102 protein-coding genes and 4 tRNA genes are annotated in these 96046 nt (G+C 59.1%); 34 read left to right on the top strand and 72 right to left on the bottom strand.

What is annotated here, in order from left to right:
* Positions 1-91: 91 nt before the first annotated feature.
* The 9 genes from eat (at position 92) to fic (ending at position 9369) form a co-directional block, all read left to right on the top strand.
* On the top strand, positions 92-1540 hold the full coding sequence (gene eat / locus HX807_RS24010; RefSeq protein WP_177051312.1) for an ethanolamine permease: 1449 nt from the start codon (positions 92-94) through the stop codon (positions 1538-1540).
* Positions 1541-1604: 64 nt separating this feature from the next.
* Positions 1605-2999: an ethanolamine ammonia-lyase subunit EutB gene (locus tag HX807_RS24005; protein ID WP_003219393.1), complete on the top strand. Its 1395-nt coding sequence runs from the start codon at positions 1605-1607 to the stop codon at positions 2997-2999.
* Positions 2996-3844 carry an ethanolamine ammonia-lyase subunit EutC gene (gene eutC / locus HX807_RS24000; protein WP_087692359.1) on the top strand — a complete coding sequence of 283 codons (849 nt, stop codon included), beginning with the start codon at positions 2996-2998 and terminating at the stop codon, positions 3842-3844. Before HX807_RS24005 ends, eutC begins: the two co-directional genes overlap by 4 nt.
* A 92-nt stretch (positions 3845-3936) precedes the next feature.
* Entirely contained in the window at positions 3937-4395 is a 459-nt protein-coding gene (locus tag HX807_RS23995; RefSeq protein WP_003219389.1) for an N-acetyltransferase, read from the top strand.
* Between the two features lie 240 nt (positions 4396-4635).
* Complete coding sequence (locus HX807_RS23990) at positions 4636-5292, top strand: DedA family protein (RefSeq protein ID WP_008436520.1); 657 nt, start codon at positions 4636-4638, stop codon at positions 5290-5292.
* A gap of 6 nt (positions 5293-5298) precedes the next feature.
* Positions 5299-6129 carry a zinc-dependent peptidase gene (locus HX807_RS23985; protein ID WP_008436519.1) on the top strand — a complete coding sequence of 277 codons (831 nt, stop codon included), beginning with the start codon at positions 5299-5301 and terminating at the stop codon, positions 6127-6129.
* A gap of 93 nt (positions 6130-6222) precedes the next feature.
* The gene (ppa, locus tag HX807_RS23980) at positions 6223-6750 is read left to right on the top strand and encodes an inorganic diphosphatase (RefSeq protein ID WP_003219382.1); all 528 of its coding nucleotides are present in this window, start codon (positions 6223-6225) and stop codon (positions 6748-6750) included.
* A gap of 214 nt (positions 6751-6964) precedes the next feature.
* Positions 6965-7741, top strand: a complete 777-nt coding sequence (locus HX807_RS23975) for an XRE family transcriptional regulator (RefSeq protein WP_087692357.1) — start codon at positions 6965-6967, stop codon at positions 7739-7741.
* 506 nt (positions 7742-8247) lie between these two features.
* Positions 8248-9369, top strand: a complete 1122-nt coding sequence (gene fic / locus HX807_RS23970) for a protein adenylyltransferase Fic (protein WP_177051310.1) — start codon at positions 8248-8250, stop codon at positions 9367-9369.
* A gap of 123 nt (positions 9370-9492) precedes the next feature.
* Here fic and HX807_RS23965 read toward each other — a convergent pair whose 3' ends face one another.
* A complete protein-coding gene (locus HX807_RS23965; protein ID WP_003219377.1) occupies positions 9493-9804 on the bottom strand; it encodes a DUF6124 family protein in 312 nt (103 codons plus the stop codon).
* Positions 9805-10207: 403 nt separating this feature from the next.
* Between HX807_RS23965 and HX807_RS23960 the strand changes: the two genes are divergently transcribed.
* The 7 genes from HX807_RS23960 (at position 10208) to HX807_RS23930 (ending at position 18000) form a co-directional block, all read left to right on the top strand.
* Positions 10208-10852 carry an NAD(P)H-dependent oxidoreductase gene (locus tag HX807_RS23960; protein ID WP_177051308.1) on the top strand — a complete coding sequence of 215 codons (645 nt, stop codon included), beginning with the start codon at positions 10208-10210 and terminating at the stop codon, positions 10850-10852.
* Entirely contained in the window at positions 10791-11183 is a 393-nt protein-coding gene (locus HX807_RS23955) for a MerR family transcriptional regulator (protein ID WP_177051306.1), read from the top strand. Before HX807_RS23960 ends, HX807_RS23955 begins: the two co-directional genes overlap by 62 nt.
* Positions 11184-11598: 415 nt before the next feature.
* Positions 11599-12738, top strand: coding sequence for a Fic family protein (locus tag HX807_RS23950; RefSeq protein WP_177051304.1), 1140 nt, complete (start codon positions 11599-11601; stop codon positions 12736-12738).
* An 88-nt stretch (positions 12739-12826) separates the two neighbouring features.
* Positions 12827-13069: an exodeoxyribonuclease VII small subunit gene (locus tag HX807_RS23945; protein ID WP_003209964.1), complete on the top strand. Its 243-nt coding sequence runs from the start codon at positions 12827-12829 to the stop codon at positions 13067-13069.
* Complete coding sequence (ispA, locus tag HX807_RS23940; protein ID WP_008436503.1) at positions 13066-13953, top strand: (2E,6E)-farnesyl diphosphate synthase; 888 nt, start codon at positions 13066-13068, stop codon at positions 13951-13953. The genes HX807_RS23945 and ispA overlap by 4 nt, the downstream gene beginning before the upstream one ends.
* A 110-nt stretch (positions 13954-14063) precedes the next feature.
* A complete protein-coding gene (dxs, locus tag HX807_RS23935; protein ID WP_008436502.1) occupies positions 14064-15962 on the top strand; it encodes a 1-deoxy-D-xylulose-5-phosphate synthase in 1899 nt (632 codons plus the stop codon).
* Positions 15963-16104: 142 nt separating this feature from the next.
* Positions 16105-18000, top strand: coding sequence for a TonB-dependent receptor domain-containing protein (locus HX807_RS23930; protein WP_177020923.1), 1896 nt, complete (start codon positions 16105-16107; stop codon positions 17998-18000).
* 107 nt (positions 18001-18107) lie between these two features.
* Here the strand turns inward: HX807_RS23930 and HX807_RS23925 are convergent, their stop codons facing one another.
* The 10 genes from HX807_RS23925 to nrdR all read right to left on the bottom strand — a co-directional run bounded on the left by HX807_RS23925 (position 18108) and on the right by nrdR (position 25526).
* Complete coding sequence (locus HX807_RS23925; protein ID WP_177051302.1) at positions 18108-18905, bottom strand: cobalamin-binding protein; 798 nt, start codon at positions 18903-18905, stop codon at positions 18108-18110.
* Positions 18905-19324, bottom strand: a complete 420-nt coding sequence (locus HX807_RS23920; protein WP_008436498.1) for a nuclear FMR1 interacting 1 family protein — start codon at positions 19322-19324, stop codon at positions 18905-18907. The genes HX807_RS23925 and HX807_RS23920 overlap by 1 nt, the downstream gene beginning before the upstream one ends.
* Positions 19321-19938 (bottom strand): GTP cyclohydrolase II, encoded by a 618-nt coding sequence (ribA, locus tag HX807_RS23915; RefSeq protein ID WP_003209983.1) that lies wholly within the window; start codon positions 19936-19938, stop codon positions 19321-19323. The genes HX807_RS23920 and ribA overlap by 4 nt, the downstream gene beginning before the upstream one ends.
* Positions 19939-20066: 128 nt before the next feature.
* The gene (gene thiL, locus HX807_RS23910; RefSeq protein ID WP_177051300.1) at positions 20067-21020 is read right to left on the bottom strand and encodes a thiamine-phosphate kinase; all 954 of its coding nucleotides are present in this window, start codon (positions 21018-21020) and stop codon (positions 20067-20069) included.
* An 18-nt stretch (positions 21021-21038) separates the two neighbouring features.
* Positions 21039-21539, bottom strand: coding sequence for a transcription antitermination factor NusB (nusB, locus tag HX807_RS23905; RefSeq protein WP_003209985.1), 501 nt, complete (start codon positions 21537-21539; stop codon positions 21039-21041).
* Complete coding sequence (ribE, locus tag HX807_RS23900) at positions 21536-22012, bottom strand: 6,7-dimethyl-8-ribityllumazine synthase (RefSeq protein WP_003209986.1); 477 nt, start codon at positions 22010-22012, stop codon at positions 21536-21538. Before ribE ends, nusB begins: the two co-directional genes overlap by 4 nt.
* Positions 22013-22102: 90 nt before the next feature.
* Positions 22103-23194 carry a bifunctional 3,4-dihydroxy-2-butanone-4-phosphate synthase/GTP cyclohydrolase II gene (ribBA, locus tag HX807_RS23895; protein ID WP_003209987.1) on the bottom strand — a complete coding sequence of 364 codons (1092 nt, stop codon included), beginning with the start codon at positions 23192-23194 and terminating at the stop codon, positions 22103-22105.
* 16 nt (positions 23195-23210) lie between these two features.
* On the bottom strand, positions 23211-23888 hold the full coding sequence (locus HX807_RS23890; RefSeq protein ID WP_003209988.1) for a riboflavin synthase: 678 nt from the start codon (positions 23886-23888) through the stop codon (positions 23211-23213).
* Between the two features lie 34 nt (positions 23889-23922).
* Positions 23923-25059: a bifunctional diaminohydroxyphosphoribosylaminopyrimidine deaminase/5-amino-6-(5-phosphoribosylamino)uracil reductase RibD gene (gene ribD, locus HX807_RS23885; RefSeq protein WP_003209989.1), complete on the bottom strand. Its 1137-nt coding sequence runs from the start codon at positions 25057-25059 to the stop codon at positions 23923-23925.
* Positions 25056-25526 (bottom strand): transcriptional regulator NrdR, encoded by a 471-nt coding sequence (gene nrdR, locus HX807_RS23880; RefSeq protein ID WP_003209990.1) that lies wholly within the window; start codon positions 25524-25526, stop codon positions 25056-25058. The genes ribD and nrdR overlap by 4 nt, the downstream gene beginning before the upstream one ends.
* Before the next feature lie 139 nt (positions 25527-25665).
* Here nrdR and HX807_RS23875 point away from each other — a divergent pair, with 139 nt between their 5' ends.
* The 4 genes from HX807_RS23875 (at position 25666) to trxA (ending at position 28653) form a co-directional block, all read left to right on the top strand.
* A complete protein-coding gene (locus tag HX807_RS23875; protein WP_003209991.1) occupies positions 25666-26124 on the top strand; it encodes a YbaY family lipoprotein in 459 nt (152 codons plus the stop codon).
* Positions 26121-26774 (top strand): methyltransferase, encoded by a 654-nt coding sequence (locus tag HX807_RS23870; RefSeq protein ID WP_177051298.1) that lies wholly within the window; start codon positions 26121-26123, stop codon positions 26772-26774. Before HX807_RS23875 ends, HX807_RS23870 begins: the two co-directional genes overlap by 4 nt.
* Before the next feature lie 269 nt (positions 26775-27043).
* Positions 27044-27748, top strand: a complete 705-nt coding sequence (locus tag HX807_RS23865; protein ID WP_173883019.1) for an Abi family protein — start codon at positions 27044-27046, stop codon at positions 27746-27748.
* A gap of 32 nt (positions 27749-27780) precedes the next feature.
* Positions 27781-28653: a thioredoxin gene (gene trxA, locus HX807_RS23860; RefSeq protein WP_003209995.1), complete on the top strand. Its 873-nt coding sequence runs from the start codon at positions 27781-27783 to the stop codon at positions 28651-28653.
* 3 nt (positions 28654-28656) lie between these two features.
* Here the strand turns inward: trxA and HX807_RS23855 are convergent, their stop codons facing one another.
* A complete protein-coding gene (locus HX807_RS23855; RefSeq protein WP_003209997.1) occupies positions 28657-29004 on the bottom strand; it encodes a hypothetical protein in 348 nt (115 codons plus the stop codon).
* Positions 29005-29139: 135 nt separating this feature from the next.
* On the opposite strand from HX807_RS23855, the gene HX807_RS23850 reads away from it, so the two are divergent.
* The 5 genes from HX807_RS23850 (at position 29140) to HX807_RS23830 (ending at position 33205) form a co-directional block, all read left to right on the top strand.
* Positions 29140-29751: a DUF2796 domain-containing protein gene (locus HX807_RS23850; protein ID WP_003209999.1), complete on the top strand. Its 612-nt coding sequence runs from the start codon at positions 29140-29142 to the stop codon at positions 29749-29751.
* A gap of 148 nt (positions 29752-29899) precedes the next feature.
* Complete coding sequence (locus HX807_RS23845) at positions 29900-30610, top strand: ABC transporter ATP-binding protein (RefSeq protein WP_008436477.1); 711 nt, start codon at positions 29900-29902, stop codon at positions 30608-30610.
* 1 nt (position 30611) lies between these two features.
* Positions 30612-31877 carry an ABC transporter permease gene (locus tag HX807_RS23840; RefSeq protein WP_003210004.1) on the top strand — a complete coding sequence of 422 codons (1266 nt, stop codon included), beginning with the start codon at positions 30612-30614 and terminating at the stop codon, positions 31875-31877.
* Positions 31878-31888: 11 nt separating this feature from the next.
* Positions 31889-32410 carry a DUF3299 domain-containing protein gene (locus tag HX807_RS23835; protein ID WP_008436468.1) on the top strand — a complete coding sequence of 174 codons (522 nt, stop codon included), beginning with the start codon at positions 31889-31891 and terminating at the stop codon, positions 32408-32410.
* Between the two features lie 96 nt (positions 32411-32506).
* Complete coding sequence (locus HX807_RS23830) at positions 32507-33205, top strand: OmpW family protein (RefSeq protein WP_102369992.1); 699 nt, start codon at positions 32507-32509, stop codon at positions 33203-33205.
* A 98-nt stretch (positions 33206-33303) separates the two neighbouring features.
* On the opposite strand, the gene HX807_RS23825 is transcribed toward HX807_RS23830, so the two are convergent.
* The 4 genes from HX807_RS23825 to HX807_RS23810 all read right to left on the bottom strand — a co-directional run bounded on the left by HX807_RS23825 (position 33304) and on the right by HX807_RS23810 (position 37482).
* Complete coding sequence (locus HX807_RS23825; RefSeq protein WP_003210009.1) at positions 33304-33666, bottom strand: response regulator; 363 nt, start codon at positions 33664-33666, stop codon at positions 33304-33306.
* Between the two features lie 24 nt (positions 33667-33690).
* The gene (locus HX807_RS23820; RefSeq protein ID WP_102605741.1) at positions 33691-35133 is read right to left on the bottom strand and encodes an ATPase domain-containing protein; all 1443 of its coding nucleotides are present in this window, start codon (positions 35131-35133) and stop codon (positions 33691-33693) included.
* Positions 35134-35223: 90 nt separating this feature from the next.
* A complete protein-coding gene (locus HX807_RS23815) occupies positions 35224-36348 on the bottom strand; it encodes an ATP-binding protein (protein ID WP_177051296.1) in 1125 nt (374 codons plus the stop codon).
* Between the two features lie 243 nt (positions 36349-36591).
* On the bottom strand, positions 36592-37482 hold the full coding sequence (locus HX807_RS23810) for a sugar nucleotide-binding protein (RefSeq protein WP_008436463.1): 891 nt from the start codon (positions 37480-37482) through the stop codon (positions 36592-36594).
* Between the two features lie 405 nt (positions 37483-37887).
* Here HX807_RS23810 and HX807_RS23805 point away from each other — a divergent pair, with 405 nt between their 5' ends.
* Positions 37888-42168 (top strand): DEAD/DEAH box helicase, encoded by a 4281-nt coding sequence (locus HX807_RS23805; RefSeq protein ID WP_177051294.1) that lies wholly within the window; start codon positions 37888-37890, stop codon positions 42166-42168.
* A gap of 131 nt (positions 42169-42299) precedes the next feature.
* Here HX807_RS23805 and HX807_RS23800 read toward each other — a convergent pair whose 3' ends face one another.
* Positions 42300-44423 (bottom strand): mechanosensitive ion channel family protein, encoded by a 2124-nt coding sequence (locus HX807_RS23800; RefSeq protein WP_177051292.1) that lies wholly within the window; start codon positions 44421-44423, stop codon positions 42300-42302.
* Positions 44424-44600: 177 nt separating this feature from the next.
* Here HX807_RS23800 and HX807_RS23795 point away from each other — a divergent pair, with 177 nt between their 5' ends.
* The 5 genes from HX807_RS23795 (at position 44601) to HX807_RS23775 (ending at position 49969) form a co-directional block, all read left to right on the top strand.
* Positions 44601-45803, top strand: a complete 1203-nt coding sequence (locus HX807_RS23795) for an MFS transporter (RefSeq protein WP_177051290.1) — start codon at positions 44601-44603, stop codon at positions 45801-45803.
* Between the two features lie 213 nt (positions 45804-46016).
* Positions 46017-46943 (top strand): DUF72 domain-containing protein, encoded by a 927-nt coding sequence (locus HX807_RS23790; RefSeq protein ID WP_177008882.1) that lies wholly within the window; start codon positions 46017-46019, stop codon positions 46941-46943.
* Complete coding sequence (locus tag HX807_RS23785) at positions 46940-47716, top strand: endonuclease/exonuclease/phosphatase family protein (protein ID WP_003210026.1); 777 nt, start codon at positions 46940-46942, stop codon at positions 47714-47716. The genes HX807_RS23790 and HX807_RS23785 overlap by 4 nt, the downstream gene beginning before the upstream one ends.
* Complete coding sequence (gene clsB / locus HX807_RS23780; protein WP_003210028.1) at positions 47713-49011, top strand: cardiolipin synthase ClsB; 1299 nt, start codon at positions 47713-47715, stop codon at positions 49009-49011. The genes HX807_RS23785 and clsB overlap by 4 nt, the downstream gene beginning before the upstream one ends.
* The gene (locus tag HX807_RS23775) at positions 48989-49969 is read left to right on the top strand and encodes a lysylphosphatidylglycerol synthase domain-containing protein (RefSeq protein WP_177021471.1); all 981 of its coding nucleotides are present in this window, start codon (positions 48989-48991) and stop codon (positions 49967-49969) included. The genes clsB and HX807_RS23775 overlap by 23 nt, the downstream gene beginning before the upstream one ends.
* Here the strand turns inward: HX807_RS23775 and HX807_RS23770 are convergent.
* The 3 genes from HX807_RS23770 to HX807_RS23760 form a co-directional block, all read right to left on the bottom strand.
* Positions 49956-50708, bottom strand: coding sequence for a S9 family peptidase (locus HX807_RS23770; RefSeq protein WP_003210032.1), 753 nt, complete (start codon positions 50706-50708; stop codon positions 49956-49958). The genes HX807_RS23775 and HX807_RS23770 overlap by 14 nt on opposite strands.
* Positions 50698-51807, bottom strand: coding sequence for a DUF3182 family protein (locus HX807_RS23765; RefSeq protein ID WP_134327397.1), 1110 nt, complete (start codon positions 51805-51807; stop codon positions 50698-50700). The genes HX807_RS23770 and HX807_RS23765 overlap by 11 nt, the downstream gene beginning before the upstream one ends.
* 171 nt (positions 51808-51978) lie before the next feature.
* Complete coding sequence (locus HX807_RS23760) at positions 51979-52959, bottom strand: GlxA family transcriptional regulator (protein ID WP_134327398.1); 981 nt, start codon at positions 52957-52959, stop codon at positions 51979-51981.
* 95 nt (positions 52960-53054) lie between these two features.
* Between HX807_RS23760 and HX807_RS23755 the strand changes: the two genes are divergently transcribed.
* A complete protein-coding gene (locus tag HX807_RS23755) occupies positions 53055-53606 on the top strand; it encodes a cysteine hydrolase family protein (RefSeq protein WP_008436449.1) in 552 nt (183 codons plus the stop codon).
* A gap of 12 nt (positions 53607-53618) precedes the next feature.
* On the opposite strand, the gene tam is transcribed toward HX807_RS23755, so the two are convergent.
* On the bottom strand, positions 53619-54380 hold the full coding sequence (tam, locus tag HX807_RS23750) for a trans-aconitate 2-methyltransferase (RefSeq protein WP_134327399.1): 762 nt from the start codon (positions 54378-54380) through the stop codon (positions 53619-53621).
* A gap of 103 nt (positions 54381-54483) precedes the next feature.
* Here tam and HX807_RS23745 point away from each other — a divergent pair, with 103 nt between their 5' ends.
* Positions 54484-55392, top strand: a complete 909-nt coding sequence (locus HX807_RS23745) for a LysR family transcriptional regulator (RefSeq protein WP_177008886.1) — start codon at positions 54484-54486, stop codon at positions 55390-55392.
* Positions 55393-55483: 91 nt separating this feature from the next.
* Here HX807_RS23745 and HX807_RS23740 read toward each other — a convergent pair whose 3' ends face one another.
* Both HX807_RS23740 and HX807_RS23735 read right to left on the bottom strand, forming a co-directional pair.
* Complete coding sequence (locus HX807_RS23740; protein WP_003210042.1) at positions 55484-56002, bottom strand: single-stranded DNA-binding protein; 519 nt, start codon at positions 56000-56002, stop codon at positions 55484-55486.
* Positions 56003-56011: 9 nt separating this feature from the next.
* Complete coding sequence (locus HX807_RS23735) at positions 56012-57406, bottom strand: MFS transporter (RefSeq protein ID WP_003210044.1); 1395 nt, start codon at positions 57404-57406, stop codon at positions 56012-56014.
* A 178-nt stretch (positions 57407-57584) separates the two neighbouring features.
* On the opposite strand from HX807_RS23735, the gene uvrA reads away from it, so the two are divergent.
* On the top strand, positions 57585-60419 hold the full coding sequence (gene uvrA / locus HX807_RS23730) for an excinuclease ABC subunit UvrA (protein ID WP_003210046.1): 2835 nt from the start codon (positions 57585-57587) through the stop codon (positions 60417-60419).
* Between the two features lie 68 nt (positions 60420-60487).
* On the opposite strand, the gene bfr is transcribed toward uvrA, so the two are convergent.
* The 49 genes from bfr to birA form a co-directional block, all read right to left on the bottom strand.
* Positions 60488-60952 (bottom strand): bacterioferritin, encoded by a 465-nt coding sequence (gene bfr / locus HX807_RS23725; protein WP_003210048.1) that lies wholly within the window; start codon positions 60950-60952, stop codon positions 60488-60490.
* A gap of 155 nt (positions 60953-61107) precedes the next feature.
* Positions 61108-62556 (bottom strand): catalase, encoded by a 1449-nt coding sequence (locus HX807_RS23720; RefSeq protein ID WP_008436430.1) that lies wholly within the window; start codon positions 62554-62556, stop codon positions 61108-61110.
* Positions 62557-62803: 247 nt separating this feature from the next.
* Entirely contained in the window at positions 62804-63190 is a 387-nt protein-coding gene (rplQ, locus tag HX807_RS23715; protein ID WP_003210053.1) for a 50S ribosomal protein L17, read from the bottom strand.
* A 41-nt stretch (positions 63191-63231) separates the two neighbouring features.
* A complete protein-coding gene (gene rpoA / locus HX807_RS23710) occupies positions 63232-64233 on the bottom strand; it encodes a DNA-directed RNA polymerase subunit alpha (protein ID WP_003176403.1) in 1002 nt (333 codons plus the stop codon).
* Positions 64234-64255: 22 nt separating this feature from the next.
* On the bottom strand, positions 64256-64876 hold the full coding sequence (gene rpsD / locus HX807_RS23705) for a 30S ribosomal protein S4 (RefSeq protein ID WP_003210056.1): 621 nt from the start codon (positions 64874-64876) through the stop codon (positions 64256-64258).
* Positions 64877-64894: 18 nt separating this feature from the next.
* Complete coding sequence (gene rpsK, locus HX807_RS23700) at positions 64895-65284, bottom strand: 30S ribosomal protein S11 (RefSeq protein WP_002555466.1); 390 nt, start codon at positions 65282-65284, stop codon at positions 64895-64897.
* 30 nt (positions 65285-65314) lie between these two features.
* Positions 65315-65671, bottom strand: coding sequence for a 30S ribosomal protein S13 (gene rpsM / locus HX807_RS23695; RefSeq protein ID WP_003210063.1), 357 nt, complete (start codon positions 65669-65671; stop codon positions 65315-65317).
* Between the two features lie 129 nt (positions 65672-65800).
* Positions 65801-65917 carry a 50S ribosomal protein L36 gene (rpmJ, locus tag HX807_RS23690; RefSeq protein ID WP_002555468.1) on the bottom strand — a complete coding sequence of 39 codons (117 nt, stop codon included), beginning with the start codon at positions 65915-65917 and terminating at the stop codon, positions 65801-65803.
* A 27-nt stretch (positions 65918-65944) separates the two neighbouring features.
* On the bottom strand, positions 65945-67273 hold the full coding sequence (gene secY, locus HX807_RS23685) for a preprotein translocase subunit SecY (protein WP_003210064.1): 1329 nt from the start codon (positions 67271-67273) through the stop codon (positions 65945-65947).
* Positions 67274-67711 (bottom strand): 50S ribosomal protein L15, encoded by a 438-nt coding sequence (gene rplO, locus HX807_RS23680; RefSeq protein WP_003210066.1) that lies wholly within the window; start codon positions 67709-67711, stop codon positions 67274-67276.
* Positions 67712-67715: 4 nt separating this feature from the next.
* Entirely contained in the window at positions 67716-67892 is a 177-nt protein-coding gene (gene rpmD, locus HX807_RS23675; protein WP_003186033.1) for a 50S ribosomal protein L30, read from the bottom strand.
* A 2-nt stretch (positions 67893-67894) separates the two neighbouring features.
* Positions 67895-68395: a 30S ribosomal protein S5 gene (gene rpsE, locus HX807_RS23670; RefSeq protein ID WP_003186035.1), complete on the bottom strand. Its 501-nt coding sequence runs from the start codon at positions 68393-68395 to the stop codon at positions 67895-67897.
* Between the two features lie 3 nt (positions 68396-68398).
* Positions 68399-68749: a 50S ribosomal protein L18 gene (gene rplR, locus HX807_RS23665; protein WP_003186037.1), complete on the bottom strand. Its 351-nt coding sequence runs from the start codon at positions 68747-68749 to the stop codon at positions 68399-68401.
* A 10-nt stretch (positions 68750-68759) separates the two neighbouring features.
* Positions 68760-69293, bottom strand: a complete 534-nt coding sequence (gene rplF, locus HX807_RS23660) for a 50S ribosomal protein L6 (RefSeq protein ID WP_003176412.1) — start codon at positions 69291-69293, stop codon at positions 68760-68762.
* Between the two features lie 12 nt (positions 69294-69305).
* Positions 69306-69698, bottom strand: a complete 393-nt coding sequence (rpsH, locus tag HX807_RS23655; RefSeq protein WP_003186040.1) for a 30S ribosomal protein S8 — start codon at positions 69696-69698, stop codon at positions 69306-69308.
* A gap of 208 nt (positions 69699-69906) precedes the next feature.
* On the bottom strand, positions 69907-70212 hold the full coding sequence (gene rpsN, locus HX807_RS23650) for a 30S ribosomal protein S14 (protein WP_003176414.1): 306 nt from the start codon (positions 70210-70212) through the stop codon (positions 69907-69909).
* Positions 70213-70225: 13 nt separating this feature from the next.
* Complete coding sequence (gene rplE, locus HX807_RS23645; RefSeq protein WP_003210069.1) at positions 70226-70765, bottom strand: 50S ribosomal protein L5; 540 nt, start codon at positions 70763-70765, stop codon at positions 70226-70228.
* Positions 70766-70785: 20 nt separating this feature from the next.
* Positions 70786-71100: a 50S ribosomal protein L24 gene (rplX, locus tag HX807_RS23640; protein ID WP_007896770.1), complete on the bottom strand. Its 315-nt coding sequence runs from the start codon at positions 71098-71100 to the stop codon at positions 70786-70788.
* 11 nt (positions 71101-71111) lie between these two features.
* On the bottom strand, positions 71112-71480 hold the full coding sequence (gene rplN / locus HX807_RS23635) for a 50S ribosomal protein L14 (RefSeq protein ID WP_002555479.1): 369 nt from the start codon (positions 71478-71480) through the stop codon (positions 71112-71114).
* 23 nt (positions 71481-71503) lie between these two features.
* A complete protein-coding gene (rpsQ, locus tag HX807_RS23630; RefSeq protein ID WP_003176419.1) occupies positions 71504-71770 on the bottom strand; it encodes a 30S ribosomal protein S17 in 267 nt (88 codons plus the stop codon).
* Positions 71771-71772: 2 nt separating this feature from the next.
* Positions 71773-71964 carry a 50S ribosomal protein L29 gene (gene rpmC / locus HX807_RS23625; RefSeq protein WP_002555481.1) on the bottom strand — a complete coding sequence of 64 codons (192 nt, stop codon included), beginning with the start codon at positions 71962-71964 and terminating at the stop codon, positions 71773-71775.
* The gene (gene rplP / locus HX807_RS23620; protein ID WP_003210075.1) at positions 71964-72377 is read right to left on the bottom strand and encodes a 50S ribosomal protein L16; all 414 of its coding nucleotides are present in this window, start codon (positions 72375-72377) and stop codon (positions 71964-71966) included. Before rplP ends, rpmC begins: the two co-directional genes overlap by 1 nt.
* 12 nt (positions 72378-72389) lie before the next feature.
* Positions 72390-73076: a 30S ribosomal protein S3 gene (gene rpsC, locus HX807_RS23615; RefSeq protein ID WP_003176422.1), complete on the bottom strand. Its 687-nt coding sequence runs from the start codon at positions 73074-73076 to the stop codon at positions 72390-72392.
* 13 nt (positions 73077-73089) lie between these two features.
* The gene (gene rplV, locus HX807_RS23610) at positions 73090-73422 is read right to left on the bottom strand and encodes a 50S ribosomal protein L22 (RefSeq protein ID WP_003210077.1); all 333 of its coding nucleotides are present in this window, start codon (positions 73420-73422) and stop codon (positions 73090-73092) included.
* A 13-nt stretch (positions 73423-73435) separates the two neighbouring features.
* A complete protein-coding gene (gene rpsS, locus HX807_RS23605) occupies positions 73436-73711 on the bottom strand; it encodes a 30S ribosomal protein S19 (RefSeq protein ID WP_002555486.1) in 276 nt (91 codons plus the stop codon).
* Between the two features lie 16 nt (positions 73712-73727).
* The gene (gene rplB, locus HX807_RS23600) at positions 73728-74552 is read right to left on the bottom strand and encodes a 50S ribosomal protein L2 (RefSeq protein ID WP_003210080.1); all 825 of its coding nucleotides are present in this window, start codon (positions 74550-74552) and stop codon (positions 73728-73730) included.
* A 14-nt stretch (positions 74553-74566) separates the two neighbouring features.
* Positions 74567-74866: a 50S ribosomal protein L23 gene (gene rplW / locus HX807_RS23595; protein WP_002555488.1), complete on the bottom strand. Its 300-nt coding sequence runs from the start codon at positions 74864-74866 to the stop codon at positions 74567-74569.
* Positions 74863-75465, bottom strand: coding sequence for a 50S ribosomal protein L4 (gene rplD / locus HX807_RS23590; protein WP_003210082.1), 603 nt, complete (start codon positions 75463-75465; stop codon positions 74863-74865). Before rplD ends, rplW begins: the two co-directional genes overlap by 4 nt.
* A 12-nt stretch (positions 75466-75477) precedes the next feature.
* Positions 75478-76113 (bottom strand): 50S ribosomal protein L3, encoded by a 636-nt coding sequence (gene rplC, locus HX807_RS23585; protein WP_003194649.1) that lies wholly within the window; start codon positions 76111-76113, stop codon positions 75478-75480.
* 81 nt (positions 76114-76194) lie between these two features.
* Positions 76195-76506, bottom strand: a complete 312-nt coding sequence (gene rpsJ / locus HX807_RS23580; protein ID WP_003210084.1) for a 30S ribosomal protein S10 — start codon at positions 76504-76506, stop codon at positions 76195-76197.
* A 141-nt stretch (positions 76507-76647) separates the two neighbouring features.
* Positions 76648-77841, bottom strand: coding sequence for an elongation factor Tu (gene tuf, locus HX807_RS23575; RefSeq protein WP_003210085.1), 1194 nt, complete (start codon positions 77839-77841; stop codon positions 76648-76650).
* 30 nt (positions 77842-77871) lie between these two features.
* Positions 77872-79977, bottom strand: a complete 2106-nt coding sequence (gene fusA / locus HX807_RS23570) for an elongation factor G (RefSeq protein WP_003210087.1) — start codon at positions 79975-79977, stop codon at positions 77872-77874.
* Positions 79978-80007: 30 nt separating this feature from the next.
* Entirely contained in the window at positions 80008-80478 is a 471-nt protein-coding gene (gene rpsG, locus HX807_RS23565; RefSeq protein WP_002555493.1) for a 30S ribosomal protein S7, read from the bottom strand.
* 118 nt (positions 80479-80596) lie between these two features.
* Complete coding sequence (gene rpsL / locus HX807_RS23560; RefSeq protein WP_002555494.1) at positions 80597-80968, bottom strand: 30S ribosomal protein S12; 372 nt, start codon at positions 80966-80968, stop codon at positions 80597-80599.
* A 216-nt stretch (positions 80969-81184) separates the two neighbouring features.
* Positions 81185-85384, bottom strand: coding sequence for a DNA-directed RNA polymerase subunit beta' (gene rpoC, locus HX807_RS23555; RefSeq protein ID WP_003210090.1), 4200 nt, complete (start codon positions 85382-85384; stop codon positions 81185-81187).
* A 64-nt stretch (positions 85385-85448) separates the two neighbouring features.
* A complete protein-coding gene (rpoB, locus tag HX807_RS23550) occupies positions 85449-89522 on the bottom strand; it encodes a DNA-directed RNA polymerase subunit beta (protein WP_017476319.1) in 4074 nt (1357 codons plus the stop codon).
* A gap of 220 nt (positions 89523-89742) precedes the next feature.
* A complete protein-coding gene (gene rplL, locus HX807_RS23545; RefSeq protein WP_003210093.1) occupies positions 89743-90108 on the bottom strand; it encodes a 50S ribosomal protein L7/L12 in 366 nt (121 codons plus the stop codon).
* A gap of 78 nt (positions 90109-90186) precedes the next feature.
* Positions 90187-90687, bottom strand: coding sequence for a 50S ribosomal protein L10 (rplJ, locus tag HX807_RS23540; RefSeq protein WP_003210095.1), 501 nt, complete (start codon positions 90685-90687; stop codon positions 90187-90189).
* 198 nt (positions 90688-90885) lie between these two features.
* A complete protein-coding gene (gene rplA, locus HX807_RS23535; protein WP_003176434.1) occupies positions 90886-91581 on the bottom strand; it encodes a 50S ribosomal protein L1 in 696 nt (231 codons plus the stop codon).
* Positions 91581-92012, bottom strand: a complete 432-nt coding sequence (gene rplK, locus HX807_RS23530) for a 50S ribosomal protein L11 (protein ID WP_003210097.1) — start codon at positions 92010-92012, stop codon at positions 91581-91583. Before rplK ends, rplA begins: the two co-directional genes overlap by 1 nt.
* Positions 92013-92129: 117 nt before the next feature.
* Positions 92130-92663 (bottom strand): transcription termination/antitermination protein NusG, encoded by a 534-nt coding sequence (gene nusG, locus HX807_RS23525; RefSeq protein ID WP_003176436.1) that lies wholly within the window; start codon positions 92661-92663, stop codon positions 92130-92132.
* 9 nt (positions 92664-92672) lie between these two features.
* Entirely contained in the window at positions 92673-93041 is a 369-nt protein-coding gene (gene secE / locus HX807_RS23520) for a preprotein translocase subunit SecE (RefSeq protein ID WP_003210099.1), read from the bottom strand.
* A 45-nt stretch (positions 93042-93086) separates the two neighbouring features.
* A tRNA-Trp gene (locus tag HX807_RS23515) sits at positions 93087-93162 on the bottom strand.
* A gap of 163 nt (positions 93163-93325) precedes the next feature.
* A tRNA-Thr gene (locus HX807_RS23510) sits at positions 93326-93401 on the bottom strand.
* 26 nt (positions 93402-93427) lie between these two features.
* Positions 93428-93501: transfer RNA gene (locus HX807_RS23505), tRNA-Gly, on the bottom strand.
* Between the two features lie 23 nt (positions 93502-93524).
* A tRNA-Tyr gene (locus HX807_RS23500) sits at positions 93525-93609 on the bottom strand.
* Between the two features lie 143 nt (positions 93610-93752).
* Positions 93753-94199: a hypothetical protein gene (locus HX807_RS23495; protein WP_003210101.1), complete on the bottom strand. Its 447-nt coding sequence runs from the start codon at positions 94197-94199 to the stop codon at positions 93753-93755.
* A 7-nt stretch (positions 94200-94206) separates the two neighbouring features.
* Positions 94207-94956 carry a pantothenate kinase gene (locus HX807_RS23490; protein WP_177051289.1) on the bottom strand — a complete coding sequence of 250 codons (750 nt, stop codon included), beginning with the start codon at positions 94954-94956 and terminating at the stop codon, positions 94207-94209.
* Entirely contained in the window at positions 94946-95905 is a 960-nt protein-coding gene (gene birA, locus HX807_RS23485; RefSeq protein WP_003210105.1) for a bifunctional biotin--[acetyl-CoA-carboxylase] ligase/biotin operon repressor BirA, read from the bottom strand. Before birA ends, HX807_RS23490 begins: the two co-directional genes overlap by 11 nt.
* Between the last annotated feature and the right edge of the window lie 141 nt (positions 95906-96046).

The raw sequence follows: 96046 nt of genomic DNA, 5'->3' as shown, positions 1-96046 counted from the left end.
CCCGCTCCCACACTTGATCTTCACAAGACCTTGCTACTCATTCGGCTTACTTAAGTAAGCCGGGATAAAACAATAAGAAAGGGATTCCATCATGCCCAGCGAACCGAATGGCGCTCCGGCGTCCGGGTCTTCCGTCGACTTTGAAAAGGTCGGCACCGAATACTTCCAACAACGGGAACTGAAAAAAGGCGCTGCCGGCTGGGTACTATTAGTCGGTCTCGGTGTTGCCTACGTCATCTCCGGCGACTACGCCGGCTGGAACTTCGGCCTGGCCCAGGGTGGCTGGGGCGGCATGTTCCTCGCCACACTGCTGATGGCCACCATGTACCTGTGCATGTGTTTCTCCCTGGCCGAACTGTCTTCCATGATTCCTACCGCCGGCGGCGGCTACGGCTTTGCCCGCAGCGCGTTCGGCCCCTGGGGCGGGTTCCTCACCGGCACCGCGATCCTTATCGAATACGCCATCGCCCCCGCCGCCATCGCGGTGTTTATCGGCGCCTATTGCGAGTCGCTGTTCGGCATTGGCGGCTGGATGATCTACCTGGCGTTCTACATCATCTTTATCGGCATCCACATCTTCGGCGTGGGTGAAGCGCTGAAGCTGATGTTTGTGATTACCGCCGTCGCCGCGATTGCCCTGGGTGTGTTCCTGGTGTCGATGATGCCGCACTTCAGTGTCGCCAACCTGCTGGACATCCCGGTGACCGAGGCCAAGGGCGCCAGCTCTTTCCTGCCCTTCGGTTATGTCGGCGTTTGGGCGGCGATTCCCTATGCGATCTGGTTCTTTTTGGCCGTCGAAGGTGTGCCACTGGCCGCTGAAGAAACCAAGAACCCCAAACGCGACCTGCCCCGCGGCCTGATCGGCGCCATTGTGGTGCTGACCAGCTTCGCCCTGCTGATTTTGGTGATCGCCCCCGGCGGTGCTGGCGCCTACGCGTTGATGGCATCGGGCAATCCGCTGGTGGAGGCCTTGTCCAAAGCCTACGGCGGCTCCACGTGGATGGGCCACTTCGTCAATCTGGTGGGCCTGGCCGGGCTGATCGCGAGTTTCTTCTCGATCATCTACGCCTACTCCCGGCAGATCTTCGCCCTGTCCCGCGCCGGCTACCTGCCGCGCAAGCTGTCGCAGACCAACAAAAGCAAGGCACCGGTACTGGCCCTGGTGATCCCCGGCATCATCGGGTTCGGCCTGTCGCTGACCGGCCAAGGCGATTTGCTGATCCTGGTCGCCGTATTCGGCGCGACCATTTCCTACGTGCTGATGATGGCCGCGCACATCACCTTGCGCATCCGCCGCCCCAAAATGGACCGCCCTTACCGTACTCCGGGCGGCATCTTCACCTCGGGCGTCGCCCTGGTACTGGCCTGCATCGCTGTTGTGGCGGGCTTTCTGGTGGATCCGCGCGTGGTGATTGGCGCGGCGATCATCTATGGAGTATTAATTGCTTACTTTGCTTTCTACAGTCGGCATCACTTGGTAGCAGGCACGCCGGAAGAAGAATTTGCGGCGATCCAGGCCGCAGAGGCCGCCTTGCACTAACTGCCATAAACCTCGACGCGGGCGCTTTACTCACATTCAGCCCGCGTCGACAAGGAGACTCTGTATGGCAAGCTTTTCCCACGCGGTCGGTGCATTGACCTACCGCTTCGACAGCCTCAAGGACGTGATGGCCAAGGCCAGCCCGGCGCGTTCCGGGGATTTCCTCGCCGGTGTTGCCGCGCAGAACGACGGTGAGCGGGTCGCGGCGCAAATGGCCCTGGCCAATATTCCGTTGAAGCACTTTCTCGAAGAAGTGTTGATCCCGTACGAAAGCGACGAAGTCACCCGGCTGATTATCGACACCCACGATAAACAGGCGTTTTCCGTGGTCAGCCACCTGACCGTCGGCGGATTACGCGATTGGCTGCTCAGCGACGCGGCCGACGAACAGAGCCTGCGCGCCCTGGCGCCCGGGCTGACACCGGAAATGGCCGCCGCCGTGTCGAAGATCATGCGCGTGCAGGACTTGGTACTGGTGGCGCAGAAGATCCGCGTCGTCACACAGTTCCGCGGCACGATGGGCCTGCGTGGGCGCCTGTCTACCCGCCTGCAACCGAATCATCCCACCGATGAACCGGCGGGCATCGCCGCGAGCATTCTCGACGGCCTGCTCTACGGCAACGGCGACGCCATGATCGGCATCAACCCGGCCACCGACAGCATCGCCTCGATCTGCGCGATGCTGGAAATGCTCGACGCGATCATCCAGCGTTATGAAATCCCGACCCAGGCCTGCGTGCTGACCCACGTCACCACCTCCATCGAAGCCATCAACCGTGGCGTGCCGCTGGACCTGGTGTTCCAGTCGATCGCCGGCACCGAGGCGGCCAATGCCAGTTTCGGCATCAGCCTGAGCGTGCTGCAGGAAGGCTACGACGCGGGCCTGAGCCTGAACCGCGGCACCCTCGGGCAAAACCTGATGTATTTCGAAACCGGCCAGGGCAGCGCCTTGTCGGCCAACGCACACTTTGGCGTCGACCAGCAAACCTGCGAAACCCGCGCCTATGCCGTTGCCCGGCATTTCAAGCCGTTTTTGGTGAACACGGTCGTAGGATTTATCGGCCCCGAGTACCTGTACAACGGCAAGCAGATCATCCGCGCCGGCCTCGAAGACCACTTCTGCGGCAAGCTGCTGGGCGTGCCCATGGGGTGCGACATCTGCTACACCAACCATGCCGAAGCCGACCAGGACGACATGGACACCCTGCTCACCCTGCTGGGCGTGGCCGGGATCAACTTCATCATGGGCATCCCGGGCTCCGACGACATCATGCTCAACTACCAGACCACTTCATTTCACGACGCGCTGTACGCCCGCCAAACATTGGGTTTAAAGCCGGCACCGGAGTTTGAACAGTGGCTGGCGAAAATGGGCATCTTCACGCAAGCCGACGGCAAGGTGCACTTCGGCAACAGCCTGCCACCGGCATTCCGCCACGCCTTGGCGCAACTGGGATGAAGAAGGAACCGCCCGTGCACATCGACACCCCGGAAAACAACGTGGACAACCCGTGGCTTGAGCTGCGGCGCCTGACCCCGGCGCGGATTGCCCTGGGCCGCACCGGCACCAGCATGCCTACCGGTGCGCAGCTGGATTTCCAGTTCGCCCATGCCCAGGCCCGCGACGCGGTACACCTGCCGTTTGATCATGCAGGGCTCAGCAGCCAATTGGCGGAGCGTGGCCGCGACAGCCTGCTGCTGCACAGCGCCGCCGTCGACCGTCACAGCTACCTGCAACGCCCGGACCTTGGGCGCCGCCTCAGTGATGAATCCGCCCAGGCCCTGCGGGACTATGCCGAAGCCAACCCCGGCGGCGTGGACCTGGCGGTGGTGGTGGCCGATGGCTTGTCGGCCCTGGCGGTGCATAAACATACGTTGCCTTTTCTTACACGCATGGAGGAACAAACCCACGCTGAAGGCTGGTCGCTGTCACCGGTGATTCTGGTGGAGCAGGGCCGTGTCGCCGTCGCGGATGAAGTCGGCCAGTTGCTCGGGGCAAAAATGGTGGTGATCCTGATCGGCGAGCGGCCGGGGCTCAGCTCGCCGGACAGCCTGGGGCTGTATTTCACCTACAACCCCAAGGTCGGTCTCACTGACGCCTACCGCAACTGCATCTCCAATGTGCGCCTGGAAGGCTTGAGCTACGGCATGGCCGCTCACCGCCTGCTTTACTTGATGCGGGAGGCCTGTCGCCGGCAGTTGTCGGGGGTCAACCTCAAGGATGAAGCGCAGGTACAAACCCTCGAGTCGGATGATCCCGACCTGATGAAAGGAAACTTCCTGCTCAGCCCACCGAAGGACTGATCCCTGCACGATTGCGCTTTTTCTCTGCTTTAGGCAGCATCGAGACACGGCCGCTTGTGTGGTCATACCCCATTTGGAAGTTGAGGCCTGGCATGCGGATTACTCAAGCGACCCTGGAACACCTGGACCTGTTGACCCCGCTTTTCGTCAAATACCGCGAGTTTTACGGCGCGCTGCCGTTTCCTGATTCGAGCCGCGCCTTCCTGGAAAAACGCCTGCGCCGCAAGGAGTCCGTGATCTACCTGGCGCTGGCCGACGATGACGACAAGAAACTGCTTGGCTTTTGCCAGCTGTATCCAAGCTTTTCATCGTTGTCCCTCAAGCGGGTGTGGATCCTCAACGACATCTACGTCGCCGAAGACGCACGCCGGCAGTTGGTGGCCGACAACCTGATGCGTACCGCGAAGAAGATGGCCAAGGAAACTCAAGCCGTGCGCCTGCGTGTGTCCACCAGCAGCGACAACCAGGTGGCGCAGAAAACCTATGAGTCCATCGGTTTTCGGGAAGACACCGAGTTCAAGAACTACGTGCTTGCGATCAGCGATGACTGACAACTATTAACCAAACCTCATACATCTGTTGTGGGAGCCCCCTCCCACACTGACGCTGTGTCTACAATCAGATCGAAGTCGCGACATTCCCCGCTACAAAACCAGCACGCTTTTCACAACTCTATCCGTATAATGCGGACCTTTCAGGGTCGTAAGAAATACGCCACAACCTTGTAGCCCTTATTACCCGAAGCCTCCGCACAGGCCCGCTGAGCCAGGCCATTCACACAGGTGCCCTCCATGGATTTCAACCCGCTCGACCTTATCCTGCATCTCGACGTGTACCTCGACATGCTGGTGAGAAACTACGGAGTGTGGATCTACGCCATTCTGTTCCTGGTTATCTTTTGCGAAACCGGCCTGGTGGTCATGCCGTTTCTGCCGGGTGATTCCTTACTGTTCATCGCCGGCGCTGTTGCAGCGGGCGGCGGCATGGACCCGATATTGCTGGGCGGCCTGCTTATGCTCGCGGCCATCCTGGGTGACAGTACCAACTACGTGATCGGACGAACGGCCGGGGAACGCTTGTTCAGCAACCCCAACTCGAAGATCTTCCGCCGCGACTACCTGCAAAAAACCCACGATTTCTACGACAAGCATGGCGGCAAAACCGTGACCCTGGCGCGCTTCCTGCCGATCCTGCGGACCTTCGCACCGTTCGTCGCCGGCATCGCCAAGATGCCTTACCCGCGCTTCTTCGGTTTCAGCGTGTTCGGCACCGTCCTCTGGGTCGGCGGCCTGGTAACCCTGGGCTACTTCTTCGGCAACGTGCCGTTCATCAAGAAAAACCTGTCGCTGCTGGTGGTGTTCATCATCCTGCTGTCGCTGGTACCGATGATCATCGGTGTGTTCCGCAGCCGCTTTGGCCGCAATTCCACCGAAGCCAAGCCGCAGTAACCTGCGATGTGGTCCCTCAGCGCCTGGCGTCGCCGGCGCCTGCTGGCCAAGCACCCGATTGCCGATGAAACGTGGCAGCGGGTGCGCCATCACCTGACGTTCCTCGACGGCATCACTGCCGAGCAAGACCAGTGGCTGCGGGAAGCCTGCGTGGTGTTCCTCGCCGAAAAACACCTCACCGCCCTGCCCGGCGTCGAACTGCACCAGGAACAGCGCCTGCTGCTCGCCGCCCAGGCACAGCTGCCGCTGATGAACCTTGGCGACCTCGACTGGTACCAGGGCTTCCACGAGATCGTGCTGTACCCCGACGACTTCCTCAGCCCGCAGCGCCATCGCGACGCCAGCGGCGTGGAACACGAGTGGGACGGCGAGCACAGCGGCGAAGCCTGGCAACAGGGCCCGGTGATCCTTGCGTGGCCCGGCGTACTGGCCAGCGGCAACTGGGAAGGCTACAACCTGGTCATTCACGAACTGGCCCACAAGCTGGACATGCTCAACGGCGACGCCAACGGCCTGCCACCCCTGCACCACGACATGCGCGTGCAGGAATGGGCCAGCGTCATGCAAAGCGCCTTCGACGACCTCAACCGCCAGCTCGACCGCAACCCTGACGCCGAAACGGCCATCGACCCCTACGCCGCGGAAAACCCGGCCGAGTTCTTTGCCGTCACCAGCGAATATTTCTTCAGTGCCCCGGATTTACTGGTCAGCAGTTATCCACAGGTGTACGAGCAACTGAGCCACTTCTACCGTCAGGATCCCCTGGCGCGCCTGCACCAACTGCAGGCCGGCGACGTGCGGTATCAGACGGAACGCCAAGCGCACTACGACGTCTGACGCATGGCATCGGCGTCAGAATATGCCTATAATCGCCGCCACTTTTAGGCCAATCCGGCCATGTTCCATGGCCAACTACGGGGGCAACGCCCAATGAGCTACAGCAAGATTCCGGCTGGCAAAGACCTGCCGAACGACATCTACGTCGCCATCGAGATTCCGGCCAACCACGCGCCGATCAAATACGAAATCGACAAAGACAGCGACTGCCTGTTCGTTGACCGTTTCATGGCCACCCCGATGTTCTACCCGGCCAACTACGGTTTCATCCCCAACACCCTGGCAGACGACGGTGACCCCCTCGACGTGCTGGTCGTGACCCCTTACCCGGTTACCCCAGGCTCGGTTATCCGCGCCCGCCCGGTCGGCATCCTGAACATGACTGACGACGGCGGCGGCGATGCCAAAGTTATCGCAGTACCACACGACAAGCTGTCCCAGCTGTATGTCGACGTGAAGGAATACACCGATCTGCCGCCACTGCTGCTGGAACAGATCAAACACTTCTTCGAGAACTACAAAGACCTCGAAAAAGGCAAATGGGTGAAGATCGACGGTTGGGGCAACGCAGACGCCGCCCGCGCCGAGATCCTGAAGTCGGTCGCCGCCTACAAAGGCTGATACCGCTATTCGCTCTGAAAAAGCCCCGATTAATCGGGGCTTTTTTTGTGGGAAAAACATAAACATCCGTCTACTTTAATAAACATATTTACAGCAATTGTTTAACTAGCTTAATCAACTAGCAGAATAGTCCTGCGATAAGGAAACACCTACATACAGCAACTCAACGCATGGTTTATTTGATCTGATTTTACGGCCAGTAAACTCTGCGTTTATGAATACATCAGGTGATCGCTTAAGAGCGCTATTACGGGAAGTTCATCTTTCCGCTTCCGACTTCGCCAAGAACCGCGATGTTACGCCTCAACACGTAAACAACTGGTTCAAACGCGGCGTCCCCATGGGCCGGCTCAACGAGTTCGCAGAATTGTTGTGCGTCACCAGCCGTTGGCTGCGCACAGGCGAAGGCCCCAAACATCCACCCGCCAACTACCTGCTGGAAGGATCCGATGCAGACACCTCCCACCGTATCGCCCGCGAGACCAGCGGCAACTACATCACCCACCCGGTCTCGGGCCCGGTAAAAATCGACGTGGAGATCCCCCTCCACCCCACCTTCACCTCGACCGAAAGCATCCGCCTCTCCCTGCACACCCTTGAAGCCATCGGTGTAAGCCCGGAGCGGGCGCTCGGGGCCTACATGGTCGGCAACAGCATGATCGACATCATCCAGGACGGAAGTACCCTTGCCATCGACTGTGGTCGCAAACAGATCATCGATGGCGAAATCTACGCGGTAGAGCACGACGGAATGCTGCGGATCAAATACCTCTACAACCGTCCAGGAGGTGGCCTGCGGATGCGTAGCCACAACAGCGCCGAGCATCCGGACGAGTTTTTGACCTATGAGCAGCGGCATGAGCAGAACTTTGAGATTCTGGGTTGGGTGTTCTGGTGGGCGACACTGAATAACCGCCGCCCGCCGGTGCCGCTGGATGCGCATTTATTGGGCTACGAAGGCTCTAAATCGGATCCGGAGCTGGGAAATTGAGGCGAATATGGGTATTATCCGCCGCACATTTGGCAGGGGGTTGGCGTGAAGCCGGTCCGCCCTGCCTGGCGATGCGGAGGAGTTCCCGCTGATGCCCCTTATCACCTGGGTGTGAGCCTGGGTGAACGATTTGAAGGCTGGTGAGGTTTACCAAAAATAAGCTGAACCAGTCCCCGAGAAGCCGGCCACAAGCCGGCTTTTTAATGCCTGGAAGAAATGCGCTACACCTGCCAGGCATCGAGCTATTTGAGAACGCGCCAACCGCTCCAAGGCACGCAAGCCGTCTTTTCCATCCTCAGGACATTCGCCTGATACGTCGCTAAAAGCCCGTTCCAAGAACACGTTTCGCATACCTGTCGTTACCAACGACATGACATCAAGACGTGTCGCAGAAATCAAAATATAGCGACACGTCGTGCACGCATGTTTACACTGACGCCACGAAAGGGCGCCCTGATGAGCCCCTCTTACCTTTAGACGGATAAGTCAAAGACCGAGCCCCATCCATGACCGCATCCCACCTTCCCTGGCAGGCTGACAAGCCCTACAACCAGCTTCCCACTTTGCCACCGGCAACTGTTCTGGAAACCCATGCAGTGCTCAAACGCTGCATTGAGGCCCGCACAGCCCTGGCCGAATTGAAGCAAGCGGCTGAGCTGATCCCTAACCAGACAATGCTGATCAACACCATTCCATTGCTGGAGGCCAAGGACAGCTCAGAGATCGAAAGTATCGTCACCACCACGGATTTGCTCTTTCAGCATGCTCAGGATGGAGATAGCCACGCAGACCCAGCGACCAAGGAAGCACTGCGCTACCGCAAAGCCCTGCAGAAAGGTTATAAATCGTTGGCCGACCGCCCACTCTCCACCGGTACTGCAGTCGAAATCTGCCGCACGCTTAAAGGCGTGAACATGGATATACGCCGGGTGCCAGGAGTCCAGCTAGCCAACGACCGAACCGGCGAGATCATCTATACCCCACCGGAAGGCGAAGATCGCTTACGTGACATGCTCGCCAACTGGGAGCGCTTCCTGCACAACGAGACCGACCTGGATCCATTAGTACGTATGGCGGTTAGTCACTATCAATTCGAAGCCATTCACCCATTCACCGACGGCAATGGCCGTACCGGGCGAGTGCTCAACACCCTGTACCTGATCCAGGAAGGCCTGCTGAATCTACCGATTCTCTACCTTAGCCGTTACATCATTGCCCATAGAGCCGATTACTACCGCCTGTTGCTTGATGTCACTCGCAAACAAGCCTGGGAGCCTTGGCTGCTGTACATGCTCAGCGCTGTGGAAGAAACAGCACGCTGGACTTGTGCAAAAATTGCCGCTATTCGCAGCCTGTCCGAGCACACCACCCAGTTTGTTCGTGAGCAGTTGCCGAAAACCTATTCCCGCGAGCTGGTAGACGTCATTTTCGAACAGCCCTACTGCCGCATCAGCAACGTCGTCGACAAACAGATTGCCCAGCGTCAAGCAGCCTCCCGTTACCTCAAAGAACTAGTCGCCATCGGCGTTCTGCAAGAGGTTCAGGTTGGCAAGGAAAAGCTCTTCATCCATCCCAAGCTGATGCAGTTACTCACTCGCGACAACAACGACTTCAAGCCATACGCCTGAGGGGAGAGCTTTACTCGATGACAATCGTCTGCCGGGATCTGCGCCCCTGAGCCGTGATGATTAGCATTTGGTCAGTAGGTTGCTGACCAAATGCATCGTTACCTCAGTGTCGGCTTAGGATCCTCACCTCGGCTGCAAGCAATCCAACGCCCTATCCACCACCACCTTCGACATCTCCACCAAATGCATCACCGCCCGCTGCGCGCCGTTCAGCGGCTCGGTCGACGCCTGGGCGGTCGCCACGGCGCAATGTAATAACTCGGCAGCATGGGCCAGGGCATCTTCGAAACTCAGTTCGTCATCGACGGTAAACGGGTTGGGTGAAGGCTGCGCGTCCGGCGCTTTAAGGTAGTGATCGATCACTCGACGCGAGGCATCAGTGTCGCGGAGTAAGGCTTTATGGAATGCGGGTGGATCGGGGGTAACTTTGACCATGGTAGAACTCCTAGCAGTGAGTTAAACCACTAACCTCTCGCGACTAAACGATCAGAAGGTGGCAGCTGTACGCAGGTTAGTCGACCGGCCGCTAGGCACCGGCGCACCCGAAGGTGCCCTGCGCACAGCCACCATAAAGTGCAGGCGATAAATACCTGGCTTTGAGATGGCGCTGTACGCCTAGCGTTGTCCGGGCGACTAAACCCGATCACTGAATATGCAGTGACGGAACGCAGACTAGTCGCGGGATTTTGCTGGCGCAAGCGCTTGGAATTCTCTAGGAAACGTCCTGCAAATGAAAGGGATCAGTCTTCCTGGCCATTCCCAATCACCGCCTCTTCTTGACTCTCCCCCTAAGGTCACACCTCACCCTGAACCCCCAACTTTCAGGATCCCCACCACCATGAGCCAACGCATCCTGGTCATCCTCGGCCACCCTTCCCGCACCAGCTTCTGCTCTGCCCTCACCGACACCTACATCACCGCGGCCAAAACCGCCGGTCACGAAGTGCGCGTCCTGCGCCTCGGCGACCTGACTTTCGATCCCATCCTGCACAACGGCTACAACCAAACCCAACCCCTGGAACCCGACCTGCTCAACGCCCAATCCGACATCCTGTGGGCCAATCACCTGACGTTTGTCTTCCCCATCTGGTGGGGTGGCATCCCGGCTTTGATGAAGGGCTTTATCGACCGAATTCTCCTGTCTGGTTTCGCCTTCAAATACCGCAAAGGCAAAGCCTTCCCCGACAAACTCCTGAAGGGCCGAACTGCGCATTTGCTGGTGACCCTGGACACGCCAGCGTGGTATTACAGGTGGTTCTACCGCATGCCCGCGCTGCATCAGATACGCAAGACAACGCTGGAGTTTTGTGGCATCCAGCCGATCAAGACGTTGCAATTCGGGCCGGTGCTTGGCTCTACGCCAGCACAGCGGGAACAGTGGCTGAAACAGGCCGGCGCACTCTTTGGGAAAAGGACTTTTCATGTACATCGGCAAAGCCGCGCAACTGTCGGGCACAACCATCAAGGCGATTCGTCACTATGAGGCCATCGGCCTGTTGCCGCCGCCGCAGCGGGAAGGTCGTTATCGAATTTACTCCACGCAAAGTGTCGAACTGCTGACGTTCATCAAGTGCGCCCAGCAGTTGGGTTTCAAGCTCAAGGAGTTGCAGGCGATTCTGGGTGGGCATCCTGGTGATGGGTTGCCCTGGGAGCTGGCGGACAAGGCAATCACCAACAAAAAGCAGGAACTGATGAAGCAAATCGAAGCGCTGCAGAAGATGCACGGGGGATTGGTCGAATTTGAGGCCAGTCTCAAGGACGCTCAGGGTCAATGCAACGCACCACCGAAAACGCCACGGCCGTCAATGAGCTGAACCGCTGTTTTACGTAGTACCGGGCAGCGGCTCGGAACAGAAAAAGCTTCGCAAGTAATGGAGTGGTTTCCGGCCGCACTGGGAAAGGTCCACTTCGAGCGCGATTGGCAATGGCGTGCTGGCGGGAAGTTGGACGGCGATTACCGGCGTGTGGGACGCCATCAAGCAAGTGCAGGAGATCTTCAAGGACGCCGGCAAGCTGTTTGAAAGCCTGGGGGCGACAGCCAGCGAATTGATGAGCTGGCGAGTACTGCGCCAAAGGTTATGGAACAGGCGATCCTGCTGGCCAGTGATGAGGCGGCGCTGTACCTGATATGCGCATCTGACTGGACAGTGAGCCGAATCGCTCACACAATCGGCTCACCAAATGAGCCGAATAAGCCTTCTATTCGGCTCACATACCGAGCATGCCTCCATGGATCACCCGAACTGGATCTGGCAACAACCCGACTGGCCGCACTTTCACTGGCAACCAGAGCGCCTCGCAGCGTTGTTGCGCGAGTGCACGCAGGCGCAAGGAAAGTTGCTGGGCATGCTCGGTTCGGTCAGCCAGGCACAGAGTTCGGAGAATGAACTGGATGCGTTGCTGCAAAACATTCTGACCTCCTCGGCAATCGAGGGTGAGCAGTTGAATGTGGGCTCGGTACGTTCCTCTTTGGCCCGGCGCCTGGGCCTGGAGCTATTGCAAGACGGCTCCGTGAGCCGGCGCAGCGAGGGTCTGGCTGACTTGATGCTGGACGCCACGCAACAGTTTGCTCAACCGTTTACCCTCACCCGTCTATTCAAATGGCATCGATGGTTGTTTCCCGCCGAGGAAGCCCGATTTTCCACCCACGGCTTGAACGTAGGCGCGTTAAGGGGGGATGAGCCTATGCAGGTTGTATCGGGAAGACTGGACCGACCCACTGTGCATTTCGAGGCCCCACCCCGCCAAGGACTGGAGCAGTCGCTGGACGATTTCATCGAATGGTTTGAAGCCAGCCGGAATCATGCGGCCCTTGACCCATTGCTCCGCGCAGGCCTGGCGCATTTCTGGTTCGTCACCCTGCACCCCTTCGATGATGGCAACGGTCGTCTGACGCGGGCTATTACTGACCTCGCGCTTGCCCAGGCGGAGAACCAGGCGATCCGCTTCTACGCCATGTCGGCAAGCATCCTTGAAGACCGGGCAGGCTATTACCGTGCACTGGAAACCAGTCAAAAAGCCACGCTGGATGTCACCGATTGGCTAGAGTGGTTCCTGCAAACCCTGCTTCGTAGCCTGCAGCAGGCGATGGCGCGGATCGACCGGGTGCTGGGTAAAACTCGCTTTTGGCAACGGCATCGAGACCACGCACTCAGCGCCGAGCAGACAAAAGTCTTGAATCGCTTGCTCGACGGCGGCGAGAAGGGCTTTGAGCACGGGATCAGCGCGGCCCAATATCAAGCGGTGGCCAAAGTGTCCAAGGCCACGGCGACCCGACATCTGGCCGATCTTCTGGAAAAAAACTGCCTGGTTCGGCTACCCGGCGGCGGCCGCAGCACCCGCTATCAAATCAACACTCAAGGCGATTAATTTTCAAGGCAAATCCCCCCACTCATTTGCCCCAATCCCCCATGTCTGCTAGTGTCGCGCCGGTTTACCGTCTACCGGAATAGCCGCCATGGCCCGCAAAAAAGTTGCACTCGATTTCGAACAATCCCTCGCCGACCTGCAAACCCTGGTCGAGCGTATGGAGAACGGCGAGTTGTCGCTGGAAGACTCGTTGACCGCATTCGAGCAAGGCATCGGCCTGACCCGCGACTGCCAGAGCGCCCTGGCGCAGGCGGAGCAGAAGGTCCAGGTGTTGCTGGAACGCGATGGGGAGTTGGCCGAAGAACCTTTCGATGCGGAACAGCCTGAATGATCGACGCTTATCAGGCCGGCAGCCAGGCCCGGGTCAATGCTGCGCTGGATCCGCTGTTTGTCGCGCCCAGCCCTGAGCTGAACCGCCTGTATGAGGCCATGCGCTACAGCGTGATGAACGGTGGCAAGCGCGTTCGCCCGTTGCTCGCCTATGCGGCCTGTGAAGCCCTCGGCGCCCAGGCGGAGGAAGCCAACGGCGCCGCCTGTGCGGTGGAGTTGATCCACGCTTACTCCCTGGTACACGACGATTTGCCGGCGATGGACGACGACGATCTGCGTCGCGGCCAGCCCACTACCCATAAAGCCTTTGATGAAGCCTGCGCGATTCTCGCCGGTGACGGCCTGCAAAGCCTGGCGTTCAGCGCCCTGCTGGACCCGCGCCTGAGCAGCGTCAACGCCGAGATCCGTCTGCGCATGGTTACCGCGCTGGCGCTGGCCGCAGGGCCTGCCGGCATGGTCGGCGGCCAGGCGATTGACCTGGGCTCGGTCGGTTTGAAGCTCGATCAACAAGCCCTGGAATACATGCACCGCCACAAGACCGGCGCGCTGATCGAGGCCGCCGTGCACCTCGGCGCCCTGGCCAGTGGTCGTGCCGAAGCTGCGCAACTGGCGGCGCTGCAAACCTACGCGCGGGCCATCGGCCTGGCGTTCCAGGTGCAGGACGATATTCTCGACGTTGAAAGCGATACCGCGACCCTCGGCAAGCGCCAGGGTGCTGATATCGCACGGGACAAGCCGACTTATCCTTCGCTTCTCGGGCTGGAAGCCGCCAAGGCGTACGCCCTGGAGCTGCGGGACCAGGCCCTGGATGCCCTGCGACCTTTCGACGCGGCTGCCGAGCCACTGCGTGACCTGGCGCGGTATATCGTCGAACGTCGCCACTGACAACAGCGGCCTTTTCCACCGCATATCAGCCAAGTTCGGCGCTCTGCGTGGGCAGTTTGCGATGCTTGAGGTAAACTGCCGCCTCTTCTATACCTATAACGATTCGCCTGATGCCCACGACGTTTCAAGAGATTCCCCGCAAGCGCCCGGCCACGCCCCTGCTGGACCGTGCCAACACGCCAGCCGGCCTGCGCCGCCTGGGTGAAGCCGAGCTGGAAACCCTGGCCGATGAGTTGCGCCTGGAATTGCTCTACACGGTCGGCCAGACCGGTGGGCATTTCGGTGCCGGCCTGGGCGTCATCGAGCTGACCATTGCGCTGCATTACGTATTCGACACTCCGGACGACCGGCTGGTGTGGGACGTGGGTCATCAGGCCTATCCGCACAAGATTCTCACCGGACGCCGCGAGCGCATGGCCACACTGCGCCAGAAGGATGGCATCGCCGCCTTCCCGCGCCGCTCCGAGAGCGAGTACGACACCTTTGGCGTCGGCCACTCCAGCACCTCTATCAGTGCAGCGTTGGGCATGGCGATTGCCGCCCGCCTGCAAAACAGCGATCGCAAGGCGATTGCGGTGATCGGTGATGGCGCGTTGACCGCCGGCATGGCCTTCGAGGCGCTGAACCACGCGCCGGAAGTGGACGCCAACATGCTGGTGATCCTCAACGACAACGACATGTCGATCTCGCGCAATGTCGGTGGCCTGTCGAATTACCTGGCAAAAATCCTCTCCAGCCGCACTTACGCAAGCATGCGTGAAGGCAGCAAGAAGGTGCTCTCGCGTCTGCCCGGCGCGTGGGAAATTGCCCGTCGTACCGAAGAATATGCCAAGGGCATGCTGGTTCCCGGCACCCTGTTCGAAGAGCTGGGCTGGAACTACATCGGCCCGATCGACGGCCATGACCTGCCAACCCTGATCGCCACCCTGCGCAACATGCGTGACCTTAAAGGCCCGCAGTTCCTGCATATCGTGACCAAGAAAGGCAAAGGCTTCGCCCCGGCGGAAGTCGACCCGATTGGTTACCACGCGATCACCAAGCTGGAACCGCTGAACGCCCCGGCCGCCGCGCCGAAGAAGCCCAGCGGGCCAAAGTATTCCGGTGTGTTCGGCGAATGGCTGTGTGACATGGCCGCCGCCGACCCGCGCCTGGTGGGCATCACCCCGGCGATGAAGGAAGGTTCCGACCTGGTGGCGTTCAGCGAGCGTTTCCCGCTGCGCTATTTCGACGTGGCCATCGCCGAGCAACACGCGGTGACCTTCGCCGCGGGCATGGCCTGTGAAGGCGCCAAGCCGGTAGTCGCGATCTACTCTACGTTCCTGCAACGCGGTTATGACCAGTTGATTCATGACGTCGCGGTGCAGAACCTCGACGTACTGTTCGCCATCGACCGTGCGGGCCTGGTGGGCGAAGACGGCCCGACCCATGCCGGCAGCTTCGACCTCTCGTACCTGCGCTGCATCCCCGGCATGCTGGTGATGACCCCGAGCGACGAGAACGAACTGCGCAAGATGCTCAGCACCGGCCACCTGTACAACGGCCCGGCGGCTGTGCGCTATCCGCGGGGGAATGGTCCGAATGCGGTGATCGAAAAGGACCTTGAGCCTATCGAAATCGGCAAGGGTATCGTCCGCCGCCAGGGCAGCGGCGTTGCCTTGCTGGTGTTCGGCGTGCAATTGGCTGAAGCCTTGAAAGTGGCCGAGAAGATCGACGCCACGGTGGTAGACATGCGTTTCGTCAAGCCACTGGACGAGGCCCTGGTGCGCGAGATCGCCGGCAGCCATGAGCTGCTGGTGACCATCGAAGAAAACGCCATCATGGGCGGCGCCGGTGCGGCAGTCAGTGAGTTCCTGGCACGGGAGAATATCCTCAAGTCGGTGCTGCACCTGGGCTTGCCGGATGTGTATGTCGAGCATGCCAAGCCGGCGCAGATGCTGGCCGAGTGCGGGCTGGATGAATCCGGGATTGAAGCTTCGGTTCGTCAGCGCATGGCCCTGCTGGGCCTGTAGAAACGCGATTAAAAATGTGGGAGCGGGCTTGCTCGCGAAAGCGCTGGGTCAGTCGACAGATGCATTGACTGACACTGCGCCTTCGCGAGCAAGCCCGCTCCCACATTTGTTTTATGCCAACTTCAAATGCTACGGACAGCCCATGAACCGCCTTCGCCTCGCCCTGCCCCTTCTGTTACTGCCCGCCACCGACCTGCTCGCCGACAGTTTCGAACGCGACCAAGCCCTCAAGCTGCCCGACATGGTGATCAGCGCCAACCGCCAGGTCCAGGCGCGCAACGACAGCAGCGCCGCCAACACCGTCTTCACCCGCGACGACATCGACCGCCTGCAACCCACCAGCGTGACCGACTTGCTCAGCCGCGTGCCCGGGGTGCAGGTTTCACAGGCCGGTGGCCGTGGCAGTCTGGCAAGCGTCTACATTCGTGGCACCAAGTCGGCCCAGAGCCTGGTGCTGGTCGACGGCCAGCGCATCGGCAACTCGACTTCCGGCGACAGCAACCTGCAGCACCTGAACATCCAGCAGATCGAACGCGTGGAAGTCCTGCGTGGTTCGCGCTCGGTGATCTACGGCAGCGATGCGATTGGCGGGGTGATCCAGATTTTCACCCGGCGTGGTAACGAGTCCGGCCTGCAACCCCGCCTGCATGTGGGATTTGGCAGCAACCAGACATGGGAACGCAGCCTGGGCTTGTCCGGCGGCGATGCGCAAACCCGCTTCAACCTCGGCGCCAGCCTGGATGACACGGCCGGAATCAATCGCACGTACGACTCCTATCCCAGCGACCGTGACCATGACGCCTATCGCAACCAGGCCATCAGTTTCAGCCTGAGCCATGCCTTCAACGATGACCTCGAAGCGGGTGTGAACGTGCTGGATAACCGCGGCAAAAGCGAATTCGACAACCCGTTCGGTCGCTTCGATTCGACCACCTTCCAAAGCTTCCAGCAAAAGCCCTACACCCACTTCACCGTGAGCAGTGTCAGCACCTATGTTGACGCGCGTATCAATGACACGTGGAAGTCCCGGCTGGAAGCGGGCCACAGCGAAAACCGCGAAGAAACCCGGGACAAGCTCAGCACCGAACGCAGCGTGTTCAACACTTACCGCAACTCACTGAATTGGCAGAACGACCTGACCCTCAATGAGCAGAACAGCCTGATCCTGGGCGGCGACTGGTACGAGGACCAGGTCAACAGCAGCACAGCGTTCGCCGAAGACAGTCGCTGGAATCGAGCGGCGTTTATCCAGCACCGTTTTCAAGCCCAGTCCTTTTCCACCGAACTGGGCCTGCGTCGCGACGATAACCAACAGTTCGGCGGCCACAACAGCTGGAGCGGCACCTTCACCCTGCCGCTGAACCCGGACAATGATCTGTTGCTGAGCTACAGCGAAGGCTTCCGCGCGCCTACGTTCAACGACCTCTACTACCCGGACGAATTCGGCTTCAAAAACAGTAACCCGAACCTCAAGCCCGAGACATCGAAAAGCTACGAAGTGCAGTGGCGCAGCCAGCTCAGCGACAGCAGCCGACTGGAAGCCTCGCTGTACCGCACCGATATTCAGGACGCGATCGTGTTTGCCAGCAACGGCCCGCAAAACGTCAGCGCCGCACGCATCAACGGCTTCGAGGCGGCGCTCAAGCAAGAACTGTTCGGCTGGCAAAGCAGCCTCGCCGTTGCATTGATCGACCCACGCGACCGCGACACCGGGCGCACACTGGCGCGTCGAGCCCGGCGCACCCTGAGCCTGGACCTGGATCGCCAATTCGATCAATTCGGCGTCGGTGCCAGCTGGCAAGCGGTCAGCAGCAGCTACGACGATGCGGCGAACCAGCAACGCCTGGGCGGGTATGGCTTGCTGGGGCTACGGGGCAGTTGGGCGGTGAACCATGAAGTCACGCTGGAAATGAAGCTCGATAACCTGCTGAACAAGGACTACAGCCGGGCGCTGTATCAGTATCAAGGCCAGCAATATGGCTATCGGGAAGAAGGCCGGGCACTGATGTTCGGGGTGACCTGGACGCCGGAACTCTAAGTCGCCTGCACCGGCCTCATCGCGGGCAAGCCCGGCTCCCACAGGGGACCGTGCTTATCCAGACGACTCGGTCAAATGTGGGAGCTGGCTTGCCTGCGAAAGCGGTCTCACAGCCCCGGAGCAAGAACCTGACACAACCGCGCCACCGCTTCCAGCATCTGCCCGCTGGGCCGTTCCAGGCCCTTGTCGGGCACCAGCAGCAAATGCCCGTTCGCTACCGCCGCCACCTGGGGCCAGGCCTTCCAGGCATCCAGCTGCGCTTGATCGCCCGCCAGAATCACCTCGGGATTACGCTGCAACACCGACTCAATGCTGACCTGCGGTGCCGGTAATTTCAGGTCATCGAACACATTGCGCGCGCCGCACACACTCAGCGCATCGCTGATGATCTGCCCGCCACCCACGGTGTACAGCGGCTGGTTCCACACCTGATAAAACACCCGCAACGGCTCGGCCCGGTGATAGCGTGAGCGCAACTCGGCCAAGCGCTGACGCAACTGCGCGGCCAATTGCCGGCCGGCGTCATCCCGCCCGAGTTGCCGGGCAATGGTTTCGACCTGTGAGGTGAGTTGTTCGAGGCTGTGGGGTTCGGCGACAAATACCGGGATGTTCAGGCGTTGCAGCTGTTCACGCGGGCCCGGGCCGACGCTGCCGGGCCAAATCAGGATCAGGTCGGGCTTGAGGCTGAGCAGCCGTTCCATGTCCAACTGCCCGTAGTTGCCCACAGACGGCACGTTCGCCAACGCCTGTGGCCGCTCGCCGCCATCCAGCACGCCCACCAGTAACTCGGCCGCACCCAGCTCAACGACGATTTCAGACAAGGAAGGCGCAAGGCTGACCACCCGCTCAACCGCCGCAGCCTGGGCCGCGACTGCCATCAACAACACCGCCAGCCAGACGCGCATCAACCCAACTGGCGCGGGATGCGGTAGAGGTAGAACAGCACCAGGGTCGACAATGCCAACAGAAACAGCGGCACCGCTTCCAGCCCGACAAACACAGCCAGCGCGCCGACCCAGGCCGGCAGTGCAGCCACCAGCAACGCCACACGACGGCGGGCCGCGAGGGTGATCCAGGCAGCCGGTTCTTCAGGGGTATCGAGGGCTTTGCCGGTGGCGATCAGCGCGTGTTTATAGCCGTGAAAGTAACGCAGGCTGACAAACATCGAGGCTACGCCGGCGATAAAAAACGGCATCGCCAGCACCGGCAGCAGAGGCTCGGCCTTGCCAAACACGAGGTTGATCACAAACAACGGCGCCAGCGCCAACGCCAGGTATTGCCACCAGTTAAACGACAGTCGCCGCTTGACCTGGCCGCGCGTCACGCCCGGTCGGCCTCGCCCTGGTGCTCGTTGCCCATCATGTGGTCGAGCTTGCTGGCCTTGGTGGCCAGGTAGAGCTTGTTGTGCGGGTTGTGGCCGGTGTGCAGCGGCACGCGCTCGGCGACGGTGATGCCCATGTCGGTCAAGGCTTTGACCTTGCGCGGGTTGTTGGTCATCAGCCGCAGGGATTTGACGCCCAGGTGCTGGAGCATCGGCAGGCAGATCCCATAGTCGCGCTGGTCAGCGGCAAAACCGAGGCGCTCGTTGGCTTCCACAGTGTCGGCGCCGCCATCTTGCAGCTCATAGGCGCGGATCTTGTTCAGCAGGCCAATGCCACGGCCTTCCTGACGCAGGTACAGCAACACGCCACGGCCTTCGCGGGCGATGGCCTGCAGGGCGGCTTCCAGTTGCGAGCCGCAGTCACAGCGCTGGCTGAACAGCGCATCGCCGGTCAGGCACTCGGAGTGCACGCGACCGAGGACCGGGGCACCGTCCGCCACGTCACCGAGGCTGAGAACAACGTGTTCGCGCCCGGTGGCTTCTTCGAGAAAGCCATTCATGGTGAACGTGGCAAAAGGGGTTGGCAGCTTGGAAGCGGCGACGAAAACGACGGGCACCTTGTGCTCCTGATTTCAGATTTCACAGGGGAGGGATTGTAACAGTAGGTTCCTACAGACGCTTAAGCTGAATTATCGCTAATAAAGATCAATAGGTTCGATTGGCCTTCAGCTTGGTTCTATGCCTTTCAGAAATGTTGATAGCCACGAATGGCCGGCGTGACGTCCTGGCCAGACGCATCCAGCAGGGTAACGCCCTGCCCCGCCTCGACCCGGCCGATTACATGGACCGGTACACCGGCGGCCAACAGCGGCGCCAGTTCGGCGGGCGGCAAGGTGAACGCCAGTACGTAGTCGTCCCCCCCGCTCAACGCGGCCACCCGGGCATCCGCCTCACCGACGAACGCCAGCAAGGCGGCGGACAACGGCAGTTTTTGCTGCTCGATCAACAAGCTGACAGCCGACGCCTTGGCGATATGCCCGCAATCAGCTAAAAGGCCGTCGGAAATATCCATGGCAGACGTGGCCTTGCCCCGCAACGCCAAGCCCAGCGCCAACTGCGGTTGCGGCGACCAGTAATGGGCCAGCAGCGGCTCGGCGATAGCCGCCTCCGCCGTGCGCTGCCCCAGGACCAGCGGCAAGGCGCCCGCTGCGTTACCCAGCTCACCGCCCACACACAGCAAGTCGCCAGGCCGCGCGCCGCTGCGGGTCAAGGCCTGGCCCGCCGGCACCCGGCCAAACACGGTCATGGTCAGGCTCAGCGGCCCACGGGTGGTGTCGCCACCCACCAGAACCACGCCACAACCCTGGGCCATGGCGTTCAAGCCCTGGGCATAGCGTTGCAGCCAATCGGCATCAACCGTCGGGGTGGTGAGGGCAAGGGTAAACGCGAGGGGATTGGCGCCCATGGCCGCCAGATCGCTGACTGCCAGGGCCAGCGAGCGCTGGCCGAGCAGAAACGGATCGCAGGGGTCGGCAAAATGCACGCCGGCCACCAGGGTATCGGTAGAAATCGCCAGCTGTTCCCCGGGAGGAACAGCCAGCAAGGCGCAGTCGTCGCCAATCCCCAGTGCAATGCCTTCGCCGCCCTGCGCACAGGGCGCGGCGGCGAAGTAGTTGCGGATCAGCTCAAACTCGCCCATTGCGTCAGCAAGCGCCAGTTAGCGCTTGTACGCCTTCACTTCGGCTTCACGCAGGCGCGGGGCCAGCTTGTCGAGCACGCCGTTGACGAACTTGTGACCGTCGGTGGAACCGTAGACTTTCGCCAGTTCGATCCCTTCGTTGATCACAACGCGGTAAGGCACGTCGACGCGCTTGAGCAGTTCCCAGGTGGACAGGCGCAGTACGGCCAGTTCAACCGGGTCCAGCTCTTCGATCGCCAGGTCCAGGCACGGCGTCAGTGCAGCGTCGATCTCCGCCAGGTTGGCCGGAACACCGTGCAGGATGTCGTGGAAGTAGCTGGCATCGGCCGCGCTGAAATCGTTGTCGACGCGAAACTGCGCCTCGATTTCGTTCAGCGAGGTTTTCGCCATGTGGCGCTGGTACAAAGCCTGGGTCGCGAGCTGGCGGGCCGAACGACGCTTTTCGCTTTTCGATGGCTTGCCGGCGTCTGCCGGGCGCGGGTCCTGGGGGTTGAACTGATCGCTGTCGTCGCTAATCACTTGGCCTCCAACTGCGCCAGCAGGCTGACCATTTCCAGGGCGGACAGGGCAGCTTCAGCACCTTTGTTGCCGGCCTTGGTGCCGGAACGCTCGATGGCTTGTTCGATGGAATCAACGGTCAGCACGCCAAAGGCGACCGGCACGCCGAACTCCATGGACACCTGGGCCAGGCCCTTGGTGCATTCGCCAGCCACGTATTCGAAGTGCGGAGTGCCGCCACGAATGACCGCGCCCAGGGCGATGATCGCCGCGTATTCACCCTGCTGTGCAACTTTCTGCGCAACCAGTGGAATTTCGAAGGCGCCAGGAGCGCGGATGATAGTGATGTCGCTTTCGCTCACACCGTGGCGAACCAGGGCATCCACGGCACCGCTTACCAGGCTTTCAACCACGAAGCTGTTGAAGCGGCCAACCACCAGGGCATAGCGGCCTTTGGGGGCGATGAAGGTACCTTCGATGGTCTTCAGGGTCATTCGACAAATCTCTTAAAGAGCCGGGACGCGCTTAGTGCGCGCCCCTCAGTGATATTTGAACCGCGAACAAGGGGCAAACAACGCCGGCCTTTATTCGGAGGGCACGTATTCTACTACTTCCAGGTCGAAACCGGATATGGCATTAAATTTCATTGGCGCACTCATCAGGCGCATTTTGCGCACGCCCAGGTCCCGCAGGATCTGCGAACCGGCCCCGACGATGCTGTAGGTGGTCGGTTTTTTCACCGGCGCGTGGTCGGCGGTTTCGCGGATATGCGCCAGCAGCACGTCGCCATCCAGCGGATGGCCCAGCAGCAATACAACACCGCTGCCGGCCTCGGACACCGCGGACATCGCGGCCCGCAGGCTCCAGCGCCCCGGCTGCTTGACCATCAGCAGGTCCCGCAGCGGGTCCATGTTGTGCACCCGCACCAGGGTCGGCTCTTCAGCGCAGATGGTGCCCAGGGTCAGGGCCATGTGCACGTCGCCTTCCACGGAATCGCGATAGGTCACCAGGTTGAACTGGCCCAGTTCGCTGTCCAGCGGCTGCTCGGCAATCCGCTGAACGGTACGTTCGTGGATCATCCGGTAGTGGATCAGGTCGGCAATGGTGCCGATCTTGATGTTGTGCAGCGCGGCAAATTCTTCCAGCTCGGCGCGACGGGACATGGTGCCGTCGTCGTTCATCACTTCGCAGATCACACCGCTCGGCTCGAAACCGGCCATGCGCGCCAGGTCGCAGGCCGCTTCGGTGTGGCCGGCGCGAGCCAGGGTGCCACCCGGCTGGGCCATCAGCGGGAAGATGTGGCCAGGGCTGACGATATCTTCGGCCTTGGCGTCTTTCGCGGCAGCGGCTTGTACGGTGCGGGCGCGGTCAGCAGCGGAGATACCGGTGGTGACACCGGTAGTGGCTTCGATGGACACGGTGAACTTGGTGCCAAACCCGGAACCATTGCGCGGCGCCATCAACGGCAGCTTCAACAACTCGCAGCGCTCGCGGCTCATCGGCATGCAGATCAGGCCACGGGCGTGCTTGGCCATGAAGTTGATGTGTTCCGGCTGGCAGCACTCGGCGGCCATGATCAGGTCGCCTTCGTTCTCGCGGTCTTCGTCATCCATGAGGATGACCATCTTGCCTTGGCGGATGTCTTCAACCAGTTCTTCGATGCTGTTGAGCGCCACGCGGCACCCCCTTGGGTCAGGATTTAAGGTAGCCGTTAGCGGCTAAAAAACTTTCAGTGATGTTCCCGGCGGGCCCTTGAAGAGAGTCAGACTCTGCGGCCTTATCGCCCAACAACAGGCGCTCCAGGTAACGGGCAAGCAAGTCCACTTCCAGGTTCACCCGGCGACCCGGCTGGTACGACGCCATGATGGTTTCGCTCAGGGTGTGGGGAATGATGGTCAGTTCAAATTCGGCGCCATTCACGGCGTTCACCGTCAGGCTCGTGCCGTCGACGGTGATCGAGCCTTTGTGGGCGATGTACTTGGCCAGCTCTTTCGGTGCGCGAATGCGAAATTCCACGGCACGCGCGTTTTCGCTGCGGGCAACCACTTCGCCGACCCCGTCGACGTGGCCGCTGACCAGGTGCCCACCGAGACGGGTGGTCGGGGTCAGGGCTTTTTCCAGGTTCACCGGGCTGCCGCTCTTGAGGTCGTTCATCGCGGTGCAGTCCAGGGTTTCCCGGCTGACATCGGCGGCAAAGCCGTTGCCAGGCAATTCGATGACGGTCAGGCACACACCGCTGACGGCGATGCTGTCGCCCAGTTTGACGTCGCTCAGGTCGAGCTTGCCGGTTTCAACCAGCAGGCGTACATCGCCGCCTTTTGGGGTCATTGCACGGATGCTGCCGATGGATTCGATAATGCCGGTGAACATGCCGTTCTCCTGAAGACGTGGCGCAGGCCAGGAATTATACGCTCGCTGATGGCAGAGGGATGGCAGTGACTCTCCAGTCATCGCCAACAGCGCGCATTTCAGTGATCTTGAGTTGGGGGGCGTCGGCCAGTTTCTCAAGCGGCCAGTCCAGCAAAGGCCGGGCGGCAGAGCCAAGAAACTTGCCGGCGACGAATATCACGTACTCGTCCACCAGCCCTTGCTGGGCGAAGGCACCCGCCAGGCTTGGGCCGGCTTCCACCAACACTTCGTTGACACCACGGGCCGCCAGGGCCACCAGCGCGGAACGCAGGTCGACCTGGCCGTCGACACCCGGCACCACCAGGCACTCGGGGCCTGTGGGGTACTGGTTGTCCGGCGTCACGCAGGTGATGACCAGCGCGGGGCCAGCCTTGAAGAACGGCGCATTCAGCGGCACCCGCAGGCGGCCGTCGATCAGCACACGCAGCGGCGGACGGGACATCGCCAGGGCGGTGGTTTCTTCATCCAGGCCCAGCTCGGCGGCGCGCACGGTCAGGCGAGCACCATCGGCCAGCACCGTGTCGGCGCCGGTCAGCACCACACTGGCCTGGGCACGCAGGCGCTGCACAGCGGCACGGGCGGCCGGGCCGGTGATCCATTGGCTTTCGCCGTTGGCCATCGCGGTGCGACCGTCCAGGCTCATGGCCAACTTGACCCGCACAAACGGCAGGCCATGCTCCATGCGCTTGAGAAAGCCCGGGTTAAGCGCCCGCGCTTCGTTTTCCAGCAAGCCGCTGTGGGTCTCGATCCCGGCCTGGGCCAGGCGGCGCATGCCACGCCCGGCGACTTCCGGATTCGGGTCCTGCATCGCTGCCACCACACGGGCCAGGCCGGCATTCACCAAGGCATCGGCGCACGGCGGTGTGTGCCCGTGGTGGCTGCACGGTTCAAGGGTCACGTAGGCCGTGGCGCCCCGGGCTTTGTCGCCCGCTGCCCGCAGGGCATGGACTTCCGCATGGGGTTCGCCGGTGCGCACGTGCCAGCCTTCGCCGACAACCTGCCCGTCACGCACGATCACGCAGCCAACCCGGGGGTTGGGGTGGGTGGTGTACAGGCCCTTGCGCGCCAGTTCCAGGGCACGGGCCATGTAATGGGCGTCGAGTACCGCTTGTTCTGCCGAAGGTGGGTTCATTCTTTTACCGGCTCACGGGCCAGGCGGTCGATCTCTTCGCGGAACTCGTTGAGGTCCTGGAAGCGTCGATACACCGAGGCGAAACGGATATAGGCGACTTCGTCGAGCTTTTGCAGCTCGCCCATCACCAGTTCTCCAACCACCAGGGATTTGACTTCGCGCTCGCCGGTGGCGCGCAGCTTGTGCTTGATATGCACCAGTGCCGCTTCCAGCCGCTCGACACTCACCGGGCGTTTTTCCAGGGCGCGCTGCATTCCGGCGCGCAGTTTTTCTTCGTCGAAAGGCTGGCGACTGCCGTCGGTCTTGATCAGACGTGGCAATACCAGTTCGGCGGTTTCGAAGGTGGTGAAACGTTCACCGCAGCCAGAGGCCAGGCATTCACGCCGGCGACGCACCTGTTCGCCCTCGGCGACCAGACGCGAGTCAATGACCTTGGTGTCGTTGGCACCGCAGAAGGGACAGTGCATGGTGGCAGGCAACAAAAAATGGGAGGGCCATGGTAGCGCATCCCTGTGGCAAGACAAGCCATAGCCTTTACGGTATATAGGCTGACTATTATGTTTCATATTTTTTAAGCCACGGATTTTGTCCTTTCTGGAGCCGTACATGCAGTTACGACCACTTGTTTTGCTCACGTTGCTCGGTTTTCTGGTCGCCTGCAGCAGCCATGCCCCAAAACCTGCGGCGCCGGCTCCGGCACCGCAACAAGAGAAAAAACTGCCGGGTGTGGAAGAAGATCTCGGCCCGTTGCCCGCCTACCAGCGTGAGGTCAGCGGCCAATTGAACGGTATACCGGCGGGTGCCGAAGTCGAACTGGCGCTGCTGGTGATCGACGACCGTTCGCGCCCGCAACAACTGCTGGCCAGCAGCGTGCTGATCGGCAACAACAAGCCCCTGGCCTTCCGCCTGCGCTTCAACCCGCAAGCGTTCCCGGCGGGCGGGCGCGTTGAATTGCGTGGTCGCGCCAGCCAGTCCGGCCAGTTGATCCTGCACCTGCCGCCGGTGCGCATCACCCAGGCGATCACCCAGACCACCGGGCCGCTGCAACTCGTTCCCGCACCATGACGCCACCGCTGGACCTGCAACGCGCACTGAGCGAACTGATCGGCGACGCCCAACTGGTGCCCTGCCCGCTGCCGGGCACCGAGTTGTCGCTGTGGTTACTGGACGCCGACAACATGGACCGCGCCTTCAGCCCCGAAGAAACCCGGCGCATCCTGCATGAGCCGCCGTACTGGAGCTTTTGCTGGGCCAGTGGCCTGGCGCTGGCGCGATACCTGGCGGCCAACCCCGAGTGGGTCGCGGGTAAGCGGGTGCTGGATTTCGGCGCAGGTTCGGGTGTTGCCGGGATTGCCGCGGTAAAGGCCGGAGCGCTGGAAGTGGTGGCGTGCGACCTGGATCCGCTGGCCCTGGCTGCCTGCCGGGCGAATGCCGAACTCAACGGCGTAACACTGGGCTATTCAGAAGACTTCTTCACCGAAGCCGACCGGTTTGACCTGATCCTGGTCGCCGATGTGCTGTACGACCGGGCGAACCTGCCGCTGCTGGATCAATTCCTGACACGCGGCCGCGAAGCGCTGGTCGCCGATTCCCGGGTTCGGGACTTCCAGCACCCGGAGTATCAGCGCCTGGGTATCCTCGACGCCCTGACACTGCCCGACCTGGCCGAGCCGTGGGAGTTTCGCAAGGTGAGCCTGTACCATTCGCAGCGATAGTCGCGCCTATCAAACCCGCAAATCTCCAGTAACAGATGGGCTAAGACAGTCTTCAGCGTAGCGTGGAAAATGGCCGCCTCTCGCACGCTACCTGGACGACCAAACGGTATGCCAAACCCCCGATTTGCATCCGTCGCCTCTTGCTCAAAAAGCTTGCAAACGTTACCGCTACTGCCTAATCTTTGCCGCAATACACCCGCCATGCCTCTGGTCGCGCAAGTGACTAAGCACAAATTGTGCGGGTTTTTTATGCCTGGCGTTTTTTGGGCATGAGAACGTTCGACAAACCTGCCATTGATGTCCCCTCCCAGATAGAACTGCTCAAACAACGTGGCTTGCTCATTCAAGATGAAGCTCGTGCGCAGTGTTTCTTGCAGTCCGTCAGTTTTTTCCGATTGAGCCCCTACATGCGCCCTTTTCAGCAATCGGGGGATGTCGATCATCGATTTCGCGATGGCACAGGTTTTCGTCAGCTAACTCGACTCTACGACTTTGACCGCAGGCTTCGATTGTTGAGCATGGATGCCATTGAACGCGTGGAAATAGCGACCCGCTCGATGATCAGTAACCATATGGGGCCCAACTATGGCAGCCATTGGTATACCGATATCGGAATGTTTCAACAGGCATTTGACCACCAACGCCTACTCGCAACATTGCAGTCCAAGCAATGTGCCGCTATCCGAGACTATGAGCGCGAATGCCTGCGAATAGATCGGTTGCAAGCCGAAAGCGGTCGCAAAGCCCATCTCAAACGCCAGAGAGCAAAAGAGAGTTACGCCCGACACTACCCCACCACCTACGACCAACCACCACTCATGCCCGGCTGGGCAATGCTGGAAGAACTCACACTCGGCGACCTGTCCCACTCAAAGCGATGGGTTTTCCTCAAGACTGGTACCAGGACCCTTTCTGGCATCCTGTACGCGCTTAATCGCGGCATAGCTTCCGGTCGCCTCCTCCAGTCTTTATAGTTGCCCCATTCCTGCTTTCTTCGAGATTCCCCATGAGTGAGCCCACGCCGTACATCTTCGATGCCACCACCGCCACCTTCGATCAGGCGGTGATCCAGAACTCCTTCGAAAAACCCGTGCTGGTGGATTTCTGGGCCGAGTGGTGCGCGCCGTGCAAGGCGTTGATGCCGATGCTCGCGCAGATTGCCGAGAGTTATCAGGGTGAGTTGCTGCTGGCCAAGGTCGATTGCGATGCCGAGCCGGACGTGGTCTCGCGCTTTGGCATTCGCAGCCTGCCGACCGTGGTGCTGTTCAAGGATGGCCAGCCAGTGGATGGGTTTGCCGGTGCGCAGCCTGAATCCGCCGTGCGCGCGATGCTGGAGCCCCATGTGCAGATGCCACCACCGGCGGCTGCCGATCCACTGGAGCAGGCCCAGGCGCTGTTTGCCGAAGGCCGTATCACCGACGCCGAGGCCGTGCTGGTCACCCTGCTTGGCGAAGACAACACCAACGCCGCCGCGCTGATCCTGTACGCACGCTGCCTGGCCGAGCGCGGTGAACTGGGCGAAGCGCAAACCGTGCTCGACGCGGTCAAGAGCGATGATCACAAGGCCGCACTGGCCGGCGCCAAGGCGCAGATCACTTTCCTGCGCCAGGCCGCCGACCTGCCGGACGCCGCAGACCTGAAAGCCCGCCTGGCGCAAAACCCGCAGGATGACGAGGCGGTGTACCAACTGGCCGTGCAACAACTGGCGCGCCAGCAATACGACGCCGCGCTGGATGGCTTGCTCAAGCTGTTCATCCGCAACCGCAGCTACAGCGAAGGCCTGCCCCACAAGACGCTGCTGCAGGTGTTCGAACTGCTCGGCAACGATCATCCGCTGGTCACCGTGTACCGCCGCAAGCTGTTCGCCGCGCTGTATTAAGCCTTACTCGATCCAACTGTACAGCGGCGTATCCCCGCCGCTGGCTACCTTGACCTTGGCGCTATGGCGCAGGCGCACCAGCAGGCGCTTGCCCGCCGAGGCGCTGCCGGCCAGGCCTTCCAACTGATCAAGCAATTCCAGGCCGTTGAGTTGCCCGGCCTTGCGCAGTAAATCCTGGGCGGCCTGCCACAGGCTCTCGTCCAGGTTACCCGCCGCCGGCGTCACTACCGGTTCCGCACTCGGGGTTTTGCTGGCCTGCAACTGCGCGCCCAGCCGGGCCCAATCGCCGTCATCCAGCTCCAGGGTCAAGTCCACCGGCAGGTCACCGACGGTTCCACGAATTCTCAACATCGCACTTACTCCCGCACTTTTCTGACGAGCATGCTCCCACGCGTCTTGCGCTACGCCAAGCAGGCGGTCAAACTCCTCGCAAAATTGTTATAAGATCACATAACAAAACTTTCATCTTTGTCCGGGAGCTCCACCATGCGCCGTTTGCTGCTCGCTTTGCCGTTTGCCCTGTTGCCACTGGCCATCGCCCAGGCTGCCGACGAGCACGACCATGATCACGAGCACGGCAGCCTCGGTGCCCACGAACACGGCGTGGGTCGCCTCAATGCGGTGCTCGACGGCCAGGCCCTGGAGCTGGAACTGGACAGCCCGGCGATGAACCTGGTGGGCTTCGAACACCTCGCTACAACGTCCGCCGACAAAGCCAAGGTCGCCGCTGCCCGCAAACAACTTGAACAACCTTTGGTGCTGTTCAGCCTGCCCAAGGCCGCCGGTTGCGTGATCAGCACCCAGGAACTGAACAGCCCGCTGTTCGGCGACAAGCCTGAAGCCGACCACGATGAAGACGATGACGACCACGCCACCGATGGCAAAGGCGCCGCCGCCCACGAACATCACCACGACCACAGCGAAATCCACGCTCACTACCAGTTCACTTGCGCCACGCCGACCGCCCTGAGCAACCTCGACCTGACCCAGGTGTTCAAGACCTTCCCCGCCACCCAGAAAATTCAGGTACAACTCATTGGCCCGAGCGGCCAGCAGGGTGTGGAAGCGACGGCCACAGCAGCCACCCTGAAATTCTGATGTAAACACCACACTGTAGGAGCTGGCTTGCCTGCGATGGCATCACCGCGGTGTTTCTGGAGCACCGCGGCGTCTGCATCGCAGGCAAGCCAGCTCCTACAGTTGATCGGTGTCATCATCCAAATCGAGCCAGACCACTGACCTCCCTATGACCCAAGCACTTATCGAACTGTCTGACCTGGGCTTCAATTGGCCCGGTCACCCACAGTTGCTGGACATCCCCACGTTCCGCCTGGAGCCGGGGGAAACCCTGTTCCTCAAGGGCCCCAGCGGCAGTGGCAAGACCACCCTGCTGGGCCTGTTGGGCGGTGTGCAAAAGCCCAGCCGGGGCAGCATTCGCCTGCTGGGCCAGGAGCTGACCGAACTCTCGGCCGGCGCCCGCGACCGTTTCCGGGTCGACCACACCGGCTACATCTTCCAGCAGTTCAACCTGTTGCCGTTTCTCTCGGTGCGCGAGAACGTCGAGTTGCCCTGCCACTTTTCAACGTTACGGGCGCAGCGGGCAATCCAGCGTCACGGCAGCGTCGACCAGGCTGCCGCGACCTTGCTCGCCCACCTGGGCCTGAAGGACAAGAGCCTGCTGGAGCGCCGCGCCGACTCCCTGTCCATCGGCCAACAACAACGGGTGGCCGCTGCCCGTGCGCTGATCGGCCAGCCGGAGCTGGTGATCGCCGACGAGCCGACCTCGGCCCTGGACTACGACGCCCGGGAAGCCTTCATTCAGTTGCTGTTCGCCGAATGCCGCGAAGCAGGCGCCAGCCTGTTGTTCGTCAGCCATGACCAGAGCCTGGCGCCGCTGTTCGACCGCAACCTGTCGCTGGCCGAACTCAATCGCGCCGCCACGCCCGCAGAGGTTTGAGATGTATTTGTTTCGACTAGCCATGGCCAGCCTGGCTAACCGCCGCTTTACCGCGATCCTCACCGCCTTCGCCATCGCCCTGTCGGTGTGCCTGTTGCTGGCGGTGGAACGGGTACGCACCGAAGCCCGCGCCAGCTTCGCCAGCACCATCAGCGGTACCGACCTGATCGTCGGCGCGCGCTCCGGCTCGGTGAATTTGCTGCTGTATTCGGTGTTCCGCATCGGCAACGCCACCAACAACATTCGCTGGGACAGCTACGAGCACTTCGCGGCCAACCCGCAGGTAAAATGGGCGATCCCGATTTCCCTTGGCGACTCCCACCGTGGCTACCGCGTGATGGGCACCAACGAATCCTATTTCGAACACTATCAATACGGCCGCCGGCAGAACCTGGAACTGGCCAGCGGCCGCGCCTTCGCCACCGATCCATTCGAAGTGGTGCTCGGCGCCGAAGTGGCCGACGCGCTGCATTACAAGCTCGGCGACAAGCTGGTGCTGGCCCACGGCGTGGCGGTGGTCAGCCTGGTCAAGCACGACGACAAGCCCTTCACCGTGGTCGGCATTCTCAAGCGCACCGGCACTCCGGTGGACCGCACACTGCATATCAGCCTCGGGGGCATGGAAGCGATTCACATCGACTGGCACAACGGCGTGCCGGCCCAGGGCAAAGGCCGGATCAGCGCCGACCAGGCTCGCAACATGGACCTGACGCCCCAAGCCATCACCGCGTTCATGCTCGGTTTGAACAACAAGATTTCCACCTTCGCCCTGCAACGGGAGATCAACGAGTTCCGTGGCGAGCCGATGCTGGCGATCCTGCCGGGCGTGGCGCTGCAAGAACTGTGGAGCATGATGGGCACGGCTGAAAAAGCGCTGTTCGTGATCTCGCTGTTCGTGGTACTGACCGGTTTGATCGGCATGCTCACCGCGATCCTCACCAGCCTCAACGAGCGCCGCCGGGAAATGGCAATCCTGCGTTCGGTGGGCGCACGGCCCTGGCATATTGCGACCTTGCTGATCTTCGAAGCCTTCGCCCTGGCATTGTCGGGCGTGATCGCCGGCGTCGGGCTGCTGTATGTGTGCATCGCCGCGTCGCGCGGGTATTTGCAGGCCAATTACGGCCTGGACCTGCCGCTGTCGTTGCCGAGCGAATATGAATGGACTTTGTTGGGCGGTATTCTCGTCGCAGCCCTGCTGATGGGCAGCGTGCCGGCCTGGCGCGCCTACCGGCAATCGTTGGCCGACGGCCTGTCGATACGTTTATGAGGAAGCTGTTGATGCGTCGCGTCGTGCTCGCACTGTTACTGCTGGTGGCCCTGCCCGTGTGGGCTGAAGACCAGCCCAAGGACCTGTCGTGGCAGGAGATGATCCCGCCGGACGCGCCGCCGGAAATCCCCAACATGAAACCGCTGCACGACTTGTCGGGCATGGCCGATGCGTTGTCGGTGGAGTCAGCGCCGGCCGCCAAGCAGGACCTGCCCAACGCGCCGGTCGTACAAAGCCTGGACGGCAAGCACATCCGCCTGCCGGGTTATATCGTGCCGCTGGAAGTCAGCGAGGAAGGCCGCACCACGGAGTTCCTGCTGGTGCCGTATTTCGGCGCCTGCATTCACGTGCCGCCACCGCCGTCGAACCAGATCGTGCATGTCAAAAGCGAAGTCGGCGTGAAGCTCGACGAGTTGTATCAGCCGTACTGGATCGAAGGCCAGATGCAGGTCAAACCGTCCAGCAGTGAACTGGCCGATGCCGGCTACCAGATGGATGCCGACAAGATCTATGTGTACGAGTTGCAGGAATAACCCGTGATTGCGCTTTCATTGAGCTGAGTCAAAAGCTCGAACGTTACGATCTTTACCATTGGACACAAGCAATTAATAACGTCCTTTGGAGCTCCCATGAACAAGTCCCTGCTCGGCGCGTCGCTTGTCGCGCTCGCCCTCGTCGCCCCTGTTGCCCACGCTCACGAAGCGGGTGACATCCTGATTCGCGCCGGTGCCATCACCGTCAACCCGAAAGCGGACAGCAGCAGTGTCAAGGTTGACCAGGGCCCGCTGGCCGGGACCAACCTGGGCGGCAAGGCGACCATGAGCAGCGACACTCAACTGGGTTTGAACTTCGCCTACATGTTCACCAGCCACTGGGGTATCGAACTGCTGGCGGCCACGCCGTTCGAACATGATGTGAAGATCAAGAACACCGCCCTGGGCGCTGCCAACGGCAAGCTCGGTACGCTGAAGCACCTGCCACCGACCCTGAGCGTCGTGTACTACCCGCTGGACAGCAAGTCGGTATTCCAGCCGTACATCGGCGCCGGTATCAACTACACCTGGATCTACGACGAGCACGTCGGCAGCCGCGCCGAGCAGGCCGGCTTCAGCAACTTCAAGGCGGAAAACTCCTGGGGTTGGGCGGCGCAGATCGGTGCGGACTACATGATCAACGACAAGTGGATGATCAACGCCCAGGCGCGCTACATCGACATCAGCACCAAGGCCACCGTGGACAACAACGCGCTGGGCCAGGGCACTCGGGCCAAGGTCAATGTGGATGTTGACCCGATGGTGTACATGGTCGGTATTGGCTACAAGTTCTAGGTTCTACCCAAGGCCCTGTTGTACAGGGCCTTTTTTGTGAGGCTTCCCCTGGAGGCAAGCGCCAATCAGAAGCCAGGCACACGCCCGTGTGCTGCGATTCAGGCTTCAGCCAGGAGTTGGCGAACTTCAGCGATGACCAAGTCAATGTTGAACGGCTTTTTCAACACCGCATTGAACAAGTCCGACCGCTCCATACCAATATGTGCCTGGGCTCCGCTGATCAGAATGATGGGCAAGTGTTTGACTGCCGGCAGAGCACGAACCGCTTCGGCAAACTCCTGGCCATCCATGACCGGCATCATGAAGTCGGTGATGATCAACGCTGGCCGCTCGCGCTCCAGGACCTCGAGTGCTTTCTGGCCATTGCTCGCTTTTACGACCATGTACCCCTCATCCTCCAGCGCATAGCCGAGAATGTCAGCGATCAAATACTCGTCGTCGACGACCAGGATGGTGGTCATGTCAATTCAACCCGAATCAGAGACTTAGGACGTTGAGCCCGGCAGCGAAGAATCATTAGGGACAGCCAATGCATTTCTTGATGCCTTCTTCAGGTCAACGCCGTTTTCATGGATTACCACTTCAAGAAGCGAAGGATCGTAGAAGCTATCTCGTACCTTAAGAATCGAAAGCATTCTTCTTAGTTCAGATTGAATCTCGAAGAAACGCATCAGCAGCAGGTTATCGACAATACTGGACAGGTCCGGAGTCGGAGAACTGACCTCCGAACCAAAAACGTCACGCATCTCCCATGAGGCAAATACCGTTACGCCACGGGCACGAAGCTCGCTCATCAGGGCGCTGTAGAAATCAGTGATACGTGCCGGGTTTGTCGACACTCGGGTCATGCCGCTCAAGCTGTCGATGAACAGGCGCTTGATGCCCTTTTCCTCAACTATTTTCAGCAGACGTGCGCCGAGACCGTCGAGCAGGCCTTCTGTCGTGGGTTGCCAGGCAAGACTCAGCGCACCAATTTCTTCCATACCCTTGATATCAATACCCAGCGATTGGCCTTTGAGGCGTAACCGCTGCGGGCTTTCATAAAAACCGAAATGCAGGCCCGGCGCTTCCACTGTCGACTCAGCGAGGAACCGGAGCCCCAATGTGGTTTTCCCGACGCCGGAAGGCCCCATGACGAGGGTAACGGAGGAACTGTGCAGGCCACCGCCGATGATGGCGTCCAGCGAACCGATGCCGCTGGTGATACGCGTCAGATCAGCACTGTCAGGTAAAGACGGATGGCTGTAGAGGCTTTCCAGACGCGGATAAACCACCAGGCCATCGTCGGTGATTTCACACTCGTGCAATCCGGTCAGTGCACCACTGCCCCGAGTCTTGCGCAATTGAATACGGCGCACTGAACGGCTGCCGTGAAGCTCTTCACCCATCTCGATCACACCATCAACCATGGTGTGCTCAGGACTGCCGTCGTCCAACCGGGAACTGGTGAGAAACAGCACCGTACAACCGGCGAACGCAGCGTGCCCTTGCAGCTCGGAAATGAATTTCTTGGTGTCGATGGGCGAGTCAGCCTTGGAGCGTGCATTGAGCAAGCCGTCGACCACTAACACGGTGGCCTTCTGGCGACTGATCTCACGCCGAAGCAGCTTGACCACTTCATCGAGACCGTCGTTCTCAAGGGTGTCAAATGCACTGACGAACTGAATTTCGGCCCCCACCCGGGAAACATCAAAGAAGTTCAGGGTCGAGAGGAACTGAAATAAACGGTCGTGGGACTCGGCCAGCAACGTGGCCACCAGTACTCGGCCCCCGTTGCGCGCATGATTGAATCCCAGTTGATTGGCGAGGATGGTTTTACCCGATCCTGGGCGCCCCTGGATAATGTAGGAGGCACCTGCGACTAGCCCGCCCTTGAGCAGAGCATCCAGCCCTTCTATTCCGCTTTGAAGGCGATTTAGCTTTTCCACAATGCAACCCTGATGTGAACAACAGGCTCTTAAGCCGAAGGTTTACGATGCTAACTCCATTTGTGCAATCGGGCTATCCACTCATCCCGTTCAAGCGCGGGGCAAATAAAGCGTGAACGTACTTCCCTGCCCCAGACGACTCTCGACCCTGACCTCTCCCCCCGACTGTTTGGCAAAACCCAATACCTGACTGAGCCCCAGCCCACTTCTCTGGCCTTTGCCTTGGGTGGAGAAAAACGGTTCAAAGATTCTATCGAGGCTGAACGGAGCGATACCCGAGCCATTGTCTGTGATGGACACGGCAACAAAACGCCCCTTGATAAGGGGATAGCCATCGGACGCAGGGATAAGGTCCATCGACTCAACACGGATGACCAGCTCCCCCTTATCCATCATGGCGTCGCGGGCGTTCATGACCATATTGAGAATGGCCGCTTCAAACTGTCCTGGGTCGACGTGAACAACGCAGGGTAATTCTGCGGACTCGATGCGTACGTGGATGCCTGTGCCAACCCGCACAGCAATCGTATCGGCCATGGCCAACGTGCTTGAATTGACGTCCAGCGGTGCGGGATGCAGGGCTTGCCTGCCAGCGAAGGACAGCAATTGACTGGTGAAATGAGAACCACGCTCCACCGCCTCGGAAATGGCTTCCACCAGGCGCAGCCGCCGCTCTTCCGATACGGAAGGACGCTTCAAAAGATCCGCTGAAGAACGTATCACCGTCAGCAGATTATTAAAGTCATGAGCCACTCGGCCTGTTACCCGCCCCAGCGCGTCCATCTTCTGCGACTGAAGTGACTGCTCTTGGCTCACATCCTGAACGGTTCCCGTCATCGTGACGGGTAGACCATCATCGGCATAACGGGGTCTTGCGCACACGTGCAGCCAGCGAGTTTCACCGATTGGCGTGATGACACGGTAGCGAACGTCGTAGTCGCCACGTTGAGCGATTGAGCGATCCCACGCTTCGGCCACTCGACGCTTGTCTTCGGCGTGCACCAAGCGCTGCATGTGTTCATAGCTGAACGGTACGTGAGGTTCGAGTCCGAATTTGAGGCGGCAAGTGGCTGAGGTCTTCAGCTCGCCCGTCGTCAAATCCAGGCGCCATATACCAAGCCCGGCGGCACTCAAAGCGAACTGCAGGTCGTGCGCTTCCTCATACACATCATCGTGAGGCGGCGGCGAACCATTCACCGGAGAGTTTGTTGCCATGATGGGTAGGGCTCCTCTTTTAGGCTGCCCATGGCTGGATGGGCGAAGTCTTCTTCTGAATGCAGACTTTTGCTTTTGCTGAACGAGCCGTAAGCACAATCAATCCCTATTGGCATGGATGACCGGGCGCACCAAAGGTTTCAAATTTTTCGTATGCCGTGGCGCATCCGACTTGCCAACACATATCACTTTTAACCGTTCGCGCACCGCCACAAAAAAAGGCGCCTGTTTCAGGCGCCTTTTTTATGTTTGACCGTGTCGATAGAACCGGTCGAGCAACGCCGGCAGCCCGGCCCGCCATGCCCGTGGCTTGATGCCGAAGGTGTGGAGGATTTTCTTGCAGGCCAGCACCGCGTGTTGCGGCTCGTCGGCTGCATCCGGACGGGCGGCGTGGGCCTGGGCGGTCGGAGCTTCCACGGCCAGCGGGTGGAAGTTGCGCGCTTCGGTCAGGATCGCCTGCCCCAGCGCCAGCGGGGTAGTCGCTTCGTGGCCGGCATAGTGATAAGTGCCCCACAACGGCGCGGCGCAATCCAGTTGCTTAAGCACCGAAATGATCACCCGCGCGGCATCGTCCACCGGCGTCGGGTTGCCCCGGCGGTCGTCGGCCATCAGCAGTTCGTCAGGTTTTTCGGCACGGGCCAGGAAGCGCCCGAGGGTGCCGTCGACGCTGTCATCCAGCAGCCAGCCGAAACGCAACAGCACGTGCTGCGGGCAGGTGGCGCGTACGCTCTGCTCGATGCGCCACAACGCCTGGCCTCGCAGGCCCAAGGGCACGGGTTCGTCTTTCTCGCTGTAGGCGGTGGCGCGGGAGCCGTCGAACACCCGGTAGCTGGACGGTTGCAGCAGGGTGATGCTGTGGTGCTGGCACAGTTCAGCCAGGCGCTCGATCGCATATTCCTGGGCGGCCAGGCGTGTCTCGCTGACCGTCTCCGCCTGAAACCAGTCGAAGTAATAGGCGAGATTGATCAAGGCATCGGGACGGGTGTCGTCGAGCAGTTGCGTGAGGCTCGCGGCATCCCAGCCGTCTTGGGGCGGGCGCGGGGCGAGGAAACCGATGTCTTCCTCCGCACCGAGGCGAATCAGCGCCTGCCCGAGGGCATTCCCGCCGCCCAGTAACATAAGGCGCATTCGCATAGATTGAGCAGGCCCGGTCTGTTTGGAACGATGGTTATTATCGACAGGCTTGTGAGCCATGCCGTTGGCATTTGCCAGAATCGTTGCATTTTGCGGGTTTGTAGCGCAACCGTCACTTATAAAGTGCGCCGCCGATTGCGGCCGGGGGGTTTAGGTAGAGAGAGCCTTTTTATGGCCAGGGAGCATGCAGTGGCCAGGGGCCTTGCAGTGGTCAGCGAGCTTGCTGTGGCCAGGGAGCTTCTTGTGGCGAGGGAGCTTGCTCCCGCTGGAGTGCGCAGCGCTCCCGCTTTTTTGGGGCCGCTACGCAGCCAGCGGGAGCAAGCTCCCTCGCCACAGCAAGATCCCTCACCACAGGGAATGCATCCCGGGGTTGCAAGTTGCCGGGGCCGGCCGCATAAATTGGGTATGAACCTTCCTGAATCAACGGACACGGTCTTGAACGGTTTCCACCCCGCCGTCAGCACCTGGTTCCGCAGCACGTTCCCGTCGGTGACCGCCGCCCAGGCCCAGGCGTGGCCGCTGATCCGCCAGCGCCGCTCCACACTGATCGCCGCGCCCACCGGCTCCGGCAAGACCCTGACTGCCTTTCTCGCGGTGCTGGACGATCTCGTGCACCAAGGCCTGGCCAATGGCGGCCAACTGCCAGACCAAACGCTGGTGGTCTACGTCTCGCCCCTGAAGGCTCTTTCCAACGACATCCAGATCAACCTGCAAACCCCGCTGGCCGGCATCACCGAGCACTTGCAGCGCCTCGGCCTGCCACCGCTGGCGATCCGCACCGCCGTGCGTACCGGCGACACCCCACAGAAAGACCGCGCCCTGATGCGCAAGCACCCGCCGCACATCCTGGTCACCACCCCGGAATCGCTCTACGTGCTGCTCGGCTCGGATTCCGGCCGGCAGATGCTTGCCAGCACCCGCACGGTGATCGTCGATGAGATCCACGCCATCGCCGCCAGCAAGCGCGGCAGCCACATGGCCCTGACACTGGAGCGCCTGCAGGGTTTGTGCAGCGAACCGCTGACCCGCATCGGCCTGTCCGCCACGCAAAAGCCCATCGAGGCGGTGTCGCGCTTTCTGGTGGGCACCGGCCGGCCTTGCGAGATCGTCGATATCGGCCACGCACGCCCACGGGACCTGGATATCGAAGTGCCGCCGGTGCCGCTGTCGGCCGTCATGGCCAACGACGTGTGGGAGCTGGTCTACGACCGCCTCGCCGAACTGGCCAGGCAACACCGCACCACGCTGATTTTCGTCAACACCCGGCGCCTGGCCGAACGCCTGGCCCGGCACTTGAGCGAGCGCCTGGGCAAAACCGCCGTCGCCGCCCACCACGGCAGCCTCGCGAAGGAAATGCGCCTGGACGCCGAACAACGGCTCAAGGCCGGTGAGCTGCAGGTGTTGATCGCCACTGCGTCGCTGGAACTGGGGATCGATATCGGCGATGTCGACCTGGTGTGCCAGATCGGCTCGCCCGGCTCGATCAACGGTTTTCTGCAACGGGTCGGACGCTCCGGGCATCAGGTCGGCGGCACGCCCAAGGGCCGGTTGTTCGCCACCACCCGTGACGACCTGATCGAATGCGCCGCCCTCCTCGACTGCGTGCGCCGGGGCGAGCTGGACACCTTGCTGATTCCGGTTGCGCCGCTGGATGTGCTGGCCCAGCAGATCATCGCCGAAGTCAGCTGCCAGGAATGGCAGGAACAGGCCCTGCTGACGCTGATCCGCCGCGCCGCGCCCTACGCCGAGCTGGATGAACGTCACTATCAGGCGCTGCTGCAAATGCTCGCCGACGGCTACAACGGGCGCCAGGGTCTGCGCAGCGCCTACCTGCACCGCGACGCCATCACCCGCACCCTGCGTGGCCGGCGGGGCGCCAAGCTCACCGCCGTGACCAGCGGCGGTACCATCCCCGACAACGCCGACTACAGCGTGCTGCTTGAGCCGCAAAGCCTGAACATCGGCAGCGTCAACGAAGACTTCGCGGTGGAAAGCATCGCCGGGGATATCTTCCAGCTGGGCAACACCTCCTACCGCATCCTGCGAGTGGAACCCGGCAAGGTGCGGGTCGAGGATGCCCACGGCCAGCCGCCGACCATTCCGTTCTGGCTCGGCGAAGCACCGGGGCGAAGCGCGGAGTTGTCGTTTGCCGTGGCGCGTTTTCAGGGGCAACTGGACGCGCTGCTGGGCGCCACGCCGGGTAACCTGCAACCGGCGCTCGATTGGCTCACCGGCACCCTCGGCCTGAACCTGGCCAGTGCCGAACAACTGCTGGATTACCTGGCGCGGGCGCGGCTGGCGCTGAGCGCGCTGCCGTCCCAGGACACGTTGATCATGGAACGGTTTTTCGACGAGTCCGGCGGCACCCAATTGATCATCCACACGCCGTTCGGCAGTCGCATCAACCGCGCCTGGGGCCTGGCGCTGCGCAAGCGGTTTTGCCGCACCTTCAACTTCGAACTGCAAGCCGCCGCCAGCGAGGATGCGATCGTGTTGTCGCTGTCCACCAGTCACAGCTTTGAGCTGGACGAAGTGTGGCGCTACCTGAACAGCAACACGGCCGAGCACATCCTGATCCAGGCGGTACTGGATGCACCGCTGTTCGGCGTGCGCTGGCGCTGGAATGCCGGGGTGGCCCTGGCGTTGCCGCGCTACACCGGTGGGCGCAAGGTGGCGCCGCAGATCCAGCGCATGAAGAGTGAAGACCTGATCGCCAGTGTGTTCCCCGACCAGATCGCCTGCCTGGAAAACCTCGCCGGCGAGCGCGAAGTGCCCGAGCATCCGCTGGTGGAGCAAACCCTCGACGACTGCCTGCACGAAGCCATGGACAGCGAAGGCTGGCTGACCCTGTTGCGGCGCATGGAGCGCGGCGAAATCCGCCTGATCAGCCGTGATCTGCCGGCGCCGTCGCCACTGGCAGCAGAGATTCTCAGCGCCCGCCCCTACACCTTTCTCGACGACGCTCCGCTGGAGGAGCGCCGCACCCAGGCCGTGCTCAACCGGCGCTGGAGCGACCCGCAAAGCACCGATGACCTTGGTGCGCTGGATGCCGAAGCGATTGCCGGTGTGTGCGAGGAAGCCTGGCCGGCGCCCAATGGCCTGGACGAGATGCATGAAGCGCTGATGAGTTTGGCGTGCATTACCGAATCGGAGGTCACGGCGCAGTGGGCCGAATGGCTGCAAGCCCTGGCCGACGGTGGGCGCGCCAGCCGATTGCAGAGCGGTACCGACCAGGCCGTTTGGGTCGCTCTGGAGCGCTTGAGCTGTTTAGCGGCGATCTACCCGAATGACCTGCCGCTGTTGCCCGGTTTCGATGAGCCCTGGACCTTCGATGAAGCCTTGGTGGAAGTGCTGCGGGCGCGCCTGAGCGGCTTCGGCCCATTGACGCTGATCGAGATCGCCGCGCCCCTGGCCTTGCCGGTGGCCGACGTATCACAGGCACTCGCGCGGCTGGAGAGCGAAGGCTACGTGCTGCGCGGCCGTTTCAGCCCCGGCGCCAGCGCCGAACAATGGTGCGAACGTCACCTGCTGGCGCGCATTCACCGCTACACGGTCAAGCGCCTGCGCCGGGAAATCGAGCCGGTGGCGTTGCAGGATTTCATGCGTTTTCTGTTCGACTGGCAGCACCTGTCGAACGGTACCCGCGGCCAGGGCAGCGCCGTGTTGCCGCAGATCGTCGCGCAGCTGGAAGGGTGCGCCGCAGCCACTTCGGCCTGGGACAGCGATTTGCTCAGCGCACGAATCAAGGATTACGCGCCCCACTGGCTGGACGATTTGTGCCGCAGCGGCAAAGTGGTGTGGACGCGCCTGAGCAACAAGGCCGGCGCGACGGCCCTGCGCAGCACGCCAGTGGTGCTGTTGCCCCGCAGCCAGGTGCCATTGTGGAGTGGACTGACCGAAGCGCCGGACAGCACCGAGCTGTCGCCCAAGGCACAGAAAGTTCATCAGGCGCTGCGGGAAAACGGCGCGCTGTTTTTCGATGAATTGATCCACGAAGCCCATCTGCTGCGCAGCGAACTGGAAACCGCGTTGCAGGAACTGGTGGGCGCGGGGCTGGCGAACGCCGACAGTTTTGCCGGCCTGCGCGCCCTGACCACGCCGGCGAGCAAACGTCAGGCCCGCAGCAGTCGGCGCGGGCGTGGCGCGTTTGTCGGCGGGATGGACGATGCCGGGCGTTGGGCCCTGGTACGGCGGGCGCCGGTGGCGGACGGCACACGTCCGGGGGCTCACTCGGCCGAGACGCTGGAGCATGTGGCGATGACCTTGCTGCGCCGCTACGGGGTGGTGTTCTGGCGCCTGCTGGAGCGCGAGGCGGACTGGCTGCCCAGTTGGCGGGAATTGCTGCGTACGTTCCACCGGCTGGAGGCCCGGGGCGAGATTCGGGGCGGGCGGTTTGTAAGTGGTTTGGCGGGGGAACAGTTTGCGTTGCCGGAAGCGATTCCGCTGCTGCGGGAAGTTCGGCGGCGGCCTCACGATGGAAGCTTGATTGCCGTGTGTGGGGCGGATCCGCTGAACCTGGTCGGTACGCTGCTGCCGGGTAGCAAGGTGCCGGCGTTGAGCGGCAATCGGTTGGTGTACCGGGATGGATTGCCGGCGGCGGTGGAGATTGCCGGCAAGCAGCAGGTGTTGCTGGAGTTGGATCAGCAGGAGGCCGGGTTGGTGCGGGAAAAACTGATCAGACACTGACTTGTGCAGCGCCCGTAATGACGCCTTCGCGAGCAAGCCCGCTCCCACATTCGATCCGGTTCCGCCCTTGGAATGCGGTCGAATGTGGGAGCGGGCTTGCTCGCGAAGAGGCCGGCGGCCTCAACACAAAACTATTGGGTTCTTGGCTGCTCGGTAAGCACCACCGACGAAGGCACTTCTTCCTCCGGCTCATCCACCTGCTGCCCGACCCGCTGCGGCAACATCACCTGCTGTGGATAAGTTTGCGCGAAATGAACAAAGGCACAGTTATCCACAAGCTTTTTCAAGCGCTGGTTAAACGCGCGGCTCACCGCATATTGCCCGCCCGACACCGTGCGGAACTGCGCCGTCAGCACCACCCCGTTGAGGTCCATCTTGTCGACGCCAAATACCTCCAGCGGCCCTTGCAGGTTGTACTTGAGGAACACGTCGTCGCGGATCGACTGCCCCGCCTCGCGAATCAGTTCCACGGCCTTGTCGACATCGGTGTCGTAGGTGAACTGCACCGAGAAGAACGCATAGGCGAACTGCCGCGATTGGTTGGTGACGGCCTTGATCTGCCCGAACGGCACCGAATGCACAAACCCCTTGCCGTCCCGCAGGCGCAGGGTGCGGATGGTCAGGCCCTCCACGGTGCCGGCGTGGCCGGAGTCGAGCACCACCCAATCGCCAATCGACAGGGTGTCTTCGATGATGATGAACAGCCCGGTGATTACATCCTGCACCAGTTGCTGGGAGCCAAAACCAATGGCCAGGCCCACCACCCCGGCGCCCGCCAGCAGCGGTGCGACGTTGATCCCCAGGTTGGCCATGGTGGTGATCGCGCAGATCACCACCAGGACGATTTTCACCGCGTTGCGCAGCAGCGGCAGGATGGTTTTCACCCGCGTGCTGGGCTGGCGGCTGGAGCGTTTGTTGACCGGGGGTTTCAATGCTTCCTGAATCGCCGTGTCGAGCACCACCCAGAACAGCCAGGTCACCAGCAGGATCAAACCGATGCTGCTCAGGGAATCACTGATGGCCCGGCCCACGGAGTTGCGCTGGGCAAACTCAAACAGCGAAACGCCCCAGATACGCCCGAGGATTTCGATAAAGGCGATGGCCATCACGATGCGCAACAGCGCGTGCAGCAGGCTGAGGAAACGTTCCTTGTAGGCACTGCTGCGCTGCACCGCCACCGTGCTGCGGGACTGGAACAGGTGCTGCAACACGGTGCTGAGAAACACCGTGCCGATCAGCAGGATCGTGGTGAACAGTGCGCAGCGCAGGGCTTTCTGGCTGTCGTCGCCGGCGCCGATCAGGTTGATCGCCGACACCAGCACCATCAATAGAATCGGCCAATACCACAAGCCGGAAAACACCCGCAGGGATTGCTGCACCGCCGGGTGTTTCAAGCGCTGGGCCAGGGGCCGGTTGCGGATCAAATGCGCCACCGGACGGCGCAGGCGAATCACCAGCATGCCGAAGATCACCGAGGCAAACAGCCCGGTGAAGATCGCGACGCTGGCGGTGATATTGCCCCCCAGTTGGCGGGCGATCTGTGGGCTGGTCAGCGCATCGCTGAGGGCCGCAAGGAAGCCGATCAGGAACAACGGCTTGGGGCAGTAGTCCCGAATAATCTTCACCGCCGGGCGCTTGTGGCCGACGTTGAACATGACGATCACGCACAACAGGATCGAGGTGGAGAAAATGCCGCTGCTGGTGGCGTAGGCAAAACACAGCGCCAGCGCACGGCCCACCGAGGTGGGCAGGAAGTGGCTGACGTAGAGCGTCAATGGCAGGCAGATAAGCGCCGGTATCGTGTAGGGAATCAGGTAACCCAGCAACGCCTGGAGGCGCTGGCGAGGTGCGATATGCCGCTGCAGGCTCAGGCGCTTGACGATAAAGCGCCCCAGCAGGGTCAGTGCGGCGAACGCGCCGATCCACACCCCGGACAACAACAGGAAATCACCGGCCACGCTCCACGAGGAACGTTCGGACGGCTGGTTGACCAGCTTGTCCACCTCATCCGCCGCCCGGTCGGCCCGCAGCCGCCAGGCGTCCACCAGGTTCTGGTTGAGGTCGAGTTTGTCCTGCACATCATCGATGCTGGAGCTGATGGCGCCGAGCAGGCCGCCTTCTACCAAAAGTTCCGGCTGGGCCGGGGCGGCAGGCGCTGGAGGCGCTGGAGCCGCGGGGGCGGTGGCCGCTTGCAGCGCGCCGCTGCCGCAGAACAGCAGCGTGCCGAGCAGTAGCACAGTCTTTAAATTCAACAAAACACCGGGCTCCTTCAGAAGGGTCTGTAAGGAACTGACGGGTTTGACGCCTGATCGTTCCCCACGCGCGTCGATCCGTGCGCCCCAGGCAAATATCAAATGCCAATACCTGTCTTTTTCCGCACAAGCCGAACCCCGAGACTGCGCTCCTGATTGAAACCCACCGGAGTTGCAGCCATGCCCATTGCCTTGCTCGCGCTGACCCTCAGCGCTTTTGCCATCGGGACGACCGAGTTCGTCATCGTTGGCCTGTTACCCACCATCGGCGCCGACCTGGGTGTCGACTTGCCGTCCGCCGGCCTGCTGGTCAGCCTCTACGCCCTGGGCGTGGCCATCGGCGCGCCGGTACTCACCGCCCTCACCGGCAAAGTGCCACGCAAACTGCTGTTGTTGTCGCTGATGGTGCTGTTCACCCTCGGCAACCTGCTGGCCTGGCAAGCGCCGAGTTATGAGTCCCTGGTACTGGCACGGATCGTCACCGGCCTGGCCCACGGGGCGTTCTTCTCGATTGGCTCCACGATCGCCACAAGCCTGGTGCCCAAGGAAAAAGCCGCCAGCGCGATTGCCATCATGTTTACCGGCCTGACCGTCGCGTTGGTGACCGGTGTGCCACTGGGGACGTTTATCGGCCAGCACTTCGGCTGGCGCGAAACCTTCCTCGCCGTCTCGGCCCTGGGCTTGATCGCGTTTATCGGCAGCCTGCTCTACGTACCGAAAAACATCGCCCACAGCAAACCCGCGTCGCTGTTGCAGCAACTGCAAGTGTTGAAACAACCACGGCTGCTGCTGGTGTACGCCATGACGGCGGTGGGTTACGGTGGCTCGTTCATCGCGTTCACCTACCTGGCGCCAATCCTTCAGGACATCTCCGGGTTCAGCGCCGGCACCGTCAGCCTGGTGTTGCTGGTGTATGGCATCTCGGTGGCCATCGGTAATATCTGGGGCGGCAAGCTGGCCGACAAACGCGGCCCGATCAGCGCCCTGAAAATCATTTTTGCCCTGCTCGCCGCTGTGTTGTTCGTGCTGACCTTCACCGCGGGTAATCCATGGCTGGCCCTGGCCACTGTGCTGGTGTGGGGCGCGGTCGCTTTCGGCAACGTGCCGGGCTTGCAGGTGTATGTGGTGCGCCAGGCGGAACATCACACGCCGAATGCGGTGGACGTGGCCTCGGGCCTGAACATCGCGGCGTTCAACCTGGGGATTGCCGGTGGCGCGTGGGCCGGCGGCATGATCGTCGCCCACATGGGCTTGATCCACACGGCGTGGATTGGCGGTTCGGTGGTGTTGGTGGCCTTGGCGCTGACGGCCTGGAGCGGGCGCCTTGACCGGCTGGGGCCGGTGTATGCCGAAAGTTCGACCCGGGTGGTTGGCGGGCACTGATCCCGCAGCGATAAAGAACCCAATGTGGGAGCGGGCTTGCTCGCGAAAGCGGTGTGTCAGTCAACAGAGATATCGACTGACCCACCGTCTTCGCGAGCAAGCCCGCTCCCACATTTTGAGAGGTGCCGTCTGTAGGACCATCGAAACTTTCTCCCGATCCTCACAGTCATCCAAAAACGGAGGTCACCACACAGTTAACCCACGGGAGTCATCATGGCCGCGATTCATATCGGCATTTCCGGCTGGCGCTACACGCCCTGGCGGGGGGATTTCTACCCCGAGGGCCTGACCCAGAAGCGCGAGCTGCAGTTTGCCTCACGGGCGGTCAACAGCATCGAGATCAACGGCTCGTTCTACGCGCTGCAAACACCCAAGCGCTATGCCGAGTGGTATGGCGACACGCCTGAAGGGTTTGTGTTCAGCGTCAAGGCGCCACGCTATATCACGCATATCCTGCGGCTGCGGGAGGTGCACAAGCCGATGGCGAATTTCTTCGCCTCCGGGGTGCTGGAACTCAAGGAAAAGCTCGGGCCGATCCTCTGGCAGTTCCCGCCCAGTTTCAAATTCGACCCGCCGTTGTTTGAAGCCTTTCTCGCCGAATTACCCACCACTACCCAGCAGGCCGCCGCCCTCGCCCGCGAGCATGAGCCGCGCCTGAACGGCAAGGCGAGCCTGCAAGCCCACGGTAAAAAGCCGCTGCGCCATGCGGTGGAGATTCGCCACAAGAGTTTCGCCGTGCCGGAATTTGTCGAGATGCTCGACAAGCACGGCGTGGCCCTGGTGGTGGCCGACACAGCCGGCAAGTGGCCCTACCTGGAAGACGTCACGGCCAACTTTGTGTACCTGCGCCTGCATGGGGACAAAGCGCTGTATGCCAGCGGCTATACGCCCGAAGCGCTCAAGCGCTGGGGCGATCGCATCGAACGCTGGAGCCACGGCAAACAACCCGCCGATGCACAGTTGATCGACCCGAAGCACAAACCCCGCGCCCGCAAGCAGCGCGACGTGTTTTGCTATTTCGATAACGACATCAAGGTGCGCGCGCCCTTCGATGCGCGCCAATTACTGCAGCGTTTTGGCCTGGACCAGGCACTGGCCACCGAACCCGGCAAGTTGCCGGACACGGGAGTGTTGCCATGACCCATCCGGAACTGATGCCAACCACGCCCACCGAAACCATCACCCGCTTCAGGGTGCTGACGGTCAATACCCACAAGGGCTTCACCGCGCTCAACCGGCGCTTCATATTGCCCGAGTTGCGGGAGGCGATTCGCAGCGTGGCCGCCGACGTGGTGTTCCTTCAGGAAATCCACGGCACCCATGAACGCCACCCCAAGCGCTACAGTAACTGGCCGAGCATGCCGCAATACGAGTTCCTCGCCGACAGTATCTGGCCGCAATACGCCTACGGTCGCAACGCGGTGTATCCCCATGGCGACCACGGTAATGCGCTGCTGTCGAAATTCCAGATCATCCGCTACGACAATCTCGACATCTCCCAGAGCGGCCACGAAAGCCGCGGGCTGCTGCATTGCGTGCTGCGCTTGCCGGGCAACGTGCAGGACGTGCATGCCATCTGCGTGCACTTGGGGCTGCGGGAAGTCCATCGCCAGCAGCAACTGCGCCTGATCGCGCAGCGGGTCGCCGAGATTCCCGCCGACGCGCCGGTGATTGTCGCCGGTGATTTCAATGACTGGCGCCAGCGCGCCGATCTCGCCCACTGCGGGCTGCGGGAAGTGTTTATCGAAACCCACGGCAAGCCGGCCCGCACCTTCCCGGCGCGCCTGCCGCTGCTGCCGCTGGACCGCATCTATGTGCGCAACCTCAAGGTGCATCAGCCCCAAGTCCTGACCAGCCGCCCGTGGTCACACTTGTCGGACCATGCGCCGCTGTCGGTGGAGATCGAGTTATGAACAGCGCACCACTGGAAAAGGTCGCGGTGGAACACATCGCGACCGACCAACCGCCGGATGATGCCGTGGCCCGGGACCTGGATTACGGCTGGCAAAGCGGTAACCAGATCGAGTTGCTGGAGAACGGCGAGGCCTACTTTCCCAAAGTGTTCGAGGCGATGCGCCAGGCCCAGCGGGAGATCTTGCTGGAGACCTTTATCCTTTTCGAAGACAAGGTCGGCCACGAGCTCAAAGGCATTTTGATCGAGGCGGCGCAGCGTGGCGTCAAGGTCGTCGCCAGCCTCGATGGCTTTGGTTGTGGTGAGCTGACACCGGGGTTTCTCAGCGAATTGAGCCAGGCCGGCGTGACCGTGCAGATGTTCGACCCGGCGAGCAAGACATTGGGTTTTCGCACCAACTGGTTTCGCCGCCTGCACCGCAAGATTGTGGTGGTGGATGCCAGCGTGGCGTTTATCGGCGGGATCAATTTCTCGGCGGATCACCTGGGGGATTTCGGCCCCGAGGCCAAGCAGGATTATGCCGTGCAGGTGCAGGGCCCGGCAGTCGCCGACCTGCATCATTTCGCCCTCGCACAAAGTGGCCGGCGTGTGCGCAAGCGGCGCGGCTGGCGGCGCGAGCAACGCCCGTCGCCATGGGCTGCCGGCGAAGGCGATGGCCTGGTACGGCTGATCTACCGGGACAATCTGCAACACCGTACCGATATCGAAGAGGCCTACCTGCACGCCCTGCGCAAGGCCGAGCGGCGGGTGGTGATCGCCAACGCCTATTTCTTTCCCGGCTACCGCCTGCTGCGGGAAATTCGTAATGCCGCGCGGCGCGGCGTGCACGTGCAGTTGATCATGCAGGGCCAGCCGGATGTGCTGCTGGCCAAGCTGGCGGCACGCATGCTCTATGACTATTTGCTCAAGGAAGGCGTGGTGATCCACGAGTACTGCCAGCGTCCGTTGCACGGCAAGGTGGCGCTGGTGGATGAAGAGTGGAGCACGGTGGGTTCGAGCAATCTCGACCCGCTGAGCCTGTCGCTGAACCTGGAGGCGAATGTGCTGGTTCGTGATCGTGCCTTCAACCAGCAGTTGTTCGAGCGCCTGGAATATCTGAGCCAGAACCACTGCAAGACCATGCCGGAAAACCGCGCGCCTCGCGGCTGGTTCTGGCGGGTGACCGTGGGTTTCGTGGTGTTCCATGTGCTGCGGCATTTTCCGTCGTGGACCGGCTGGTTGCCGGCCCACAAGCCGAGGTTGAAACCCTTCGTTCTTGAGGAGCGTGCGGATCATGACCCAAGCTCGCATCGCTGAAGAAAGCGCTCGCCCCGGCTTCTTGAAACGCTGGAAAAAACCGCTGACGGTGGTGTTTTTCCTGGTGCTGATCGTGTTGTTCACCCTGCTCGCCCGGCGTATCGACTGGAGCGAAGTGCTCGACACCCTGGGCGACTTCAAGCTGCGCACGCTGCTCATCGCGGGTGCGCTGACCCTGTGCAGTTTCCTGGTGTATTCGTGCTTCGACCTGATCGGCCGCACCTACATCCGTCAGCCGTTGGGCTGGAAGCAGATTTTGCCGGTGGGCATCATCAGCTATGCGTTCAACCTCAACCTGAGCGCGTGGGTAGGTGGCATCGCCATGCGCTATCGGTTGTATTCCCGACTCGGGGTGAGCAGCGGGAACATCGCGAAGATCCTCGGCTTGAGCCTGGCCACCAACTGGTTCGGCTACATGGCGATTGCCGGCGCGGTATTCAGCAGCGGGCTGGTGACATTGCCGCCGGGGTGGAAGCTCAGCAGCGGTGCGTTGCAAGGCGTCGGCGTGCTGTTGGTACTGGCGAGCCTGGGTTACCTGCTGGCCTGTCGCTTGTCGAAAAAGCGCGCATGGTCGATACGCGGGATTGAAATCAGCCTGCCGTCGCTGCGCATGGCAGTGTTGCAGTTGGCGCTCGGCGCGCTGAACTGGTCGCTGATGGCAGCAGTGATTTTTACCCTGCTGCCCAAGCAGCTGGATTACCCAGTGGTGCTCGGGGTGTTGCTGATCAGCAGCATTGCCGGGGTGGTCACGCATATCCCGGCAGGGCTGGGTGTGCTGGAGGCAGTGTTCATTGCCTTGCTGCAGCACGAAGCGTCCCGCGGCAGTCTGCTCGCGGGGCTGATCGCCTACCGCGCGATCTACTTCATCCTGCCCCTGCTGGTGGCCCTGGTGATGTACCTCGCGGTCGAAGCCAAGGCCAAGGCATTGCGCGTGAAGAAAACGCCTACGACTGGATGATGCTCAAGCGCTCGCCCACCACCATCTCGGTAATCCAGTCCACCAGGATCGAGGTGTAGGCCTGCTGGGAAACCGGATCACTCAGGGAATGATCCGCACCGTCGATAATCCGGTGAGTCAGCGAATGCGTCTGCTGGCAGGCGGCGCGGTAGCTCATGATGGTGGCATGGGGCACGTGGTCGTCGGTCTCCGACTCCACGATCAACACATCACCGGTAAACGCCGCGCATGCATGCAGGGCGCGATTGGTTTCGGCGTGCACAAAGGTGCCGCGATAATCCATCAGGTCGGCCTTGTCCAGGTCGCGCTTGGGCTTGAGCCATTCCTGGTCGCGGTACAGCGCCGGCACCCGCAAAGCCAGCCAGCGCACGGGGCGCAGCGAAGTGAGGATGGCGGCCAAGTAACCGCCGTAGCTGGTGCCCACCACTGCCACCGCCGAGGTGTCGATGGCCGGGTGTGACAACAGGCGGTCGTAGGCCGCGAGCAGGTCGCGCAGGTTATCTTCGCGGGTGACGCGGGATAACGGAATGCCGTTGCCGGCATGGCCGCGCAGGTCGAATGTAAGGCATACACAACCGAGCCCGGCGATACCCTTGGCGCGTTCCAGGTCACGCTCCTGGCTCCCGCCCCAGCCGTGCACAAACAACACCCCCGGTACTTTCGATTTGGGACTGAGGAAGGTCCCGCTCATCTGTTCGTCATCGATATCAATGGCAATGGTTTCGCTTCTAGCCGTCATAGGATTTGACCGTCACGTACTTGAGAAGAAAGTCGCTGTTTTCTGCCGGGCCCCGGTACACCTCGATCGCGTCAGCGGGCAGTGGCTGGTCGACGTAGGTTTCTACCGACGAGACATAAATCGCCCGCAGCCCGGGATTGTTGACGAAGCTTTGCAGCGCCGCGACTTCCGCGCTGCTGGCCCCGCCCATGCGCCAGGATTGCTCGAGCACGCCGCTGCGGCGTTGGCCGTCGCTGTCCAGGCCCTGGGCGATGTCGTAATTGCGCCGCGAAGCGTAGAACCCGGGATAGGCCTCATCCGCCGCGTTATCGAAGACCTGCGCTTGCTGGATGGCCAGGCGCACTTCAGCGGGCAGGTCGAGCTTGAGCAGGTCTTCGTAGTAGCCCTGGACCACCAACAGGTTGGAACCACCATAGACCTCTTCGCCCTGCCCGTCCCGGGTCAGGTATTGATCGCCGCAGTAGCTGATGACGTGATCGCCGATAAAGCTCTGGCCGACACTGTGGGTGACCACGTCGCGCAGGTCCTGCTCCAGCACCACGCCGTCGCTGAACAATTGCGCCGCATCAGGGCGCGCGAGGATGGCGTCGAACTCGTCGAGGCTGCGGATCACTTCCTGGCCGCGACCGGCGCAGGCATGCACAGGCTTGAGACGGATCGGCCCGGTGTACAGTAAATGGGTCGCCGCCGGCCGCGCATCTTCCAGGGCGTGCACACTCAACCCATCCAGCACCACATTGCGGATGCGCTCGGAAAAAAGCGGCGACCAGCCTTCGGGCGCAACCGCGTTTTTATTCAGCAAACCGTGGCTGATGGCCTTGGTGCAGATGAAATCGTGATCGACGTAGCCGCCCCACAAATCCTCAGGGCCTTTGACGCCGAATTGCCGCGCCTGGGCCGCGCCGACCAGCGTCTGAGTGGGCAATAGATAGAGGTCGCGCCCACTGTGCTGCTCAGGGTTATAGCTGCCGCCATATTTGAGCCCGAGGACGTGCGCCAGCCAACGGGCCAGGGCGCGGTTGGTCTCCACTTCGTGCAATGGCGCTTGCGTACGGATTGAATGCGCCACCACGATTTTTTTGCGATTTGTCGGGGTCATGCGTCCCCCTTGGCTCTGCTGCCATGTGTGTAAGGAAACGGTAGCAGGGATCAAGCCAAGGCGGCGTTTGTTTAAACGCGCAGGGAATCAATCAGTTGCGGGAAAAGCGATAGCACTTGGCCTGTTTTATTCTGCACGAAGTGCTCAAGGTGTCGCGGCGTTCTGCACGATTCAGGCTTGCGCCTTGGTGGGCGTCACGCCGAAACGGCTGCGGTAATCACTTGGCGCCAGCCCGGTGATTTTCTTGAAGGTGGCGCGGAAGGCGCCGGGGTCCTGGTAACCCACGGTCCAGGCAATGTGATCAATGGTGCCGTTGGTGAACTCCAGCATCTGCCGCGCCTTACCCACTCGCAGGTGCTGGCAGTATTCGGTGGGTTTCAACCCCGTAGCGGCGCGGAACCGTCGCAGGAAGGTGCGTTCCTCAAGTCCCGCCTCCTGCGCCATGACAGCCAACGAAACATCCACCGCACCGCTGGCCTGCAGCCAATGTTGCACCTTGAGAATCGCAGCGTCGCCATGGGCAAGGATCGGCGCAAAATTACTGCCGCACTCACTGGCGCTGTCACTGTGTTCGATCACCAGGAAACGCGCGGTGCTGGCAGCGATGCTCGGGCCGAGCAAACGGTCCACCAGGCGCAGGCCCAATTCGGACCAGGCCATGAGGCCGGCGGTGGTGATCAAGTCGCCGTCGTCGACGATGGGTTTGTCGGCTTCCAGGCGAATCGCCGGATAACGGGCGGCGAAGGTTTTCGCCGACGTCCAGTGTGTGGTGGCGCTGCGACCGTCCAACAGGCCGCTTTCCGCCATCAGGATCGAACCTACGCACACCCCGCCCAGAATGGTCCCGGAGCGATGTTGCTGGCGCAGCCAATCCAGCAATTCGGCGGACGCCTGGCCCTCGGAAAAGCCGGCAATGGAGGGTGGAATCAGCAAGGCCGTCAACCTATCCCCGCTACCGGGCTCGCTATCGAATACACGGGTCGGCGCACCGCCTGTTTCAGCCTGCCAATGGCTGATGCGCAGGGACGGCAGTTGCTCGGACTGATGCTCGGTCGCAATCCGGTTGGCGACCGCGAACAGGTCGGTCAAGCCATGCACGGCAGCCATTTGCGCACCACTGTAGATCAGCACGCCGAGCTCGACGATCGCCATTGTCAGTTTTCCCTCTGTTATTGTCGGTGCGGCCAATCCCCAGGCGTCACGCCAGCCAGGATACTGGACGCATCAACCCTCACAAGGAAACCAACATGGCCAAGCAAGCGCTCATCCTAATCGATATCCAGAACGACTACTTCCCCCAGGGCAAGTGGCCGCTAGACGGAGTGGACGCGGCGGCAGACAAGGCGCAGCAAGTGCTACAGGCATTTCGCCAGGCAGGCGATACGGTGATTCACGTACGCCACGAATTCACCTCCGACGATGCCCCCTTCTTCACCCCGGGCTCGGAAGGTGCACACCTGCACCCCAAGGTGCTGAACCAGGCCGACGAGCCGGTGGTGCTCAAGCATTTCGTCAATGCGTTCCGCGAAACCAACCTGCGGGCCCTGCTGGAACAACGCAGCATCACCGAACTGGTGGTGGTGGGCAGCATGAGCCATATGTGCATCGACGGCGTGGTGCGCGCCGCGTCGGACCTGGGCTACACCGTGACGGTGATCCACGATGCCTGCGCCACGCGGGACCTGGAATTCAATGGCAGCGTCGTGCCGGCAGCCCAGGTGCATGCGGCGTTTATGTCGTCGCTGGGGTTTGCTTATGCGAGCGTGGTATCGGCGGAACAGTTCTTGTCCGCCGATTGACCTTCTCCGCGCTTACCGGGTAGCGATGATGAACAGGCGCGGAAACGGCAGCAACACAGTGCCATCGGCCAGCGCTGGATAAGCCTTGGTGATCCGCGCCAGGTACTCGTCGAGGAAGGCGTTCCTTTCTGACTCGGTCAGGGGCGCCAGGAACGGACGCAATGCCGACCCCTTGAACCACTCCACCACCGCGGCAGAACCTGCCAGCGGATGGTGGTAAGTGGTGCGCCATACATCCACGGTGGAACAGTGCTGGCTCAGCAACTCAAAGTAGTAGCTCGCGGTATGGCGTTCATTGTGTTTGACGCTGCCGATCTTTGCGGCCCACGGGCCGTCCGCCGCGACTTCCCGCGCCAGCTTGTGGGCCGGCTCGTCAAGATTGTCGGGCGTCTGCACCGCCAGGGTGCCGCCGGAGGTCAGTTGATTGACTAAATGCGGATACAGCGTGGCGTGATCAGGCAGCCATTGCAGCGATGCATTGGCGAGGATGACGTCGAATTTCTGCACAGGGTTCCAGGCGCCGATATCAGCCAATTCGAAAGTCAACGCGGGCAGGCGCTTGCGGGCGTCGACCAGCATGTCATCAGAGCTGTCCATGCCGGTGACCACTGCCTGCGGAAAGCGCTCAGCCAGGACTTCAGTCGAATTGCCCGGGCCGCAACCCAGGTCGACGGCGGTGCGCACATCACCCTCAGGGATGGCCGCTACCAGATCCCGGACGGGACGAGTGCGCTGTTGTTCGAACATCGAGTATTGCTTGGCTGACCAGGTCATTGCGGCATTCCTTCTTCTGTGAGGAGTGAGGACAGCCTAAATCTTGTGATCCATGAGAACAAATGCCAGGATTGATCATCTCCCATACCTGAAAAGTATTCCTATGCTGGAACTCAGGCAGCTCAGGGCCTTCGTCGCGATTGCCGAAGAAGGCTATATCACCCGCGCGGCAGAACGACTGGGCATGCAGCAACCGCCGCTGACCCGCCTGTTGCAAAGTCTTGAAGCCGAGTTGGGTGTGGTGCTGATGGAGCGCCTGCCACGAGGCGTGCGCCCGACCACTGCGGGGCTGGCCTTGCTGGAGGAGGCGCGGCATATCTTGGCCAGCGTCGATGGTGTGGCCGACATTGTGCGCCGCGCCGCCCGAGGTGAACGCGGACGCCTGGCGATTGGTTTCACCAGCTCTGCCGCCTTGCATCCGTTTGTGCCCAGCGTACTGCGCCTGTTTCGGGAAACCTTTGTCGGCGTTTCAGTGGTACTGGAAGAAGCCGGTACCGGTGAACTGCTGGACGCGTTGCTGCACGAAAAGCTCGACGCGGCGTTCATTCGCTCGCCGCTGAGCGGGACGCAGGCGTTGCAGGACCAGCCAATTCTGGTAGAGCCAATGTTGCTGGCGCTCCCTACCGATCATCCACTGGCTATCAACCCGTCGACGCCGCTGCCATTGGCGGCATTGGCCACCGAGGCGTTTGTGCTGTATCGGCGCCGGGTGGGGCTTGGGTTGTATGACGCGATTCTGGTGGCGTGTCGCGAAGCAGGTTTCAGCCCGCAGGTTGTGCAAGAGGCGCCGCGCATGACGGCGACATTGAGCCTGGTGGCTGCGGGGCTTGGGGTTTCGATTGTGCCTGCCTCAATGCAACGGTTGCGGGGCGACGGGATTGTTTATCGCGAGCTTTCGGAGTGCCGGAGCCTGGTGGCGCCGTTGCACCTGGCTACCCGGGTAGGTGATACGTCGTCGGTATTGGAGAGGTTTCGGGAGTTGGTGGTGAGCGCCGCTTCTACTGACGTTTAGCGGATTGCCGTGTCCGCAATGAAAAACCCCCGGGGCCAAGGCCACCGGGGGTTTTCTGGTGTTACGCGACAGTTCGGGGTCTCAAGCGACCTTAGAACGGAATATCGTCATCAAAGCTGTCGAAGTCGGCTGCCGGCTGAGGAGCGGCCTGCTGTGGCGCTGGACGCGACTCACGCTGTGGCTGCTGGGTTGGCTGCGGACGGGACTGCTGCTGTGGACGCGGCGCCGAGTTGGACATGCCGCCCTGGCCCTGTTGGTCGCCCTGTGGACGGCCGCCCAGCAGTTGCATGGTGCCTTGCATGTCGACCACGATTTCGGTGGTGTAACGCTTGATGCCGTCTTTTTCCCACTCGCGGGTTTGCAGCTTGCCTTCGATGTAGACCTGCGAACCTTTGCGCAGGTATTCACCGGCGATCTCTGCAACCTTGCCGAACATCGACACACGGTGCCATTCGGTTTTCTCGACCTTCTGGCCGGTTTGCTTGTCGGTCCACTGCTCGCTGGTCGCCAGACTCAGGTTGGTCACGGCATTACCGTTCGGCAAGTAGCGAACTTCGGGATCCTGGCCGCATGTACCGACCAATATGACTTTGTTAACCCCACGGGCCATAACGTTCTCCTAGGCTGGGCGCGCTGTCGGCACTGGGTTGACCAGTTGCTCGAGCGTCGCGCGATCCAATAATTCGGTGTCCAATTTGATGTAGATGGCGGCTTCTTCAGTAACAACCACAGCATCCGTAACCCCAACAACGGCCTTAAGGCGCTCGACCAGACCGGCTTCGCGGATCGCTTCGGGCGATAACGGCAAGCGCAGGCTCGTCACATAGGGAGGTTCGCGCATGGTAACAGCAAAGGCTAGCCAGAGGGCAGCCAGACCTGCGCATCCCAGGAACACAACCGACAAACCGCCATGCTGGAACATCCAGCCGCCCATGATCCCGCCCAGTGCAGAACCGAGGAACTGGCTGGTGGAATACACGCCCATCGCCGTGCCTTTGCCGCCGGCCGGTGAAACCTTACTGATCAGCGAAGGCAGTGAAGCCTCCAGCAGGTTGAACGCGGTGAAGAACACCACCGTGCCGATCACCAGCGCCCGCAGGCTGTCGCCGAACTGCCAGAAGAATAGCTCAGTGAGCATCAATGTCGCGACGGCGCCCAGCAGAACTCGTTTCATTTTGCGTTTCTTCTCGCCGTAGATGATGAACGGGATCATGGCGAAGAACGAAATCAGCAGCGCGGTCAGGTACACCCACCAGTGCTGCTCCTTGGGCAACCCGGCTTTTTGCACCAGGGCCAGGGGCAAGGCGACGAAGCTGCACATCAGCATCGCGTGTAATACGAAGATACCCAAATCCAGGCGCAACAGGTCCGGGTGCTTGAGTGTCGGCAGCAATGCCTGCTTGGCGACGCCCGACTCACGGTGCTGCAACGGCCCCGTGGAATGCGGAACCATGAAGGCGACAATCACGATGCCGAACAGCGCCATGCCACCGGTGGCCAGGAACAGACCGTGCAAGCCGAACGCGCGGGTCAGCAGCGGGCCGACTACCATCGCCACGGCGAACGAAAGACCGATGGTCATGCCGATCATCGCCATGGCCTTGGTACGGTGTTGTTCGCGGGTCAGGTCGGAGAGCAGTGCCATGACGGCGGCGGAAATCGCGCCGGCGCCTTGCAGGACGCGTCCGGCGATCACGCCCCAGATAGAGTCGGCATTGGCCGCAAGCACACTGCCCAGGGCGAAGACGATCAGGCCGAGGTAGATCACCGGCCGGCGGCCGATGCGGTCGGAAATGACGCCGAACGGAATCTGAAACAGCGCCTGGGTCAGGCCATAGGCGCCAATCGCCAGGCCGATCAGGGCCGGGGTCGCTCCTGCGAGATCCATTCCATAGGTTGCCAGCACCGGCAACACCATAAACATGCCAAGCATACGGAATGCGAACACCAGGGCCAGACCGCTTGCTGCGCGGGTCTCGCTGCCACTCATGCGTTCGCTGTGGGGATCGTGCATGGATAAACCTCGTGTGAACCGGCGGCGATTCTACCAGTCCCATCGATTGAGAGGGTATATGCGGCGCTTTGCCGCGCAGCTTTCATGTAAGGCTGCACCCGGCACTTTGACAGTGTATATTCATCCAGTCTTTAGCCGTATACTCCTGCATTATTTACGCCCGCCGTGCGAGGCCATCTTGGACAAGATCCTGATTCGTGGGGCTCGAACCCACAACCTGAAGAACATCGACCTGACCCTGCCACGGGACAAACTGATCGTCATCACCGGCTTGTCCGGGTCCGGCAAGTCGTCCCTGGCGTTTGACACGCTGTACGCCGAAGGCCAGCGCCGCTACGTGGAATCCCTGTCGGCCTATGCCCGCCAGTTCCTGTCGATGATGGAAAAGCCCGACGTCGACACCATTGAAGGCCTGTCGCCTGCGATTTCCATCGAACAGAAATCCACCTCCCACAACCCGCGTTCCACCGTGGGCACCATCACCGAGATCTACGACTACCTGCGCCTGCTGTATGCCCGCGTCGGTATTCCCCGCTGCCCGGACCACGACATTCCCCTGGAAGCCCAGACCGTCAGCCAGATGGTCGACCTGGTGCTGGCCCAGCCGGAGGGCGCCAAGCTGATGCTGCTGGCACCGGTGATTCGCGAGCGCAAGGGTGAACACCTTTCGGTCTTTGAAGAACTGCGTGCCCAGGGTTTCGTGCGTGCCCGCATCAACGGCAAGCTCTACGAGCTGGACGAAGCGCCGAAGCTGGATAAACAGAAAAAGCACTCGATTGATGTGGTCGTCGACCGCTTCAAGGTGCGTGCCGATTTGCAGCAGCGCCTGGCGGAGTCTTTCGAGACCGCGCTGAAGCTGGCAGACGGCATTGCCCTGGTGGCGCCGATGGACGATGAACCCGGGGAAGAAATCATCTTCTCCGCGCGCTTCGCCTGCCCGATCTGCGGCCATGCCATCAGCGAGCTGGAACCGAAGCTGTTTTCCTTCAACAACCCGGCCGGCGCTTGCCCGACCTGTGATGGCCTGGGGGTTAAGCAATTCTTCGACATCAAGCGCCTGGTCAACGGTGACCTCACACTGGCGGAGGGTGCGATACGTGGCTGGGACAGGCGTAACGTCTATTACTTCCAGATGCTGGGTTCGTTGGCTTCGCACTACAAGTTCAGCCTGGAAGTGCCGTTCAACGAACTGCCGGCCGAACAGCAGAAATTCATCCTGCATGGCAGCGGTTCACAGAACGTCGACTTCAAGTATTTGAACGACCGTGGCGATATCGTCAAACGCTCGCACCCGTTCGAAGGCATCGTGCCGAACCTGGAGCGGCGCTACCGCGAGACGGAGTCCGCCAGCGTGCGCGAGGAACTGGCCAAGTTCCTCAGCACCCAGCCTTGCCCGGATTGCCGTGGCACACGCCTGCGCCGTGAGGCACGGCATGTGTGGGTTGGCGAGAAGACCCTGCCGGCAGTGACCAACCTGCCGATTGGCGATGCCTGCGAATACTTCGGCACGCTGAAACTGACGGGCCGCCGCGGGGAAATTGCCGACAAGATCCTCAAGGAGATTCGTGAACGGCTGCAGTTCCTGGTCAACGTGGGCCTGGACTACCTGTCGCTGGACCGCAGTGCCGACACGCTTTCCGGCGGTGAAGCCCAGCGGATTCGCTTGGCCAGCCAGATCGGTGCCGGCCTGGTGGGCGTGTTGTACATCCTCGATGAACCGTCGATTGGGTTGCATCAACGGGACAACGACCGCTTGCTGGGCACGCTGAAGCACCTGCGGGACATCGGCAATACGGTGATCGTGGTCGAGCACGATGAAGACGCGATTCGCCTGGCCGATTATGTGGTCGATATCGGCCCGGGAGCGGGTGTTCACGGTGGGCATATTGTCGCCGAGGGCACGCCGGCTGAAGTGATGGCGCATCCTGACTCGCTGACCGGTAAGTACCTGTCGGGTCGCGTGAAGATCGCCGTGCCGGCCAAACGCACCCCGCGCAACAAGAAGATGGCACTGCACCTCAAGGGCGCGCGTGGCAACAACCTGCGCAATGTCGACCTGGAGATCCCGCTGGGCCTGCTGACCTGTGTGACCGGTGTATCCGGTTCGGGCAAATCAACGCTGATCAACAACACGCTGTTCCCGTTGAGTGCCACTGCACTGAACGGCGCGACCACCCTGGAAGCCGCCGCTCACGACAGCATCAAGGGCCTGGAACACCTGGACAAGGTGGTCGATATCGACCAAAGCCCGATTGGCCGCACACCGCGCTCCAACCCGGCGACCTACACCGGGCTGTTCACGCCGATTCGCGAGCTGTTCGCCGGCGTGCCGGAATCGCGCTCCCGTGGCTACGGGCCTGGCCGGTTCTCGTTCAACGTCAAGGGCGGCCGCTGCGAAGCGTGCCAGGGCGATGGCTTGATCAAGGTGGAGATGCACTTCCTGCCGGACATCTACGTGCCGTGCGACGTGTGCAAGAGCAAGCGCTACAACCGCGAAACCCTGGAGATCAAGTACAAGGGCAAGAGCATTCACGAAACCCTCGAGATGACGATCGAGGAAGCGCGGGTGTTCTTCGACGCGGTACCGGCCCTGGCGCGCAAGCTGCAGACACTGATGGATGTTGGCCTGTCGTACATCAAGCTGGGTCAGTCGGCGACGACGCTGTCGGGTGGCGAGGCCCAGCGGGTCAAGCTGTCTCGCGAGCTGTCCAAGCGTGATACCGGCAAGACGCTGTACATCCTCGACGAGCCGACCACAGGCCTGCACTTCGCGGATATTCAGCAATTGCTGGATGTGCTGCATCGCCTGCGTGACCACGGCAACACGGTGGTAGTGATCGAGCACAATCTGGATGTGATCAAGACCGCCGACTGGCTGGTGGACCTGGGGCCGGAAGGCGGTTCCAAAGGTGGGCAGATCATTGCGGTCGGCACACCGGAGCAAGTCTCGGAGATGAAGCAGTCTCACACCGGCTTCTACCTCAAGCCTCTGCTGGCTCGCGACAAGGACTGATTGTTCAGCCCCACGAAAAAGCCCCTGTCACCGTGTAAGTGACAGGGGCTTTTTAGTAGCTGGAGGAATCAGAACTGCGATTGCAGGTAATTCTCCAGGCCAATCAGCTTGATCAGGCCCAACTGCTTTTCCAGCCAGTAGGTGTGATCCTCTTCGGTGTCATTCAACTGCACCCGCAGGATTTCCCGCGTGACGTAGTCGTTGTGCTGCTCGCAGAGCTCAATGCCCTTGCAGAGCGCGGCACGGACCTTGTACTCAAGGCGCAAGTCGCTGGCGAGCATCTCAGGCACCGTGGTGCCGGTATCCAGGTCGTCGGGACGCATACGGGGCGTGCCTTCGAGCATCAGGATACGGCGCATCAGTGCGTCGGCGTGCTGTGCCTCTTCTTCCATTTCATGGTTGATACGCTCGTAGAGCTCGGTAAAGCCCCAGTCTTCGTACATCCGCGAGTGAATGAAATATTGGTCACGAGCTGCCAGTTCGCCCGTCAGCAACGTGTTGAGGTAATCGATTACGTCGGGGTGACCTTGCATCGCCCTACATCTCCCTGCTTGAAAGTCTGTAGTTTGAACCATGATGACCCGGAGGTCACGGGACCAACGGCAGAAAAGTGAAGATTTCCGGTGAAAAGTAGCTTAAATAACGCAAAAACCGCCCAAATGAGGGCGGTTCTGCTTATCGTTTAGAGTCAGTTAAGCGATACACCCAGTGCAGATGCGATCCCTTCTCCATAAGCCGGGTCGGCCTTGAAGAAGTACTGCAACTGGCGCTGCACCACGTCGCTGGAAACACCCGCCATTGCGCCGGCGATATTGTTGATCAGCAGGGCTTTCTGCTCATCGTTCATCAGGCGGAACAGCGCACCGGCATGGCTGTAGTAGTCGGTATCTTCGCGGTGATCGTAACGATCAGCCGCACCGCTCAGGGCCAAGGCTGGCTCGGCGTACTGAGGAGCCTGCTTCGGCGCATCGGCGTAGCTGTTTGGCTCGTAATTGGGGGCCGCACCACCATTGGAGCCGAATGCCATCGAACCATCACGCTGGTAGCTGTTGACCGGGCTGCGTGGCGCATTCACCGGCAGTTGCTGGTGATTGGTACCTACGCGGTAGCGATGGGCATCGGCGTAAGCGAACACGCGCCCTTGCAGCATGCGGTCTGGCGACAGGCCAACACCCGGGACCATGTTGCTTGGACCGAAAGCCGCCTGTTCAACTTCAGCGAAGTAGTTCAGCGGGTTGCGGTTCAGTTCCAGCTCACCCACTTCGATCAGCGGGAACTCTTTCTGCGACCAGGTCTTGGTCACGTCGAACGGGTTTTCGTAGTGAGCGTTGGCCTGGGCCTCAGTCATGATCTGAATGCACACGCGCCATTTCGGGAAGTCACCACGCTCAATAGCACCGAACAGATCGCGCTGAGCGTAATCAGGGTCGGTACCGGCCAGGCGTGCAGCGTCAGCCGGCGCCAGGTTCTTGATACCTTGCTTGGTCTTGTAGTGCCACTTCACCCAGTGGCGCTCGCCTTTGGCGTTAATCAAGCTGTAGGTGTGACTGCCGAAGCCGTGCATGTGACGGTAGCCGTCCGGGATGCCACGGTCCGAAAACAGGATGGTGACCTGGTGCAGCGCCTCAGGGGAGTGCGACCAGAAGTCCCACATCATCTGTGCACTTTTCAGGTTGCTTTGCGGCAGGCGCTTTTGGGTGTGGATAAAGTCGGGAAACTTCAGCGGGTCGCGGATGAAGAACACCGGGGTGTTGTTACCAACGATGTCCCAGTTGCCTTCTTCGGTGTAGAACTTCAACGCGAAACCACGCGGGTCGCGCTCAGTATCAGCCGAACCACGCTCGCCACCCACCGTGGAGAAGCGCAGGAAAGTCGGAGTTTGCTTGCCCACAGAATCGAACAGCTTGGCGCTGGTGTACTGCGTGATGTCTTGAGTGACGGTGAAGGTACCGTAAGCGCCCGAGCCTTTGGCGTGTACACGACGCTCAGGAATGTTTTCACGGTTGAAGTGAGCGAGCTTCTCGATCAGGTGAAAGTCGTCGAGCAGCAGCGGGCCGCGTGGGCCGGCGGAACGGGAATTCTGGTTATCCGCGACAGGTGCGCCGCTGGCGGTAGTAAGGGTTTTATTCTGGCTCATGCTCAATCTTCCTCAGGTCAGTCTTGGAACTGCCGGCTAATCGGCTTGGAGCGATTATTGATCAGGAAGATGACACCATCAAATTTATTAAATCATACCCACCGATAGAAATTAACTAACGATCCATCCGAACGGATATCAGAAGTAGCTGCACGGGCTGAACGTGTATTCGCTCGAGGTAATTCCAGTTTTTAACGCGCACAAAAAACCGGGCACTAGGCCCGGTTCTTCGTTACAGACTGACGTCTTACTCAGCGGATACAGCTTCACCGCCAACTGGACGATCGATCAGCTCAACGTACGCCATAGGCGCGTTGTCACCAGCGCGGAAACCGCACTTGAGGATGCGCAGGTAGCCACCCTCACGGGTAGCGTAACGCTTGCCCAGGTCGTTGAAGAGCTTACCAACGATAGCTTTCGAACGAGTACGGTCGAAAGCCAGACGGCGGTTAGCCAGGCTGTCTGTCTTGGCCAAAGTAATCAGCGGCTCAGCAACGCGACGCAGTTCTTTAGCTTTCGGCAGTGTAGTTTTGATCAGCTCGTGCTCGAACAGCGACACCGCCATGTTCTGGAACATAGCCTTACGGTGCGAGCTGGTACGGCTCAGGTGACGACCACTTTTACGATGACGCATGGTTCATTCCTTACCAAACTCACGTTCGGTGATTACGACGATCAGGCAGTCGCCTTGTCGTCCTTCTTAAGACTTGCAGGCGGCCAGTTGTCGAGGCGCATGCCGAGGGACAGACCGCGGGAGGCCAGAACGTCCTTGATTTCAGTCAAGGATTTCTTGCCCAGGTTCGGAGTCTTCAACAGTTCTACTTCGGTGCGCTGAATCAGATCACCGATGTAGTAAATGTTTTCCGCCTTAAGGCAGTTAGCCGAACGTACAGTCAGTTCCAGATCGTCAACCGGGCGAAGCAGGATCGGATCGATCTCGTCTTCCTGCTCGATTACCACTGGTTCGCTGTCACCCTTGAGGTCGACGAACGCAGCCAACTGCTGTTGCAGAATGGTTGCAGCGCGGCGGATAGCCTCTTCAGGATCCAGAGTACCGTTGGTTTCCAGATCAATAACCAGCTTGTCCAGGTTAGTACGCTGTTCGACACGGGCGTTTTCCACCACGTATGCGATACGGCGAACCGGGCTGAACGAAGAGTCGAGCTGCAAGCGACCAATGCTGCGGCTTTCGTCTTCATCGCTCTGACGCGAGTCGGCCGGTTCATAACCACGACCACGAGCTACGGTGAGCTTCATGTTCAGGGCGCCGTTAGACGCCAGGTTAGCGATTACGTGATCGGGATTAACGATCTCGACATCATGATCCAGCTGAATATCGGCAGCGGTAACCACCCCCGAACCCTTCTTCGACAAGGTCAGCGTAACTTCGTCACGGCCGTGCAGCTTGATAGCCAGACCTTTAAGGTTCAACAGGATTTCAATTACGTCTTCCTGTACACCTTCGATGGCGCTGTACTCGTGGAGCACACCGTCAATCTCGGCCTCGACTACTGCACAGCCGGGCATTGAGGACAACAGGATGCGGCGCAGCGCGTTGCCCAGGGTGTGGCCAAAACCACGCTCGAGAGGCTCGAGAGTGATCTTGGCGCGGGTTGGACTGACAACCTGCACATCAATGTGACGGGGTGTCAGGAACTCATTTACCGAAATCTGCATGGATGCACCTATTTTCTAGCCCTTACTTGGAGTAGAGCTCGACAATCAGGCTTTCGTTGATGTCGGCGGACAGATCACTGCGAGCAGGAACGTTCTTGAAAACGCCCGACTTCTTCTCAGTGTCTACTTCTACCCATTCTACGCGGCCACGTTGGGCACACAGATCGAGAGCTTGGACAATGCGAAGTTGATTTTTTGCTTTCTCGCGAATCGCGACCACGTCACCAGCACGAACCTGGTACGACGGGACGTTAACGGTTTGGCCGTTTACGCTGACGGATTTGTGCGATACCAGCTGACGGGATTCGGCACGAGTCGAACCAAAGCCCATACGGTATACAACGTTGTCCAGACGGCATTCGAGCAGTTGCAGCAGGTTTTCACCGGTTGCACCTTTCTTGCCAGCAGCTTCTTTGTAGTAGCCGCTGAACTGACGCTCGAGAACGCCGTAGATACGACGGACCTTCTGCTTTTCACGCAGTTGGGTGCCGTAGTCGGACTGGCGACCGCGGCGTTGGCCGTGGATACCAGGTGCTGCTTCAATGTTGCACTTCGATTCGATCGCGCGCACGCCGCTCTTCAGAAAGAGATCGGTGCCTTCACGACGAGCGAGTTTGCATTTTGGACCAATGTAACGAGCCATTCTTTACAATCTCCTGGATTACACGCGGCGCTTCTTCGGCGGACGGCACCCGTTGTGCGGGATTGGCGTCACGTCGGTGATGCTGGCGATCTTATAGCCACAGCCGTTCAATGCACGGACAGCAGACTCACGACCTGGACCTGGACCTTTGACGTTGACGTCGAGGTTTTTCAGGCCATATTCCAGCGCAGCTTGACCAGCACGTTCAGCAGCTACTTGAGCAGCAAACGGGGTGGACTTGCGGGAACCGCGGAAACCCGAACCACCGGAGGTAGCCCAAGAAAGCGCGTTACCTTGACGGTCGGTGATGGTCACGATTGTGTTGTTAAAAGATGCATGGATGTGGGCGATGCCATCAACCACTGTCTTTTTAACTTTTTTACGAGGACGAGCAGCAGGTTTTGCCATGATTAATTTCCTGTCGATTCGCGTGGGCGATTACTTGCGGATCGGCTTACGCGGACCTTTACGGGTACGCGCGTTAGTCTTGGTACGCTGACCGCGTACTGGAAGACCACGACGATGACGCAGACCACGGTAGCAACCGAGGTCCATCAAACGCTTGATTTTCATGTTGATTTCGCGACGCAGGTCACCTTCAGTGGTGAACTTCGCCACTTCGCCACGCAACAGCTCAATCTGCTCGTCGCTCAGATCCTTGATCTTTGCGGCTGGGTTTACCCCAGTATCTGCGCAAATTTTCTGCGCAGTAGTGCGACCAACACCATAGATGTAGGTCAGCGAGATAACAGTGTGCTTGTTATCTGGAATGTTAACGCCTGCAATACGGGCCATTCAGTGGGACTCCAATTGACAGCTACCTACGCCCCGGAAGCCAAGAAATAGGGCGCGAGATAATATCGCTGTAATAACAAATAATCAACCCGGCAGCGCACTAGCTGCCGGGCTTCAAGCGGATCACACTCAGCCTTGGCGCTGTTTGTGACGCGGTTCCGCGCTGCAAATTACTCGAACAACACCTTCGCGGCGAATAATCTTGCAGTTACGGCACAGCTTTTTCACCGATGCACGAACTTTCATCACCAACTCCTCGAACCTTATGGGTACTCAGCGCAACATACCGCTGCCGTAACCCTTCAGGTTGGCTTTCTTCATCAGGGATTCGTACTGGTGCGAAACGAGGTGCGATTGTACTTGGGACATGAAGTCCATCACAACCACGACGACGATCAGCAACGAGGTCCCGCCAAGGTAGAACGGAACGTTTGCTGCAACCACCAGGAACTGGGGCAACAGGCAGACGGCCGTCATATATAGAGCACCGAACATGGTCAAGCGAGTCAGAACGCCATCAATGTAGCGCGCAGACTGCTCACCTGGACGAATACCCGGAATAAAGGCACCGGACTTCTTCAGGTTTTCCGCTACGTCTTTCGGATTGAACATCAACGCCGTATAGAAGAAGCAGAAGAAAATAATCCCTGCACTAAACAGCAGAATATTCAACGGCTGACCAGGAGCGATCGACTGCGAGATGTCCTGCAACCAGCCCATACCTTCAGACTGACCGAACCAGGCACCCAACGAAGCCGGAAACAGCAAAATGCTGCTCGCGAAAATGGCAGGAATAACCCCGGCCATGTTCACTTTCAGCGGCAGGTGGCTGGTCTGCGCGGCAAAGACCTTGCGGCCCTGCTGACGCTTGGCGTAGTGAACAGCAATACGACGCTGGCCACGCTCAATGAACACCACAAAACCGATAATCGCTACTGCCAACAAACCGATGGCAACCAGGGCGAAGATATTGATATCACCCTGACGTGCAGACTCGAAAGACTGCCCAATCGCTCTCGGAAGACCGGCAACGATACCTGCGAAAATCAACATCGAGATACCGTTACCAACACCACGCTCAGTAATCTGCTCACCCAGCCACATCATGAACATCGCACCAGCCACAAATGTGGATACCGCGACGAAATGGAAGCCAAAGTCACCAGTGAACGCAACACCCTGCCCGGCCAGGCCAACGGACATGCCGATAGCCTGGACCAGGGCGAGGATGACAGTGCCGTAGCGGGTGTACTGGCTTATCTTGCGACGGCCAGCTTCACCTTCCTTCTTCAACTGCTCCAACTGCGGACTGACGGCGGTCATCAGTTGCATGATGATCGATGCCGAGATGTACGGCATGATCCCCAGTGCAAAGATGCTCATCCGTTCCAGCGCGCCGCCGGAAAACATGTTGAACAAGCTAAGAATGGTCCCCTCATTCTGTCGAAACAGGTCTGCGAGTCGGTCCGGGTTGATACCTGGAACCGGGATGTGTGCGCCTATTCGGTAGACGATAATCGCCAGGAACAGAAAACGCAGACGAGCCCAAAGTTCAGACATACCGCCTTTGCCGAGCGCTGAGAGAGCACCTTGCTTAGCCATTTATTCCTCGAACTTGCCGCCAGCTGCTTCGATAGCCGAACGCGCACCTTTGGTGGCGCCGATTCCCTTGCCGATAGTGACAGCGCGAGTCACTTCACCGGACAGCATGATTTTCACACGCTGTACGTTGACGTTGATCACGTTGGCATCTTTCAGGGTCTGCACGGTAACGATGTCGCCTTCCACTTTGGCCAGCTCGGACAGACGCACTTCTGCGCGATCCATGGCTTTCAGGGAAACGAAACCGAACTTCGGCAGGCGACGATGCAGCGGCTGTTGACCGCCTTCAAAGCCTGGAGCGATGGTGCCACCGGAGCGGGAGGACTGACCTTTGTGGCCACGGCCACCGGTCTTGCCCAAACCACTACCGATACCACGGCCCGGACGATGCTTTTCGCGACGGGAACCCGGCGCTGGACTCAGATCATTGAGTTTCATCGAATTAACCCTCGACACGCAGCATGTAGTAAGCCTTGTTGATCATCCCGCGATTCTCGGGAGTATCAAGTACTTCTACAGTGTGACCGATGCGACGCAGACCCAAACCCTTAACGCACAATTTGTGGTTAGGGATGCGGCCGGTCATGCTTTTGATCAGCGTTACTTTAACGGTAGCCATGATCAGAAGATCTCCTTGACGCTTTTGCCACGCTTGGCGGCAATGGATTCAGGAGACTGCATTGCTTTCAAACCCTTGAAAGTGGCGTGAACCACGTTTACCGGGTTAGTCGAGCCGTAGCACTTGGCCAGAACGTTCTGAACGCCAGCAACTTCGAGGACAGCACGCATAGCGCCGCCAGCGATGATACCGGTACCTTCAGAGGCAGGCTGCATGTACACCTTCGAAGCGCCGTGAGCGGACTTCATTGCGTACTGCAGAGTGGTGCCGTTCAGATCAACTTGGATCATGTTGCGACGAGCAGCTTCCATTGCCTTCTGGATCGCAGCAGGCACTTCACGTGACTTGCCACGGCCGAAGCCAACGCGCCCTTTACCATCACCTACCACGGTCAACGCGGTGAAAGTGAAGATACGGCCGCCTTTAACGGTTTTGGCTACGCGGTTAACTTGAACCAGCTTCTCAATGTAGCCTTCGTCGCGCTTTTGGTCGTTATTTGACATAACTTAGAACTCCAGCCCAGCTTCACGAGCAGCATCAGCCAGCGCTTTCACGCGGCCGTGGTACTTGAAGCCAGAGCGGTCGAAAGCCACTTGCGAGACGCCGGCGGCCTTAGCACGCGTAGCGACCAGCTGGCCAACCTTAGTGGCCGCGTCGATGTTGCCAGTGGCACCATCACGCAGTTCTTTATCCAAAGTCGAGGCGCTTGCCAGGACTTTGTTGCCGTCGGCCGAGATGACCTGGGCGTAGATGTGCTGCGACGAGCGGAACACGCAGAGACGCACGACTTCGAGTTCGTGCATTTTCAGGCGTGCTTTGCGAGCGCGACGCAGTCGAGTAACTTTTTTGTCGGTCATTTGCTATGCCCTACTTCTTCTTGGCTTCTTTACGACGGACGACTTCGTCCGCGTAGCGCACACCTTTGCCTTTGTACGGCTCTGGTGGACGGAAGTCGCGGATCTCAGCGGCCACCTGACCTACCAGCTGCTTATCAATACCCTTGATCAGGATATCGGTTTGGCTAGGGGTCTCAGCGGTGATGCCTTCCGGCAGTTCGTAATCCACTGGGTGCGAGAAGCCAAGGGCCAGGTTCAGAACCGTGCCTTTTGCTTGCGCTTTGTAACCAACACCGACCAGCTGGAGCTTGCGCTCGAAGCCTTGGCTTACGCCTTGGACCATGTTGTTTACCAACGCACGAGTGGTACCGGCCATTGCGCGAGTTTGTTGATCGCCATTGCGAGCAGCGAAACGCAGCTCACCAGCTTCTTCAACGATCTCAACGGACGAATGGATGTTCAGTTCCAGAGTGCCCTTGGCACCCTTCACCGAAAGCTGTTGGCCTGCGAATTTTACTTCGACACCGGCTGGCAGCTTAACGGGGTTCTTAGCGACGCGTGACATGCTTATCCCCCCTTAGAACACAGTGCAAAGAACTTCGCCGCCGACACCGGCAGCGCGCGCAGCACGATCCGTCATCACACCTTTGTTGGTGGAGACGATAGACACACCGAGACCGCCACGAACTTTTGGCAGATCATCAACGGACTTGTACTGACGCAGGCCTGGACGGCTAACGCGCTTCACTTCTTCGATGACCGGACGGCCTTCGAAGTACTTCAGCTCGATGGACAGCAGTGGTTTGATTTCGCTGCTGATCTGATAACCCGCAATGTAGCCTTCGTCTTTCAGGACTTTGGCAACAGCAACCTTCAACGTGGAAGATGGCATGCTTACGACGGACTTTTCAGCCATCTGGGCATTACGGATACGAGTTAGCATGTCCGCTAACGGGTCCTGCATACTCATGGCTAGACGCTCCTAATACAAAAAAATTAGCCTTGCGGCCATTACGTGTCGCCGAGAATCTCCGAGCACAAAACACACGGGCTCAGGCGAGCCGCGTATTTTAGACACACTCCGGAAATGAAACAAGCCCCAAAAGGGGCTTGTTCCAGATTCTAGGCCACCGGCGGTCAGTATCTTGCGATCCTGGCCACCGAGACTTCGAACGTACTTACCAGCTGGCTTTAACCAGACCTGGTACGTCACCACGCATTGCCGCTTCACGCAGTTTGTTACGGCCGAGGCCGAACTTGCGGTAAACGCCGTGTGGACGACCGGTCAGGCGGCAGCGGTTACGCATGCGCGAAGCGCTTGCGTCACGTGGCTGCTTCTGCAGAGCAACTGTAGCTTCCCAACGCGCTTCTGGACTTGCGTTCAGATCAACGATGATTGCTTTCAGTGCTGCACGCTTCTTGGCGTACTTGGCAACCGTGAGCTGACGCTTCAGCTCGCGGTTTTTCATGCTCATCTTGGCCATGGTCCTACTCCAATCAGTTGCGGAACGGGAATTTGAACGCACGCAGCAGAGCGCGGCCTTCATCATCGTTCTTGGCAGTGGTGGTCAGGGTGATGTCCAGACCGCGGAGAGCATCGATCTTGTCGTAGTCGATTTCCGGGAAGATGATCTGCTCTTTAACGCCCATGCTGTAGTTACCACGACCATCGAAGGACTTGGCATTCAGGCCGCGGAAGTCGCGGACCCGAGGCAGGGAGATCGACAGCAGACGATCCAGGAATTCGTACATACGCTCACGGCGCAGAGTCACTTTGACGCCGATCGGCCATCCTTCACGGACTTTAAAGCCAGCGATGGATTTACGAGCGTAGGTCACAACGACTTTTTGGCCGGTGATCTTTTCCAGGTCAGCAACAGCGTGCTCGATGACTTTTTTGTCGCCGATCGCTTCGCCCAGACCCATGTTCAGGGTGATTTTGGTAACGCGCGGAACTTCCATCACGTTCGAAAGCTTAAGTTCTTCCTTAAGTTTCGGTGCGATTTCCTTCCGGTAAATCTCTTTTAGTCGTGCCATGGTCTTCTACCTAGCAGTGTTCAAGCATCAACCGCTTTTTGGGTCGACTTGAAGACACGAATTTTCTTACCGTCTTCTACTTTGAAACCAACGCGGTCAGCCTTGTTGGTTTCGCCGTTGAAGATGGCGACGTTAGAAGCGTGCAGTGGCGCTTCTTTCTCGACGATACCGCCTTGTACGCCCGACATCGGGTTAGGCTTGGTATGACGCTTGACCAGGTTCAGACCACCAACGACCAGACGGTCATCAGCAAGAACCTTCAGCACCTTACCGCGCTTACCTTTGTCTTTGCCGGCGATCACGATGATCTCGTCGTCACGACGAATCTTTTGCATGTCGGATCTCCTTACAGCACTTCTGGGGCGAGCGAGACGATCTTCATGAACTTCTCAGTACGAAGTTCACGGGTCACTGGCCCAAAGATACGGGTGCCGATCGGCTCTTGCTTGTTGTTCAGAAGAACAGCAGCGTTGCCATCAAAGCGGATAATGGAGCCATCTGCACGGCGTACGCCGTGACGAGTGCGGACTACAACAGCAGTCATCACTTGGCCTTTTTTCACTTTACCGCGAGGAATTGCTTCCTTCACGGTAACTTTGATGATGTCACCGATACCAGCGTAACGACGATGGGAGCCACCCAGCACCTTGATGCACATAACGCGGCGTGCGCCGCTGTTATCGGCCACATCGAGCATGGATTGAGTCTGAATCATATAATTTCTCCGACCCCTAGTCCTTAGACTTCCACAGCGCGTTCGAGAACATCAACCAGGGCCCAAGACTTGGTCTTGGCCAACGGACGAGTTTCACGAATAGTGACTTTGTCGCCGATGTGGCACTGGTTGGTTTCGTCGTGCGCGTGCAGCTTAGTCGAACGCTTAACGTATTTACCGTAGATCGGGTGCTTAACGCGACGCTCGATCAAAACGGTGATGGTTTTGTCCATCTTGTCGCTGACAACACGGCCAGTCAGCGTACGGACAGTCTTTTCGGCTTCAGCCATGATCACTTACCTGCCTGCTGGTTGAGCACAGTCTTCACGCGAGCAATGTCACGCTTAACTTGCGAGAGCAGATGAGACTGCCCCAACTGGCCAGTTGCTTTCTGCATACGCAGATTGAACTGGTCGCGCAGCAGGCCGAGCAGTTGCTCGTTCAGCTGCTGTGCGGATTTTTCACGAAGTTCATTCGCTTTCATCACATCACCGTCCGTTTAACAAAGGAGGTGGCGAGCGGCAGCTTTGCAGCAGCCAGGGCGAAAGCCTCACGCGCCAGCTCTTCAGTAACACCCTCGATTTCATACAGGACTTTGCCTGGCTGAATCTGGGCAACCCAATATTCCACGTTACCCTTACCTTTACCCATCCGAACTTCGAGGGGCTTTTTGGAGATAGGCTTGTCCGGGAATACACGGATCCAGATCTTGCCGCCACGTTTAACGTGACGGGTCAGTGCACGACGCGCTGACTCGATCTGACGAGCGGTGAGACGACCACGAGCTACAGACTTCAGCGCATATTCGCCGAAGCTGACTTTGCTACCGCGCTGAGCCAGACCACGGTTGTGGCCTGTCATCTGCTTGCGGAACTTCGTACGCTTTGGTTGCAACATTTGGCGTACCCCTTACTTAGCAGCTTTTTTACGAGGCGCTGGTGCTTGTGGTTTCAGTTCTTCTTGGCGACCACCAATTACTTCGCCTTTGAAGATCCAAACCTTTACACCGATCACACCGTAGGTGGTGTGAGCTTCGTAGTTGGCATAGTCGATGTCGGCACGCAGGGTGTGCAGTGGCACACGACCTTCGCGATACCATTCAGTACGTGCGATTTCAGCACCGCCGAGACGACCGCTCACTTGGATTTTGATGCCTTTGGCACCAATGCGCATGGCGTTCTGTACTGCGCGCTTCATAGCGCGACGGAACATAACGCGACGCTCCAGCTGCTGAGCTACGCTCTGCGCAACCAGCATACCGTCGAGCTCCGGCTTGCGGATCTCTTCGATATTGATGTGCACAGGCACACCCATTTGCTTGGTCAGGTCCTGACGCAGTTTCTCAACATCTTCACCTTTCTTCCCGATAACGATACCTGGACGAGCGGTGTGGATGGTGATACGTGCAGTTTGAGCAGGACGATGGATATCGATACGGCTCACGGACGCGCTTTTTAGTTTGTCTTGGAGATACTCACGCACCTTCAGATCAGCGAACAAGTAGTCCGCATAAGTCCGACCGTCTGCGTACCAGACGGAGGTGTGCTCCTTGACGATTCCCAGGCGAATGCCAATGGGATGTACTTTCTGACCCATCTCTTCGACTCCGTTACTTGTCAGCAACCTTGACAGTGATATGGCAAGACCGCTTGACGATGCGATCAGCTCGGCCTTTGGCACGAGGCATGATGCGCTTCAGCGAACGCCCTTCGTTGACGAAAACGGTGCTGACCTTCAGGTCATCAACGTCTGCGCCTTCGTTGTGCTCGGCGTTGGCTACGGCCGACTCCAGCACTTTCTTGATGATCTCGGCGGCTTTCTTACTGCTGAAAGCCAACAGGTTGAGCGCTTCGCCCACCTTCTTCCCGCGGATCTGGTCGGCGACCAAGCGGGCTTTCTGGGCGGAGATTCGAGCGCCCGACAACTTAGCGGCTACTTCCATCGTTCCTTACCCCTTAACGCTTGGCTTTCTTGTCTGCCACGTGCCCACGATATGTGCGGGTACCGGCAAACTCGCCTAGTTTGTGGCCGACCATGTCTTCGTTCACGAGAACTGGAACATGTTGACGACCGTTATGCACTGCAATGGTCAGACCGACCATTTGTGGCAGGATCATCGAACGACGCGACCAGGTTTTCACCGGTTTGCGATCGTTCTTTTCCGCCGCCACTTCGATCTTCTTCAGTAGGTGAAGATCAATAAAAGGACCTTTTTTCAGAGAACGTGGCACTGTCGTATCCCTCTATTTACTTGCGACGACGGACGATCATTTTGTCGGTACGCTTATTACCACGAGTCTTCGCGCCCTTAGTCGGGAAGCCCCATGGCGATACCGGATGACGACCACCAGAGGTACGACCTTCACCACCACCGTGTGGGTGGTCAACCGGGTTCATGGCAACACCACGAACGGTTGGGCGAACGCCACGCCAGCGTTTGGCACCAGCTTTACCCAGCGAACGCAGGCTGTGCTCGGAGTTCGAGACTTCGCCCAGGGTCGCACGGCATTCAGCCAATACTTTACGCATTTCACCAGAGCGCAGACGCAGGGTCACGTAGACACCTTCACGAGCGATCAGCTGAGCCGAAGCACCAGCGGAACGAGCGATTTGCGCGCCTTTACCCGGCTTCAATTCGATGCCGTGTACGGTGCTACCAACTGGAATGTTGCGCAGCTGCAGAGCGTTGCCCGGCTTGATCGGTGCCAAAGCACCTGCGATCAGCTGGTCACCAGCACTCACGCCTTTAGGGGCGATGATGTAGCGACGCTCGCCATCTGCGTACAGCAGCAGAGCGATGTGAGCAGTACGGTTTGGATCGTATTCGATACGCTCGACAGTGGCAGCGATGCCATCTTTGTCGTTGCGACGGAAGTCGACCAGACGATAATGCTGCTTATGGCCACCACCGATGTGACGAGTGGTAATACGACCATTGTTGTTACGACCACCAGTCTTCGATTTCTTCTCGAGCAGCGGTGCGTGAGGAGCGCCTTTATGCAGCTCCTGGTTGACCACCTTGACCACAAAACGGCGGCCAGGGGAAGTCGGTTTGCATTTAACGATTGCCATGATGCACCCCTTCCTTACTCAGCACTGCTGCTGAAATCGAGATCTTGGCCTGGCTGAAGGGAGATAACTGCCTTCTTCCAGTCATTACGCTTGCCCAGACCGCGAGCAGTGCGCTTGCTCTTACCCAGAACATTCAGGGTAGTAACACGCTCTACTTTCACGCTGAACAGGCTTTCGACGGCCTTCTTGATTTCCAGCTTGGTTGCGTCAGTTGCAACCTTGAAAACGAACTGGCCTTTCTTGTCAGCCAGAACCGTAGCCTTTTCGGAAACGTGCGGGCCAAGCAGAACTTTAAATACGCGTTCCTGGTTCATCCCAGCAGCTCCTCGAATTTCTTCACGGCCGACACGGTGATCAACACCTTGTCGTATGCGATCAGACTAACTGGATCGGAACCTTGCACGTCACGTACATCAACGTGTGGCAGGTTGCGAGCAGCCAGGTACAGGTTCTGATCAACAGCTTCAGACACGATCAGGACGTCAGTCAGGCCCATGCCGTTCAGCTTGTTCAGCAGATCTTTGGTTTTCGGCGCTTCAACAGCGAAGTCCTGAACCACGACCAGACGATCAGTACGCACGAGTTCAGCAAGGATGGAGCGCAGTGCTGCGCGATACATCTTCTTGTTGAGCTTCTGGGTGTGATCCTGTGGACGTGCTGCGAAAGTGGTACCGCCGCCACGCCAGATTGGGCTACGGATAGTACCGGCACGAGCGCGGCCAGTACCTTTCTGACGCCAAGGGCGCTTACCGCCACCACGAACGTCGGAACGGGTCTTTTGCTGCTTGCTACCTTGACGGCCGCCGGCCATGTAGGCCACGACTGCTTGGTGAACCAGCGTCTCGTTGAATTCGCCGCCAAATGTCAGTTCGGAAACTTCGATCGCTTGAGCGTCATTTACGTTTAATTGCATGTCAGCTTCCCCTTAACCGCGAGCCTTGGCCGCTGGACGTACAACCAGGTTGCCGCCAGTAGCGCCAGGAACAGCACCCTTGACCAACAACAGATTGCGTTCAGCGTCGACGCGCACTACTTCGAGGGACTGCACGGTCACGCGCTCAGCGCCCATATGACCGGACATTTTTTTGCCCTTGAATACACGACCAGGAGTCTGGCACTGGCCAATAGAGCCCGGGACGCGGTGGGAAACGGAGTTACCGTGAGTGTTGTCTTGGCCACGGAAATTCCAACGCTTGATCGTACCCTGGAAGCCTTTACCCTTGGACTGACCGGTTACATCAACCAGTTGACCAGCGGCGAAGATTTCAGCGTTGATCAGATCGCCAGCCTGGTAGTCGCCGTCTTCAAGACGGAACTCCATGACAGTACGACCAGCTGCAACGTTTGCTTTAGCGAAGTGACCTGCTTGAGCAGCAGTCACACGCGAAGCACGACGCTCGCCGACAGTGACTTGCACTGCACGATAGCCATCGGTTTCTTCAGTTTTAAACTGGGTGACGCGATTCGGTTCGATCTCAATGACCGTGACCGGAATGGAGACACCTTCTTCGGTGAAAATACGGGTCATACCGCATTTACGACCGACTACACCAATAGTCATGTTGTAAACCTCATGAGTGTACGGGGCTTTCACCCGCTATGGCCGCCCATTTCAGAGCGTTACACGACTAAGACCCAAGTCTTAGCCGAGGCTGATCTGTACTTCCACACCGGCCGCCAGATCAAGCTTCATAAGTGCATCAACGGTTTTATCCGTTGGCAGGACGATGTCCAGCACGCGCTTATGAGTACGGATCTCGTACTGGTCACGCGCGTCTTTGTTGACGTGCGGGGAGACCAGAACGGTGAACCGCTCTTTACGGGTAGGCAGTGGAATTGGACCACGCACTTGAGCACCAGTACGTTTCGCGGTTTCCACGATTTCCTGGGTGGATTGGTCGATCAGTTTGTGGTCAAAAGCCTTCAACCTGATACGAATTTGCTGATTTGCCATTGGATTTCAGACTCCGGCTGCTATTCCCAGCGAGCGCAACACGCCCGTTAAAAGGAGGCGCAATTCTATAGACGCCCCATATGGGTGTCAACTCAATAAAAAAGCCCCCGCTGAGCGGGGGCTTTTTCAAGTCATCACTTATTAAGCGATGATTTTGGCTACGACGCCAGCGCCGACGGTACGACCGCCTTCACGGATAGCGAAACGCAGACCATCTTCCATTGCGATGGTTTTGATCAGGGTGACAACCATTTTGATGTTGTCGCCTGGCATTACCATTTCAACGCCTTCCGGCAGTTCGCAGTTACCGGTCACGTCAGTGGTCCGGAAGTAGAACTGTGGACGGTAGCCTTTGAAGAACGGAGTGTGACGACCGCCTTCTTCTTTGCTCAACACGTACACTTCAGCTTCGAAGGTAGTGTGCGGCTTAACCGAACCTGGCTTGACCAGAACCTGGCCACGCTCAACGTCGTCACGCTTGGTACCACGCAGCAGAACGCCGCAGTTCTCGCCTGCACGACCTTCGTCGAGCAGTTTACGGAACATTTCAACACCGGTGCAGGTGGTGACAGTAGTGTCACGCAGACCAACGATTTCCAATGGATCTTGAACCTTAACGATACCGCGCTCGATACGACCAGTCACAACAGTACCACGACCGGAGATCGAGAATACGTCTTCGATTGGCATCAGGAACGGCTTGTCGATAACACGAACTGGATCTGGGATGTAGCTGTCCAGAGTCTCAACCAGTTTACGAACGGCAGTGGTGCCCATTTCGTTGTCGTCAAGACCGTCCAGAGCCATACGAGCAGAACCGATGATGATCGGAGTGTCGTCGCCTGGGAAGTCGTAAGTGCTCAGCAGATCGCGCACTTCCATCTCAACCAGTTCCAGCAGCTCAGCGTCGTCTACCAGGTCAGCCTTGTTCAGGAAAACCACGATGTACGGAACGCCTACCTGACGGGACAGCAGGATGTGCTCACGGGTTTGTGGCATCGGACCATCAGCGGCCGAGCAAACCAGGATCGCGCCGTCCATCTGGGCAGCACCGGTGATCATGTTCTTCACATAGTCAGCGTGACCTGGGCAGTCAACGTGAGCGTAGTGACGGATCAGCGAGTTGTATTCAACGTGCGCGGTGTTGATGGTGATACCACGAGCTTTTTCTTCTGGTGCGCTGTCGATCTTGTCGAAGTCAACACGAGCCGAACCGAAAACTTCGGAGCAGACGCGAGTCAGAGCAGCGGTCAGAGTGGTTTTACCGTGGTCAACGTGGCCGATAGTGCCAACGTTTACGTGCGGTAGGGAACGATCAAATTTTTCTTTAGCCACGACAATTAACTCCTTGCCTAAAGGACTGAATCAGCCTTGTTTTTTGGATACAGTTTCAGCGATGTGCGCCGGAGCTGTGTTGTATTTTTTGAATTCCATAGAGTAGCTTGCGCGACCCTGAGACATGGAACGAACGTCGGTCGCATAACCGAACATCTCGCCCAACGGAACCTCGGCACGAATCACTTTGCCGGAAACCGTATCTTCCATACCCAAGATCATGCCGCGACGACGGTTAAGGTCGCCCATCACGTCACCCATGTAGTCTTCAGGCGTAACGACTTCTACTGCCATGATTGGCTCAAGCAACTCACCACCGCCCTTCTGGGCCAGTTGCTTGGTAGCCATGGAAGCAGCCACCTTAAACGCCATCTCGTTGGAGTCGACGTCGTGGTAAGAACCGTCAAAAACGGTCGCCTTCAGGCCGATGAGCGGATAGCCGGCAACAACACCGTTCTTCATCTGCTCTTCGATACCCTTCTGGATAGCCGGGATGTATTCCTTAGGAACAACACCGCCCACTACTTCGTTCACGAATTGCAGACCTTCCTGACCTTCATCAGCAGGAGCAAAACGGATCCAGCAATGGCCGAACTGGCCACGACCGCCGGACTGACGAACGAATTTGCCTTCGATTTCGCAGTTCTTCGTGATGCGCTCACGATAGGAAACCTGAGGCTTACCGATGTTGGCTTCGACGTTGAACTCACGGCGCATCCGGTCAACCAGGATGTCCAGGTGAAGCTCGCCCATGCCGGAGATGATCGTTTGACCAGTCTCTTCATCAGTCTTGACGCGGAAAGATGGATCTTCCTGAGCAAGCTTGCCCAGAGCGATACCCATTTTTTCCTGGTCATCCTTGGTCTTAGGCTCAACGGCAACCGAAATAACCGGCTCCGGGAAGTCCATGCGAACCAGGATGATTGGCTTGGCAGCGTCGCACAAAGTCTCACCAGTGGTGACGTCCTTCATGCCGATCAGGGCCGCGATGTCACCAGCGCGTACTTCCTTGATCTCTTCACGGGCGTTTGCGTGCATTTGCACCATACGACCCACACGCTCTTTCTTGCCTTTAACCGAGTTGATCACGCCGTCGCCGGAGGCCAACACGCCCGAGTAAACGCGGACGAAGGTCAAAGTACCCACGAATGGGTCAGTAGCGATCTTGAACGCCAGAGCCGAGAACGGCTCGCTGTCATCGGCGTGACGCTCCATCTCTTCTTCCTCGTTATCAGGGTTGGTACCCTTGATAGCAGGAATGTCGGTTGGAGCAGGCAGGTAGTCGATAACGGCGTCGAGAACCAGGGGAACACCCTTGTTCTTGAAGGAAGAACCGCAAACAGCCAGAACGATCTCACCAGCGATAGTACGCTGACGCAGAGCGGCCTTGATTTCCACGTTGGTGAGTTCTTCACCTTCGAGGTACTTGTTCATCAGCTCTTCGCTGGCTTCGGCAGCAGCCTCAACCATGTTGTTACGCCACTCGTCAGCCAGCTCCTGCAGTTCTGCAGGGATAGGCTTACGAACAGGAACCATGCCTTTGTCAGCGTCATTCCAGTAAACAGCTTCCATGTTGATCAGATCGATCTGACCCTGGAAGTTGTCTTCGGAACCGATAGCCAACTGGATTGGCACCGGAGTGTGACCCAAACGCTGTTTGATCTGACCGATCACGCGCAGGAAGTTGGCACCAGCACGGTCCATCTTGTTTACGTAAACAAGACGTGGAACGCCGTACTTGTTGGCCTGACGCCATACGGTTTCCGACTGAGGCTCAACACCCGAAGTACCGCAGAACACAACGACAGCGCCGTCGAGTACGCGCAGGGAACGCTCAACTTCAATGGTGAAGTCTACGTGGCCCGGGGTATCGATTACGTTGAAGCGGTGCTCGTCCTTGTACTGCTTCTCGGAACCTTTCCAGAAGGCGGTAATAGCAGCAGAAGTAATGGTAATACCACGCTCCTGCTCCTGAACCATCCAGTCTGTGGTCGCGGCGCCGTCATGCACCTCGCCCATTTTGTGACTTTTGCCGGTGTAAAACAGTACGCGCTCGGTGGTGGTGGTTTTACCAGCATCCACGTGAGCAACGATACCGATGTTACGGTAGCGGCTAATCGGAGTAGTACGAGCCATAAAGCCCTCGCAAAATTAGTGAAGCTAGAATTAGAAGCGGTAGTGCGAGAAAGCTTTGTTGGCTTCAGCCATACGGTGCACGTCTTCACGCTTCTTAACAGCAGCACCTTTACCTTCAGCAGCGTCCAACAGTTCGCCAGCCAAACGCAGGGCCATAGACTTCTCGCCGCGCTTACGGGCGAAGTCTACCAACCAGCGCATTGCCAAAGCGTTACGACGGGACGGGCGAACTTCAACCGGAACCTGGTAAGTAGCACCGCCTACACGGCGCGACTTCACTTCGACCAGCGGAGCGATGGCGTCGAGAGCTTTCTCGAAGATTTCCAGGGGGTCGCTGTTCTTGCGTTCTTTAACCTTTTCCAGCGCGCCATAAACGATACGCTCGGCAACGGCTTTCTTGCCGCTTTCCATTACGTGGTTCATGAACTTGGCCAGGATTTGGCTTCCGTATTTTGGATCGTCAAGCACTTCGCGCTTGGCTGCTACGCGTCTTCTTGGCATGGATAAGCCCTCAAACGGTCTTCAGGTTCGCTCGGAATCGGTGCCCTTTCGGGACGCCTCCGACCTTACTCTTATCGACTCAGAAAATAAGATGATTCAGTTTTACAAAAAGCCGCTACTACTTAGGCTTCTTGGTACCGTACTTCGAACGACCCTGGTTACGACCTTTAACGCCGGAAGTATCCAAGGAGCCGCGTACGGTGTGATAACGAACACCTGGCAAGTCTTTTACACGACCGCCGCGGATCAGTACCACGCTGTGCTCTTGCAGGTTGTGACCTTCACCGCCGATGTACGAGGAAACCTCGAAACCGTTGGTCAGGCGCACACGGCATACTTTACGCAGTGCCGAGTTAGGTTTTTTCGGCGTAGTGGTATACACGCGAGTGCATACGCCACGACGTTGCGGGCAGTTCTGCAGCGCAGGCACGTCGGATTTCTCGACGATACGCTTACGCGGCTGACGTACCAGCTGGTTGATAGTTGCCATCTACTAGCTCCACTGTTGTCTTGCGACGCTATTGTCTTGCAAGAAAAGCAAAATGGCAGGAACGAATTCCCGCCAAATTTAGGGGTACAAGAGTCTAAAGAGGATCTTGTCCCCAGTCAAGGCAAGGCCCCGACCTCCCCTTCCATCGAACCGGGACAAATCTGTCTCGATCCGACGAACGGGGCTGCCAGGGCCCGGTCTTATTTACCGCAGAACTCAGTTACCGCTTGAGTTCAGCGCTTCGGTCAGTGCAGCTTCCACTTCACTGGCGCTTACGCGCAACGGCTTGTCGAGTTCACGGCGACGCTTACGCTCGCTGTGGTAGGCCAAACCGGTACCGGCCGGGATCAGACGACCCACAACCACGTTTTCTTTCAGGCCGCGCAGGTAATCGCGCTTGCCGGTTACCGCTGCTTCGGTCAGTACGCGAGTAGTCTCCTGGAAGGAGGCCGCCGAGATGAACGACTCAGTGGACAACGACGCCTTGGTGATACCCAGCAACACACGAGTGAACTTGGAAACGAATTTCTCGTCGTTCGCCAGGCGCTCGTTCTCTACCAGTACGTGAGTCAGTTCCATCTGGTCGCCCTTGATGAAACTCGAATCGCCGGATTCAGCGATTTCAACTTTACGCAGCATCTGACGCAGGATGGTCTCGATGTGCTTATCGTTGATCTTCACGCCTTGCAGACGGTAAACGTCCTGGATCTCGTTAACGATGTACTTGGCCAGCGCACTCACACCCAGCAGACGCAGGATGTCGTGTGGATCGCTCGGGCCGTCGGAGATAACTTCGCCGCGGTTTACCTGTTCGCCTTCGAAGACGTTCAGGTGACGCCACTTCGGAATCAGCTCTTCGTACGGATCGCTACCGTCGTTCGGGGTGATAACCAGGCGGCGCTTGCCCTTGGTCTCTTTACCGAACGCGATGGTGCCGCTGACTTCAGCCAGAATCGACGCTTCTTTCGGGCGACGAGCTTCGAACAAGTCGGCAACACGCGGCAGACCACCGGTGATGTCACGGGTCTTCGAAGTTTCTTGCGGGATACGAGCGATAACATCACCGATCGCGATCTTCGCACCATCCGCAACACCGACCAGGGCGTTGGCTGGCAGGAAGTACTGAGCGATAACGTCAGTGCCTGGCAGCAACAGATCCTTGCCGTTGTCATCAACCATCTTCACGGCAGGACGGATATCTTTGCCTGCAGCTGGACGATCTTTGGCGTCGAGTACTTCAATGTTGGTCATACCGGTCAATTCGTCAGTCTGACGCTTGATCGTGATGCCTTCTTCCATGCCCACGTAGGTCACGGTACCTTTCATTTCGGTAACGATTGGGTGAGTGTGCGGATCCCACTTGGCCACGATTGCGCCAGCGTCGACCTTGTCACCTTCTTTAACCGAAATCACAGCACCGTACGGCAGCTTGTAACGCTCACGCTCACGACCGTAGTCATCAGCGATTGCCAGCTCACCGGAACGGGACACAGCAACCAGGTGGCCATCCACTCGCTCAACGTGCTTCAGGTTGTGCAGACGGACGGTACCGCCATTCTTCACCTGAACGCTGTCGGCTGCGGAGGTCCGGCTTGCCGCACCACCGATGTGGAACGTACGCATGGTCAGCTGGGTACCTGGCTCACCGATGGACTGGGCAGCGATAACGCCGACCGCTTCACCGATGTTCACCTGGTGACCACGAGCCAAGTCACGGCCGTAGCACTTGGCGCAAATGCCATAGCGGGTTTCGCAGCTGATCGGCGAGCGAACAATCACTTCGTCGATGCTGTTGAGTTCGATGAACTCGACCCACTTCTCGTCTACCAGGGTGCCGGCAGGAACGATGACTTCCTCGGTACCTGGCTTGAATACGTCACGGGCGATTACTCGACCCAATACGCGCTCACCCAACGGCTCTACAACGTCGCCGCCTTCGATGTGCGGAGTCATCAGCAGACCGTGTTCGGTGCCGCAGTCAACTTCAGTCACAACCAAGTCTTGCGCAACGTCTACCAGACGACGAGTCAGGTAACCGGAGTTAGCGGTTTTCAACGCGGTATCCGCCAGACCTTTACGAGCACCGTGAGTCGAGATGAAGTACTGAAGTACGCTCAAACCTTCACGGAAGTTCGCAGTAATCGGCGTTTCGATGATGGAACCGTCCGGCTTGGCCATCAGGCCACGCATACCGGCGAGCTGACGGATCTGCGCAGCAGAACCCCGTGCGCCCGAGTCGGCCATCATGTACATCGAGTTGAACGACTCTTGATCGACTTCCACGCCATGACGGTCGATAACACGCTCTTTCGAGAGGTTCGACATCATCGCCTTCGACACTTCGTCGTTGGCCTTGGACCAAAGGTCGATCACTTTGTTGTACTTCTCGCCCTGGGTTACCAGGCCGGAGGCGTACTGGCTTTCGATCTCTTTCACTTCATCGGTGGCAGCACCGATGATGGCGGCTTTCTCGTCCGGGATAACGAAGTCGTTAACACCGATGGAAACGCCGGAAATGGTCGAATAAGCAAAACCGGTGTACATCAACTGGTCAGCGAAGATAACGGTCTCTTTCAAACCAACCACGCGGTAGCACTGGTTGATCAGCTTGGAGATCGCCTTTTTCTTCATTGGCTGGTTGACCACGTCGTACGACAGGCCAGGCGGAACAACCTGGAACAACAGCGCACGGCCGACAGTGGTGTCGACGATACGGGTGTTCTTGACGCTGCCACCGTCACGATCGTTGATGGTTTCGTGGATGCGGACTTTAACCTTGGCGTGCAGTGCGGCTTCGCCGGCACGGAACACACGGTCAACTTCCTGCAGATCCGCGAACACACGACCTTCGCCCTTGGCGTTGATCGCTTCACGAGTCATGTAGTACAGACCCAATACAACGTCCTGCGACGGAACGATGATTGGCTCACCGTTGGCTGGCGACAGAATGTTGTTGGTCGACATCATCAACGCACGCGCTTCCAGCTGGGCTTCCAGCGTCAGCGGTACGTGCACGGCCATTTGGTCGCCGTCGAAGTCGGCGTTGTACGCAGCACAGACCAGCGGGTGCAGCTGGATAGCCTTACCTTCGATCAGTACTGGTTCAAACGCCTGGATACCCAGACGGTGAAGGGTCGGTGCACGGTTGAGGAGAACCGGGTGTTCACGGATCACTTCAGCGAGAACGTCCCAAACCTCTGGCAGCTCGCGCTCGACCATCTTCTTGGCAGCTTTGATGGTGGTCGCGAGACCACGCATTTCCAGCTTGCCGAAAATGAACGGCTTGAACAGCTCGAGAGCCATCTTCTTCGGCAGACCGCACTGGTGCAGACGCAGGGTCGGGCCTACGGTAATTACCGAACGACCGGAGTAGTCAACACGCTTACCGAGCAAGTTCTGACGGAAACGACCCTGCTTACCCTTGATCATGTCAGCCAGGGATTTCAGAGGACGCTTGTTCGAACCGGTGATAGCGCGGCCACGACGACCGTTGTCGAGCAGGGCATCGACAGCTTCCTGCAACATACGCTTTTCGTTGCGCACGATGATGTCCGGAGCGGACAGGTCGAGCAGACGCTTCAAGCGGTTGTTACGGTTGATCACGCGACGGTACAGGTCGTTGAGGTCGGAAGTCGCGAAGCGACCACCATCCAACGGCACCAGCGGACGCAGGTCTGGCGGCAGAACCGGCAGAACGGTCAGCACCATCCACTCTGGCAAGTTGCCGGAACCCTGGAAGGCTTCCATCAACTTCAGACGCTTGGACAGTTTCTTGATCTTGGTTTCGGAGTTGGTTTGCGGAATTTCTTCACGCAGACGGCCAATCTCGTGTTCCAGGTCGATGGCGTGCAGCAGTTCGCGGACAGCTTCGGCACCCATGCGGGCATCGAAATCGTCGCCGAACTCTTCCAGCGCTTCGAAGTACTGCTCGTCGTTCAGCAGCTGACCCTTTTCAAGGGTGGTCATGCCTGGATCGATAACGACATAGCTCTCGAAGTAGAGAACGCGCTCGATATCACGCAGGGTCATGTCCATCAGCAAGCCGATACGGGACGGCAGTGATTTCAGGAACCAGATGTGGGCAACCGGCGAAGCCAGCTCGATGTGCGCCATGCGCTCACGACGAACCTTGGCCAGTGCAACTTCAACGCCGCACTTCTCGCAGATCACACCACGGTGCTTCAAGCGCTTGTACTTACCGCACAGGCACTCGTAATCCTTTACCGGGCCAAAGATCTTGGCGCAGAACAGGCCGTCACGCTCTGGTTTGAACGTACGGTAGTTGATGGTTTCCGGCTTTTTAACTTCACCGAACGACCACGAACGGATCATCTCAGGCGATGCCAACCCAATACGGATGGCGTCGAACTCTTCGACTTGACCCTGGTTTTTCAGCAAATTCAGTAGGTCTTTCAAGGCCTTTCCTCCTGGCGGAGCAGAGAGCGGGCTAAACAGCCCCGCTCTCGATTCGCGTCACGTGTTATTCGGTTTCCAGATCGATATCGATGCCGAGGGAACGAATTTCTTTGATCAACACGTTGAAAGACTCGGGCATGCCCGGCTCCATACGGTGATCGCCGTCCACGATGTTTTTGTACATCTTGGTCCGACCGTTCACATCGTCCGACTTCACTGTGAGCATTTCTTGCAGAGTGTAAGCAGCACCGTATGCTTCCAGTGCCCAGACCTCCATCTCCCCGAAACGCTGACCACCGAACTGAGCCTTACCACCCAGCGGCTGCTGGGTAACCAGGCTGTACGAACCGGTAGAACGAGCGTGCATCTTGTCGTCTACCAAGTGGTTCAGCTTCAGCATGTACATGTAGCCAACAGTAACCGGGCGCTCAAACTTGTTGCCGGTACGGCCGTCGAACAGCTGCATCTGGCCGCTTTCTGGCAGGTCTGCCAGTTTCAGCATGGCCTTGATTTCGCTTTCCTTGGCACCGTCGAACACCGGGGTAGCCATTGGAACGCCGCCGCGCAGGTTCTTCGCCAGATCCAGGATTTCCTGGTCGGAGAAGGTGTCCAGTTCTTCGTTGCGACCGCCGATCTCGTTGTAGATCTCGTGCAGGAACTTACGCAGGTCTGCGACCTTGCGCTGCTCTTCGATCATACGGTTGATCTTCTCGCCCAGACCTTTGGCCGCGAGGCCCAGGTGGGTTTCAAGGATCTGACCAACGTTCATACGCGAAGGTACGCCCAACGGGTTGAGGACGACATCGACCGGGGTGCCATTGGCATCGTGCGGCATGTCTTCAACCGGCATGATCACGGAGACCACACCTTTGTTACCGTGACGACCGGCCATCTTGTCGCCCGGCTGGATGCGGCGACGGATTGCCAGGTAAACCTTGACGATTTTCAGCACGCCTGGAGCCAGGTCATCGCCCTGCTGCAGTTTGCGCTTCTTGTCTTCGAACTTGTCGTCCAGCAGACGGCGACGATCGACGATGTAGGCCTGGGCCTTCTCGAGCTGCTCGTTCAGAGCATCTTCAGCCATGCGCAGTTTGAACCACTGCCCGTGCTCAAGACCGTCGAGTACTTCGTCGGTGATGTCCTGACCTTTCTTCAGACCTGCGCCGCCTTCAGCCTTGTGGCCTACCAGGGCGGAACGCAGACGTTCGAAGGTCGCGCCTTCAACGATACGGAACTCTTCGTTCAGATCCTTGCGGATCTCGTCGAGTTGGGTCTTCTCGATGGACAGTGCACGAGCATCACGCTCAACGCCGTCACGGGTGAAGACCTGTACGTCGATGACAGTGCCCTTGGTACCGGTAGGTACACGCAGGGAAGTGTCTTTAACGTCGCTGGCTTTTTCACCGAAGATGGCACGCAACAGCTTCTCTTCCGGAGTCAGTTGGGTCTCGCCTTTCGGAGTGACCTTACCTACCAGAATGTCGCCTGCGCCAACTTCAGCACCTACGTAAACGATACCGGCTTCGTCCAGCTTGTTCAGTGCAGCTTCACCCACGTTCGGGATGTCTGCAGTGATTTCCTCTGGCCCAAGCTTGGTGTCACGCGCCACACAGGTCAGTTCCTGAATGTGGATCGTGGTGAAGCGATCTTCCTGAACCACACGCTCGGACAGGCAGATGGAGTCTTCGAAGTTGTAACCGTTCCAGGCCATGAACGCGATGCGCATGTTCTGACCCAGTGCCAGCTCACCCATATCGGTGGACGGACCGTCTGCCATGATGTCGCTGCGCTGAACCCGATCACCCTTGCTGACCAGCGGACGCTGGTTGATGCAGGTGTTCTGGTTGGAGCGGGTGTATTTGGTCAGGTTGTAGATGTCGACACCGGCTTCGCCAGTTTCAACTTCGTCATCGGCAACACGAACCACGATACGGCTGGCATCAACGGAGTCGATCACGCCGCCACGACGAGCCACGACGCAAACGCCGGAGTCACGGGCTACGTTACGCTCCATGCCGGTACCTACCAGCGGCTTGTCAGCGCGCAGGGTCGGTACAGCTTGACGCTGCATGTTGGAACCCATCAACGCACGGTTGGCGTCATCGTGTTCCAGGAACGGGATCAGCGACGCTGCAACCGAAACTACCTGCTTCGGCGATACGTCCATCAAGGTGACGTCTTCCGGCGCCTTGACTGTGAACTCGTTCAAGTGACGAACAGCTACCAGCTCGTCGATCAGCATTTTCTTGTCGTTCATCGTGGCCGAAGCCTGAGCGATCACGTGATCAGCTTCTTCGATGGCGGACAGGAACACGATCTCGTCGGTGACCAGTGCGTCTTTCACCACGCGGTACGGGCTCTCGAGGAAGCCGTACTGGTTGGTGCGCGCATAGGCAGCCAGGGAGTTGATCAGGCCGATGTTCGGACCTTCCGGCGTTTCAATCGGGCATACACGACCGTAGTGAGTCGGGTGTACGTCACGGACTTCAAAGCCTGCACGCTCACGAGTCAGACCGCCCGGGCCCAGTGCGGAAACACGGCGCTTGTGGGTGATCTCGGAGAGCGGGTTGTTCTGGTCCATGAACTGCGAGAGCTGGCTGGAACCGAAGAACTCTTTCACCGCCGCAGCCACTGGCTTGGCGTTGATCAGGTCTTGCGGCATCAGGCCTTCGCTTTCGGCCATCGACAGACGCTCTTTGACCGCACGCTCAACACGTACCAGGCCAACGCGGAACTGGTTCTCGGCCATTTCGCCTACGCAGCGAACACGACGGTTACCCAGGTGGTCGATGTCATCGACGATGCCTTTGCCGTTACGGATGTCGACCAGGGTCTTCAGTACCGCGACGATGTCTTCCTTGCACAGCACGCCCGAACCTTCGATCTCGGTACGACCGATACGACGGTTGAACTTCATCCGGCCGACCGCAGACAGGTCATAGCGCTCAGGGCTGAAGAACAGGTTGTTGAACAGGGTCTCGGCAGCGTCTTTGGTTGGTGGCTCGCCAGGACGCATCATGCGATAGATCTCGACCAGCGCTTCCAATTGGTTGCTGGTGGAGTCGATCTTCAGGGTGTCGGAGACGAACGGGCCGCAGTCGATGTCATTGGTGTACAGGGTCTCGATGCGAACAACCTGGGACTTGGCGATTTTCGCCAGGATCTCGGTGTTCAGCTCGGTGTTGCATTCAGCCAGGATTTCGCCGGTGGCCGGGTGCACGATGACCTTGGCGGTGGTGCGACCCAGGACGTAGTCCAGAGGCACTTCCAGCGTCTTGATACCGGCTTTTTCGATCTGGTTGATGTGGCGCGCGGTAATACGGCGGCCGGCCTCAACGATGACCTTGCCTTTTTCGTCCTGGATGTCCAGAACGGCAATCTCACCACGCAGGCGCTGAGGCACCAACTCCAGGCTGAGGGTTTCGCCGCTCAGGTGGAATACGTTAGTGGTGTAGAAAGCGTCCAGCACTTGCTCAGTGGTATAGCCGAGCGCGCGCAGCAGTACCGAGGCCGGCAGCTTGCGACGACGGTCGATACGCACGAACACGCAGTCTTTCGGGTCGAACTCGAAGTCCAACCACGAACCGCGGTACGGAATGATCCGCGCGGAGTACAGGAGCTTGCCGGAGCTGTGCGTCTTGCCGCGGTCGTGGTCAAAGAACACGCCCGGGGAACGGTGCAGCTGGGAAACGATAACGCGCTCGGTACCGTTGATAACGAAGGTACCGTTCTCAGTCATCAGGGGGATTTCACCCATGTAGACTTCTTGCTCTTTGATGTCCTTGATCGCTTTGTTCGACGACTCTTTGTCGAAGATGATCAGACGGACTTTTACCCGCAAAGGTACGGCGTACGTAACACCGCGCAACACGCATTCTTTGACATCAAATGCCGGTTCGCCCAGGCGATAACCGACGTACTCCAGCGCAGCATTGCCGGAGTAGCTGATGATCGGGAAAACGGATTTGAAGGCCGCATGCAGGCCCACGTCGCGGAACTGATCTTTGGTCGCTCCCGCCTGCAAGAATTCACGATACGAATCCAGCTGGATAGCCAGAAGGTACGGGACATCCATGACGTCCGGCAACTTGCTAAAGTCCTTGCGGATACGTTTTTTCTCAGTATATGAGTAAGCCATCAGCGTTCCCCAGCTTGGTCACCTGCTTGTTTGGCCCCTCCCGACGGGAGCAGCCAGAAAATCTTGCAAACCCCATGGTTTGCGCCACCGCATCGGGTGGTTACAGCGCGTTATAGGCGACGACCGAGTCGATTGCCAATAACGGAAAAAGGCCGGTGGCAAGAGCCACCAGCCATCAGCCTTCAGCTTAACGCTTGGGCTGGAGACGCAAGGTCGATGCTTACTTCAGCTCGACTTTAGCGCCTGCTTCTTCCAGCACTGCTTTAGCTTTGTCAGCTGCGTCTTTCGACACTGCTTCCAGAACCTGGGCAGGGGCGCCGTCAACTACTGCCTTGGCTTCTTTCAGGCCCAGACCGGTCAGTTCACGTACTGCCTTGATCACGTTTACTTTCTTCTCGCCAGCTTCCAGCAGCATGACGTTGAATTCGGTTTGCTCTTCAGCAGCAACAGCGGCAACAGCTGGGCCAGCCGAAGCAGCGGCAGCGGAAACACCGAATTTTTCTTCGAAAGCTTTGATCAGCTCAACAACCTGCAGAACCGACATTTCAGCTACGGCGTTGAGGATATCGTCTTGGGAGATAGACATTGCTGTAATTCCTGAATTGGGGGACGGCCTACGCGGCCATCGAAATAAACAAAAATACGCGAGAGGAGATGCTCAGCCTTAGGCTGCGGCAGCTTCTTTTTGCTCGCGAACTGCGGCCAGAGTACGAGCCAACTTGCTGGTAGCGCCTTGAATCACGCTCATCAGCTGAGAAATAGCTTCGTTACGGGTCGGCAGTGTTGCCAGTACGTCGATTTGGTTAGCTGCGAGGAACTTGCCCTCGAACGCAGCTGCCTTGATCTCGAACTTATCCTGACCCTTGGCGAATTCCTTGAACAAACGGGCAGCAGCGCCAGGATGTTCCTTGGAGAACGCAATCAGGGTCGGGCCAGTGAACACGTCGTTGAGGACACTGTATTCAGTGTCAGCAACAGCGCGCTTGAGCAGGGTGTTACGTACAACACGTACGTATACGCCAGCTTCACGAGCCTCTTTACGGAGTCCGGTCATAGCGCTTACTGTCACACCACGGGCATCAGCCACGACAGCGGACAGAGCAGCTTTGGCAGCCTCGTTGACTTCAGCGACGATGGCCTTCTTGTCTTCGAGATTAATTGCCACGGGTTTAACTCCTGCTTGTTACCGTTTCATCTGGCCTGGGCCGGATGTCGTTTTGGTGTCTGATTCGGTAAGGAACCGGGAGCACCATCTGCGTAGGCTTGTGGTTTAAGACTTGCGTCGCCTACGGTCTTGGATAGCCCCCGCCAGGCAGGGACCCCAATCTTTCAATTGGCGCAATTACTTGCGCCAATTTGTGTCTTATACGTCCAGCGAGCCTTGGTCGATGACCAGACCTGGGCCCATAGTGGTGCTCAGGGTAACGCGCTTGACGTAGATACCTTTCGAGGAAGCTGGCTTGATACGCTTCAGATCAGCGATCAGGGCTTCAACGTTTTCCTTCAGCTTGACGGCATCAAAGCCGACTTTGCCAACGGAGGTGTGAATGATGCCGTTTTTGTCGGTGCGATAACGAACCTGACCAGCCTTGGCGTTTTTAACCGCGGTAGCTACGTCTGGAGTCACGGTGCCGACTTTAGGGTTAGGCATCAGACCACGTGGACCAAGGATCTGACCCAGCTGACCTACAACGCGCATTGCATCCGGGGAAGCAATTACGACGTCATAGTTCAGGTCGCCGCCTTTCATTTCGGCAGCCAGGTCGTCCATGCCAACGCGATCGGCGCCGGCGGCCAGAGCAGCTTCAGCTGCTGGGCCTTGGGTGAAGACAGCTACACGTACGGTCTTGCCAGTACCGTGTGGCAGCACAGTAGCGCTACGAACGACCTGGTCGGATTTACGTGGGTCAACGCCCAGGTTTACAGCAACGTCAACAGACTCGCTGAACTTGACAGTCGACAGCTCGGTCAGCAGAGCAGCAGCGTCTACAAAATTGTAGGACTTGCCCGCTTCGATTTTGCCGGCGATAGCCTTTTGGCGCTTGGTCAGCTTAGCCATTACACACCCTCCACGTTAAGGCCCATGCTACGAGCAGAACCGGCGATGGTACGCACGGCTGCATCCATATCAGCTGCAGTCAGATCCGCGTTTTTGGTTTTCGCGATTTCTTCCAGCTGAGCACGGGTCACGGTGCCAACCTTAACGGTGTTAGGACGAGCGGAACCGCTAGTCAGACCAGCAGCTTTCTTCAACAGAACCGAAGCCGGGGTCGACTTGGTTTCGAAGGTGAAGCTACGGTCGCTGTATACAGTGATGATCACTGGAGTCGGCAGACCTGGCTCAATACCCTGAGTACGGGCGTTGAAGGCCTTGCAGAATTCCATGATGTTCACGCCGTGCTGACCCAGAGCTGGACCAACAGGTGGGCTTGGGTTGGCCTGAGCGGCCTTCACTTGCAGCTTGATGTAAGCGGTAATCTTCTTGGCCATGAGGCACTCCAATTACGGGTTCGAACGCCTCGAAAGGCTCCCCGGTTACTTGCGCGTTTATCCCAGTGACGACAAAACCCCACAGCCTAAGGCTGCGGGGTTGGGATGCTTGCTCAGCTAGACTTTTTCGACCTGGCTGAACTCTAGCTCTACCGGAGTAGAGCGACCGAAAATGAGCACTGCCACTTGGATCCGGCTCTTTTCGTAGTTAACTTCTTCGACGGTGCCGTTAAAATCAGCGAACGGACCATCTGTGACACGAACAACCTCACCCGGCTCGAACAACGTCTTCGGCTTGGGCTTGTCGCTACCATCAGCAACGCGACGCAGAATTGCTTCTGCTTCTTTGTCAGTGATCGGAGCAGGCTTATCAGCGGTACCGCCGATGAAACCCATGACGCGAGGAGTGTCCTTGACCAAGTGCCAAGTACCCTCATTCATGTCCATTTGAACCAGCACGTAGCCAGGGAAGAACTTACGTTCGCTTTTGCGTTTCTGGCCATTACGCATTTCAACCACTTCTTCAGTGGGAACCAGAATTTCGCCGAAGCCATCTTCCATGCCTGCCAGCTTTACGCGCTCTAGCAAAGAGCGCATGACATGCTTCTCGTAACCCGAGTAAGCATGCACAACGTACCAACGCTTAGCCACGGGACACCCTTAGCCAACAATCAAGGAAACAAGCCAGCCGAGCAGGGAATCAAGCCCCCACAACAGCAACGCCATAACCAGAACAACAGCTACCACGATCAACGTGGTCTGCGTGGTTTCTTGGCGAGTCGGCCAAACGACTTTACGGATCTCGGTACGAGCTTCCTTCACCAGGACCGCAAACGACTTGCCTTTTGCAGTCTGCAGGCCAACAAAGGCAGCAACAGCAGCAAGGGCGAGCAATGCGAGGACACGGTACAGGATTGGCGACCCAGAGTAGTACTGGTTACCAACAACGCCTACAACCACAACAGCGACTACTACAAGCCACTTGAGCAGATCGAAGCGAGAGCCTTGAGCTTCAGCCTTAGGAGTCATCTATGAAGATCCTGTGAAAAGAAAGCCAGACACACCAAGTGAATCTGGCAGGTCAGGAGGGAATCGAACCCCCAACCTACGGTTTTGGAGACCGTCGCTCTGCCAATTGAGCTACTGACCTAAAACAAAATCAGGCCGACAATTATGCCGATCTGAAAAAGACTTTACAACAACAAACCCCTGCAGACCTGAAACCCACCCAAACAAAACAGCAAGAGAGGGCACATTCAACCGGAGGTAGCTGTTAAAACAAAGGCAGATATTTTCATATCTGCCTTGTTATATGGAGCTCTTGAGCGGATTTGAACCGCTGACCTCACCCTTACCAAGGGTGTGCTCTACCAACTGAGCTACAAGAGCGAAACAACTTGCACAACCTGCAAACTTGGAGCGGGTAGCGGGAATCGAACCCGCATCATCAGCTTGGAAGGCTGAGGTTCTACCACTAAACTATACCCGCGGAGCTTGCAGCTCACGCTAAAATGGTGGAGGGGGAAGGATTCGAACCTTCGAAGTCGTAGACGTCAGATTTACAGTCTGATCCCTTTGGCCGCTCGGGAACCCCTCCTAAGCGAGCCGGCATTCTACATCATGCCAGCCTTCTGTCAAGCATTTTCTCATTAAAAAATATGAGGTTAGCTGCGTTGACCTTCACTTCACCCTGTCGACCTAGAAGGTCTTCACTGCGAAGCGGGCGCCATTCTATGCAAACTATTCGAAGGTTGCAATGCCTTCGCACGGCATTATTTTATGTTTTAACTCATTGAATTCATTAGCAAGGTTTTCAAAGGGCAGATCATCGGCCAGACGCCTGCTTTCAGGGGCCACTCGCAGCCAGTATCCCGACGCATCAGGCAGGTTCAGAGACTGCAGCCTGACCTTGATATCCAGGCTGGTGAGGCGCTGCTCAACGGACTGAGCCTCTTTCTGATCAGGCAAACCGCCGATATACAAGCACATCGCCTGCGCATCAGGCGCTTTTGCCCTGTCTCGCCGAACCATCGCATCAGCCGATTCGCTCAACAGGCGGATATCTTGCTGAGAACCACGATAGAGAGCCAAAGGCGTGACATCTTTAGCGCGCAGAGGGGCCTCCTGCTGATGCCAGATGTAATAGAAGACATTGAGGACCAGCAAAAGCAGAAACAGCCAACGCATAAAAACCTCAGGACAAAGGGCACGCCATCGCCAAGCCAACAAAAACCAGATCAGGGACAAGCCTACCGTGAGGCACAGCGTCAGCCACGAGCTCAGCGTCCCCACCGGTAAGGAAGACGGTAAAATCGCCCCCCCAATAGCTTCGAGCCAACTCCAGCTGGGTCAACACAAAGCCCCTCAGCATCAGCGTACAGCCGCGCTCTACCGCCTCCACAGTTGTGCGCCCTGGAGACAGCACCTCAAGAGCCCGTTCAGCGGCGATATCGTCATAGCGTATTTTGCGGGTATGTGTTCGAAGCTGATTACGCATCAGCGGCATCCCCGGACAAATGAAACCGCCGAGATGCTCACCGTCTGCGGAAATGAAGTCTGCTGTTGCGGCGGTGCCAAAATCGAGCACCAGGCACGCGCCCGACGCCAGCTGAAACCCACCCAGCATCGCGAGCCAACGATCCAGTCCCAGGCGCTCGAAATCTTCGTACCCGTTCCGCACCCCACCCATCTGCCTCGCCGAAGCAGCACACAGCACCTTGACGCCAAATGCCTCGACCAGGGTAGCGACCAGTTGACTTGTCTCATCCGAAGCGCGAACACTCACCAGCCGGCAGTGTTTTAACGCGAGCCCCGTGAGCGCGAACAGGCTGTCGATCAGCGAGGCATCCGACCCAACGACACCTTCGGCAAAGATACGAGCCTTATCCGACTCAAGTACCCGCCATTTGATAAAGCTATTCCCACAGTCGAGCTCAAGAATCATCACGCAACCTCAGGCTTAGCTCACCACCGCTATATACTTTCTCAACACCATCCACGCTCAACCGCAATGCACCTTGCCCATCGACCCCCAGCACCACGCCGTCAATCTGGTTCACGCCCGCGATGAGCGATACAGGCCGGCCCTGCCATAAATGGCTTTGCTCCCACTCACCCTGAATTGCCGAAAAGCCAGATGCCTGGTGACGCTCAAGATAAGCCTGCAGCTGCACTCCAAGACGCGCTACCAGGTAGTTGCGATCAACAGCACTGCCGCTCTCCAACTGTACGGAGCTCCATTGCTGATCGACCTCATCCGCCTTCTGCATGTTCACGTTGATGCCGATACCAATAACGACGTGACAGACGTCAGCGGGATCCCCGACCAGTTCCAGGAGAATTCCGGCGATTTTTTTTTGCCCGACCAAAACGTCATTTGGCCACTTCAACCCTGCACCACGAACACCCGCGTCGCGCAGCGCCTGCATAACTGCAAGTCCGACCACCAGGCTTAGCCCTTCCAACTGACGCATGCCGCCTTCGATCCGCATCACAAGGCTGTAGTAGACGTTTTGAGCGAAAGGACTGACCCACTTTCGTCCGCGCCTTCCCCTGCCTGCAGTTTGCTGTTCTGAAAGCACAAGAAATGGCGCAGTGCGACCCGATTCAATCAGCCGCAATGCCTCGGCATTGGTAGAGTCAATGGAGTCAGAGATATGAACAGGCCATGCAGGAACAGGTACATGCCGAGCTATTTCATCGGCACTTAACAGTATCAGGGGCGCAGCCAACTGATACCCCCTGCCGCGCACTTTATGGATAGGTAGACCCAATTCCGCCTCGAGATGCTGAAGCTGCTTCCATACAGCACTGCGACTGACACCCAAGGCAGCACCGAGCGCCTCCCCGGAGTGGAATCGGCCATCTTTTAGAAGTTTCAACAACGTCAGCATGCAGGTCTCGCCTCACAATGAGGCACGCATGATAGCCATGCATTAGGCCATTGCATAGAAAGGCAGGACGTTAGCATTGAAGATGCTTGAAATTCGACCGCCCAAATTTTCCGACCGCGCAAAACAAAACCCCTGACTGCA

It is taken from the genome of Pseudomonas sp. D8002 (assembly GCF_013385695.1).
In the GTDB taxonomy this organism is placed as follows: domain Bacteria; phylum Pseudomonadota; class Gammaproteobacteria; order Pseudomonadales; family Pseudomonadaceae; genus Aquipseudomonas.
The sequence above is the reverse complement of the archived record's forward strand: the minus strand, read 5'-3'. Positions and strand labels throughout refer to the sequence as shown.

What these genes read in the sequence shown, in the direction of transcription:
- HX807_RS23840 (WP_003210004.1), top strand. Translation starts at nt 30,612, where the DNA reads ATGTATTTGTTTCGACTAGCCATGGCCAGCCTGGCTAACCGCCGCTTT.
- HX807_RS23795 (WP_177051290.1), top strand. Translation starts at nt 44,601, where the DNA reads ATGCCCATTGCCTTGCTCGCGCTGACCCTCAGCGCTTTTGCCATCGGG.
- rpsC (WP_003176422.1), bottom strand. Translation starts at nt 73,076, where the DNA reads ATGGGTCAGAAAGTACATCCCATTGGCATTCGCCTGGGAATCGTCAAG.
- HX807_RS23985 (WP_008436519.1), top strand. Translation starts at nt 5,299, where the DNA reads ATGTGGTCCCTCAGCGCCTGGCGTCGCCGGCGCCTGCTGGCCAAGCAC.
- HX807_RS23815 (WP_177051296.1), bottom strand. Translation starts at nt 36,348, where the DNA reads ATGGCAACAAACTCTCCGGTGAATGGTTCGCCGCCGCCTCACGATGAT.
- rplX (WP_007896770.1), bottom strand. Translation starts at nt 71,100, where the DNA reads ATGCAAAAGATTCGTCGTGACGACGAGATCATCGTGATCGCCGGCAAA.
- HX807_RS23865 (WP_173883019.1), top strand. Translation starts at nt 27,044, where the DNA reads ATGAGAACGTTCGACAAACCTGCCATTGATGTCCCCTCCCAGATAGAA.
- rpsK (WP_002555466.1), bottom strand. Translation starts at nt 65,284, where the DNA reads ATGGCAAAACCTGCTGCTCGTCCTCGTAAAAAAGTTAAAAAGACAGTG.
- rpsE (WP_003186035.1), bottom strand. Translation starts at nt 68,395, where the DNA reads ATGTCAAATAACGACCAAAAGCGCGACGAAGGCTACATTGAGAAGCTG.
- fusA (WP_003210087.1), bottom strand. Translation starts at nt 79,977, where the DNA reads ATGGCTCGTACTACTCCGATTAGCCGCTACCGTAACATCGGTATCGTT.
- rplK (WP_003210097.1), bottom strand. Translation starts at nt 92,012, where the DNA reads ATGGCCAAGAAGATTACCGCTTACATCAAGCTGCAAGTGAAGGCCGCT.
- clsB (WP_003210028.1), top strand. Translation starts at nt 47,713, where the DNA reads ATGAACAGCGCACCACTGGAAAAGGTCGCGGTGGAACACATCGCGACC.
- HX807_RS23890 (WP_003209988.1), bottom strand. Translation starts at nt 23,888, where the DNA reads ATGTTCACCGGCATTATCGAATCCATCGGCAGCATCCGTGCAATGACC.
- rplQ (WP_003210053.1), bottom strand. Translation starts at nt 63,190, where the DNA reads ATGCGTCATCGTAAAAGTGGTCGTCACCTGAGCCGTACCAGCTCGCAC.
- rpsH (WP_003186040.1), bottom strand. Translation starts at nt 69,698, where the DNA reads ATGAGTATGCAGGACCCGTTAGCGGACATGCTAACTCGTATCCGTAAT.
- rpsQ (WP_003176419.1), bottom strand. Translation starts at nt 71,770, where the DNA reads ATGGCTGAAGCCGAAAAGACTGTCCGTACGCTGACTGGCCGTGTTGTC.
- HX807_RS23770 (WP_003210032.1), bottom strand. Translation starts at nt 50,708, where the DNA reads ATGACGGCTAGAAGCGAAACCATTGCCATTGATATCGATGACGAACAG.
- HX807_RS23735 (WP_003210044.1), bottom strand. Translation starts at nt 57,406, where the DNA reads ATGCACGATCCCCACAGCGAACGCATGAGTGGCAGCGAGACCCGCGCA.
- HX807_RS23720 (WP_008436430.1), bottom strand. Translation starts at nt 62,556, where the DNA reads ATGAGCCAGAATAAAACCCTTACTACCGCCAGCGGCGCACCTGTCGCG.
- HX807_RS23850 (WP_003209999.1), top strand. Translation starts at nt 29,140, where the DNA reads ATGCGCCGTTTGCTGCTCGCTTTGCCGTTTGCCCTGTTGCCACTGGCC.
- HX807_RS23830 (WP_102369992.1), top strand. Translation starts at nt 32,507, where the DNA reads ATGAACAAGTCCCTGCTCGGCGCGTCGCTTGTCGCGCTCGCCCTCGTC.
- rplR (WP_003186037.1), bottom strand. Translation starts at nt 68,749, where the DNA reads ATGACCGACAAAAAAGTTACTCGACTGCGTCGCGCTCGCAAAGCACGC.
- rplA (WP_003176434.1), bottom strand. Translation starts at nt 91,581, where the DNA reads ATGGCTAAGCTGACCAAGCGCCAAAAGGCTATCGCCGGCAAAATCGAA.
- HX807_RS23965 (WP_003219377.1), bottom strand. Translation starts at nt 9,804, where the DNA reads ATGGTCAAAGTTACCCCCGATCCACCCGCATTCCATAAAGCCTTACTC.
- rplC (WP_003194649.1), bottom strand. Translation starts at nt 76,113, where the DNA reads ATGACTATTGGTGTAGTCGGTCGTAAATGCGGTATGACCCGTATTTTC.
- HX807_RS23790 (WP_177008882.1), top strand. Translation starts at nt 46,017, where the DNA reads ATGGCCGCGATTCATATCGGCATTTCCGGCTGGCGCTACACGCCCTGG.
- rplB (WP_003210080.1), bottom strand. Translation starts at nt 74,552, where the DNA reads ATGGCAATCGTTAAATGCAAACCGACTTCCCCTGGCCGCCGTTTTGTG.
- thiL (WP_177051300.1), bottom strand. Translation starts at nt 21,020, where the DNA reads ATGGGCGAGTTTGAGCTGATCCGCAACTACTTCGCCGCCGCGCCCTGT.
- eat (WP_177051312.1), top strand. Translation starts at nt 92, where the DNA reads ATGCCCAGCGAACCGAATGGCGCTCCGGCGTCCGGGTCTTCCGTCGAC.
- rpmJ (WP_002555468.1), bottom strand. Translation starts at nt 65,917, where the DNA reads ATGAAAGTTCGTGCATCGGTGAAAAAGCTGTGCCGTAACTGCAAGATT.
- rpsJ (WP_003210084.1), bottom strand. Translation starts at nt 76,506, where the DNA reads ATGGCAAATCAGCAAATTCGTATCAGGTTGAAGGCTTTTGACCACAAA.
- HX807_RS23490 (WP_177051289.1), bottom strand. Translation starts at nt 94,956, where the DNA reads ATGATTCTTGAGCTCGACTGTGGGAATAGCTTTATCAAATGGCGGGTA.
- HX807_RS23845 (WP_008436477.1), top strand. Translation starts at nt 29,900, where the DNA reads ATGACCCAAGCACTTATCGAACTGTCTGACCTGGGCTTCAATTGGCCC.
- HX807_RS23995 (WP_003219389.1), top strand. Translation starts at nt 3,937, where the DNA reads ATGCGGATTACTCAAGCGACCCTGGAACACCTGGACCTGTTGACCCCG.
- HX807_RS23740 (WP_003210042.1), bottom strand. Translation starts at nt 56,002, where the DNA reads ATGGCCCGTGGGGTTAACAAAGTCATATTGGTCGGTACATGCGGCCAG.
- HX807_RS23495 (WP_003210101.1), bottom strand. Translation starts at nt 94,199, where the DNA reads ATGCGTTGGCTGTTTCTGCTTTTGCTGGTCCTCAATGTCTTCTATTAC.
- rpoB (WP_017476319.1), bottom strand. Translation starts at nt 89,522, where the DNA reads ATGGCTTACTCATATACTGAGAAAAAACGTATCCGCAAGGACTTTAGC.
- rplL (WP_003210093.1), bottom strand. Translation starts at nt 90,108, where the DNA reads ATGTCTATCTCCCAAGACGATATCCTCAACGCCGTAGCTGAAATGTCG.
- HX807_RS23875 (WP_003209991.1), top strand. Translation starts at nt 25,666, where the DNA reads ATGCAGTTACGACCACTTGTTTTGCTCACGTTGCTCGGTTTTCTGGTC.
- rplN (WP_002555479.1), bottom strand. Translation starts at nt 71,480, where the DNA reads ATGATTCAGACTCAATCCATGCTCGATGTGGCCGATAACAGCGGCGCA.
- HX807_RS23760 (WP_134327398.1), bottom strand. Translation starts at nt 52,959, where the DNA reads ATGGCGATCGTCGAGCTCGGCGTGCTGATCTACAGTGGTGCGCAAATG.
- HX807_RS23950 (WP_177051304.1), top strand. Translation starts at nt 11,599, where the DNA reads ATGGATCACCCGAACTGGATCTGGCAACAACCCGACTGGCCGCACTTT.
- tam (WP_134327399.1), bottom strand. Translation starts at nt 54,380, where the DNA reads ATGACCTGGTCAGCCAAGCAATACTCGATGTTCGAACAACAGCGCACT.
- rplP (WP_003210075.1), bottom strand. Translation starts at nt 72,377, where the DNA reads ATGTTGCAACCAAAGCGTACGAAGTTCCGCAAGCAGATGACAGGCCAC.
- rpmD (WP_003186033.1), bottom strand. Translation starts at nt 67,892, where the DNA reads ATGGCTACCGTTAAAGTAACGCTGATCAAAAGCATGACCGGCCGCATC.
- HX807_RS23855 (WP_003209997.1), bottom strand. Translation starts at nt 29,004, where the DNA reads ATGTTGAGAATTCGTGGAACCGTCGGTGACCTGCCGGTGGACTTGACC.
- HX807_RS23990 (WP_008436520.1), top strand. Translation starts at nt 4,636, where the DNA reads ATGGATTTCAACCCGCTCGACCTTATCCTGCATCTCGACGTGTACCTC.
- HX807_RS23960 (WP_177051308.1), top strand. Translation starts at nt 10,208, where the DNA reads ATGAGCCAACGCATCCTGGTCATCCTCGGCCACCCTTCCCGCACCAGC.
- rpsN (WP_003176414.1), bottom strand. Translation starts at nt 70,212, where the DNA reads ATGGCCAAGATGAGCATGAAAAACCGCGAGCTGAAGCGTCAGCTCACG.
- HX807_RS23805 (WP_177051294.1), top strand. Translation starts at nt 37,888, where the DNA reads ATGAACCTTCCTGAATCAACGGACACGGTCTTGAACGGTTTCCACCCC.
- ribD (WP_003209989.1), bottom strand. Translation starts at nt 25,059, where the DNA reads ATGAACCCACCTTCGGCAGAACAAGCGGTACTCGACGCCCATTACATG.
- fic (WP_177051310.1), top strand. Translation starts at nt 8,248, where the DNA reads ATGACCGCATCCCACCTTCCCTGGCAGGCTGACAAGCCCTACAACCAG.
- HX807_RS23870 (WP_177051298.1), top strand. Translation starts at nt 26,121, where the DNA reads ATGACGCCACCGCTGGACCTGCAACGCGCACTGAGCGAACTGATCGGC.
- nrdR (WP_003209990.1), bottom strand. Translation starts at nt 25,526, where the DNA reads ATGCACTGTCCCTTCTGCGGTGCCAACGACACCAAGGTCATTGACTCG.
- rplO (WP_003210066.1), bottom strand. Translation starts at nt 67,711, where the DNA reads ATGAAACTCAATGATCTGAGTCCAGCGCCGGGTTCCCGTCGCGAAAAG.
- HX807_RS23755 (WP_008436449.1), top strand. Translation starts at nt 53,055, where the DNA reads ATGGCCAAGCAAGCGCTCATCCTAATCGATATCCAGAACGACTACTTC.
- HX807_RS23785 (WP_003210026.1), top strand. Translation starts at nt 46,940, where the DNA reads ATGACCCATCCGGAACTGATGCCAACCACGCCCACCGAAACCATCACC.
- rpmC (WP_002555481.1), bottom strand. Translation starts at nt 71,964, where the DNA reads ATGAAAGCGAATGAACTTCGTGAAAAATCCGCACAGCAGCTGAACGAG.
- eutC (WP_087692359.1), top strand. Translation starts at nt 2,996, where the DNA reads ATGAAGAAGGAACCGCCCGTGCACATCGACACCCCGGAAAACAACGTG.
- rpoA (WP_003176403.1), bottom strand. Translation starts at nt 64,233, where the DNA reads ATGCAGATTTCGGTAAATGAGTTCCTGACACCCCGTCACATTGATGTG.
- HX807_RS23930 (WP_177020923.1), top strand. Translation starts at nt 16,105, where the DNA reads ATGAACCGCCTTCGCCTCGCCCTGCCCCTTCTGTTACTGCCCGCCACC.
- HX807_RS24005 (WP_003219393.1), top strand. Translation starts at nt 1,605, where the DNA reads ATGGCAAGCTTTTCCCACGCGGTCGGTGCATTGACCTACCGCTTCGAC.
- rpsL (WP_002555494.1), bottom strand. Translation starts at nt 80,968, where the DNA reads ATGGCAACTATCAACCAGCTGGTACGTCAGCCGCGTAAGCGTATCGTC.
- HX807_RS23955 (WP_177051306.1), top strand. Translation starts at nt 10,791, where the DNA reads ATGTACATCGGCAAAGCCGCGCAACTGTCGGGCACAACCATCAAGGCG.
- rplV (WP_003210077.1), bottom strand. Translation starts at nt 73,422, where the DNA reads ATGGAAGTAGCCGCTAAGTTGTCGGGCGCTCGAATCTCCGCCCAGAAA.
- rpsG (WP_002555493.1), bottom strand. Translation starts at nt 80,478, where the DNA reads ATGCCAAGAAGACGCGTAGCAGCCAAGCGCGAAGTGCTTGACGATCCA.
- HX807_RS23835 (WP_008436468.1), top strand. Translation starts at nt 31,889, where the DNA reads ATGCGTCGCGTCGTGCTCGCACTGTTACTGCTGGTGGCCCTGCCCGTG.
- ispA (WP_008436503.1), top strand. Translation starts at nt 13,066, where the DNA reads ATGATCGACGCTTATCAGGCCGGCAGCCAGGCCCGGGTCAATGCTGCG.
- rplE (WP_003210069.1), bottom strand. Translation starts at nt 70,765, where the DNA reads ATGGCACGACTAAAAGAGATTTACCGGAAGGAAATCGCACCGAAACTT.
- dxs (WP_008436502.1), top strand. Translation starts at nt 14,064, where the DNA reads ATGCCCACGACGTTTCAAGAGATTCCCCGCAAGCGCCCGGCCACGCCC.
- HX807_RS23975 (WP_087692357.1), top strand. Translation starts at nt 6,965, where the DNA reads ATGAATACATCAGGTGATCGCTTAAGAGCGCTATTACGGGAAGTTCAT.
- bfr (WP_003210048.1), bottom strand. Translation starts at nt 60,952, where the DNA reads ATGCAAGGTCACCCCGACGTAATCGATTACCTCAACACGTTGCTGACG.
- rplF (WP_003176412.1), bottom strand. Translation starts at nt 69,293, where the DNA reads ATGTCACGCGTCGCTAAGAACCCCGTTAAGCTGCCAGCCGGTGTCGAA.
- ppa (WP_003219382.1), top strand. Translation starts at nt 6,223, where the DNA reads ATGAGCTACAGCAAGATTCCGGCTGGCAAAGACCTGCCGAACGACATC.
- trxA (WP_003209995.1), top strand. Translation starts at nt 27,781, where the DNA reads ATGAGTGAGCCCACGCCGTACATCTTCGATGCCACCACCGCCACCTTC.
- rpsM (WP_003210063.1), bottom strand. Translation starts at nt 65,671, where the DNA reads ATGGCCCGTATTGCAGGCGTTAACATTCCAGATAACAAGCACACTGTT.
- secE (WP_003210099.1), bottom strand. Translation starts at nt 93,041, where the DNA reads ATGACTCCTAAGGCTGAAGCTCAAGGCTCTCGCTTCGATCTGCTCAAG.
- HX807_RS23775 (WP_177021471.1), top strand. Translation starts at nt 48,989, where the DNA reads ATGACCCAAGCTCGCATCGCTGAAGAAAGCGCTCGCCCCGGCTTCTTG.
- rplD (WP_003210082.1), bottom strand. Translation starts at nt 75,465, where the DNA reads ATGCAATTAAACGTAAATGACGCTCAAGCGATCGAAGTTTCCGAACTG.
- birA (WP_003210105.1), bottom strand. Translation starts at nt 95,905, where the DNA reads ATGCTGACGTTGTTGAAACTTCTAAAAGATGGCCGATTCCACTCCGGG.
- HX807_RS23925 (WP_177051302.1), bottom strand. Translation starts at nt 18,905, where the DNA reads ATGCGCGTCTGGCTGGCGGTGTTGTTGATGGCAGTCGCGGCCCAGGCT.
- HX807_RS23825 (WP_003210009.1), bottom strand. Translation starts at nt 33,666, where the DNA reads ATGACCACCATCCTGGTCGTCGACGACGAGTATTTGATCGCTGACATT.
- HX807_RS23765 (WP_134327397.1), bottom strand. Translation starts at nt 51,807, where the DNA reads ATGACCCCGACAAATCGCAAAAAAATCGTGGTGGCGCATTCAATCCGT.
- HX807_RS23810 (WP_008436463.1), bottom strand. Translation starts at nt 37,482, where the DNA reads ATGCGAATGCGCCTTATGTTACTGGGCGGCGGGAATGCCCTCGGGCAG.
- HX807_RS23945 (WP_003209964.1), top strand. Translation starts at nt 12,827, where the DNA reads ATGGCCCGCAAAAAAGTTGCACTCGATTTCGAACAATCCCTCGCCGAC.
- rplW (WP_002555488.1), bottom strand. Translation starts at nt 74,866, where the DNA reads ATGAACCAGGAACGCGTATTTAAAGTTCTGCTTGGCCCGCACGTTTCC.
- rpsD (WP_003210056.1), bottom strand. Translation starts at nt 64,876, where the DNA reads ATGGCTCGTTACATTGGTCCAAAATGCAAACTCGCTCGTCGTGAAGGC.
- HX807_RS23745 (WP_177008886.1), top strand. Translation starts at nt 54,484, where the DNA reads ATGCTGGAACTCAGGCAGCTCAGGGCCTTCGTCGCGATTGCCGAAGAA.
- ribE (WP_003209986.1), bottom strand. Translation starts at nt 22,012, where the DNA reads ATGACCCTGAAGACCATCGAAGGTACCTTCATCGCCCCCAAAGGCCGC.
- secY (WP_003210064.1), bottom strand. Translation starts at nt 67,273, where the DNA reads ATGGCTAAGCAAGGTGCTCTCTCAGCGCTCGGCAAAGGCGGTATGTCT.